Source organism: Neolewinella litorea, assembly GCF_004803465.1.
Classification (GTDB): Bacteria; Bacteroidota; Bacteroidia; order Chitinophagales; family Saprospiraceae; genus Neolewinella; species Neolewinella litorea.
The window spans coordinates 288358-401464 of record NZ_SRSF01000003.1; the positions used below are offsets into that span (position 1 = coordinate 288358).

Below are 113107 nucleotides of genomic sequence, written 5' to 3' on the forward strand. Positions count from 1 at the left end.
AGCGGTCTAACCTGGCCAACGCGGTCTCTACCGTAAGCGGGGAGGAACTTACCGGGGTGACCAGTCAGCAGACCCTGGACGGTGCCCTCTACGGGAAGCTCACCGGGGTGAATATTACCCAGACCTCGGGAGCACCGGGCGGCGGGTACGCCGTGCGCCTGCGCGGTGTCTCCTCTCTATCGGGCAACAACCAGCCGCTGTTCATCGTCGACGGGGTGTACATCTCCAACGTCGAGATCCCCAACGGATCGCGTAACGCCTCCGGTGCCAACAGCGCGAGCGAAGAATCGGCCTCCAACCGCGTCGCCGACATCAACCCAGACGACATCGAAAGCATTGAGGTACTGAAGGGCGCTTCGGCCGCCGCCATCTACGGTACCCGGGCGAATGCCGGCGTAATCATCATCACGACCAAGAAAGGCGTGTCGGGCGAAACCCGCGTATCTTTCAACCAGGACCTCGGCTTCAATACCATCATCCGGAAGGTGGGCCGCCGTTCCTACACCGCCGCCCAGATCGAAGAGCAATTCGGCGCCGACGCCCGGACGGAGTTCGAAGCCGCCCAATCCCGCGGCGAGATCTTCGACTACGAAGACATCATCTACGGAGAGAAGGGACTGATTTCCGATAGCCGCTTGCGGGTAAGCGGGGGCAACGACAAGACCAACTTCTTCGTCAGTACCAGTTGGCGCGACGAGGCCGGCATCATCAAGAATACCGGCTACGAACGCTTCACCGCCCGCCTCAACCTGACCCACAAGATCAACGACCGCCTGCGCGTCCAGTCCAGCACCAACTACATCCGGTCGGCGGCTTCGCGCTCCTTCAGCGGAAACGAGAACGAGGGCGGCCTGTCGTACGGTTACACCCTGGCCTTCACGCGGGACTACGTAAACCTGTTCCCGGATGCCAGCGGCAACTACCCGGACAACCCCAACTTCTCCGGCAACCCCCTGCAGACGCGCGACCAGACACGCAACGAGGAGAACATCGACCGCGTACTGGAAGGCATCAACGTGAACCTGAATGTCTTGCAGACCGGCAACCAGTCGCTCAACGTTATCTTCAACGGTGGACTGGACTTCATCCTCAGCAAGACTTTCGTCTACGTACCGGAAAGCTTCCAGTCGCAACGCGGCCGGCAGAACGGCTTCGTCGCCGAGGGAAAGAACGACCTGTTCAACTACAACTACAGTGCCATCGGGGTACACGACTATTACACCGAGAGCGGCATCAACTTCACCACCCAGGCCGGTATCACCTACATCAACCAGTCGGCCGACCAACTCCTGAGCCAGACCACCCAGCTGATCCCCCTGCAGACCAACCTCAGTCGGGGCGCCGCCCAGGAAATCGACCAGACGCTGGTGAATATTGAGGAATTCGGTTACGTAGTCCAGGAGGAAGTGAACCTCAACGACAAAGTGATCGCCACGGCCGGCATCCGTTTCGACAAGTCGTCGCTGAACGGTGACCCCAACCGCTACTTCGCCTTCCCCCGCGCTTCGGTGGCCGTGAACATCCACGAATTCGATTTCTGGAACACCGGAGGTGGCCTCTTCAACCAGGTCAAACTGCGCGCCGCCTACGGAGAAACCGGCAACAGCGCCAGTTTCGGCCGGCTGTTCACCTCCCTCACCAACACCAGCATCGGCGGGCGGGCCGGCTTCACGGTCAACGGCCAGCAGGGCAACAGCGACCTGGAGCCCGAAACGAGTTCGGAAATTGAATTTGGCACCGACATCGGCCTGGCTGACAACAAGGTCAACATCACGGCTACCTACTACATCCGCGACGTTACCAACCTGCTTTATGACCGGTCCCTGCCCACCTCATCGGGCTTCAGCAACGAGATCCGCAACGACCTCGACCTGCGCAACCGTGGTTTTGAATTCCAGCTGGGACTTAATCCCTTCCGTACCCCCACGATCGATTACCGGACCACCTTCAACTTCTGGCTCAACCGCAGCGAGATCACCCGCCTGGGCGTGAAGGATGGCGAGGAAGGCGAAGACATTCCCAGTTTCGTCCCGCCCGGCGTGGCCTTCGGACTCGGCCTGGGTACCTTCTACATCAACGAGGGGTCGCCGATCACCGGTCTATGGGAGAACGTAGACGGGGTACCCACTCAGACGGGGAATACGGAGCCCGACTTCCAGTTTGGCTGGAACAACAACCTGACGCTCTTCGAAAACCTGGACATCAACTTCCTCTTCCACTGGCGGCAGGGCAGCGAACTGCTGAACCTTACCCGCCTGCTGACCGACCTGGGCGGTACCACTCCCCGGGAATACGCGGACCTGGAAGGGTTCATCGAGGATGGCTCCTACTTCCGCCTCCGTGAGGCCGGGGTGGCATACCGCTTCCCCCTTGACAACAAGTTCCTCAAGGGGTTGAAGGTCGGCCTGTCGGGTCGCAACATCTTTACGCTTACGGATTACAGCAGCTACGACCCCGAGACTTCGGTGAAGGGCGGTGGAGGCCTGTCTACCAACATCGAGGTAGCCCCCTTCCCGAGCAGCAAGCAGTTCTACCTGCAGGTCGGACTGGAGTTTTAATCACCAACCCTAACTCATCGCTTCCGGGCGGGGCACGGCACCCGCGCCCGCGCCCGGAAGCCGAAAATATACCTTTATGAAAGCTTACATAATTCTTCTGCTGACCGCCCTGTCGCTGGCCCTCACGGGTTGCGAAATCGACGAACAGGTCGACCCTAACGGCCCAAGCCTCAGCGGGGTACTGAACGACGCCACGGAAGTGGAACTCGACCTGCTCGCCACCGGTGTCGAGGCCGGGATGCGCAATGGCTTTTCGAGCTACGTTACCGCCTCCGGTACCATCGCCCGCGAATTGTACATCTTCGACGCCGATCCGCGGAACACCGAGGACCTGCTGGGCAAGGGCGACCTGCAGCTCGACGCGAACACCTTCTATCTCACGGCACCCTTCGGCTCACGCTACACCGTAGTTAAGAACGCCAATATCCTTCTGGAGGCGGTCAACAACACCGATGCGGTGACGGAAGCCGAAAAGCAGGGCTATCGGGCCTTCGCCAACACGATCAAGGCGTATATGCTGAGCCAGGTCCTTGATCTGCTGGGCACCAACGGAATTCGCGTAGACGTGGCCGACCCTGCCAATCTGGGCCCTTACCTCAGTCAGGATGCCAGCTACGACGCCATTCTGGCACTGCTCGACGAAGCGAACAGCCAGCTGCAGGGAGCGGAATTCGCCTTTGTACTGTCGGATGGTTTTGCCGGTTTTAACACCCCTTCCACTTTTGCCCGCTTCAACCGGGCCATCGCGGCCCGCGTAGCGACCCACGCGGCGCGCTACCAGGCGGCCCTCGATTACGTGGAGGACAGCTTCCTGGACCTTGACGGCGATATTTCCGTGGGACCGGAGCACATCTTCAGCACTTCGCCGGGCGATCTCTTGAACCCGCTGAACAAGGCCCCCCTGCAGAGCGGTGACCAGATCATCGTTCACCCCCGCATCATCGCCAATGCCACCGCCGGCGACAACCGTCTCAACAAGTTCCGCCGCCGCACGCAGGCTACCAGCCAGGATGGTCTCAACGGTGAATTTGAAACGGCCCTGTACGAAACCGCCACCACGCCAATCGATATCATCCGCAACGAAGAGCTGATTCTCATCTACGCCGAGGCTAACATTAACCTTGGCAACCTGGAGGAAGGCGTCATGGCCCTGAATATCATCCGCGAAGCGGCCGGACTGGACGAGTACGATGGTCCCGTGACCCAGGAGGCGCTCATCGACGAAATGCTCTACCAGCGCTGCTACAGCCTGTGGGGCGAGGGACACCGGATGTTTGACCTGCGCCGCTACGGCCGGCTGAATGCCCAGTTCCTGCCCATCGACCGCCCGGGTGATGATGTCTTCACCCAGTTTCCCATTCCCCTTTCCGAAGGGGTCTGATCGGACCGAGGACCACGTAAAAAAGCCCCGTTACAAATCTGTAACGGGGCTTTTTAGTGTCAATTAGGTACGGGAGGGGAGGAGGGTTACTGGAGTACGATATCCTTCTCCTCGATCATCTTGCGCATGTTGATGAGGGCGTAGCGCATGCGGCCCAGGGCGGTGTTGATGCTTACGCGGGTGAGCTTGGCGATCTCCTTAAAGCTCATGTCGGCGTAGTGGCGCAGGATTACGACTTCGCGCTGCTCTGGCGGCAGGGCGTCGACGAGTTTGCGGACCTTGTCGTGGGTCTGGCTGCGGATCATGCCTTCTTCGGCATTGTCCTCGGGCGACTGGAGTACGTCGAAGATGTTGAACGTCTCGGTCTGCCCTACCTGGGGACGACGCTTGTTGCGACGGAAGGAATCGACGCACATGTTGTACGAGATCCGCATGGCCCACTGGAGGAACTTGCCCTCGTGGTTGTACTTGCCACGCCGCAGCGTGTCGATGATTTTGATGAATACCTCCTGGAAGATGTCTTCCGCTTTGCTGTGGTCCTTCGTGAAAAGGTAGATGGAGGTGTAAATTTTTTGTTGGTGGCGACCGAGCAGTTCTTCGAATGCGCGATCGTGGCCAGCGAGGTAAAGGTTGATCAGTTCCTGATCATTGATTGACTTGACGTCCATAACTAACACAGTTTCAATTGGGATTATTTCCCGAAGTGGGATCCGGCTCTAATGCCAGGGGCAGTTAGTGTAGACGTAAGACGATAGTAAGACTTTAGACGATTAGAGGGGGGTGCAACCCCTTTGCCTGTCAAAGATAAGCAAAACCCGTGCATATACACAATATACATTGTAGCCTTAACCGAATTTAACACGGACGCCACCCCGGGATCGTCGCGGCGCAAGGGGGTGGGGCAAATTTTAGAAAGCAGTGATTTTCAGCGCTTAAGGGTTCCGGCGACTGGGAAAGCACCCCATGATATCAATGTTCGAAAAAATGAAAAAAAATTAGAAGTGGCCGCTGAAGGTGCCAAAATCGAGCAAAACCGGGATGATTTTGAGCACCGGATGCTCACCAATCGCACGCTGAAAGCACAGCAGATGGGCAGGTCTGGCTGCAAGGATTTAATATTATATATTAAAATATGTGTTAATATTCCGATACATGCTTTTTTATATATATGTATTTCTCGTACTATCAGTTTAGTATACCCTTAATTTGTTCGTTCATATGATCCTTTCGTCCTGTTTCGACTCGAACGAAGGGGCCTGCGGCGGGTACCTTGGAGTATGAAATCGACCCAAGCCCCCGAACTCACTCGCCTGGACGCGGCCAACCGCGCGGATATTGAAGAGCTTTCCGCCCGCATCGTGGCCTACCAGCGCGGCCGGGAAGACGAAGACCGGTTCAAGCACTATCGCCTTACCCGCGGCGTGTACGGACAGCGGCAGATGGGCGTGCACATGTTCCGCACCAAGATCCCCTTTGGCCACATCACGCCCGATCAATTGATCGTCCTGGCCAACATCTCCGAAAAGTATACCAACGGCCGTCTGCACATCACCACGCGGCAAAATGTCCAGCTGCACTACGTGAAGCTGAACGACAGCCCTGCCATCTGGGAAGAACTGGTGGCGGCGGGAATGACCGCCCGGGAAGCCTGCGGCAATACGGTGCGCAACCTCACCGCCAGCCCGCTCGCCGGCGTTGACCCCGAAGAACTCTTCGACGTGAGTCCTTATGTATACGCCGCCTATGAGTACTTCCTGCGTAACCCCATCTGCCAGGAAATGGGCCGCAAGATCAAGCCCGCCTTTTCGAGCAGCGACCGCGACAGCGCCTTCACCTATTTTCACGACTTCGGCTTCATCCCGCGCCTCAAGGACGGGCGCAAGGGCTTCAAGGTGGTCATTGGGGGCGGCCTGGGGGCGGTTTCCATGGTAGCCCACACGGCCTACGAGTTCTTGCCGGCCGACCAGATCATTCCCTTCATGGAAGCCTCCATCCGGGTATTTGACCGCTACGGTGAGCGGGAAAAACGGATGAAGGCCCGGATGAAGTTCCTCATCAAGGATCTGGGTTTTGACCGCTTCATGGAGTTGGTGCACGAGGAATGGCCCGCAATCGCCAATAAGTCCTATGCCATCGACGAAACGCTGGTGCCGAAGCTTGGTACCGTGCCCGCCGACAACTTCCCGTCCACGGAACCCGTGAATCCCGCCGTGTACCGCGAATGGCTCAAGACCAATGTGCTCAATCAGAAGCAGCAAGGTTTCCACGCCGTTGCCGTGCGCGTGCCGCTGGGTAACCTGGAAGCGGAGCAGGCCCGCCTGCTGGCCGGCGTCATCCGCGAGTACGCCAGCGACGACATCCGCCTGAGCGTCCAGCAGGGTATGGTGCTGCGCTACGTGCCCACCAGTGCCCTGCCACACCTGTTCAATGGCCTGTACGCCCTGGACCTTGGGCTGCCCGGTTACGACACCACGGCCGACATAACGGCCTGCCCCGGTACAGATACTTGCGCCCTCGGCGTCACCAATTCGACCGGGCTTGCCCAGGTACTCGAACAGCTGGTGCGCGACGAATTTCCCGAGATGGTCAGCGAAGACGACATCCGCATCAAGATCAGCGGCTGCATGAACGCCTGCGGTCAGCACATGGCCGCCAACATCGGCTTCCACGGCTCCAGCATTCGCGTGGGCGATAAGATTGCTCCCGCCATGCAGGTTGTGGTTGGTGGTGGCATCGCCCCCGACGGCCGGGGCTTCATCGCCCAGAAAGTCATCAAGGTGCCCACCCGCCGCGTACCTGAGGTGGTCCGCATCCTTTTCCACGACTACAAGAACGAAGCTCACGAAGGGGAGTACTACAACGACTACGCCGAACGGCAGGGCAAGCGGTACTTCTACGGTTTGCTTAAGGCGCTGGGCGATACCGCCGACATCACCGACGAGGAGTTCTACGACTGGGGTCAGGATGAAGACTACAAGCAGGAGATCGGGGTAGGGGAGTGCGCCGGCGTCAGCCTCGACGTCATCGGGGCCATCCTGAACGACAGCAGCAACAAGCTTATCGCGGCCGGACGGAGCCTACAGGGCGATGCCCCCGCCGATGCCGGCTACCACGCCTATTCCGCCATGATTACGGCCGCCAAGGCCCTGCTGCTGGCCGAGGACCTGAAGTGCAATACCCACATCGGGATCCTGAACGATTTCCAGGAGCACTTCGGCGACCGCTTCCCCGAGATCACCGATTTCAAAGCGCACGTCCTGCGCATCAAGCAATCGGAGCCCACGCTTGAGTTCGTCTCCGACTACCTCGCCGATGCTCGCGCTTTTGTTTCCAAATCCATCGCTACCCGCGAACGTCAGCTGGACAAGCAGGTCGTAAGCGAATACTACAAAGCCTAAGCGCATGCCAGCCTTCCAGCAAAACACCGCCCGCATTACCCTGGTCGGGGCGGGGCCCGGCGACCCCGATCTGATTACCCGCAAAGGCCTGCGCGCCCTGGCCACCGCCGACGTGGTGCTTTACGACGCCCTCAGCAGCGATGAACTGCTGAACGAAACCCCCAGCCACTGCCAGCGCATCTTCGTCGGCAAGCGGGCCGGCTGCCACTACAAGAAACAGGAGGAAATCAACGCCCTGCTCGTCTCCACCGCCCGGGAATACGGTCACGTGGTACGGCTGAAGGGGGGCGACCCCTTTGTTTTCGGTCGCGGACAGGAAGAAAAGGCTTACGCCGAAGCCCACGGCATCCCGGTAGAGGTGGTGCCCGGCATCAGCAGCTGCATCAGCCTGCCGGAATTGCAGGGGGTAGCCCCGACCAGTCGTGGGTACGCCGACAGCTTCTGGGTCATCACCGCCCATACGCGCGACGGTGGATTGAGCGAAGACTTGTTCCGGGCCGCCCGGTCCGGAGCCACCGTCATCATTTTGATGGGACTGGGCCGATTGGACCAGATCTGCGCCCTCTGGGACGCCGAGGGACGTGGCAACCTGCCCGCTATGGTGATCCAGAACGGCAGCCGCCCCAACGAGCGCTGCTGGGTCGGTACCGTGAACGACATCTCCGCCCGCGTAGCCGCCGAACGCGACCGCGGCCCGGGTCTGATTGTACTGGGTGAGACGGTCCGACAGCACGCAGATTTTCCATCGCAGACCTCCCTTGCCCGGACGATTCAGGAGGTCAGCGCCACCCTTTCATAAGCCACGGTCCATCCACTATGAATAACCCCCTTTACCCCGCATTTTTTCGTCTTGATCGGCTGGAGATGCTCGTGGTCGGTGCCGGACAGGTAGGAGAAGAGAAACTGAGCTTCATCCTTAAAAGCAGTCCCAACGCCCGCGTAACCGTAGTTGCGCCCTGGATGGGCGAGGAGTTGCGGCATCTGCTTGACGGGTACGAGGCGGCCGCTGGCGCGCGGGTGCCGGGCGAATCCACTGGTCCCGGGTCGGCGGCTCCGGCTACTGAGCGCCCGGACGTGCATTGGCATACCGCGGCGGGGGGGCGCGTGAGCTGGTACCGGCGGGAGTTCCGCCCGGACGACGTAAAATCGGTAGACCTGGTCGTAGCCGCCACCAACTTTTCTGAAGTGAACCGCCGCGTATGGGAGGCCGCCAAGGCAGAGCGGCGGCTGGCTAACATCGCCGATACGCCGGAACTCTGCGACTTCTACCTCGGAAGCATCGTCACCCGGGGGCCCCTCAAGGTGGCCATCAGCACCAACGGACAGAGCCCTACCTTTGCCAAGCGTTTCCGGCAGTGGCTGGAGGCGGAATTGCCCGAGGCGGAAACCACCGCACTGATCGACAACCTGAAGGTCTTCCGGGATCGGCTAACGGGCGACTTTGGCTCGAAGGTGCGCGAACTCAATACGCTCACCAGTGGTTTACTTGCCCTGGCCGGTTCGGGTCCCCGCCGCTGTCCACCGGGTGGTTGCCTACTGGCCTCCGCCGCTGCACAACCAAATGATATTGCACCCGCGTCCCCGCCCCCTACGGACGGCAGCGGTAGTGAAAACTTGAATTGAAGATGAGTTTACCCCACTCCGAGACCGCCGTCACCTTTGATCTGGCGGCCCTGAATGAAGAATTTGCCACGCTCGATTTTCAGGAGCGTATCCGGCGTTTGTACGACTACTTTCCGGTCAACCAGGTACTGTTCACTTCCAGTTTCGGTACCAAGTCGGTGGTGATGCTGACCCTCGTCAGCCGCGCGAACGCCGCCCAGAAGGTGCACATACTGAATACCGGTTACCACTTCCCCGAGACCCTCGCCTATAAGGATACCCTGGCCAAGCTGACGGGGCTGGAAGTAGTGGAGATACTGCCCGAACCGGCCCGCAACGCGCTGACCCGCGAGACCCGCATGTGGGAAAGCCAGCCCGGCCGCTGCTGCCACTACAATAAGGTGATGCCCCTGAAGGCGGTCAAGGAACGCCACCGCGTATGGATGTCGGGCGTACACAGCTACCAAACGATGAACCGTGCGGCCATGGAAATCTTTGAAGAAGTGGACGGACTCATTCACTTCCATCCGCTTATCGACATTGAGGAGGGAGAGTTTCTCTATCTTCTCGAGAAAGACAAGCTGCCCCGCCACCCGCTGGAAGAGTTGGGCTACGGCTCCATAGGCTGTACCCACTGTACCAAACCCGGGCAGGGACGCGCCGGACGCTGGGCGGGCACCGATAAGGATGAGTGTGGCCTGCACCTCTAGCCGGGGTGGCGAACCAATCTAACTGACCTAAAAAGATCTATACATGATTTCCACTGATATACTGATCATCGGGGCCGGGCCCGTCGGACTGTTTACCGTCTTTGAAGCCGGCCTGCTGAAGTTGCGTTGCCACCTGGTCGACAGCCTCGGCCAACCCGGTGGCCAGCTCACCGAGATCTACCCCAAGAAACCGATCTACGACATTCCCGGCTATCCCAGCGTGCTGGCCGGCGAACTCGTCGACAACCTGATGGAACAGATCAAGCCCTTTAACCCCGGATTTACCCTTGGCGAACGGGCCGAGCACCTGGAAAAGGTAGGGGAAAAGCGCTACCGTCTGATCACCAGCCGCGGCACGGTCATCGAAGCGCCGGTTATCTGTATCGCGGGCGGACTGGGCTGCTTCGAACCCCGCAAGCCACCCATCCCGAATATCGAGAAGTTTGAAGATCGCGGCGTAGCCTACGTGATTCGCGATCCGGAAGTCTACCGCGACAAGCGCGTTCTGCTGGCCGGCGGCGGCGATTCGGCCCTGGACTGGACCATCTTCCTGGCCGACGTAGCCAGTGAGGTAACCCTCGTTCACCGCCGCGACAGTTTCCGCGGAGCCCTCGACAGCGTGGAGAAAGTACACGAGCTGGCGCAGTCCGGCCGGGTCAACCTGATCACCAACGCACAAGCGGTGGGCATCGTCGGCACCGACCGCGTGCAGGGCGTATCCGTGAAGCACAAGACCGGCGAAGAGGTGGTCGTGGCAGTGGACGATTTCGTGCCCCTGTTCGGTCTGTCGCCCAAGCTGGGGCCCATCGCCGACTGGAACCTGACCATCGACAAGAACGCCATCGAGGTGGACACCCGCGACTACAGTACCGGTGTGCCGGGCATCTACGCGATCGGCGACATCAATACCTACCCCGGGAAGCTGAAGCTGATCCTCTGTGGCTTCCACGAAGGCACCATGGCGGTACAGTCTGCCTTCAGTTACATCTACCCGGACAAAAAACTGAGCTTCAAGTACACCACCGTTAACGGTGTGGAAGGCCTCCCGAAGGAGGAAGAAGCCTCGGTGACCGCCTAAAACGCAAAAACCGGCCGCCCCCTCGGGGACGGCCGGTTTTTTTGTCGCTTGCCCTGTGGCTAGCTCACGTCGATTTTCCGGTCCACGCTTGCCTTTGAGCGTACGAAGGACAGGATATCGCGGTTGAGCCGCTCCCGGTGGGTATAGAACAGACCGTGGGGGGCGTCGTCGTATTTGTGGTAGATGGCGTTGGGTAGCATTTCGTGAGTCGCATCGCCGCCGACCTCTACCGGAACGATCTTGTCTTCCTCCCCGTGGATGATCAGGGTGGGAACGGTAAATTTCTTCAGGTCGTTGCGGAAATCGGTCTTTCCGAAGGCCTCGATGTAGTCGATGGCGGCCCGACTGGAGCCGGTGAGGGCCATACCCAGCGTCCAGGAGAGGAACTCATCGCTCACCGGGTGGTTGAGCAGTCCAACACCGTAGAAATTCTTGGCCCAGGAGGCGAGGAAGTTTGGCCGATCCTTCCGAATACCGTCGATCATGCCCTGAAAGACCTTCCATTCCACGCCTTCGTGGTCGTCGGTTTTGAGCATAAAGGGCGTAACGGCGCTGATCAGCACGGCGGCCGAAACGCGGTCCTGGCCATACTTGCCGATATAGCGGGCCACTTCACCACCGCCCATCGAAAATCCTACGAGGGTTACGTCGTGCAAATCGAGTTCCGTAAGCACGGCGTTAAGGTCGTCGGCCAGGGTATCGTAATTGTAGCTTTCACCCACTTTGGAGGAATGTCCGAAGCCGCGGCGATCGTAAGCGATGCACCGCAGACCTTCCCGGCTGAGGGGCTCCATCTGGTATTCGAACATGTCTCCCGTCAGTGGCCATCCGTGGATGAAAACAACGGGTTTGCCGGTACCATATTCCTGGTAGCGGAGTTTGACTTCTTTTCCCGACTTCTGGTCGGTCGTATTGATAAATAGCATAAAGGGCAATCTTTAATTTGTGAATATGAATAGCATATTCAATAATATATGTCAATACGCCCTTTGCTTGTTTAGTCTCTCCGGCGGCTAATGGACAGCCCATCGCGGATGGGGAGGATGACCACCTCCATACGGGGATCGTCGAAGGCCAACTGGTTGTATTCCTTGAGTTTACGCGCGGTGACGTCGCCGGTAGCGCGGCCGGTCTTACCGTCCCACAAGACGTTGTCGGCCAACAGCAGTCCGCCCGGCGCGAGCCGCTCTACGAGCAGTGGATAATAGTCGGGATAACCCCGCTTGTCGCCGTCGAGAAAGATAACGTCGAACGGCCCCGGCAAATCTTCCAGAATAGCTCGTGCCTGCCCTTCGTGGAGAATAATCCGGTCCGCAAAGGGGGAAAGAGCAAAATGCCGGCGGGCCATGACGGCCGCCTCCGCATCCCCTTCAATGGTGTGCAGGTACCCATCGTCGGCCAGCCCCTCGGCCAGACAAAGGCTGGCGTAGCCGGTGAAGGTGCCGATCTCCAGGATCAGGCGCGGACTTTGCAAGCGGGAAAGGAGCGCCAGCAACCGTCCCTGCAGTTGACCGCTCATCATCTGCGGCGCCAGTGTCTTCAGGTGGGTTTGCCGTTCCACGTATCTCAGGTAGTCGGGCACCGGACCGCTAAGGGCCCCGGCGTATTCCGACTGCGGATCGATACGGTCGCGCCACGCCATTACCAGGCGTTGGGATCGGTGAGCGGCTCCGTGGAAACGGATTTTTTGGTGGCCACGCGGCGGCACTGTCGTTCGTAGAGCAGGCGCGCAAGTGCCCGGTGGGGGGCTTCGGTGGTGGCAGCGGGCGACAGGGCCCGGCTTACCTCCCCCTCATCAAGATCGAGGGTATAGCAGAGGCTCATGAGGTATTCGGGGCGGGTCCGCAGGAGCCCGGCAATGCGGTCGGCCAGCCAGTCCAGCAATTCGGCTTCAGTCATCCCACCGGGTGGCAGGGGAAAGTCGCGGCGCAGGAGGTCAAGGGCGGTGGAGTTGGCGAGGTTCACGCCGTAAAGATAAGAGGGCCGCCCCCCAACGGGAGACGGCCCTCTTGCATTTTAAGACCTGAAGGGGTTACTTCAGTTCCAGTTCGGTGGTGCCTACCAGGAAGCCTTTGTTGTAAAGCTCCACGGTGTAGGTGCCTTCGAGGTATTCCTGGCCGGGTACGTTCCACTCGGCGCAGTGGTTGGCGGCATCGCCCTGGAAGTCGAAGGGTACGCTCTTGGTGTAGGGTACCTGTTCGCCCTGGTCGGTGGTCAGTACACCGCTGCCTTCGGCTTCGATGCTCATGGTCTCACCGTTGGGGTTGACGATACGCATCTGGAAGGTCTCTTCGCCGGTGGTGGCAACCGCATTGTCGAGGCTGTTGAAGCAGATGTAGAGGCGCTCGACGTTCTTGGCGTTGGTACGACCTACCCAGCGGCCGCTGTTGCGCTGCTTCTGGCCTTCGGCGGTGATGTTGTTGGTCTTGATCACGCTGGCGACGTTCACCTTGCGGCTTAGTTCGTTATTGCGGTTGGCCAATTGCTCGCGCTCGCTGACCAGTACGGCCCGCTCGCTGTTGAGCTGCTCGTTGGTCTGCTGGCTCACCTGGAGGTCGCTGCTCAGCAGGTCGCGCTCGTTGGCGATCCGATCACGGTCCTGGGTAAGCTGCTCGTTCTTCTGGCGCAGCTCTTCTAGCTCGGCAAGGTAACCGGTGGTTTTGCTACGCAGGTCCTCAAGCTCACGGCGGGCGGCGGCCAGGTTACGGCTGTCGCGGGTGAGGCTGGTGATCTTCTCGTTCTGCAGGCGGAGTTCCTCCTTCTGCTGATCGATCAGGGCATTCAGTTCCTCGTTGCTGCCGCGCATCTCCTCCAGTTCCGCCAGCGACTCGTAGTACTGCTTTTCAGCCTGGGCCTTGAATTGCTCCATTTCTACGAGCTCGGTCGAGAGCTGGGCATTCTCGGTGCCCCGGTTCATGAAGCTGATGCCGAGAACGGCAAGGGCGATAAGCAGTACCGCGATGATGCCCGCCAGGAGCGGGGTGCGGTTTTTCTGGGGCTTGGGAGCCGGGGTGAACTTGGGATCAGGATTATTCTGGTAAGTTGCCATAGGGGCGTTGGTTTGGTGACGGGCCTCCCGGAAAAAGATGGTGCAACGGCCGGGCGACCCAGATGTGTCTGTTTGTTCGTCAGACGGATTACTAAACGCCTGGTCACGGGTAAGTATTACCAAAAAATGTTAAAGTTTTCGATCCGTATATCCCTACCGGGTGCCAGACCCAGCCCGCATTCCGGCCCGCATTGCACCCGCGCGCGCGACAAAAAGGAGTAACAGAAGCCATTGTCAACCTGATCGGGACCCCGACACAGCCGTATGCCCGATCGCCGGTCCCTGCCTATCTTTCAGCCATGACCCACGCCCGCCGCGCCGCCAAATTTTTGCTGGACGAAGCCCGCACCGACTGGCACGATGCCTCCCTGTGGCACGTACGATCCAAGCGGGACGGGAGCATTTCCGGGATCCCGGAGTGGGAATCCCTGCGGCAACTGGGTTCCGACATCAAGGACAACGTTTTAAGTAACCTGGACGCCTACCTGGAAGAATTTGAGGAAAGGGCCACCGCCAACGGGGTGATCGTCCACTGGGCCACCGACGCAGAGGAGCACAACCGCATCGTCCACGGTATCCTGCAGCACCACGGCGTCGATCGCATCGTGAAGTCGAAATCGATGCTCACCGAGGAATGCGGCCTGAACGACTATCTCGAGACCCAGGGCGTGGAGGTGGTGGATACGGACCTGGGGGAGCGCATCATTCAGCTCCGGTCCGAACCGCCCAGTCACATCGTGATGCCGGCCATCCACCTCAAGAAAGAGGAGATCGGAGCGCTCTTCCACGAGAAGTTGGGCACCGAGCCGGGGGCCAGCGATCCGCAGTACCTCACCGAAGCCGCCCGCCAACACCTGCGCGAAAAATTCCTGGCGGCCCGGGCCGCCATTACCGGCGTCAACTTCGCGATCGCCGAAACCGGCGGTATCGTGGTCTGCACCAATGAGGGCAACGCCGATATGGGCGTTCACCTCGCGCCGGTCCAGATTCATTGCATGGGTATCGAGAAGATCATCCCCCGCGCCGAGCACCTGGGTGTCTTTACCCGGCTGCTGGCCCGGAGCGCCACCGGTCAACCGGTCACCATTTACACCAGCCATCACCACCGGCCCAAGCCCGGCGGGGAAATGCACGTAGTGATCGTGGACAACGGCCGCACCACCCAGCTGGGCCGGGAGGATTTCCGCAACAGCCTCAAATGCATCCGTTGCGGTGCCTGTATGAATACCTGCCCGATCTACCGGCGCAGCGGCGGGCACAGCTACGACTATACCATCCCCGGGCCCATCGGCAGCATCCTCTCCCCCGGCATCGACCTTAAAAAGCACGGCGATCTGGCCTTCGCGTCCACCCTGTGCGGCAGTTGCTCCGACGTGTGCCCGGTCAAGATCGACATCCACGAACAGCTCTACAAGTGGCGGCAGATCGTGAGCGCCGAAGGTCACCTCGGAGCCGCGAAACGCCTGCCCCTGCTCGGTGCCGGCACCGTGCTGCGGCACGATACGCTCTATAATTTCGTCGGGCAGGCCGCCCGCACGGCCCTCCGCCTGGCCCCGCGTGCCGCGGTTTACCACCGCTTCAATGCCTGGGGGGAGAGCCGGGAATTGCCGGAAATACCCCGCGAGAGTTTCAAGCAGTGGTACGCCCGTACCCAAAATCCGCCGGCGTGAGCAGCAAGACGACCATACTCCAGCAGATCCGCGACGCCAAACCCGCGCCGCGTCGCCTGCCCAACTTGCCTCCCGATCCGTCTCCGGATCCCGCGGGGTGGGAGGAGGCCTTTCGCGAGGTGCTCGCCGCCAGCAAGGCGACCTTCGTTGCGCCCCAGAATTTGCTCGATTACGTAAAGGGGAGCGGGGCCCGGACCATCGTATCCACGGTGGCCGGTATCGACGGCACCCTCGACCTGCTGGCCATCGACGACCCCCTCCAATTGGCTGGAGTGGATCTGGCCGTCCTTCCCGCCCGGCTGGGCGTGGCGGAAAACGGTGCCATGTGGGTGAGCGAGGCGGAGGCTGTGCACCGGGTGCTGCCGTTCATCACCCAGCACCTGCTGCTGGTGCTGGAACGGAAAGACCTGGTGGGCACCATGCATGAAGCATACCGGCGGATCGACATCGCGGCCACCGGATTTGGCGTCTTCATCGCCGGGCCGAGCAAGACCGCCGACATCGAACAAAGCCTGGTCATCGGTGCCCACGGGCCGCGCAGCCTGGTCGTCTGCCTGCGCTGATCATCTCATCCGGGCAGACATGACAAAAGCCCGGCCCCCGCTGTGCAGAGGGCCGGGCTTCCGAGAGCTGGTGCCTTGGGGCGTGGTTTAGACGCGACGCTCCTTGATACGGGCTTTCTTACCTACGCGATCGCGGAGGTAGAAGAGGCGGCTGCGACGCACCTTGCCGTGCTTTACGACGGTGATGTTGTCGATGCTGGGGGAGGACATGGGGAAGATACGCTCGACGCCAACGCCGTTGGACATCTTGCGGACGGTGAAGGTCTTGGTCAGCCCTTCTCCCTTGATCTGGATCACGTCGCCGCGAAACTGCTGAATCCGCGACTTTTCACCCTCAGTGATGAGGTAGTCGACCACGACGGTGTCACCGGCGCGGAAGGCGGGAAATTCTTTCTTTTTGCTGACTTGTTCGTGTACGAAGGAGATGGCGTCCATGGCTTCTTTAGATTTATACCGCTCGTTGCGGCCCGCAAAGGTAAGATTAATTCCGGCAAACGACAAACCACACCGCGCAGTAAATTATAAGCCGCCGTGCAAAACACTGGCCGATGCCGGGTTACTTTATCTGTTAACAACGTCAGATGTATAACTTGCCGAACGTTTAATGGTCATGCGTTACTTTAACGGGACCATATTAACCCTATCGACATCCGGGACGTTTAATGTTCCATCTATCCTCTAGTTATGAAATCTCTCCTCCTCATCCTGGCCATTTTTCTGACGCCCCTGCTGGTTACGGACTCGGCTGACGCCCAATCGCTCGGTGCCATCACCCAGGCCCTGGGCAAAGGCGATACCGAAGCCCTCGCTTCCCTGATGGATACGGAGGTTGAACTCAGCCTGTTGCAGGACGAGAACCTCTACTCCCGCGATCAGGCCAAGCAAAAACTGGCAGCCTTTTTTGCCGCTAACAAGCCCTCCGGCTTCAGTCAGGTCCACCAGGGCTCCTCCAAGTCCGACAACGCCGAATACTGCATCGGCAACCTTGCCACCAGCTCAGGTGCCTTCCGCGTATACATCTACGTCGCCAAGCAAGGCGACCGCATGCTACTCCAGGAACTGCGTTTCGACCGCGAGTAGGGCCGCCCGCGCGATGCCCGCCAGGTCCTGCTCCCGCATGCAGCGAAAATGCCCCTGCGGACAGGCGGCATAACCAATCTTCGAACAGGGCCGGCAAGGCAATCCGGGAACCTCAGCCAGGGTCTGGGCCTGTCCGTCCGGCAAATAAGGATACATGCCCAAGGCCGGCACCGTGTTCCCCCACACGCTCACGATGGGCTTGCGGTAAGCCGCGGCAATGTGCATCAGGCCCGTATCGTGGGTAATGACCACAGCCGCCTTCCGCACCAGGTCCGCCGAACCGTTCAGGGAGTACCGTCCGCAGGCATTGGTCAAGTGGTCGCCGGTGGCGGCGATGCGTTCCCCCGTTTCCGCCTCGTCCGGCCCACCCAGCAAGATCACCGGCACGGGCAGTCGCTTACAGATTTCCTTCATCTGCTCCTCCTCCAGCCGCTTGGTAGCGTGGGCCGCACCGATGACGAAGGCGACGTAAGGCCGCTCGGGTGCCGCTACCTCCTCCTCCGGGGCGATGAAGTAGTCAAGCCCCCCGCCGTCGTTTGTCACCGATAGTCCGGCCACGGCCTCCAGGTAGCGGTCGACGATGTGCCGGGCCGGCATCCGGTCCAGCTTGAAGCGGGTCAGGAGAAATTTGCGGAAATTCAGTTTGTCGAAGGTGCTCACCCGGGGCGGGCGCCGGCCCCGCAGCAGGAGGCCCCAGCGCAGGCGCTGCTTCAGTTCCAGGGTGCGCAGGTTGCCGTGCAGGTCGATCAGGTGGGTGAAGTTCTCGTTCATCAGCCCCTCGGCGACCTCGGATATGTCCTTTTTGATGGTCCAGAGACGGTCCACGTAGGGATTGTTCCGCAGGGTGGCGGCGAAGCCCGCCTTGGTGAGGAAGTGTACCTCCGCACCGGTTTGCCTCTTCACACAGCGGATGACCGGAGTGGTCAGCACGATATCCCCGATCGAGGAGAAGCGGACGATCAGGACCTTGATGGGGGCTTCGAAATGCGCGATGTCGGAGGAGTTAGGAGGGAGGCAAAGTTAGGGGAGTGTCCGCAACCAGTCGCTGCAGCGTCGGCGCATCGATCCGCGGCAATTCCGGCAAACGCGCCAGCACCCGGGCCCCCGACAGGTGGATGATGATGCGCTCCGACTCCGGATTGTCGCCGTTGAAGACGATCCCGGCCAGTTCCACGCCGCGGGACTGAAGCACTTCAATACTCAGCAGGGTATGGTTGATGCTGCCCAGGTAGTGCCGGGAAACCAGAATGACCGGCAGACCGAGATGAGCGGCCAGGTCGATCATGCAGTGTGTCTCGTTGAGGGGGACCAGTAAGCCACCCGCCCCCTCTACCAGAAGCGGGCGTGGTCCGGTATCGGGAAGTTGGAAATCCTGCAGTTGCAGAGATACCCCGTCGAGGCGGGCCGCGTAGTGCGGACTGGCGGGCGTACGCAGGAGATAACGTCCGGAGTGATAGCGATTGGCGGGCAGGCCCGTCCACGAGCGCACGCGATCGGCGTCGCCGAAGTCCAGGTCACCGGCCTGCACGGGCTTCCAGTAGTCGGCGTCCAGGGCCAGCTGCAAGTAGGCACTGGCTACCGTCTTGCCTACTTCGGTACCAATCCCGCTGACAAAGTATCCTTTATTCATGCTACCGTTTCCCTGGTTTCGGAGCGGATCATGGAGGCCAGGGCGTTGATCCAGCGGGGATCGTCGTTGAGGCTGGGGACAAGGTCGATGCGTTCACCGCCCCATTTGTGGAATTCCTCTTGGTACTCCACGCCGATCTCGATCGTGGTTTCCAGGCAGTCGGCCACGAAGGCCGGACTGAAGCAAAGGATCTTTTTCGCGCCCCGCTCCTTGGCCCATTCTTCCAGCACGTCAATGGTATAGGGCTTGGCCCAGTCGTCAAAGCCCAGTCGGCTCTGGAAGCTGGTAGTATAGCGGTCGGGCTCGAAGCCCAGTTCGGCGGCGATCGCCCGCGTGGTGGCGTGGCACTGGGCGCTGTAGCAGAACTGGTTCACCCGGGAGATGCTGTTGCAGCAACCCTCCACGACGTAGCAGTGGTTGCAGTCGTCGGCCTTTTTCAGCTGGCGCTGCGGCAGTCCGTGGTAACTGAACACGATGTGGTCGTACTGGTCCAGGTCGCCCAGGTCGCGGGCGTTGTCGGCAAAGACACGGATGAGTTCCGGCTGCTCGTAGTAAGAATTGACGAATTGTACTGGCGGAATCGTCTGCCGGCGAGACAGGATGCGCATTACTTCCTGGTGCACCGATCCGGTGGTAGCGCTGGCGTACTGGGGGAAGAGGGGGAAGACCAGAATGCCCGATACCTGCTCGGCCAGCAATTCCGTCAGGGCAGCTTCAATGCTGGGGTTCTGGTAGCGCATGGCCAGCCGCACGCTGTAATCGTCGCCGAGGGCTTCGGCTACCCGTTCGGCCACTACCTCTCCGTAATACTTCAGGGGGCTGCCGTTTTCCGTCCAGAGTTCCTGGTACAATTTCGTGGAGCCACCGGCCTTGAAGGGATTGACGATGCCCGAGCGAACGGGTGCGATGATGCCCCGGACCAGCACTTGCTGCGCCACGCTGGGGAGGTTATCGATCACGCGCGGGTCGGTAAGGAACTCTCCCAGGTAACGGTTGACGGCCGAAGGGGTGGGGGCGTCCGGGGTGCCGAGGTTGACGAGGAGCACGCCCTGCTTACCGTAGTGCGACTGGAGGGGCATAGAAAGAGCAATTTATGGGTATGTGGTACTAACCCCGCAGCCGCCTTTCGGTTGTATGCTAAAACTACCCATGGCCTCCTCGCTGCGTACCTGGCGCATAATTCTCCTGATCACCTTCCTGTTGGTGCCACTGGCCAATTACCTGCCGATCCTGCTCGACGTTTCGCAGGACCAGTTCACCGACGGTACGGATACGCGGGTTGACGCCGCGGGTTACGGCTTCAGCATCTGGGGGGTGATCTTCACGGGCATGATCCTTTTTTCGGCCCTGCAGTTGCGGGTTTCCGGGGGCACGCCCCACCTCCTGCGCGCCTATCGCTTCCTTTTTCTGGCCGGGCTGGCGAGTATTGCCTTCGTGCCGATCAGTTTCGGCAGCAATTACCTGTGGGGTGCCGTAGACCTGCTCTGGCATCTGGTGGCCCTCATCGGGGCTTACGTTTCCCTGCGGGCGCATGTCCGTGAGGTGGGCAGTCCGCAGTATGGGTGGACCTACTTCGGACCATCCATGTACCTGGGCTGGATCAGTGCTGCTACCGTCATTTCCACCGCACTGGCCCTGCAGCAGATGGGCGTGGATTTCGCACCGCAAACCGCAATCTACATCGCCACGGGCCTGATTGTCGTGCTCATCAACCTGGGTGCCTTCCTGGGCGGGCACAACGACGGTATATACGCCGGAACGGTAGCCTGGGCATTGGTGGCCGTCGCCGTGGAGCAACGTGATGCGCCACTGATCTTTTGGGCGGGGCTCGCGGGTGCCGCGTTGCTGGTAGTGCAGGGCATTCTTGGTTTCACGGGCCGGGGCCGGTTCTTCTACGCTGTCTGAGGGGGGCGTGCCCGGTCCGCCCTGCGAATTTTCTTGATCTTTGTGTTTTCCCGTCATCCGACCCCAACCGCGTGTGGTAAATTCTACCGTAGCCAAGCTCTTACTTGCCCCCGTCTCGCTGCTGTACGGGGTGGGCGTGGGATTCCGCAACTGGGCCTACCGGCGCGGGATCATGCGCGGAATCCGCTTCTCCGTGCCGGTGATCAGCGTGGGCAACCTTTCGGTGGGCGGGGCCGGCAAGACGCCGCACATCGAATACCTGATCCGCCTGCTCGATCCTTACCTGAACCTGGCCACCCTGAGTCGCGGGTACCGGCGCAAGACGCGGGGCTTCCTGGTGGTGCGCCCCGATATGAAGGTAGAAGAGGTGGGAGATGAGCCCCTGCAGTACGCCCGCAAGTTTCCGGACGTGACCGTCACGGTGGCCGAAGAGCGTGCCTTCGCCATCCCCGAGATCGTGGGCCGGCGTCCGGATACCCAGCTGGTGCTGCTCGACGATGCCTTCCAGCACCGGGCCGTGCAGCCCGGAATGAACATCCTGCTGACCCAGCACGAACTGCCCTTCACCCGCGACTATCTCCTGCCGAGCGGCCGCTTGCGGGAGTGGCGCAGCGGCTACGAGCGCGCCGACGTGATCATCGTCAGCAAGTGCCCACCCGATCTCGACCGCGTGGCCGCCGACGCCCTCATCGAGGAGATCCGGCCCCTGGAGCACCAGCGCGTTTTCTTCAGCTACTACGAATACGGTGCCCCATATTACCTGCTCGACCATCGGTACCGCCTGCGGATGGAGGGAGGGATCGACGTTTTGCTCATCTCGGCCATTGCGAACACCGACTACCTGTTACAGCACCTGCGCACCGCCGCCCGAACGGTCAAGAGCCTGGAGTACGCTGACCACCATTACTTCACCGGCAACGACATCGGCAATCTCCAGCGTCGCTTCGCCGAACTCGAGGGCCGGCACCGGGCCATCATTACCACCGAGAAGGACGCTACGCGCCTGGAGGTGTACCGCCCCCTGATCGAGGCGGAAAAGCTGCCCGTTTTCGTGCTGCCGCTGGAGGTTAAGTTCCTCTTCGGGGAGGGGGAGGCCTTCAACGAACTGGTGCGGGAATACCTGCTTAATTTCCGGGCCTGATCCGGAAGAGCCACCCCCGCCCCCGCGGATTTTCCTACTTTGCAGCCCCTTACTCAACTGCTATGTCCAAGCCCTTCTTCTGGCTCCTCCACTTCCTGAGCCGCTGGATGCTGCGGATTTTTTATCCGTCGATGGAAACGGAGGGCGTAGCCTACGCCAATCATCCGGGTCCGACCCTGCTCTGCGGCAACCACCCCAACACCCTGGCCGACCCCCTGATGGCGGGCATCCACCTGGACTATCAGACCTACTTCCTGGCCAATGCCGGCTTGTGGCTCAATCCCGTGATGGCCTTCATCATCGACCCATTCTGCATTCCCGTGGCGCGCGCCAAGGACAAGGAGGCCGGGGCCGACAAGGGCAGTAAGGATGAGGTGTTCAACCGCACCTTCCAGGCCCTGGAATCCGGCAAAATCATGTACATCGCCCCGGAGGCCTACTCCGAACTCGAGCGCAAGCTGCGCAAGATCAAGGCCGGCGCCGCCAGTCTGGCCCTGGAAGCCGAATCGCGCAACAACTGGCAACTCGGCGTAACCCTGCAGCCCGTGGGCATCAACTACGAAAGCCCCACCAGCCCCTTCAGCCGGGCCTTTACCCGTTACGGCGAGCCGATCGTGGCCGCGGAATGGCGGGAGGCCTACGAGAAGAGCCCCATGCGGGCCGTGCGCGGACTCACCAATCTGCTCAGCGAACGGATGCAGGACCTGCTCATCCATACCCGCGACAAGTCCGAAGAACGGTGCCTGCGCCGGATCGAGCGCAGCGTGCAGGCCGATCAGCCCCTGCGCGTCTCGGCCCACCACTTCCGCACCAAAGCCATTCTGGAGTGGCTACGCGGTATACCCGAAGAAGAGCGTGCGGAACTGTGTGCGCTGGCTACCGAATACGATGAGCTGCTCAGGCAGACGGGGCGGTCGGACCTCGCCTTCAGTGCGCACCCGCGGCGCAATTACTCGCCCGGACTGATCCTGGCGCTGCCCCTGTTCCTTTACGGCTGGCTCAATCACCTGCCGTGGATCCTTGCCATCCAGGCGGCGTGGAAGGCCCTGGGCGTAGACCGGGGTTATAAGGCCACGGTACTGACCCTCGGTTCCTGGATCCTCCTGCCCATCTTCTACCTCCTGCAAACCCTCCTGTTCAACTGGATCTACCCCGGGGGGATCGGCTGGCTGTACCTGCTCAGCTTGCCCGTATCGGGACTGTTCGCCCTCCGGTACTGGGTTACCTACCGTCCCTTCTGGGCCGCCCGCTTCGGGGGCGATCGCAGCGCGGACGGGCGTCTGCAGAATTTGCGGGATTCACTCATGGGCCGGTTGCCGGAGTGGGAGGCTTCTATGTCCTCCCCCACTTCCCGGGCCACGATGTCGTAATCCATGGAATTAGGCATTCAGATCCTCATTTTCGTCGTTGCGATCGCGGTACTGCTGTGGTCTAGCGACCGCTTCGTGGAATCGGCCGAACGCATCGGACTGTCTCTGGGCATCAGCCCCTTCATCATCGGTGTGACGATCGTGGCCTTCGGCACCTCTCTGCCGGAGCTGGCTACCAGCATCGTATCGGTGCTGGAGGGGGCCAGCCAGATCGTGGTAGGAAACGTGGTCGGCTCCAACATCACGAACATCGCCCTGGTGTTGGGGCTCACGGCGGTGGTGGTACGTAACATCGACCTCGAGTACAACCTGTGGCACATCGACATCCCCTTCCTCTGGGGCAGTGCCTTCTTGCTTTACTTCGCCGTGATGGACGGCAGCTTGTCCTACTTCGAGTGCTTCCTCTTCCTGGGCGGTATCGTCATCTTTTTGGGTTACAGTCTGAAGGATCAGGACCGACCGGACAAGGAGGACCGGCCCCCGGCGGGCGTCAAAGACTACCTGCTCATGCTGCTGGGCGGGGCCCTGGTCAGTGTCTCGGCTACCTATGTGATATCCTCGATTACGACGATCAGCGCGATGCTGGACATCGCTCCCGCGGTCATCGCCTTGTCGGCCGTGGCCGTAGGTACCAGCCTCCCTGAAGTGGCGGTAAGTCTGGCGGCGGCCCGCAAGGGCAAGGCGTCGATCGCCGTAGGCAATGCCCTGGGCTCCAACATTTTCAATACATTCATCGTCATGGCCATTCCACGGTTTTTCGGGGAGTTGGTCATTCCGGACAACATAATCGACGTCTACCTTCCGCTCATGATCGTCATGACAATTCTACTGGGCGTGATGAGCAACAATCGCAAGATCACCCGGTGGGAAGGCTACGTTTTACTTTTGTTTTACGCTTGGTACTTCTCGGCGATAATCCAGGAGGCGGGGTAGGTGGTTCATAATGTTGTTACGGTAGTATCTCAGCACGATTGTTTTCCAGTATGGTAGTGCGGCTATGGCTACGGTCCTGGCGTTATCGTGGTTCGGTGCTTGCGTGGGCAGGTAATTCTACTCCCGTGTGACAGAATCGTTTTTACCGTAATTTATCTTTGTGGCCGTTTCGACCCCATCTATGCTGCAGCATTTTCACATTCTTACGCTTACCCACCGCAATGCCAAACTCAAGGAGATCGGCGAGCTGGTTGCCGCGTTTGAAGGGCAGGACCAACTACGCGATCGTCTTGTCCGCCTGAAGGACGAAGGAATGGTAAACGAGGTCTTTTACGCCTCCACCTGCAACCGTCTGCTGTTGCTCTTTACTTCGGACCAGGTCGTTGATGATGCATTCAAGCAAAATCTGCTGGCCGAGCCCATTGCCGGCCTGAGTCATCTGCGGCACCTGTCGGGCCTGCGCGCTATCAAGCACCTTTATGAAGTGGCCGGTTCCATCGATTCACTGGTGGTCGGCGAGCGGCAGATCCTGGGGCAGCTCCGCGAATGCCAGGAGCGCTGCCGCGAATGGAGCCTCATCGGGGACGACCTGCGCATCATTACAAACCAGGCCGTACTGGCCGCCAAGGATATTTACGCCAATACCCGCATTGGAGAAAAGTCGGTTTCCGTCGTTTCGCTTTCCATGCAGGAATTGCAGCGGCACGCCCCCAGCCGCAAGTCGCGCATCCTGCTCGTGGGGGCGGGGCAGACCAACGTGCTGGTCACCAAGTTTCTGCGCAAGCAGGGTTACGATAATGTGACCGTCGCCAACCGCACCCCCGCCCGGGCCCGTCAACTGGCGGCCGGCTTTGCGAACGGAAGTGCCCTGGCCTTTGATGAACTGGACACCTACACGGGGGGCTTCGACGTACTGTTTGTCTGTACCGCTGCCTCTACGGCTACCATCACGCCCGAGCGCTTCTCCGCCTTACTGGCCGGCGAATCGCCCGCCGGAAAGATCGTGGTGGACCTGGGCGTACCCGCAGACGTAGCGGAAGAGACCGTGCAAGGCTCCGATTTCACCTACATCTCCATCGAGCACCTACGCAGCCTGGCGGAGCAGAATATGGATTTCCGCCGCCGCGAGATCGAGGTAGCTCAGTCGATCATCGCCCGCCACCTGACCGAAACCGAAACCCTTTACCAGACCCGCCTCATCGAGCGCGCCATGTCTGAGGTACCCCAGCGCATCAAGGAAGTGCGCCATACGGCGGTCAACAAGATCTTCCGCAAGGAACTCGCCGATCTCGATCCCGAGACCCGCGAACTCATGGACCGCATGATGACCTACATGGAAAAGCGCTGCATCGGTATTCCCATGCAGGTGGCCCGTGAGGCGGTGGTGCGGTGAATGCCAATAGTAACGATTAAAGGCTATAGGTACGGTGACAAAGAAGATTTTGTTGCTTCTAAATAGGCTCTGCCCCACCGCTGACAAGGTTCTAGATGATTGCCTTCGGCCCACTCGTTCCAAGCGTTGATAAATACAAAGTTTTCTTGTTCCGAAAAAGGTTCAAAGTTACTGATCACCTGTGTGAGATAGGACTCGTATTTCATTGGGGTAGATCCATAAAAAATCGTTGCACTGCTCTTTCGTCTAGCGCTGTTGTCCCACATCGGAAAAACTGAAGGATAACTTTTGAAAGGGGATTTGGGCGACGACAACATCTTTACTACGTAATCCTGGTAATCAACTACCCTGTTTTCACTAAATACGGAAGAACGGATGCTCAACTTGTGAAGTAACCTTTTAGTTAGCGATCCCTTATCCCGAACAACCTTTTTCCAATTAGGCTGAAATTCAATCATAGCATCGAAACCAAAGCTTTCGGGGTCAACAAGAGTGGTGCTTTTGTCAACAAATAGCAAATAGATTTCACCTATTCCAAGGTCCCGGCACTGTTGCCTCCATACTTCAACCGTCTTTTTGATGTTAGGAATGAGTTCGATTCGATACACTACGTATAAAGGCTTACCGTCGACTCTGATGTATCGGTTATCATCGAAGAAGCGTTGTAAGTACTGGAAATGACGTTTATCGTCCTCTAATGAATATTGCTGTTGAATCAGGATGTCATCGTCTTGTCCATCCCATCGTCTTGTCCAATTTTCGTTCGCCCAGCAAATGCAATAGTTTGCTTCGATGTCCTTCTTCTCTAAAAGGAGATTGAGGGGGGTCTCTAGAAGTGTTTTCCCCTGAAACCAGTAATGATAATAGCAAAAGCCGTGGATCCCATAATCCCGAGCTAACTGATGCTGCAAGCGAATGGTATCAACTAGTCGGAGATCATAGAAGCCTAAGTCTGCTGGTAGGTGAGGTTGGTAGTGCCCTGGAAATTTTGGCTTCGCTTTCACTACATTTATCCATTCAGTAAAGCCTTTCCCCCACCATTCATCATTCTCCGGAATTGGATGAAATTGTGGCAAGTGAATAGCTAAAGGCCTAATCTTCATGGTAGTAAATGTGATCGTTTAATGGAACAGGGCGGTGTGAACTACGTACCTGGTTAACTGGGAAGAAGACTCATATATCACTATTCTTTAATATACGTTGGGTTTCCGGTCGTTTGCGGATGTACGGTAAATCAAACCCTCACTTGTTGGAACAACGAACCCGTTGCGCAGTGTGACAATTCAGTTTACCATTCCAACTCCAGATTTTTATCCCTTACGCCATCTGCCGGTTCTCCGCAAACTGCCGACGGATGACCTCCTGCACGGAAACGCCCTCGATCTTGGATTCCAGCCAGCTGGGGATGTCGAGGTAGGTGAAGGGACGGGTCTCGAATGGCTTCTTCGCAACCTCGTCGAGCCGTGCTTTTAGCTCAATAAATTCGTCGCGCAGGTCTTCCTCCCGGATCCGGGGAATGCGCCGCAGGAAGCGGAAGATGATCTGCTGGATCTCCTGCAGATGCTCCACTTTGGAAAGGAAGCGGTAAACGCTTTTCACCTGGTACTCGACCAGCTGCACGTTGCCCATCTCGAAGTGGCAGATCAGGCTCAGGATACGGGCGTAGGCCTGGATGTCGGAGCGGTAGTTGGGGCTGCGTTGATTGATGATCAGGTTGAGGTAATCGATGGCCGTATCGTTGTCTCCGGCGCCGAAGTAAAGGCAGGCGATGCGATAATAGAAGACCATATGCCGGTGGTCGTCCCAGTTATAGCGGTTGTCCTCGATTACTTCCATGATCTGGGGCACCAGTCCGAGGCCTTCGCTGAAGGTGCCCTCCATGTAATGGCGGCGGATCTGGTGATCGAACTGGTAGAGGTGGTAAAGTCCGGCGACGTTCACATTGTTGGTCAGGTCGAACTGGTGTGGAAAAAGATCGAGTTTGTGCAGTTCGGCGATGAATTTGTCGTATCGCCACATGTTAAACAGGGTGGCCAGGTGGTTATGCAGCCCCTTCAGATAAAGTGGGGCATTGGCCTCGATCATTTTCGGGTTCTCACGGAAGAGGTCGACCCAGCGCAGGGTATAGCGGTAGCACAGGGCGTATTCCTGGCGGATCAGGTGCATCCAGGTGTAGCTCTGGCAGTAGTAGATTTTGCCCCAGAAGTCCAGGTCTTCAAAGTCGGTGCCCGGCAGGTTATCGTGGAAGAACTTGCCCACCGCGGTGTATTCTTCCTCACTGCTTACCAGTCCGTCGGTGAGGTAGAGTCCGTACAGCCGCAGCGACAGGTTACTGAAGGCGTTGGTGGCGTCGATCTTGTGGGTGAGCACCTCGCACTCGCGGCTGAGCTGTTCGGCCCGGCCCTCCAAACTGCGGGTGATGTACTGGCCCTCGATCAGTTTCTCAAACTGCGCCGTTTCCAGGGCAATGGTGTGGGATTCGAGCTCGGTGGCCCGTTTTTTCGTCTTGTCTAGAATGTCGAGCGCCTGCCGGTAGAGGCCTTTATTGTAAAGGATGCGGGCGTAATCGAGGTTCTCCCGCAGGGTGATCTCGTCGTCTTTATTGCGGTTCAGCAGGCGGAGGCTGGTCAGCAGTTGTTTGTAGAGGTGCGCCTTGAGGTTGCTCAGCTGCGACTTTTTTATACCTTCGATCCGCTTAAGCAGGTATGCCTCGTCGTATTCGCCGGTGCGCTCGAGGATGTCGAAGAGCTGAAGGAAGAGGATTTCCGAGTTTGACTGCTGGTTGCGCTTGACGAAAAGGCGGAAGTGACGCTTCTCGGCGCGGTTCAGGGAAGCTACTAGTTTCAGTAAGTCGTCGGTCTTCTGCTTAGGCATTGTATAAACTGTTTCAGTAAGTTACTGTAGGCCAGGGTATTGCAGAACAATCGCTCGGGCACCCACGTAACATTACGGTAGATTAAGTAAGGTCGCAGACCCCCGTTTCCGCCGGGGAAGCGTTATTTTTATGAGATCGACTACTTTCTGTTAGAATAGCCCTAAAGATATAATAAGCCCAATCAACTGCCCCGACTCAGGTATGAATACGAACCAAGTACATATTTTCGACACCACCCTGCGCGACGGCGAGCAGGTCCCCGGCTGCAAGCTGGACACCAAACAGAAGGTCATCATCGCCAAACAGCTCGAACTGCTCGGGGTCGACGTGATTGAGGCCGGTTTCCCCGTCTCCAGCCCCGGCGATTTCAAATCCGTAGTTGAGATCGGCAAGACCGTCAAGGACGTGGTCGTCTGCGGCCTCACCCGCGCGGTCATGAACGACATCGACGTAGCTGCCGAAGCACTCAAATCCGCCGCCCGCCCGCGCATCCATACCGGTATCGGCGTCAGCGACAGCCACATCCAGTACAAACTGCGCACCACGCCCGACAAGATCATCGAGCGGGCCGTAGCGGCCGTGAAGCACGCCAAGACTTACGTGGAAGATGTGGAATTCTACGCCGAAGATGCCGGCCGCGCCGACAATGAATTCCTGGCCCGCGTCATCCAGGCCGTGGTCGACGCCGGGGCTACCGTGCTGAATATCCCCGACACCACCGGTTATTGCCTCCCGCAGGAATACGGCGAGAAGATCGCTTACCTCCGCGACAACGTCAACGGCATCCACAACTGCATTCTGAGTACCCACTGCCACAATGACCTCGGACTGGCTACCGCCAATTCCATTGCCGGTGCCCAGAATGGAGCCCGCCAGATCGAGTGCACCATCAACGGCATCGGTGAGCGCGCCGGCAATACCTCGCTGGAGGAAGTCGTTATGATCATGCGGCAGCACCCCGCCCTCGGCCTGTACACCAACGTCAACTCGAAACTGCTCCTCGAAACCAGCCACATGGTCAGCGAGAGCATGGGCATGATGGTACAACCCAACAAGGCCATTGTCGGCGACAACGCATTCGCCCACAGCTCCGGCATCCACCAGGACGGCGTGATCAAGCGGCGCGATACCTACGAGATCATCGACCCCGCGGAAGTGGGCGTGGACCAGTCAAAAATTGTGCTGACCGCCCGCAGCGGTCGCGCGGCCCTGGCCTACCGCTTCAAGAACCTCGGCTACAACCTCACCAAAGTTCAACTCGACGAGGTATACCAGGAGTTTCTAAGTATCGCCGACGCGAAGAAGGAAGTGGAAGACTCCGACCTCGAGCAACTGATGAAAGGCGTCGCGGCCTGACCTAATCCTCCAGCCTGGTAAGCGGGGCGGAGCCCAAGCACAAAGCCTGCTGGCAGATTAGCCAGTACATGCGGGTGCCGGGTACGGCCCGTAAAGCAAAGTAAGTTGGTACGGGTAACCGTGCGGATCGGGTAGTTCCCTATATTTGGTAGGACCCCCATGAAGCACATCGTTCCTTTCAGCCTGATCCTCACCCTGGCCCTGCTCTTGCAGGGGTGTTACGGCATGCTCCCCTCGGATGGGGGCGGTCAGATCGCCTACACTGCCCGGCAGCGGTATGTGAGACCGGCGGACGTGTGGTTGCCGGAGGGGTACCGGATCGAGGTTGTGGCATCCGGCCTGACCTTCCCAACGGACCTGACCTTTGATGAGGAGGGCATTCCCCACGTTGTTGAATCCGGTTACGCCTACGGAGAGATCTTCCTGCAGCCCAAACTCCTGCGCCTCGATCCTTCGGGCGACACATCGGTCATCTACGCCGGCACCGACAACGGGCCCTGGAACGGGGTAACCTTCTCCGGTGGCCACTTTTATATCGCGGAAGGAGGTCAGCTACGTGGGGGCAAAATCCTGAAAGTCGGAAAAGACGGTACCGCGGAGACGCTGGTCTCGGGCCTACCCAGTTATGGCGACCACCACACCAATGGCCCGGTGGTGCGGGATGGCTACGTCTATTTCGGACAGGGCACCGCAACCAACTCCGCCGTAGTGGGGGTGGACAACGCCGATTACGGCTGGCTGAATCGTTACCGGGATTTCCACGACATCCCCTGTGAGGACATCACCGTTCGGGCCTACAATTACACCACTGATAATGTACTGACCGAAGCAACCGGCGATCAGGCGGTCACCGGGCCATACTCGCCCTACAACCAGGCCGTTACCCCCGGCGAACTCATCCGGGGCAGTGTGCCCTGCAACGGAGCCGTCATGCGCTTGCCGCAGGAGGGTGGGGCGCTGGAGGTAGTCGCCTGGGGGCTGCGTAACCCCTACGGGATGGCCTTCTCGCCGGCCGGCGAGCTCTTCGTTACCGACAATATGTACGACGTGCGGGGCAGTCGGCCCCTATGGGGCACCGGCGATCTCCTGTGGAAAATAGAAAGTGGAAAGTGGTACGGCTGGCCGGACTACTACAAGGGAATACCCGTTGCCGCCCTCGAATTTCCCGGAAAGAACAAACCACAACGCGTACTGGCCCAGGATCCCGGAGAGCCGCCGCGCCCCGTTGCCGGATTCGGCGTGCATTCTTCCGCCACCGGGATGGACTTTGCACACAGCGACGCTTTTGGTTTTGGCGGACAGGCCTTCGTCGCCCTGTTTGGCGACCTGGCTCCCGTGGTGGGCAAAGCGCTTTCCCCGGTGGGTTATCAGGTGGTACGCGTGGATCCGGAGACTGGCATCGTGGAGCCTTTCGCGGTGAACCGCGGAGACGAAAACGCCCCGGCGAGCCGGCTGAGGACGGGTGGCCTGGAACGACCGATCGCCGTCACTTTCGGTCCGAACGACGACGCGCTCTACGTAGTCGACTTCGGCATCGTGACCACGGATAAACGGCGCGGCGCCAAGCCGCGGTTGAAGACCGGAGTGGTATGGAAAATAAGCAAGGAGCCATGAACCGTCTGGCCATCACAACCGGCTGCCTGATCCTCATCGTAGCCTACCTGTTCACCGGCTGCACGGTGCCGCGCACCCGGCCCCTGGCCGAGGTGGTCGAAATGCCGACGGAGGACCTCCAGGCCGGGCGGATAATGTTCAACAACAAATGCGGTTCCTGCCACCCGGGAGGCCGTTCTGCTGTCGGGCCCTCAATTATTAACAAGCCCCTGCCAAAATTCCTGGTCCGCTGGCAAATCCGTCACGGTGCCGGGGTTATGCCGGCCTTCGACGAAGCCGTACTGACCGATGAGGAGGTGGCACAAATTGCTGACTACGTAGCCTACCTGCGCAAGCAAGCCAAGCGGTCGGAATCGGAAAGCTGACCCCGCACCCGGCAACGAAATCACGGCGGTACCGACCCGCACGGCCCCTTGTCAGTATATCGGACACGCGGCGCGCCGCCCTCATGCCCTGTATGCGATAGGGTCACGGATCGTAAGAGCAGCTGACGGGGTCCGCGAGTGGCCAAGCCGGTAATTATCAAGAAACCGGTCCGCGCGGCGGCGAAACCGTCGGAGTGGCCTTGCTTGTTATCTTTGCCCCACAAAGCAAAAATCGTCATGCCCACCCTCTTCGATAAAGTCTGGGACGCCCACGTAGTTACTTCGGTACCCGGCGGCGCGCAGGTCCTTTATATAGACAAACACCTCATTCACGAAGTGACCAGTCCGCAGGCCTTCAACGGATTGCGGCAGCGGGGCATCCCGATCTTTCGCCGCGACCGCATCGTGGCAACCGCCGACCACAACGTGCCGACCAAAGACCAGGACAAGCCCATCGCCGAGCCCCTGAGCCGCAAGCAGGTCAACATGCTGACCACCAACTGCGAAGAGTTCGGCGTGGAATTATACGGACTGGGCCACCCCTACCAGGGGATCGTGCACGTGATCGGACCCGAACTCGGCATCACCCGCCCGGGCATCACCATGGTCTGCGGCGACAGCCACACCAGTACCCACGGGGCCTTCGGGGCCATTGCGTTCGGCATCGGGACCAGTCAGGTAGAACAGGTCATGGCCACCCAGTGCGTACTTATGGAAAAGCCGAAAAAGATGCGCATCAGCGTCGACGGCGATTTGCAGCCCGGCGTGACTGCCAAAGACATCATCCTGTACATCATCTCCCAACTGGGTACCGGCGGGGGCACGGGCCATTTTGTCGAGTACGCCGGAACGGCCATCCAGCGCCTGAGCATGGAAGGGCGGATGACGATCTGTAACATGAGCATTGAAATGGGCGCGCGCGGCGGCCTAATCTCACCGGATGAAACCACCTTCGCCTACATGCAAGGCCGCGAATTTGCCCCCCAGGGAGCCGAATGGGACGCCGCAGTGAAATACTGGCGCACCCTGCCCACCGACGCCGATGCCGTATTCGACGCCGAGTACCATTTCCGCGCCGAAGACATCCCGCCGATGATCACCTACGGCACCAATCCCGGCATGGGTATGGGCGTCACCGAACGGATCCCCACTGAAAGTGAAATTCACGGTCAGGCTACGCTCAAGAAATCCATGGAATACATGGGCCTGGAACTCGGCAACAAGATGGAAGGTATGCCCATCGACTATGTCTTTATCGGCTCCTGTACGAATAGCCGGGTGGAAGACCTGCGCCTCGCCGCCGGACTGATCAAAGGCAAAAAAATCCACGAAAACGTTACGGGTATCGTGGTGCCCGGCTCGCAGCAGGTGGCGCGACAGGCCATCGCCGAGGGATTGGATCGTGTCTTCACCGACGCCGGATTTGAGTTCCGCGGCGCGGGCTGCTCGGCCTGTCTGGGCATGAACGAAGACAAGATCCCCGCGGGCCGCTACTGCGTATCCACCTCCAACCGCAACTTCGAGGGCCGCCAGGGCCCGGGCGCGCGAACCATACTGGCGAGCCCGCTTACTGCAGCGGCTGCGGCGGTGAGTGGCCGGATTGTGGACGTTCGGGAGTTGCATTGATGTACCATTTACCAATGGCAAAATTCAATTTACAATTCGGGTGGTGGCCGGTGAATGATTAAACACAATTTGTTTGTTTTATGGTGCCGCCTTACTTTGGAGCTCCACTTAGATATTTTTATGTCACCCGATACGCTAGAGAAAAGGCTGCTGCAATTCGCCGTTCGGTGTTCGCATCTCCGTCGGGCTTTGCCTACCGATGAATATTACGATGCACGTCACGTTGCCGATCAACTACTAAGGGCGACCACCCACCCTGCGTTTCATTATCCGGAAGCCAGGTCTGCCGAATCGAAGCGAGATTTTCTCCATAAGATCAAAGTGCTACTGAAGGAATTGCGCGAAGCCCAGGCGGAATTGCGGTACATCTACCACATGCAATACTTGGAAAACTGGAAGATCGAGCCGCTGATGGACGAAGCCTCCCAACTCGTGGCGATCTTCGTTGCCACTACCCGCAAACTAACCGAGAAAAACAGGGCGGCCTGACTATTATGGACCATGCGACTTATTGGCGCCTGTCCGGCAAGTCACTGATCAACTGCCGGCCCCCCAAATTGAAAATTGCACATTGGTAATGGCAAATTGTAAATCCTAACCTGCACCTCGACACCATTGAAGCCAGGCTCCAACAGCATAAACCAGACGCGCTAACGATTACCTACCTTGCGCCAACCGGCAAGTCACTGATCAACTGCCGGCCCCCAAATTGTAAATGGTACATGGCAAATTGTAAATTGTAACACAGCATGCAACCCTTCAAGAAACTAACCTCCACCGCCGTTCCCCTGCCCATCGAGGACGTGGATACGGATCAGATCATCCCCGCGCGTTTCCTCAAGGCGACTACCCGGGAAGGTTTCGGGGAGAACCTGTTCCGTGACTGGCGCTACGACAAGTTGAATCATCCCCGGGAGGACTTCGTCCTGAACAGCCCGACCTACGCGGGAGAGATCCTGGTGGCCGGGGCCAATTTCGGTTGCGGATCGAGCCGCGAGCACGCCGCCTGGGCGATATACGATTACGGCTTCAAGGCGGTAGTGTCCAGTTACTTTGCGGATATTTTCAAGGGCAATGCGCTCAACAACGGGCTGCTACCGGTGACCGTAAACCCGCAGGTGCTCGACGAGATCTTCCGGACCATTGAGGCCAATCCGGCGGCCCGCTTTACCATTAACCTGGAAGAACAGACCTTCACCAACGAAGAAACGGGTACCTCTACCCACTTCGACATCGACGAATACAAAAAAACCTGTTTGATCAACGGTTACGACGACATCGACTTCCTGCTCAGCCAACGGGAAAAGATCGAAGCCTTTGAAGCCCAGCGGGAAGAACATTAGACCAACAGTTACGTGAGCAACTTCAATATTGCCGTCCTGGACGGCGACGGGATCGGCCCCGAAGTCATTGCCGAAGCCATCAAGGTTCTCGACGTTATCGGCGAGAAATTCAATCACCGGTTCAACTACACCTACGCACCCGTCGGGGCCGTGGCCATTGACCAGACCGGCAACCCCCTGCCCGACGAAACCCTGCAGTTGTGCAAGCAGTCGGATGCCCTGCTCTTCGGTGCCATCGGCCATCCGCGCTTCGACAACGACCCCTCCGCCAAGGTGCGTCCGGAACAGGGACTGCTGAAACTCCGCAAGGAACTCGGTCTTTACGCCAACTTGCGTCCCGTAGCCGGTTATGATGAGCTCGTGGACCTCAGTCCGCTGCGTCCCGAGCGCATCCGTGGCGTTGATATGCTCATCGTACGGGAGCTCACCGGAGGGATCTACTTCGGGGAAAAGGGCCGCAAGGACGACGGGAACACCGCCTACGATACCTGCACCTATACCCGCCTGGAGATCGAACGCATCGTACGTATGGGCTTCAACGAGGCCCGCGCGCGGCGCGGAAAGCTCACGCTGGTCGACAAGGCCAACGTGATGGAGACCAGCCGCCTGTGGCGGGAGATCACCCGGGAACTGGCAAAAGAAAACGAGGACGTGGAGCTTAATTTCATGTTCGTGGACAACGCGGCCATGCAGCTGATCCTGAATCCGGCCCAGTTCGACGTCATTGTAACCAGCAATATGTTCGGCGACATTCTCTCCGACGCCTCCAGCGTACTCGCTGGCTCCCTGGGCCTGTTACCATCCAGCAGCGTGGGCTCTACCGTCGGTATGTTTGAACCCATTCACGGCTCCTGGCCGGAGGGAGCGGGACAGGACCGCGCCAACCCCGTGGCCGCTATCCTCTCCGCGGGCATGATGCTTGACCACCTGGAACTCCGCGAGGAGGCCAACGCCCTGCGGATGGCCGTCAACCGCACCCTGGCCCAGGGCGTCGGTACCGAAGACCTGCGGCCCACTGAGCAATTGGGTACCCGCGCCTTTGGCGACCGGATCGCTGCGGCGGTCTAGTTGGAAGCGGGCACGACGGAACCCATTGCTGTCCGCCCAAAAAATCCGAAAGTTCTAATTTTCAGGTACCCTGCAATATTAACTGCAGGTGTGCCAGGTGGTGGTCGCCGTGCCAGGCATAATGCGCGGCCAGGGTATCGAGGTGGTAGGTGATCCCGCTGCCCGGGTGGTAGGCGGTGCGCGACCACTGTTCGTCCGTACACTGGGCGAGCAGTACGGCCCAGCGCAGGTGCAGGCCCCGCAGGATGTCGACGCTGGCCTGTACGGGAACAGCCAGCACGTCAGGGAATTCCGCCCAGGCCTGCTGATCGTAGGGCACTAGGGTGGGGTGCTCTTCGAGTAGTGTTACCTTATGCCGCCGGTAGCCGTGCAGGTGGCTGTCGGCCAGGTGGTGGATCACCTGTTGAGCCGTCCACCCGCCGGGGCGGTAGGGGGTGTCGAGGAGTTTGCGGTCGTGCAGATCCCGGGCCAGGCGTTCCAGCTGTTCGGGCAGGGCACCAATGCGTTTTACGGCGTCCAGTCTGGCGGCGGCGTTGCCGGTTTCGGGGGCCTTCGGTCGGCCTATGGGGTATTGCAGGTCTTCCATTGGGGGAGGATTTGGGCGGGTTCGCCGGTGCAAGGTAACGGAAGGACCGCGGAGCCCGTCGGTTACGCTCCCTAATTCACCTCGGCGGTGCGGATAACCTGTACGATCTCTTCCATCAGGTCGCGTTTCTTGCGGCCGGGAGCGTACACGAAGCCGTCCACCAGGACGAGTTCGTTATTGGTAGTGTCGTTGAGCAGGTAGGAGACGAAGGGGCCGGCCAGGAAATCGTTCTCGATCTCCCAGATCCCGCGTCCTTCAATGGCGAAGGCCCCGTTTAGCCGAGTGGCTTCCGTGAAGAGTGGAAGGTCTTCGTCGTTGATGCGCATGTAAGTGTTCGGGGTGGTGGAGCTCACGTATTCCTTGCCGATGCGGTCGCGGATCTCCTTCAGCCCTTCCTTCGATAGCTGTGATTCGTTCTCGTAGGGGGTTTTGGTCAACATGATGTTCATGCTGGCGCCCTGGACCTCCCGGCGCAGCCAGACCACCTCGTCGGTGTCGAGGGGCACGCGGGTATAGCCGCCGGGGATGTCGATGGAGGTGCCGAGTAGGTCCCGGATCGTGTCGCCCAGCCTGCGGTTGACCCCCTGGAAGTAGGTCGTTACTTTCAGGCGCTCGTCTTCCCCTTCCTGTAGCCGCTTGACCACGCCGGGGTAGGCTTTGCTCAGTCCGGTGAGCAGCTTGTCATGGGAAGTGCCTACGACGTAGATCAACTGCTGACCAGTGGCCCACTTGTTTTTGGCTACCGCCGTGCCGTAGCCTTCCTCGCGGATCTGCTGCAGCTTTTCGTTGTTCAGGTCCTGCATAACCATTTGGGTGGTCGGGCTATCGGTGTCGCTGAGGTCGGCCAACACCACGTAATTGCGCAGTTGCCCCCAGGTGGGTTCGGCTTCCACCCGCTCGGGCTCAATGAAGCGCACGTCAAAGATGGGCTCGGGCTGCGGCAGGAGGATGTACGGCGCTTCGAAGAAATAGGCCACCGAGTCGCCCACGCCCGCTTCCCACGTACTGCTGTCGGCGATCACCACCAGGCTGTTGATCTGACCGAAGGCCGAAGGAGTCGGCTGCAGGGTGCGCTGCACGTCTTCGGTGCAGGCGGTGAGTGCGAACAGGAAAACGAGGCAAAGGGGAAAAAAACGGAAAAGGCGCTGGCTCATTGATTCGTGGTTGTATCCTTGGAACAGATGTTGCCGCGCGGGGTTTTGACGGGTGCCGGCCGGCGAAAAGTGGCCTACAACTCCAGATCGTTGATGGCCTGCCACACCAAACCGGCCTCGTAGCCCCGCTTTACCGCGTAATCGGCCAGCTTGCGCCGCCGCAGGTAGGGGTGCTGCCCGGGCTTTTCGATGCCGTTACGCCGCTCGAGCTCCCGGCACAGGGTATCGTAGTATTCCGCCTCGTCGATCTCGGTCATCGCTTTCTTGATGCAGTAGGCGCTGATCTGTCGCTGCTTGAGCTCGTTGCGGATGCGGTAGCGCCCCCAGCGTTTCATCTTGAACTTGCCCCGGGCGTAGGAGCGGGCGAATCTTTCCTCATCGAGGTACTTGTCGCGGATCAGTTCCACGATGATTTCCTCGGCTGGGTCGCCGCCGTATCCCAACTCATAGAGTTTCTCCCGGGCTTCCTTGTGGCAGCGATCCTGGTAGGCACAGTAGTGCTGCAGCGCCTCGAGGGCCTGTTCTGCCGTGTACACCACCTTCTTTTCCGGGAAAGACAATATGAAACGATTTGTGGTAAAAGTACGGAAAGTTTTTCAATCCTCACCCGGTGCTGGGGCGTCCTCCGGACAAGTTCCTATTCCTAGCCGGGCAGCCGGGGCTGTCCTATCTTTGCCCGCCAACATCAGCTATCAACATGGACATTCGTCAACTTTGGGATGACTACGAGCCCCTACTTCTGCAGATCGGCCTTACGGTTCTGGCCGCCGTATTCCTCCTGGTCGTTGGCTTCTGGCTTATCAACTGGCTGGCTGCCCAGGTCAGTCACCTCATGCAGAAGCGGAATATGGACGTCAGCGTTTCGAGCTTTCTGACCAACTTCCTGAAGATTGGACTGAAGGTCCTACTCTTGCTCTCCATCGCCGGCATGTTCGGGGTCGAGACCACCTCCTTCATTGCCATCCTTTCCGCCCTCTCCCTGGCGGTGGGCCTCGCACTGCAGGGCAACCTCGGTCACTTCGCGAGTGGCATCCTGCTGCTCACCTTCCGCCCGTTCAAGGTGGGCGACGTGATCGCCACCAACGGCTTCACCGCCACGGTCAAGGAGATCCAGGTTTTCCATACCATCCTGAACGCCGTCGATAACCGGCTGATCATCATCCCCAACGGTAAGGTGATGGGCAGCGCCATCGAAAACTATACCGCCCAGGGGGTGCGGCGTCTCGACCTGACTTTCGGGATCGGCTACGGCGACGACATCGACAAGGCCCGCGCCGTCATTACCTCAGTGGTGGAGGGTACGCCGGGTATCCTGCTCGACCGCGGCATCGATATCTTCGTTCGCACGCTCAACGACAGCAGTGTCGACCTAGCCTGCCGCGCGTGGGCGGAAAACGCCAATTACTGGGCCGCCCTGATCTACCTCAACGAGCACGTCAAGAAGGCGTTCGACCGCGAAGGCATCAGCATCCCATTCCCGCAGCGCGACGTACACATCAAACACGCCGAGGTGCTCAGCTAAGCTTCATTTAAAGTACTTCAGCCGCCGTACTTCCTCATCCGTCAGGTAGCGGTAGAAGCCCCGGGGCAGTGCCTTTTTGGTCAGTCCGGCCAGGTACGTACGGTCCAGTTTCTCCACGGTATAGCCCAGGTGCTCGAAGGCCCGACGGACGATGCGGTTGCGGCCGCTGTGGATCTGGAGGCTCACGGTAAGCGGGTCGTTCTCCCGCGCGTAGCGGGCCCAGTCGGCCTGGAAGGGGCCGTCGTCCAGTTCGAATCCGGCCGACAGCTGCGCCAGATCCAAAGTGCTGAAGGGCTTGTCGAGGGTAGCCTCATAGATCTTGGCCGTCTCGAAGCGCGGGTGCGTGAGCCGGGTGGTGACGTCGCCGTCGTTGGTGATCAGCAACAGGCCGGTGGTGTCGCGGTCCAGTCGGCCGACGGGAAACAGGCGCATGCCTTTCAGGGCCGGTTCGTCTAGGAGGTCCATCACCGTGGTGCGGTCGTGCTCGTCGTTGGTGGTGGTGATCACGTTGCGCGGCTTGTTGAGCAGCAGGTATACGAAGCGCTCAGAAGGGGCCACTACCTCGCCGTTGTATTCCACCACGTCGCCCTCCCGGATCTGGTAGGCCGGATTGTCGAGTACCTCCCCGTTGACCTTCACCTTGCCCGCCTTCACCATATCTCCGGCCGTGCGCCGACTGGCCACGCCCGCGTGAGCGATGTATTTGTTGAGGCGCATGCCAATGATGTCGGCGGCGGGCCGGTCGAGGCCCGGCGGCTGACCGGAATTACGGGCCTGGGAGCGTTGGAAGCGGCGGGGAGTTTTCATAAAGGCGGGTTGTAAATAGGACCGTAAAAGCACAAATATCCGCCTAATTGCGGTAGGCTACCCGCGGAGCCAAGGTGGCAAGGATCGATCTACCGCGCACTGAGGCGAACCGTCGGCACGGGGCCGTGGTTGGAAGTACATGTTTCACACCATGAATTCCCCCCAGGACCTCGACGCGGCCCTCCAGGCCAGCCACGAGCAACCCATCGTCATCTTCAAGCACAGCAACAATTGCCCCTTCAGCGCCCGCGCCCAGGAGCAGGTGGCCAATTCCAAGCACGATCTCGAGATCTACGGCATCGTGGTGCAGTACGCCAAGGAGCTCTCGACCGCCATTGCCGACCGCCTGGAAGTGAAGCACGCCAGCCCGCAGGCCATCGTGGTGAAGGACGGCAAGGCCGCCGCCCATTACTGGCGCTCGGAAATACAGGAAGAGACGCTTAAGGAAAAGGTCGCCAGTTTCGGCGAGGCCTCGTGATCGCGCCTTCCGAACTCATCCTGCGGCCCCGTGGGTCGGTCTATCACCTCGATTTACTCCCCGGCCAGGTGGCCGAGACCATCATTACGGTCGGTGATCCCGAGCGGGTAGGGGAGGTGAGCCGCCGCTTCGACCGCGTAGAACTGCGCGTCGAGGCCCGGGAATTCGTCACCCATACAGGCGATCTCAACGGCAAGCGACTTTCCGTGGTGTCCACCGGTATCGGCACCGATAACGTGGACATCGTGATCAACGAGCTCGATGCCCTCTTCAACATTGACCTGCACCGCCGGGAGGTGGTCGCCGAACCCGTTGCCCTCACCTTCCTGCGCCTGGGCACCAGCGGTTCCTTTCAGCCCGATATACCCCTGGATACCGTGGTGCTTTCGAGCGCCGGACTTTCCCTCGACGGACTGCTGCCCTTTTATCCCTCTATCCCGGTCGATGAATCCCTGGCTACGGCCCTGACGACGCACCTCTCACAAGACGGCCAAGCCCTGCCGGTTCCACCAGTTATGGTCCGACCCCAACTGCCCGATTTTCTGGCCTCGCTCGACCCGGCGCGCCTTACTGCCGGGATCACGCTTACCGCCGCCGGCTTTTATGCCCCGCAGGGCCGCGTGCTCCGTTTGCCGACCGCCTTGACACCCACCTTGCTGGAAGCCCTGCGCAAATTCCGTCAGGAAGACCTGCGCATCACCAACATCGAGATGGAGACCGCCGGCATCTACGCCCTGGCCTCGGCCCTTGGGCATCGTTCGGCCTCCCTTTCGGCCCTGCTCGCCAACCGTGCACTGGGTACTTTCAGCCGGCAACCCGCTACTACGGTAGACCGGCTCATCGATTACGGACTATTCCTCCTTACGGATCGGTAGGGTCTCGCTAATGCGGTCCAGGTAAAGCTCGGTGGTGGCTTCCCGCTCCTGGTACATGGGTGCGAATCGCACGTCCCACTCCATTTCCTGGTGGGTGTAACTCGTGTGGATGCTTACCTGCTGGGCAAAGGTGCGGTCGTACCCCTCGATCGCGACCATCAGTTCGGAATGCCGGTCCCGGTAATCCTCCGGCGTCCAGCCGGCCAGCGGACTGTCTTCCGTGATGGGGTGCACGATGGTCCAGTTCAGGGGAAACAGCGGCACGAAATCGCGTTCCAGTTCCAGGGGGTGGAATCTGCGTCTCAGTTCCCCATTGCCTACCTCCAGCCACGTGAGCACCACGCGGGCGCGCAGGTTGATGAGGTTGGTATCGCGCTTGTTGGCCAACCGGAACTGCAGGCTGCGCATTCCTTCCCCGTAGGGTGCCACGATGGCGCGGTCGGAGAAGATCACCAGCCGTGAGGGCCGCGAAAAACGGGCGAAGAAAAGACCGGTTACGAGCGCCAGAGCTACCCAGCCGAAGAGCGCAAGTACTGCCGCCAGGGCATTGGACTCCAGGGTGGTGGGGGCCAGCACGCCGTACCCAACGGTGGTGAAGGTCTGAATGCTGAAGTAGAAACACTGCAGGAAATTCTCCAGCTCCGACTGCCCTACTGACGCCCCGTTAAGCTGTTCGGTACCGATCAGGTAAAAGCCTAGCGCGAAGATCAAATTACAGAGCACGTACATCGACAGCGTGACCCCGATAAAGCGTGGCCAGCTCATCTCCACCAGGTTCTGGTAGGGAGCGAAAATGGAGTTGCCCCGCCGGACGACGTTGAAGCTGCCGTCGTTCTGGATCAGGCGCGTACCGGGCTTGCGGGCCACCTTGTCGCCCAGCCCCAGGTCGCTCTCCGAGTTCTTGTCCTGCCCGTCGGAACGAAAAAAATGCTCCCCCAACTCTGAAATTTTCATCACCTGCAAGATAATCCCGACCGTTGAATCTTCGGGCGGCGGCGCGCGGGTACCGCATAGATTCGGAAAAGGCCAGGTGCGGTCATTTTATACCAGTGGATAAAACCCTTAAAACTTGGGAAACTTAAAAACTATTCAAAGTTTCCCCCGTTCTTTGCGGTGTGAATACGACCTCCAAAGAACACCTTAAGCTCGTGGGTGCCGCCCGCGACCTCTTCATGCGCATCGGTATCCGCAGCGTAAGCATGGACGATATCGCACGGGAATTGGGCATCTCAAAGAAGACGCTGTACCAGACCGTTCCGAACAAGGAGGAGTTGGTGCAACTCGTCCTGCGCGTCGAAATTGAGGAGGACGTACGCATGCTGGAGCGCAACCGCGTGGAGTCAACCGACGCCATCGAGGAGTTGCTGCGCAACAGCCGCTACTTCGTCCGCCAGATGCGTAAGGTATCGCCCACTACGATGCACGACCTGCGCAAGTACTATCCCGAGATATTCCACAACCAGGTGGAAGCCCACCAGCACCATTTCCTCCACCAGGTGGAGGAGAACCTGCGCCGGGGCAAGGCCGAAGGGCTTTACCGGGAAGACATCGACCCCGAGGTGATCGCCAACCTGTACGTGGGCATGACCATGATGGTAGTCGACCGCGGCATCTTCCCTGCCCAGGATCGCCCCCTTTCCGATATCCTCTGGCAACACTCCACCTACCACTTCTTCGGCATCGTTAACCAGGCCGGCCGCGACCGCCTCAATGACTACCTCCAGGAAGAGGAGCTCTGCTAATCATACCCCGCCATGAAATATTTGATATTCGTACTTACCCTGTTGCTGACCGGGAGCATCAGCGCCCAGGAAGCGGAAGCGCCGCCGGTGTATTCCCTGAATGATGCCGTGAATTTCGCCCTGCTGAACGCCAACAGCATACGCAATGCCCGCGTCGACATTCTCGACGCGGAGCAGAATATCCGGGAGCGCCTGAGTACCGGTCTGCCACAGATTAACGGAACGGTGGATTTCACCCGCTACCTCAAGGTGCCCGTCCTGCCCCTCCCCGAGGCTTTCGCGGCCCTCAATCCGGATCCGAACGCCCCGGCGCCGGAGGGCATCGCTTTTCAGCGGAAGAACAACTTCGTCAGCGGCCTGAACGTCAACAGCATGATCTTCGACGGATCGTTCTTCGTCGGTCTGCGGGCCGCGCGGGCGAGCCGCGACTACTTCAACCTGCAACTGGAGGAAGCCGAACGGCAGGTCCGCAACCAGGTCACCCAAAGCTACTTCCCGGTACTGCTGGTATCCACCAATCTCGAGATCATCGAGAAGAACATCAGCAACCTTGAAAAACTACTCCAGGAGACCAGCGCCCAGTACGAGGCCGGCTTCGTGGAGCAACTTGACGTAGATCGGCTCGTGCTGAGCCTCAATAACCTGCGCAGCACCCGCAACGACCTGGAGCAGCAACGGGAGAATGCCCTGCGCGCGCTCAAATTCACCCTTAACTTCCCCGACGACCAGCCCCTGGAAGTGTCGGATGACCTGGAGGCGCTGGAGCTGGAGGTCGAAGCCGCCGCCCTTACGAGCGATATCCCCTACCAAAGCCGCAGTGAAGTGCGCCTCCTCGATCAGACCCTTGCCCTGCAGGACCTCAACGTAGAGCTGCAGCAGGCAGCCTACCTGCCCCGCCTGAACGCCACCGCCGCCGCCCAGTACCAGTACCAGGGCGACAACTTCTCGGACGGATTCTGGGCCCCCACGGTACTCGTGGGGGTATCGGCCACCATCCCCATCTACGACTTCGGGGGCCGCAGCGCCCGGCTCCAACGGGCCCGGCTGGACAAGGAAAAGGTGGTGAACCAGCGCGACGACGTCGTCCGCGGCATCGCCCTGGAAGTGCGCAACGCCCGCGGGACCTTCAATACCGCCCGGGAGCGCCTGCAGAACACCCGCGATAACCTGACCCTGGCCCAGCGGATCTACGACACCACCCAGATCAAATACCGCGAAGGGGTAGGCAGCAGCATCGAGGTCGTACAGGCCGAACAGCAACTCTACGAAGCCCAGGCCAACTACCTCAACGCCCTTTACGATACCCTGGTCGCCAAAGAAGACCTCTACATAGCCCTCGGCCGATGAAAACTACTAAAGTACCCGTAACCATGATGCGCGCAGCCACCCTTCTCTGCCTTGCCGTAATCCTTTGCACCTGCGGCCGCGCCCAGGAAGAAAGCGTACCCCAAACCTCTGAGGAACTGCAGGAAGCGCTGCGCACCCGCCGCGCCGAATTGCGCGAACTCACCATGGAGGTGGAGTCGCTGGAAAGCCGCCTGGCCGAGATAGACCCCAATTTTGCCCCGAACGCCACCCTGGTTTCCTACGAAACCGTGGGTACGGCCAGCTTCGACAACTACGCTGAAGTGCAGGCCACGGTACGCGCCGCCGAATCCGCGATGGCCACCTCCGAGATCCCTGGACGAATCCTGCGCATGAACTTCGAGGCGGGCGACAACATCCGCAAGGGACAGCTTGTAGCCGTGCTCGACGTGGAGGGCACCGAAACCCAACGCGCGGAACTCGAAACCGCCGCCAGCCTGGCCAAGACCGTCTACGAGCGGCAGGAAAAACTGTGGGAACAGAATATCGGCTCGGAGCTGCAGTACCTACAAGCGAAGAACAACTACGAGCGCATCCAGCAGCAGCTCAAAGCTATTGACATCCAGGCCAACAAGCGAAACGTTTACGCCCCCCTCTCCGGTACGGTGGACCAGGTCTTCCTGCGGACGGGCGAGGCGGCCGCCCCCGGCACCCCGATACTGTCGATCATCAGCACCAGCGACCTGCAGGTGGTGGCCGACGCTCCCGAATCGTTGCTCACCAAAGTGAAGGTGGGCGAAAAGGTGGGCGTACGGGTACCCGCCCTCGGCGTTGAGTTCAAGGCACCGGTCACCCGGATCGGGCGCACGGTCGATCCCGCCAACCGCACCTTCGAGGTGGAGGTAGACGTGCCGCGGCAGTACATCAACGAACTCAAGGCCAACCTCCTGGCCGAGGTGGAAGTCCTCAACTTCCAGGCCGACGACCTGATTGTGGTGAGCCAGGACTACATCCAGCAGGAAGTCAACGGACAGCGCTACGTATTCGTGGCCGAGGAAGTCGACGGCGACCTGGTCGCCCGCAAAACGTACGTCGAGACGGGACAAAGTTTTAACAACCGCGCCGTCATCGAAAGCGGCCTGGACGTGGGGGCCCGCCTCATCACCAACGGTGCCCGCGGCCTGACCGACGGACAGCCCATAGCCCTGAGCCAGTCGCCCCTCCAACCCACCGAAGCTAAACTCAGCAGCAACAATGGCTAACCAGCAAAAAAGAACCTTCGGGCTCACCAACCTATCGGTCGACAACGGGACGAGCGTCTTTCTGCTGGCCATTATGATTCTGATTTTCGGGCTCTACGCCTACGAGCAGGTGCCCAAGGAGCAGTTTCCGGAAGTGGAGCTGCCGCAGGTCTACATCAACACCCCCTACTTCGGCAACTCGGCCGCCGACATCGAGAGCCTGGTGACCCGGCCCATCGAAAAGGAACTCCAGAGCGTCGACGGGGTCAAGAGCATCCAGTCTACCAGCATCCAGGACTTCTCGGTCATCACCGTGGAGTTCAACTCAGACGAGGACGTGGACGATGCCACCCGCCGGGTGAAGGACGCCCTAGACCTCGCCAAGCCGGAGCTGCCCTCCGATCTGGATACCGACCCTACGGTGCTGGAAATCAACCTGTCGAAACTGCCCATAGTGACCATCAACGTCAGCGGCGACTTCCCCCCGGAAGAGTTGCGTCGCTACGCCGAACTGATGGAGGATGAGCTCGAGGAGGTCGACGGCGTGAGCGCCGTGAACCTGAAGGGGGTACAAGAACGCGAGATCGAGATCGCCGTCGATGCCCGCCGCATGGAAAGCTTACAAATCAGTTTCGCCGACATCGAGAATGCCATCACCGGTGAGAACCTCACCCTGTCCGGCGGCGAGATCGTCAACAACGGCGTGCGCCGGGCCATCCGGGTAGTGGGGGAATTCGAGGACGCGGAGGAACTTTCCAACACCGTGATCAAGCGCGAAAACCAGCGCCTCGTGTACCTGCGGGACATTGCCGAGGTGACCTTCGGTTACGAGGATCCTACCAGCATCGCTCGCGCCGACGGCCTGCCGGTCATCAGCCTCGACATCATTAAGAAATCGGGGGAGAACCTGCTGAGCACGGCCGATGCCGTCCAGCAAACGGTAGAGGAACTGCGGACGCGACTGCCGGAAGACATCAGCATCACCTACTTTAACGACCAGTCGACCAACACCCGCAGCGAGGTGGAAAACCTGGAAAACAGCATCATCTCCGGGGTAATTCTGGTGGTAGTAGTACTGCTCTTCTTCCTCGGACTTCGCAACGCCCTCTTCGTAGGTATCGCCATCCCGCTCTCCATGCTCATGGGCATCCTGTGGATCTGGCTGAGTGGCGTGACCCTGAATATCGTGGTACTGTTTGCCCTCATTCTGGCCCTGGGCCTGTTGGTGGACAACGGCATTGTAATCGTGGAGAACATCTACCGCTACATGCAGCTGGGAGAGGTGTCGGACCGAGCGGCCAAGTACGGTGCCGGCGAGGTGGCCTGGCCAATCATTGCCTCTACCGCGACCACGCTGGCGGCCTTTCTGCCGCTGGCCGTCTGGCCCGGTATCGTGGGCGAGTTCATGAAATATTTCCCCATCACGCTGATCTTGGTGCTCACCAGTTCGCTCATCGTAGCCCTGGTCATCAACCCGGTGCTCGCCAGCCGCTTCATGCGGATCGACAAGCGGGCGGTAACCCCCGCAGGTCGCCGGCGCAAGGTGCGGACTACGCTGTACACCTCCGCCGGCATGATGGTAATCGGGGTGTTGGGACTGATCTTCGGATTCACCTCCCTCTTCAACCTGATGGTGATCTCCACCATCGTCACGCTGGTTTACTTCTTCCTGCTGCGCCCGGCCTCTTTCGTTTTTCAGGACCGCTTCCTGCCGTGGCTGGAAAATGCGTACAACCGCTTTATCGGGTTTGCCCTGCGGTACAGCAAGACGATGTTCGGCGGTACCATTGCCTTGTTACTTCTGGCGCTGGTGCTTACGGCCATCAAGCCACCGCAGTTGGAGTTCTTCCCCAGTCCCGACCCCCGCTACGTCAACGCCTTTGTCGAGTTGCCCCTTGGCTCCGACATTGCCGCTACCGACGAGGTAGTCAAGATCCTGGAAGACCGCATTCTGACCATGCTGGAGCCCTACGACGAGGTCGTGGAGGCAGTGCTGACGCAGATCGGCGAGAACACCTCCGACCCGAATGCCCCGCCGGAACCCGGCGTAACCCCCAATAAGGCCCGCATCACGGTCAGTTTCGTTCCTTTCCGCGATCGGGGCGACATCAGTACCGCCGACATCATGGAGGAAATCCGTCGGACCGTGCGCGGCCTGCCCGGCGTGAAGGTCAGCGTTGACCAGAACGCCAGCGGACCGGCCACCGGCAAGCCGATTAACATCGAGATTTCCGGCAACGACGTCGATAAACTGGTGACCCTCGGCGACGACGTCATTAACTACCTCAACCGCCAGGGAATCCCCGGAATCGAGGCCCTCAGCGCCGATGTCAAGCTCGGAAAGCCCGAACTGCTCATCGAGATCAATCGTGAGGCCGCGCGGCGCTACGGATTGTCAACCTACCAGATCGCCTCGGCCCTGCGCACCTCGGTCTACGGCAAGGAGATCAGTAAATACAAACTCGGCGAAGACGAATATCCCATCTACCTGCGCCTCGACGAGTCCGATCGCAATCAGGTGGAGAACCTGCTCGACCAGCGCATCACCTTCCGCGACCCCTCTAACGGCCGCATCACCCAGGTACCCATCAGCACGGTGGCCGACGTAGAGTACAGCACCACCTACAGCGCCATCAAGCGCAAGGACCTCGACCGCGTCATCACCATCAGCTCCAACGTCCTGGACGGCTACGTCGCCAACGATATCATCCCGGAGATCGACGCCGCGCTGCAGGACTACGACCTGCCGCAGGGGTTCAACTACGAGTTCACCGGAGAGCAGCAACAGCAGCAGGAAGATATTGGCTTTCTGCTGGGGGCCTTCGTCTTCGCGCTGTTCCTGATCTTCATCATCATCGTGGCCCAGTTTAACAGCATCAGTTCGCCCTTCATCATCCTGACCTCGGTGATCCTGTCGACCATTGGGGTACTATTGGGTTATTTCTTCTTCGGCGGCACCTTCTCGGTCGTCTTCACGGGCGTGGGCATCATATCCCTGGCCGGGGTGGTGGTCAACAACGCCATCGTACTCATCGACTATACCACCCTGCTGATGAAGCAAAAGGTAGAGGAACAGGGACTGGAAAAGATCGCCGAACTCGAAATGTCGGATATCCGCGAAGCGATCATCGAGGGCGGGGCCACCCGTCTTCGGCCCGTGCTCCTGACGGCCATCACGACCGTACTTGGGCTTATCCCCCTGGCGGTGGGCTTCAACTTCGATTTTTTCAGCTTCATTGCTACCTGGGACGGCCGCCTCTTTATCGGGGGTGACAACACCGCGCTGTGGGGACCGATGGCCTGGACGGTCATCTACGGCCTGGTCTTCGCCACCTTCCTTACTTTGGTAGTGGTGCCGGTCATGCTCTGGTTGCTGTACAAATCGCGCCGCGGCGTGCGCCGGGTGGTCAACCGGTTCAGCTACGAGGAGCCTTCCGTAGAGGCGCTGGAAGTAGAAACTACCTGAAACACCGTGACCCAGCCAAACTCCTGAAGCGTGCGTATCCTGGCCATCGACTACGGCAGTAAGAAATGCGGCATTGCCGTCACCGACCCCCTGCAACTCATTGCTCAAGGGCTGGAGACGGTGCCCACGCACCGGCTCTTCGACTGGCTGACTGCTTACCTGGAAAAAGAGGAGGTAAGCGACCTGGTAGTGGGGGAGTCTACCCAACTGGACGGCAGCGACAATCCGATACAGGCGGAGATCGTGGGCTTCGAGCGGAAATTTCGCAAGCAGTTCCCGGGCATCGTCTTGCACCGGCAGGACGAAATCCACACGAGCCGCCGGGCCCGCGAGAGCATGCTGGCGATGGGCCTGAAGAAGAAGGACCGCCGCGACAAGCAGCGGGTGGACCGAATCGCCGCCGCGCTCATCCTCCAGGATTTCATGGACACCCGCCGGTGACTGGTTATCTTTGCCCCGTATACCCGAAGGAGCCAAATTAAGCCATGATATTACCAATTTACGCCTACGGGCAGCCGGTACTCAAACAGGTAGCCAAACCGATCAAGCCGGATTACCCCGATCTGCAACAGCTGATTGCCGATATGTGGGAAACCATGGAGGAGGCCAACGGCGTGGGCCTGGCGGCACCCCAGATCGGAAAAAGCATCCGGCTCTTCGTTATCGACAGCGGTCCCATGCAAGCCGAAGGCGAGGAAGACCAGGGCATCCGGCAGGTCTTCATCAACGCCGAGATCACCGAGGAAGCCGGCGACGATTGCAGCTACGCCGAAGGTTGCCTGAGCATCCCGGACGTGACGGGCGACGTGGATCGCCCCGAGGAGATCACGATGACCTACCAGGACGAGAACTTCGAGACCCACACCCGCACCTTCACGGGAATGAACGCCCGCGTCATCCAGCACGAATACGACCACATCGAGGGCATTCTCTTTACCGAAATGCTGAGTCCGCTCAAAAAGCGCCTCGTCAAGCGCAAGCTCGACAAGATTCGCAAGGGCGACATCGATCTCAAGTACCGGATGAAGTTCGTCCGCGGATAATGCTGACCATTACCCCTATTTGCGTCCAAAGTCGGCCGGGATCTCCCCCCACACCTCCGTCTTCCATTTGTAGACCGGGTTGGTGATCTTGTTTCCCTTCAGCCAGGCTTCGGCCCGGTCGATCATTTCGTGTAGTTCCGCGGTCTTCTTGTTCCTGGGCAGGGTGGTCTTGCATTTTCCTTTCCGGATCCAGCCCATGGCGATCTTGGAGTCGGTATAGATCGGCAGGTCGGGTTGTTGCTGCTTTTGCAGGAAGGCCAGGGCGTGGACCAGCGCCAGGAACTCCCCGATGTTGTTGGTGCCCAGGGGGAAGGCGCGGTGGAAGAGCCTTTCCTTGCCCGAGGTGGTGACTCCCTGGTATTCCATGCGGCCGGGATTGCCCGAGCAGGCAGCATCTACGCTGATGCTGCGACTGATGATGGTATCCGTGGTGGGAAAGGCGGAAGAAGCGGGGCGCGACCGCGGGTGCCGTGTGCCGCCCGGAGCGGCCGGCAGGGCCTGGTTGAGGTAGGTGGCGTAGCCGTTGCGGAAGGCTGCTTCGGCCTGGGCACGATCGGGGAATGACTTAAACTTTGCACCTTTGTAGCCGTCGATCTGCTGCTTGGCCTTGTCCCATTCGGTATATACCCCGGGTACGTGCCCCATCCAGATCACGTAAAATTTCTTTTTCGCCATGGCGCGAAGGTATACACCAAAACCAAGCCCCCCGGACATCTTACCCCAAATGTTGATCGATACCCACACCCACCTTTACAGCGACAAATTTGCTTCCGACCGCGAGGAAATGCTGAAGCGGGCCTGGGACAACGGGGTGGGGGTGGCCCTGCTTCCGGCCATCGACCGGAGCAGTCACGCAGCCATGCTGGCCCTGGAAGCGGCTCATCCAGACCGCTGTCTGGCGATGATCGGGCTGCACCCGGTGAGCGTGGGGGCCGACTACGAAGAAGAGCTGGCGGAGGTAGAACGCTACCTGGCACAGCGCAAATGGGTGGCCATCGGGGAGATCGGTATGGATTTGTACTGGGACAAAAGCTTTCAGGCCCAGCAGGAGGAGGCCTTCGTCCGGCAGTGCCGGTGGGCCATCGACTACGACCTGCCCATCAGTATTCACGCCCGGGAAGCCATTGACAACCTGCTGGAACTGATCGAGGGCATCGGCGATCCCCGACTCCGCGGCGTGTTTCACTGCTTTACGGGCGATGAGCGGCAGGCGGCCCGGGCCCTGGACCTGGGCTTCTTCCTCGGGATCGGGGGGGTGGTGACCTTTAAAAACGGTGGCCTGGGACCGGTGATTAAGGATTTCCCGAAAAACCGTGTCCTTTTAGAAACGGATTCGCCCTATCTTGCCCCCACTCCCCACCGGGGGAAACGCAATGAAACGGCCTATCTGCCGCGAATTGCGGAAAAACTGGGCGAAATTTGGAACCTTCCGACAACGGAAGTAGGGCGGATCACCACGGAGAATGCACGGCAACTGTTTGACCTCGACCAATTTGCGGTTTCACTACCAAACTGAGGAAAGGTTGAATACGTCGCAAAGCGGGTGCTTATTTTCCGGGAGCCCGATAAAAATTTTGTTTTGTTGAACGTTTTTACAATTTTTGCGTCTGCGCCGCCGGTTCCCGAAAACGCGACGCCCGGGCAGCTCTCAACGGAGAAATGCTATATTGACAATAAATTTAGGAGAAGTGCTCGAGTGGTTGAAGAGGTACGCCTGGAAAGCGTATATACGGTAACCCCGTATCGAGGGTTCGAATCCCTTCTTCTCCGCAGCACATGGCGCCCGTGCGGCGCGGTGTCATCATCTTCATTTACGCAATCCATTCGTTAAACCTCAAATACGGCTATGCGACATCTATTCAAATCACTGGCGGTACTTTCGCTGGTAGCCTTTTCGGCAGCGGACCTGGCAGCTCAGGATTCTGCTGGATTCCAGGTTCTCAAGAAGCAATTTATCGACGGTGACTGGCGCTTCATGGCGGTAGTACTGATCTGTCTGATCCTCGGACTGGCGTTCTGTATCGAACGCATCATCACCCTCAACCTTGCCTCTACCAACACCGACAAACTCCTCTCCCGTATTGGTGAGCGGCTCGAAGCCGGAGACGTGGAAGGCGCCAAGGAAGTTGCTAAGTCGACCCCCGGCCCCACCGCCAGCGTTCTTTACGAAGGACTGCGCCACAGCGCGGAAGGCCCCGACGCCGTTGAGAAAGCCATCGTGAGCTACGGCTCGGTACAGATGGGCCTGCTCGAGCGTGGTCTCGTGTGGATCTCCCTCTTCATTGCCATCGCCCCGATGCTCGGCTTCATGGGTACGGTAATCGGTATGATCCAGGCCTTTAACCGGATCGAAACGGTGGGTGACCTTAGCCCCGCGGTTGTTGCCGGTGGTATTAAGGTAGCCCTCTTGACCACGGTATTCGGTCTGGTTGTGGCCATCATCCTCCAGATCCTCTACAACTACATCGTCAACAAGATTGACGGTATTGTTAACCGCATGGAGGACGCGTCGATCGCGCTGGTAGATATCATGGCTACCAACAACACCTTTACTACTACTCGTCCCCGCGTCTAATCAGTCGCTCGCAAAATCCAATCAATTATGTATTCATTTTTGAACAAATATGGCCAAGCCTTGGCCTTCGGGATTGGAGTGCTGATTACCATTATCTTCCTTGCTTCGATCTTTTCTGCCGACGATACGACGCTGGAAATGCTCCAGGCCAACGATAAGACGGCAGAGACCTACGAGACCGACATCTTCAATTTCGGAATCTCCATCTCGGTAATCCTTACGGCCCTGGCCTTTATTGTTGCGTTGATCTTTGGTGTCATCCAGATGGCCAGCAACCCCAAGGGTTCCCTCAAGGGAATTGCCGGACTGGTCGGTCTGCTTCTCATCCTCTTCATCGGTTACTCGATGGCCAGTGGTGAGGTAACCGACCCCGAGATCGCCAACGCAATCGAGAAGTTCGAAACCTCCCAGGAGGCCGACCTTACTCCGGGTAACCTGAAGTTCATCAGCGGCTCTATCCTGACCGCACTGGTGATGATCGGACTGGCTATTCTGACACTGATTGTGTTCGGTATTCGCGGTATCTTCAAATAACTAACCTTAAACAGACCACGACCATGGCTAAGACCAAGACGAGAGACCGGATGAACAATGAGATCAATGCGGGCTCGATGGCGGACATCGCCTTCTTGCTGCTGATCTTCTTCCTGGTCACGACCACCATCGCCGAAGACAAGGGTATCCTCGTAAAGTTGCCGCCCTGGTCGGATGAAGAGCCCGATATTACCAAGCTCAAGGAACGTAACGTATTCTCCGTACTGGTGAACGCCCAGAACCAGCTCCTCGTCCGCGACGAGCCGGCTCGTATCGGCGAACTCCGGGAGCGCGCCAAGGAGTTCATCGTGAACCCCAACCGTCGCCCCGACCTGGCCGAAGGACCGAAAAACGCCATCATCTCGCTGAAAAACGACCGGGGTACCAACTACGATACCTACCTGGCCGTCTACAACGAACTGAAGGGCGCCTACGATGAGCTCTGGGACGAACTGTCCATGCAGCGGTACGGAGAACCCTACAGTGAAGAAATGCCGTTTGCCCAGCGTAAGGCCATTCGTGACGAAATCCCCATGGTATTGTCCGAAGCCGAGCCCACCAACTTTGGTGAAGAAAATTAGGTTTAACCAGCGGGTCGGTCAGTCACTGGCCGACCCGTTTTTTCTTGCAAAACACCATTTCGGCCGCCGGCTGCATCTTCCATCCAGTACCGTTACCTACTAATAATCTACTATGTCTAAGTTCAGCAAAAAACGCGGTAAGGCATCGCCCGCGATCTCAACGGCCTCCCTGCCCGATATCATCTTCATGCTTCTCTTCTTCTTCATGATGGTGACCGTACTCCGGGACTCCGACCTCAAACTGCAGGTCAATACCCCCGAAGCTACCCAGCTCACCAAACTCGATGAGAAGTCGTTGGTGAATTACATCTACGTCGGTCGGCCCACCCAACAGTACCAGGCCGTGTACGGCACTTCTCCTCGCATCCAGCTGGGCGATAAGATCTCCACCGTCGATGACATCCCCCTCTTCCTCGAGCAGCACAAGGTGAAGCTCCCCGAAGCCAAGCGTTCCCGCATCACCTCTTCCCTCCGCGTGGATGGGGAGGTAACCATGGGTATCGTACAGGACGTCAAGACCAAGCTTCGCAAGAGCAACCAGCTGAAGATCAACTACAGTGCCGGCCAGCGCGCTAAAGCACTCGAATAAACCAGTCAGTTTTCCGGGCCCAATCCCGTTTTACTGCCTGAAAAGCCGTTTCCCCAGCCGGGGAAACGGCTTTTTGTTTTTAGCCCCCCTTTGCTGCTTCGATCTGGACGTTCGAAGGTTTTCTTCCACGTCGGGCACACTACGAGGCCCTGATATCTGCCACCCCATGCCGGCGCCTCTCACTGTCCCCAGGACCTAAGGGCGTGCGGTTCTCTCTGACCCTGACCCCCGCCCCCCCACGGCCCTGAATGGGACGTCCCCGACTAGCGAAGTCAATTCCGAGGGCACCAAGAAATGGGCTTCGCGTATTGCGTTGGGGCACACTGCAAGGTTTTGTTCTCGCAGCCCCTACGGCCCTGAAAGGGACGTCCCCCACTAGCGAAGTCAATTCCGAGGGCACCGAGGAATGGGCTTCGCGTATTGCATTGGGGCACACTGCAAGGTTCTGTTCTCGCAGCCCCTACGGCCTGAAAGGGACGTCCCTCACTAGCGAAGTCAATTCCGAGGGCACCGAGGAATGGGCTTCGCGTATTGCATTGGGGCACACTGCAAGGTTCTGTTCACGCAGCCCCTACGGCCCTGAAAGGGACGTCCCTCACTAGCGAAATCAATTCCGAGGGAAACCGAGAAATGGGCTTCGCGTATTGCGTTGGAGCACATTGCAAGGTTCTGTTCTCGCAGCCCCACGGCCCTGAAAGGGAGATCCCCCACTAGCGAAATCAATTCCGAGGGAAACCGAGGAATGGGCTTCGCATATCGTGTTGGGATACACTGCAGGATTCTGTTCTCGCAGCCCCCCGGCCATAAAAGGGAGATACCCCACTAGCGAAGTCAAATCCGAGGGCAACGAGGAATGGGCTTCGCTTCGCGAATTGTCCCCCAAAAATTCAAAAGGCCCCTCCCACCCGAAAGTGAAAGGGGCCTTATGGAAAAGGAAGTCGTAAGTCCCTTACCGGGCGGAGCCGGGCGTGGACATGGCATCCGGGTTCAGCACGGTCTCGTCGGCCGGAACCTGTTGGCGGTTCCGCATATAGAAGTACAGGCCGGTAAAGAGCACGACGAGGATGATTGGGAACCACATCATGGTCGATAGGGTAGCCTGACCGGCGATGATGTCGGCTTCGGCGCCCGTGGCACCTGCGACTTCCGCGGTGGCCTTGGCGTCGTCAAGCCAGCCGCCGATAATGGGGTTCCAGATGACGAGGGCAAACATGCCTGCGCCGCCCACCAGGGACATACCGAGCGCACCGGTCTGGGGGATATATTCCCCGACAAACCCGATCATGGTAGGCCAGAAGTAGCAAATACCCAGCGCAAAGACGATGGCTGCGAAATAGACCGATCCACCCGTAAGCGTGCTCAGCAGGTAAATGCCGATGGTCGACAGCACCGCACTGATCAGCAGTACGCCGGTAGGGTTGAGGTTGTGGACGATAGGGCCGGCAAAGAAGCGACCGACCGCCATCAGGCCCGTAACAAGGGCCAGGACGATCATTGGACTGGCCCCGCTGGCACCGAGGATCTTTTCAACCCACTGCGTGGTGCTGAATTCCGTGGTAGCCGTAAGCGTCATGCAAAGGACGATGAACAGGAACAGGGGGTTCGCCAGACTGCGGATGTTCTCGCCCGTATCCTTACTGATGGCGTTGGACCGGGGAAACTCCTGCCCGAAGATCAAAATCGCGTAGATGATGGTCGGGACGAACATCGTCGCGATCAGGCCCTGCCAGCCCAGTGCATCGCCGAAGAAACGGGCGATGAGGGAGCCAATCACGATACCACCGGGGAACCACACGTGGAAACGGTTGAGCATCTGGGTCTTCTTCTCGGGGTACATGTCGGCCACCATGGGGTTACAGGCGGCTTCTACGGATCCATTGGCGAAACCAATGAAGAAAGTGGAAATAATAAGCCCCCAGAAGCCACTCAGCGGGCCAATGTCGCCGGCGAATATGGTGAGGAGGAGTCCAAGGAGGTGGCAGACGAAGGCCGTCCACATCATATTCCGGGGACCGATCTTATTGTAAAGCAACCCGCCGATGACCATCGCGATCGGGAATCCGAGAAATGCCATGCTGTTCACCCAGCCCAACTGCGGACCGGTGAGAGCAAAGGTGGTTCCGAGCTCAGTAAGGATGCCGGCCCGAATAGCGAAGGTCATCGAAGTGACGACCAGCGATACACAGGCTGCCAGGAAGAGCCGGTCGCGATTGGCGGGGATGCCCGCCGCGGCCGTCGCCTGCGTTGAATCAACGTACATAATGGTTTGCTTTTGTTGGTGGTTAATTATTTAGTGTCCAGCTCGCGGATGCGGATGTTGCGGAACCAGACTGGGTCGCCGTGATCCTGCAGACCGATCTTGCCGGAAGTGGATTTGCCGAAGCGTTCAAAGTCCTTGAACTTGGAATCGGCGATCATGGCCTCCCATTCGGGGCCGGTGTTGTTGTAGGTGAGCAGGCGCTCTCCGTTTTGCCACTGTTCCACCCGTCCGTCGGTGACGACGAGCCGTACCCGGTTCCACTCTCCGGCGGGCCGTACGTTTTCGGGCTCACCGGTGATCATGTCGTAGAGGTCGCCGGCCCGGTGGGTCACGATCTCCGCGTCGGGGTGGCAGCTGTTGTCGAGGATCTGCATTTCCGGGCCGGTCAGCCAGGGGTAGTCCAGGTCGTCGCTTTCGACAATATTGTAGATGATGCCGCTGTTGCCGCACTCACCGATCTTCCACTCGAGTTCCAGTTCATAGTTCTCGAAGCTCTCGTCGGTGACGAGGTCGCCTCCGCCTTCCACGCCGTGTTCGCCTTTGTTGCTGGTATCGAGATAGAGGACTCCCTCTTCGTCGATCTTCCAGGCCGATCCGGGTTCATCCTGGTTGTAGGAGTGCCAGGCATCCAGATTGTTGTCGGCGAGGAGGTTGGTCCAATCGCCGCTTCCCTGTAGCATGGGCTCGCCACTGGTGGTTACGGCGGCATCCGCGGCTGAATTGGCGTCCTCAGTCGTAGCGGAATGGTTGGCACCGCAGGCGGACAGGAGGAGGAGAAGGGGAAAGGCTAAGAAAGTACTACTGTGCATGATCTGAATTTGGTGTTGTAAGGTAAGGTGCCGACAGGAAATTCAGAAACCGGTTTCCGTAGGCTCACCGGCCGAGAAGCCGGCGGTAGGCCGCATCCAGATCGCGGGCCGACTGTTGGCAATGATAGCGTTCCGTAACGTATTCTTTACCGGCGGGTCCCAGCCGATCGCGTAAGGAGGCATCTTCGACCAAATCCACAACGGCGTTGACCAGGGCATATTCATCCCGGGGGGGCACCACCAGTGCCGTCTGCCCGTGTATGCCCAGTCCGCGGTTGCCGTCGATGTCAGTCATGATAGTGGGGCGGGCCAGGAAGAAGCTTTCTAGCAAGACTTTACTTAGCCCCTCCCCTTTGATGCTCGGCAACAGGCTGATGTCAGCCGCCGCGAGCAATTCCAAGGCGTCCGGCCGCCATCCGGTGAAGGTGTAATCCTCTTCGTCGTGGTAGGGGCTGTCGGCCAGGTCGGCAAGTAAATCGTTCGTTTCCAGGCCCCGGCCCACAAACATCAGGTGCAGCGGCAGTTCGGCGGGCAGGCGGCGAATCGCCGTTCCGAGATAATCCATGCCCTTCATACGCCGCGCGTTGGCCACAACCATCAGGACCAGCCTATCGGCCGGGATGTTAAATGCTGAATGCAGATCCACTGGCTGCACCGCTGTATACCAGGCGGGGTCGTGACCTTTGGCCACCACCACCGTTTTGCGGCCGTCGAAAAAGAGCTGCCGGTCAAGGTCGTCCTTCACTGCCTGGCTCACGCAGGTGATCATGTCTACCCGGGGGTGCAGGTGCTGGAGGTAAACTGTGGGGTCCCACCAGTGGACATTGCCGGTGTACCCCCGGTAAGTGACCACTTTGCCCGGCCAACCCTTCGCGGCGCGTACCCCGGTGGCCACTGCCTTGTTGTTGAAGAGGTGCAGCAGGTCATATTGTCCTTCCTCAAGTTCGCGCCGAACGCGGTCTCGCTCCGCAGAACTGAATTTTTCCTGCGGGTGCCAGTCGATGATCCGTACCCCAGCGGCTTCCAGTTCGTCCAGGTAATTGGCCTCCTTTGTGGGGGTCATCAGGGTAATGCGGTAGCCGAATTGCCGAGACAGCTCCACGAACCACCGCCCCTCGGGGCGTACGCCACTCAGGGAGTCCCGATAATCGGAGATGACAAGCAGGGAGGGTGGGACGGACAAGGCAGAGGAAGTTTGGCGCCGGCCAAATGTAGGTGATTCCCAGCGGTCATTCCCCGGCTAGGGCGCGGCGGTAGCTGGCGACCAGGGCGCGCGTGGTGGCCGCGGCGCCGAACTGCTCGCGGGCGTAGGTACCACCCTCTTCAATCAGGCGGTTACGGAGGGTGTCATTGTGGAGCAGGTCGCGGATCGCCTGGGCCATCTGAGCGGGTCGGTTGGGATCGACCAGAATCGCACCGGGACCGGCGGCTTCCGGCAGGGAGGAGGCCGTACTGGTGATCACGGCGGTCCCGGACAGCAGGGCTTCCGCGACCGGTAGGCCAAAACCTTCGTAGTGGCTGGGGTACACCACCGCCCGCGAACGACGGTACAGCGCCTTCAGCAGCCGGTTGTCGTCCAGGTCGCCGATCCAGTGAATGAGTGAATGCAGGGGCCGGTAGCGCTCTTGACGCATCAGTTGCGCCCGGTATTTGGATCCCCGCCCTACGACGACCAGTGGCAATTGCTCCGCGGTCCGAAGCTGCAGCAGGGCATCCAAGACGAGGGGCAGGTTCTTACGGGGGGTAAGGCTCCCCACGAAAAGGAGAAATTGCTCCGGCAAGTCGTACCGCTCCAGACCCGAAGGGGAGGTGCCCCCATCTTCGTAAAATAGCGGGTCACAGCTTTGGTAGACTACGTCGATTTTGGCCGGATTCACGCCGTAGTAGTCCGTAATATCCCGTTTGGTGTGCTCACTGATGGCGATGATGCGGTCTGCCCGGCGACAGGCGTGGCGCACCTTCCAGTCGTAGATCCAGCGGTCCACGGCCGGGTACCACTCCGGGTGCCGCTTGAATATCAGGTCGTGGATGGTCACCACCGACCGCGCCCCCCGCTTGGCAAGTCTGAAGGGCAATTCGTGGCTCAACCCGTGGTACAATTCCACGCGGTCGCGGGTCAGTTGGCGAACCATACCGTAACTCCGCCAGATGGGTTTGACCAGTCCCCGGGCACAGCGGAGGGTGTAAGCGGGATTGTCCCGAAAGGGCCGGGCGTAGGGGTGGTGGCTAGGCTGCGGACTGTACAGGAAGTACTCGAATTCGGGATGAGTGGCCTGTAGGTTCGTAAGCAGCGTACGGCTGTAATTCCCCAGTCCGGTGGAGTTGTGAAACAGTCGTTTGGCGTCGTAGCCTAAGCGCATAGCGGTCGCGTTGGCGCTTACAGGAGGCTCTCCCCGTTTGCGTCGGTGGTGAGAATTTCGCTGAAGTAGTCAAAGAAAGGTCGAAGACCGAGCAGGGCTTCTTCCGCCCGGTCGATGAAGTCCGGAGCGAGTACTTCGGCTTCGGTAAAGGTACGGGCAGCGTAGAACTGCTTGTAGCGTAGCAGGTCGATGTCGGGATGATCGCGCGCAAAGCCCTGCGGTGCGGTTTTGAGCTGTTCGCCCCGGAGCATACCGTAAAGCCTGCCAAATTCCCCGGCATTTAGGATTTCCCGCATGGCACCCGCGTCCGCGCCCAGCTCCTCCCGGATACGCTTGAGATCGTCTCGCTCGATGCCGTAGAAGCCGCCGCCCACCAGATTGTGCTCGGGCGCGAGGGTGAAGTAGTAGCCCCCGCGGCGCTGTCGGCCGTCGCGGGTGAAGCTGCCGGCGATATTGGTCTTGTAGGGCTGCTTGTTCTTGCTGAACCGCACGTCGCGGTAGATGCGGAAGAGGGACTTGCGCCCGCTTTCCGTGCTGATGACGTCGTGCCGCCGCAGCCGTTCCAGCAGTGTCTGCGCGAAGTCGGCCACGTTGTCGCGGGCCGCCGTGTAGGCCGCCTTGTGGTCGTTGAACCACTCACGCTCATTGTTGGCGGCCAGCTCGCGCAGGTAATCGAAAGTGGCCTGGTGGATCACGGACATAGGACGAAAGTAAGGCTTGGCGCCCGGACGACCAGCGGACCCAACCCGGCACCCGCCGTACCTTTGGGCCATGCAATCATTCCGCCGGCTCCTCGGCTACATGGGCAATTACCGCGGCCTGGTGGCGCTGGCCATCGCCTGCAATATCCTGACGGCCGTCTTCACGGTTGTATCCATCCCGATCTTTCAGCCTTTCTTCAACCTGCTGTTCGAGCAGACCGAACCCGTGACGGTGGCCCCGGCCGCCATCGATTCCCTGGCCGACCTGGAGCAGTATGGCGGCTACCTGGTCACCCAATGGATCGCCCGGGAGAGTAGGGAGCAGGCACTGCTTTACGTCTGCGCGCTCATATTGCTGTCTTTTCTCCTCAAAAACCTCTTCCGTTACCTCGCCCTCTTTTTCATGTCGCCGGTACGCAACGGCATCATCCGCGACCTGCGCAACGAATTGTACACCCACCTGCTGCACCTTCCGCTCGGTTACTTCACCGAGGAGCGCAAGGGGAACCTGCTCAGCCGCATTACCGGCGACGTACAGGAGGTCGAGAGCAGCATCCTGAACGTGCTGGAGGCCATTTTCCGCGAGCCCTTCATCATCATCGGGTCACTGACCTTCATGATCATCGTGAGCCCTTCCCTGACGCTGTTCGTTTTCGGACTGATGATCTTCACCGGAGTAGTGATCGGCGGCATCGGCAAGCGGCTCAAGCGCAGCAGCGGCGAGGTGCAGGAGACCCTGGGCGAGATCGTCAGCCGCACGGAGGAGAGCCTGGGCGGCCTGCGCATCATCAAGAGCTTCGGAGCCGAGGACTACCAGTCGCGGCGCTTCGCCGAACTCAACGACCGGTACCGCCACCGCCTGGTGCGGTTGCTATGGCGGCGCGACCTTTCCAGTCCCCTCACGGAATTCCTCGGTATCGCTACGGTAGCCCTGTTGCTGCTCTACGGTTCGCGGGAGGTGTTCGCGGGCACCATGGAGGCCGGCACCTTCATCGCCTTCATTTTTGCCTTTTACATGGTCATCGATCCGGCCAAGAACTTCTCCAAGGCCTGGTACAACGTTCAGAAGGGACTCGGCGCTCTGGAACGCGTGGAATCCGTGCTGGACGTGAAGAACCCCATGGCATCGTCCAGTGAGAACGAGTCGCGGCCCGTTGGGGCGGGCGGCGCGCGGGTGCTGGGCGGGGAAGCCACCGTGCCATCCGGGTCGGGCGGCATCCGTTTTCACCGGGTGGGTTTCCGGTACCGGGTTGACGGTCCCGAAGTGCTCCACGACATCGACCTCGAAATTCCGACCGGCAAGATCGTGGCCCTGGCGGGAGCGAGCGGCGGCGGCAAGAGTACGATCGCCGACCTGTTGCCCCGCTTCTACGACCCTACCTCCGGGCACATCACGCTCGACGGGCGGGACCTGCGCGATTATGAGCTGGCTGACCTGCGTTCCCGCTTCGGCATCGTTAGTCAGGAGGCGATCCTCTTCAACGATACCATCTACAACAACATCGTGTTCGGCATGAAAGACGTGACCCCCGAGCAGGTCGAAGAGGCCGCCCGCGTGGCCAATGCCCATGACTTCATTATCCGCATCCCGGGCGGCTATCAATCCAACATCGGCGACCGCGGCACGAAATTGAGCGGCGGGCAGCGACAGCGCCTTACCATTGCCCGTGCCGTGCTGCGTAATCCCGACATTCTGATTCTGGACGAGGCCACCTCGGCGCTCGACAGTGAGTCGGAACGACTCGTCCAGGAAGCTCTGCAGCGACTGATGGCTAATCGTACGGCTTTGGTCATCGCTCACCGCCTGTCGACCATCCAGAACGCCGACCAGATCATCGTCCTGGATCGGGGGCGCATCATCGAGCGCGGCACCCACGGAGAGCTGCTCGAGCGGGGTGGGGCCTACCGCAAACTGGTGGAGCTGCAGGAGGTGTAGGGCCAAGCACCCGTTGGACGGTGGGGGGACCGTCCAACGGGTGGTCGGTTGGACGGTGTCTACCGCTGCCCGAAAACATCTTGCCAGTCATAGCCTGCCTGCCGCAGCAGGGCACCCAGCGCGCGACTGGCCTCGGAAATGGTTGGGTCGCCGTTGCCGCTAGTAAGTATCTCTTTATGCCATTGCGTACGGAGGGCCAGAAGGCTTCGCTCCTGATCTTGGCGGAGGCGGTCCGGAATGTGCGCCACCTTCAGAAAGTAGTTAAGGCACCGGTCCAGCCGTTGCAGGTGCGCCTGCACCTTTGGTGAATCGGCATAGTGGATGCTCAGGGCCAGCATGCATTCATGTAAAGTGGCGAGCTGAAGCACGGCCGACCACGAGCGCTGATCGGAATGGAAGTAGTGTACGATGGGATAGCTAAGGTGGTCGTTCAGGTGCAGATTAAGCTGGGTCACCAGGTCATCGACCCGCTCCGAGAACAGGCTGCCGTCCGGCTCGGCGGTAAAGTACGCGTACATCTCCGAGGGCGATTCACCCAGGCTGGAGAGGAAGGTGGCCAGGTTCTTTTTCTTGGTGACCGCGTTGGTCACCGACAGAATGTAGGTAATGGCGGTGGTCAGCACGGCGAATCCAAGGAGGGAATACACGGCGGTCAGATGCCGACCCAGCGGCGAGCCCGGTGCATAATCTCCGAGACCAAGCGTAGAAAAAACGAAGCCGGTAAAGTAGGCCCGTTCGGAAAGGTTCGCCGGTACCTTGGTCGTTGCCCGCACCACAAAATCTGTATCCGCGATGAAGACCAGGAAGCCGCCCACCAACAGTAGTGCGATCCACATGAACAGCGACGCCACCAGGTGCAGCACCCCGCTCCAGTTCCGCATGCCGTCCGACCGCGGTGCCAGCAGCCGACCTAGTATTCGGTTAAGGGCAGTTGATAGGTACCCCGACCCGTTGCAGGAGAGTGTCGTATAGATAAAGTCCGTGAGGGTAATGGCAATAACTCCGATGCCACCAAGGAATAGTAGGCCGTTCATGTGTGCGGGTTCCGGTGAATTGGACGGCTTACCGGTGGCGGATGTTCACCTGGTCCGGTTGCTGAGTGGTCGGACCACTCGTTATCGGGCCACTAAAGCAGCGCCTCGCTGGCTCGTTGGCCCCGGCCGAAATCAAATAACCCCATCACCTCCGCCAATTTCTCCGAAATCCGGTCATTCCCCAAATTGCCCAGACTGCCTAGGTGGGTGTGCAGCAGGTCGGTAGGCGCGACAAAAGTGCCGGCCTCGATATCCTTGCCCACCCGCTGGTAGGCGTCGCGGAAGGGCACACCTTCCAGGACGAGCTGGTTGACCGCCTCCACGCTGTACAGATAGGTGTAACGCGGATCGGTTGGCAGCTCCTGGGCGCGGACTTGGGTGCGGGGCAGGGCGTACAGCGCGATGGCCAGTCCGTCCTCCAACTGGTCCAGGGCGGGGAAGATGGCCTCCTTCAACAGTTGGAAATCGCGGTGGTAGCCGCCCGGGAGGTTGGTGGTGAGCTGGCTGATCTGCGCCGGCAGCGACTGCAGCAGGTTGCAGCGACCGCGGAGCAATTCGAAGACATCGGGATTTTTCTTGTGCGGCATAATGCTCGAGCCGGTGGTGAGGTCGTCAGGCAATTGCAGGAAACCGAAGTTCTGACTGCTGTACAGGCAAACGTCCATCGCCAGCTTGCCGATGGTCTGGGCCATGCCGGCGATGGCAAAGGCCACCGTCAGTTCGGTTTTGCCGCGGCCCATCTGGGCGGCGACCACGTTCACTACGGGTGCGCGGAAGCCGAGCAGTTCGGTGGTGCGGTCGCGGTCGAGTGGGAAGCTGGATCCGTATCCGGCGGCCGAGCCGAGCGGGTTTTGGTCGACCGTATCGTAGGCTGCCTTCCAAAGGCGCAGGTCGTCGATCAGGGCTTCTCCGTAGGCACCGAACCACAAGCCGAAGCTGCTGACCATGGCCACTTGCAGGTGGGTGTAACCGGGAATCAGCTTATCGCGGTGTTCTTCACTGAGCGCGGTGAGGGTGCGGCTCAGCTCGGCGGTCTGCTCTACGATCCCGCGAATGCGGTGCCGGAAGTACAAGCGCAGGTCCACCAGCACCTGGTCGTTACGGCTGCGGCCGGAGTGGATCTTCTTGCCGTCGTCGCCGAGGGCGCGGGTGAGCAGCAGCTCTACCTGACTGTGCACGTCCTCCACGCCATCCTCGATGACGAAGCTCCCGTCGACTGCCACGCGGTACAGCTCCCGGAGCTTGGCCAGGCACCTGCGCGCCGCCGGCGCATCGATCAGTCCTACCTCCTCCAACATGGTCACGTGGGCAATAGAGCCGAGAATATCGAAGGGGGCCAGTTCGAGGTCGAGTTCGCGGTCGCGGCCGACGGTAAAGCCGGCGATGCGCTGGTCCAGGGAGTAGTCTTTTTGCCAGAGTTTGTCAGCCATACCGCGAAGATGGGGCAAAGGCGCGGAAACGACCTACCGGTTGCCGTAGTCGTAGCCCTTGCGCAGCAGGGCCACGGCTTCGGCGGAAAGCTCGCCCGGACCGCTCAGGCGGATGGAGTGGCGGAACTTCTTTTGGCCCATATGGTCGAGGGCGGATTTGTGCAGGATGGGGCTGTGGATGATTTCACCGGTGAAAAAGCTGCATTCGAGCACCTTGGTCATGGGGCGGACGACCATCCAGGCCCGCTTGTTGGTGAACATGATCGCCTTGCGGGCGGGGGTGATGAGGTTGGGCTCCCAGTCGGCCGTGGCCACGAGTACGTCGTCGAAGGCCATTACGACGTGATCGGGTTTGCCGGCGAAGATCTCATCGATGGTCTTTTCGCTGCACACGTGCCACTGTCCGGCACGGCGGAAGGGGCGTTCACATTTAGGGCAGGTCCACATGGACATCCCAACGGAGGCCTAGGACAGCAGGTTCAGGTCGAAGGTGAAGCCGGGCAGGACATCCTCACCGTCGATGGTGCGGTCGAGCGGACTGACCAGCTCTACGGAATGGTCGGCGCGGTAGATCCACAAGCGGTCGTTCTCAACGTCGGCGAGCCAGGCCAGCCGGACACCGTTGGCGATCCAGGTATCTCGCATTTTGCTTTCCAGGTCTTGAAGGTCATCGTTGGGCGATTTTACCTCCACCACAAAATCCGGCACAACCGCCAGAAAATGCTGTCGGTCACGGGCCGTAAAGGCACTCAATTTAGCGGCAGATACATAACACGCATCGGGTGATCGAACGGAGCCATCCGGTAACCGCAGGCCTACCGCGCTGCTGAGGGCCGCGCCACCCTGGGCCCTGGCGTACAATTTAAGATCGGCGATAAATTCAGCTTCGTACCCGCTGCTATCAAATGATACAGGGCACATGATCTTGATCCTTCCGTCCGGCTCCCGTTCGGCCAGTAAATTGGGGTTGACGCGACAGAAAGCCTCGAACTGCTCTAGAGACAGTTGATGCGCGGTGTAAAGGGGAGCCACCGACTCCAGGCTTTCCAGTGAAGAGAACATACGCTAACGATGATCACCCTAATATAGCAAGTCTTTCAGTACCAACGCATCACCTCTTTCAGCGGTTTTCGCTCGATCACCGGCACACGGGCATCGGGAGCGGGCAGACCCACGGGCAGCAGCAGGTAGGGGCGCTCGTTCTCCGGCCGGTCGAGTACGCGTTGCAGGAAGTTCATGGGACTGGGCGTGTGAGTTACCGTCACCAGTCCGGCGCGGTGAATGGCCGCAATAAGCAATCCGCAGGCGATGCCGACGGACTCGTTCACGTAGTAATTCTTGTGCCGGTTGCCGGCGGCGTCGAGATCGTAGGCCTTCTTGAACACAACAATCAGGTAGGGGGCGGTGGTGAGAAAGGGCTTGCGCCAGTCGGTGCCGAACTTCGCCAGGTCAGCCAACCACTCGTCTGACATACGGCCGTGGTAGTTATCGTACTCCTCGCGTTCGGCGGCTTCCCGGATCTGGTGCTTGATGCTGGGGTCTTCCACCACGCAAAAGGTCCACGGCTGCTTGTGGGCACCGGAGGGCGCGGCGGCGGCCGTCCGGACAACGTCCTCGATCACGCTGCGGGGAACAGGGGTATCCGAGAACTCACGTACCGTACGCCGCTGGTTCAGCTCGGCGTAAAAGGCCGCGGCGGCGACCCGCATTTCCTCGGGGGACCTTGGCGTGTGTAGTAGGGGCTGGTATTCGGACATCAGCGGTGGGTTTGGGCGGTTCCGCGGGTGCAAGGTAGCCGCCCAGGCGCAAAGCCCCGGGGCATCAGCCCGCTACCCGGTTCTCGTAGAAACTCACTCCCAGGGTGAGCAGGCCGATGAGGCACAGCGCCCGCAGGAGCGACCAGTCGATGTAGTGCGCGCCGGTGAAGATTTCGCGTGCGTAGAGGATTAGGTAGACGCAGGCGGCGGAAAACACAATGCCGGCCGCTGCATCCAGCGCCGCGCGGGTAGGGGAGGTATTACCGTTCATGAGATAGAGGAAACTACTTGAGGTTCGGCCCGGGGGGCACGACATAAATTACAATGTTATAACCTCGGTTGCGGATTTTGCAGTGTGCCGCCGCGGGAAAAAAGTGCTTGTCGGCTATCCGTCCTTAAACAACCGAGTGCACGGGTTGGGCGGTGGGCCATGGTAGGCCGGATTTGTCGGACTGAACCCTGCACCCGCGTTCCCGCCCCCCGGTGGTAGAGTATAGTGCAGCATTCGTCGAACACCTGGAGAATACGGAAACACACGGGTGGTCCCATCCGTAATTTCACCACTTACCCCCGACCACCTGGCCATGAAACCACTCCTACTTCTCCTTTCACTTTTCACGACCGCGCTGTACGCCCAACCGCCAGGTGCTGGAGGGGGCGCGCCTAGCATCAAGGGTACCATCCGCGGTCAGGTGCTGGACGCACAATCCGGCGATCCGGTAGAATTTGCCACCATTGTTTTGCTTTCCGCCGACGGCGAACAGCAGATCAACGGCACCCTTTCCGAAACGGATGGCAGTTTCAAGTTGGTCAACGTAGCCCCCGGCGATTACCGCCTGAAGGCCAGTTTCCTGGGTTACCTGGAGCAAACGCTGGATGAGGTCAAGACCACCAAACGGAGCCCCGACCTAACCCTGGAGCCCATCGTGCTTGCGGCCGACGCCGTGACCCTGGAAGGGGTGGAGGTGACGGCCCAGGCCTCCCTGGTAGAGAACCGGATCGACAAGATGGTCTACAACGCCGACCAGGACGCCACCAACAGCGGCGGCGACGCCAGCGACGTATTGCGCAAGGTGCCGCTGCTCAGCGTCGACCTGGAAGGCAACGTGAGTCTGCGGGGCTCCTCCAACCTGCGCATCCTGGTTAACGGTCGGCCCTCGACCATCTTTGCCAGTAGTGTGGCCGATGCCCTGAAGAGCATCCCGAGCGACCAGATCAAAAGCGTGGAGGTCATCACTACGCCCAGCGCCCGCTACGACGGCGAGGGCAGCGGTGGCATCATCAACATCATTACCAAGAAAAAGGAAGCCCAGGGATTTACCGGTACGGTTAACTCGAGCGTGGGCACCCGGCAGAACAACTTCGGACTGAACGCCAACGCCCTGATCGGGCGCTTCGGCATGAACGCGGGCGTGAACAGTTTCTGGAGCTGGAAGCGGGCGGCGGAGAACCAGTTCCTGCGGACCGACTTCGACAACGGGACGGCCGTCCGGCAACTCGAACAGGGCGGACTCAATGAGTCGGGGTTCTTCGGCGCAAACGGAAACCTGGGCGCTTTTTACGACTTCAACGCTTACAACAGCCTGAACCTGAGCGGGCGGTACAACCGCTTTGCGCGCAGCCAGGAGGGTACGACCAATGGATTCATCGACTACTTCGGTTCGGAGAACAGCGTCGACTTCTCGCGCTTCAACGATAGTGAGAACGCCAACTCCGGCTTCGACGCTACGCTTGATTACCGCCGGACGTTCGCCGATCAGCCGGACCGGGAGCTGATCCTGGCTTTCCAGCTTAGCGGACAGAACAGCAACACCGACAACATCATCGACCAGACCGGCGACCTGGCCATCTACCAGCGCGACCTGATCAACACCAACGACGGACTGAACCTGGAGTACACCGGTCAACTCGACTACGTGCACCCGGCCGGCGAGCGGCTGAAACTGGAAACCGGACTGAAGGCCGTGCTGCGCCGCATCGACAGCGACTACCGCACGCAGGTAAAGCCCAACGACGGAGGCTCCTTTACCGACGACCCCAAACTCACCGACCTGTTTCTGTACGATCAGGACGTCTACGCCGCCTACCTCAGCGGCAACTGGACCATCAGCGACAAATGGGGATTGGTAGCCGGTGCCCGCTACGAAACCACCGAGATCGGTGGGGAATTCCGCAGCGAGAATCCGAGTTTCACGAACAGCTACCACAACTTCCTGCCCAGCATCATCCTGAACCGCAAGCTTTCACAATTCAGCAACCTGAAGGCTAGCTATACCCAGCGCATCCAGCGCCCGAGCCTGTTCTACATCAACCCGTTCACGGCCATCGCGGACCCCAACTCACTGCAGATCGGCAACCCCGACCTCGAGCCGGAGATCGTGGAGCAGTACGAACTGGCCTACAACACTTACATCAAGGGCCTGGTCATCAACGCCTCCACCTACTACCGTAAGACCGACGACCTGATTGAGAGCTTCCTGAACGTAGACGACGGCGGCATCGCCAGTACGACTACCTTCCTCAATATTGGAAGCAGCGATACCTACGGTGCCAACCTCTTCACGTCCATCACCCTGTGGGAGAAACTCCAGCTCCGCGCCAGTCTGAACTACGGACGCTACATTGGCACGGGATTCGTCAACGGACAACAACTGGAGCGTTCGGCCGATATCATCAGCGGCAACGGGGGCGGCAGCTTTCAGTTTAACGAGAAGTTGCGGGCCGACTTCTTCGCCTTCGGGCGCGGGCCGCAGCAAACCCTGCAGGGTTCCAACCCCAGTTTCAGCATCTACGGCGTGGGCATGAACTACGATGTGAGCGAACGCACATCCTTCGGCGTGCGGATCATCACCCCGTTCAGCGAGGATAAGGTGTTTGCCTCCAGCCTGCGCGGGGAGGACTTCGTGCAGGAAAGCAGTTTCACCATACCCTTCCGCAGTTTCGGGATCAGCTTTAACCACAAATTCGGGCAGATCGACTTCCGCGCCCAGAACCGCCGCACGCGCGTGCGCAACGACGACCAGAAGGAAGGGGAGGGGAATCAGCAATTCTAACCTGAACCACCGGGCCAGGCCCTTAAAACTTCGCCCTTCCCCGCTTTTCAAAGGGCGGCTGCTTCATGCGGGTCACCGGGCGCTCCTCAAGTAATTTGAGCACCTCCTCAATGGCGCGTTCCAACTGCGGGTCGCGGCCGGCCATCACTTCGGCCGGGAATTGCTCCACGGTAATGTCGGGGGCCACCCCCTCGTTCTCTACCCGGTAACCGTTCTCGTCCCAGAAAGCTACGTTGGGGGCCGTCACGGAGCCGCCATCGATGAATTGCGGGTAGCCGAGCACGCCGACCAGCCCGCCCCAGGTACGCTTGCCGATGATCGGGCCCAGATCGTTTTGCCGCCACAGGTATGGAAACAGGTCCCCGCCGGAACCGGCCGTTTCGTCGATGAGCAGCACTTTTGGGCCCTGGATAGAGGCCACCGGCGCGTGCTGAATCTCCCCGTAGCGGTAGGTCCAACTGTTCTGGTAGGGCCGCATGAGCAGTTCGATGTAGTAGTCGGCGATCTGTCCGCCGCCGTTGAATCGCTCGTCCACGATGATGGCCTGCTTGTCGACCTGCGGGAAAAAGTAGCGCTTGAAGTATTCGAAGCCCCCGCTGCCGGTATTGGGTACGTATACGTAAGCTACTTTTCCGTCGGTGGCTTCGTTGACCTTGCGGAGGTTGCCTTCCACCCAGGCGCGGTTGCGCAGACTGTACTCGCGCTCCACCGGAGTGACGGTCACGGTGCGTGAGTCGCTGCCGTCCGCGTTCGGGCCCACGGTGATTTCCACATTCCGCCCGGCGGTACGCTCGAAGAAGCGGTACAGGTTATCATCCGCCGTCACTTCCTGGCCGTTGACCGCCAGCAGGTAATCGCCTTCGTTCACGTTGACGCCCGGCTCCATCAGGGGGGCTTCCAGATCCTGGTTCCAGTTTAGTCCGCCGTAGATGCGGGCGAATCGGTAGCGGCCGTTGGCTACCTTATAGTCGGCACCCAGCAACCCCCCGGGCACGGTCTCTTTTTCCGCCAACGGAGTTCCCGTACTGCCGAAACGGTGGTGACCCACGCCCAGCTCACTGCCCATCCAACGCATCACCCGGTAGAGGTCGGCGCGGGTACGCACTTCCGCCAGGAAAGGTTCGTACTTGACTTTCATCGCTTCCCAGTCCACACCGTGCATACCGGGATCGTAGAAGTAATCGCGGTTCACCCGCCACATCTCCTCGAAGATGTTGCGCCATTCGGCCGGCGGGTCGATGCGTACGCTGAAGTTGTAGCTTTCGGCGGGTTTCAGGTCCTCGGCCTTGGGTTCCTCGACGCTGGTGACGCCGTAGTTGTCTCCCTGCCGGACCAGCAGTTTCTCGCCGTTAGCGGTCAGCGAAAAGCCATCGGCGTCCAGCAATTTTTTCTCCTCCCGTTCTTCCAGGGTGAAGCGGTGGATGCTCGAGCCCACGTCGGTAGTTTCAAGGTAAAGCAGGTGGCCCTCTTTCGGGCTCACGAGGTTGCTGTAGTTGCCGTTGCCCACGGGCAGGTGGACCACCCGGTTGGCCAGTCCGTCGAAATCGATTCGGATCGGCGTGGGGGTGGGTTCCGATTCTTCCTCTTCCTCCGGTCCGGGCTCGATCTCTTCCTGATCGTTGCGGTGGGCCAGGGGGTTTTTGACCTCCTTTTGCAGGGTTATCAGGTAGAGGTCGTTGGTGGCCCGCATGTCGTTGCTCGACTGCTGGAACCAGTTCACGACAGGTCCGGCATCGGTGGAGACAGCCAGGTAAAGGTACTTTCCGGAGGGGTCGAAGGTGGGTTCGGTGACATTCGCCAGCCCGTCGGTGGCGGGTTGTGACTCACCCGTTTGGGTATCGTAGATGTAGGCCCGCTCGAAGTTGGTGCCGGTGATCCGGGTGTAGGCCAGGTAGCGGCCGGCGGGCGACCAGGAGCCGAAGAGGTCGCGGTAGGCACCCGGCCCGTAATTGACGTCCTGGCTCACCTTGCGTACCTGTCCGGAGGCGACGTTCAGCACGTACAGGTTGCGGCCGTTGTCCACGAAGGCGAGTTGTTTGCTGTCGGGCGACCAATGGGGGTAGGCGTAAAACCCCGTTCCGTCTAGCGCGATAGCCCGCGTTTCTCCGTTGCCGACGGCGCGCAGGTGCAGGGCATACTCCCCGGAAGCATCACTAAAGTAGGCGATGATTCGGCCGTCCGGTGACCAGGCGGGATCGCTTTCGTGGGTGCCGGGCGTCTGGGTGAGGTTCTGTACGTCGCCCTGCCCGGTGGGGGCGGTGAGGATCTCGCCGCGGTAGTCGGCTACGATCCGCGTGCCCGACGGGGAACTGCTCATCGAGCGGATATGCTCGGGTCCGGACACGTAGCGGGGGCGTACGTCCAGGATGTCGGCATTCACCGTGATGTCCAGTTGGGTGCTTTCCCCGCTAGCGGGGTCGTAGCGGTGGAGGTAGCCCGCCTGTTCAAAGATGATGCCATCGGGGCCGGCACTTAGGCTCAGTACCGGGAAGTCGGTAAAATCGGTCAGCTGTTCCACCCTTCCGCCATTCGGGTCGTAAGCGTAAAGATTGTACTCCCCGGCGCGGTCACTGCGGAAGTATACCTTACCGTCGTACCACTGGGGGGCGGAATCGTTGCTTCCCTTCTCCGGCTGGGTGACTTCTACGACGGAGCGGTCGGTGGTATCAAATATCCAGATGCGCGAGATGGTGCCGCCGCGGTAGCCCTTCCACATGCTGGAAGCGTCGTACAGCGGCGTGTACGCCAGGTAGCGCCCGTCGGCGGAGTAGTCGGCCGAAAAGGCGGTGGGAATGTCGAGTGGCTCCACCTGTCCGCCGTCAAGGCCGATCGTGAAGAGCTGATTGAAGCGGTTGGTGAACACCTTGCGCCCGGAGGTGAAAAGGACGCGATTGCCGTCCGGCGTGAAGGCCTGTACTTCATCGTCGTAGGGGTGCCAGGTCAGCCGTATGGGTATTCCGCCACGCGTGGGTACGGTGTAAACGTCCACGTTGCCGTCGTAGGAACCGGTGAAGGCGATCGTTTGTCCGTCGGGACTGAATACGGGATTGTATTCCTCTCCCTCGCCGATGGTGAGCCGCCGGGCATTTTTTCCATCACGGTCGGCCACCCAGAGGTCGCCGGCGTAGGCAAAGGCAAGGTGGTCTTCACTCATCGCCGGGTCGGAGAGGAGGCGGGTCTGGGCGGATAGGGAAATGGAAAGGAGGAGGAACAGCCCGGTGAGCATATGGTAGGTCATGGCAGGGATTGCGGTTGGTTAGAAAAGTATACATATCTCCCGACATCGGGGGCTATCTTGCCCGGATGAAGGTTTCTCCCGTACTATTTCTCTGTCTGCTTGCCTGTCCGCTCCTGAGTCAGCGGCCCGCCCCCGCCCGCATCGATGAAGTCGGACGACAATACGCCGATGCCACCTTTCCGGAGCTGATCGAACTCCTCAGCCTCCCCAACGACGCGCACTTTCCGGTAGATATCGAGCGCAACATCGCGTGGTGCGAGGCGGCCTTCGCCCGTCGTGATTTCAGCCTCCAACGCATCGAAACGGCCACCGTGCCGCTGCTGTTGGCCCAGCGGAATGTGGTGGAAGCAGACAAGACCGTGCTGGTTTATCTACAGGTGGACGGCCAGCCCACCGATACCAGCCGTTGGGAACAGGCAAATCCCTTCCTCCCGGTGATCAAACGAAGAAGTGATGCCAATGAAGCCTGGCAAGTAGTAGACTCCTACACCCCCGAAGAGTTACTCGACGACGACCGCGTTTTCGCACGTTCGGCCTCCGACGCCAAGGGACCCATCGGGATGTTCCTCGCCGCGCTGGATGCCGTAGCCGACCTTGGGCTTGCCCCCAGCTATAACCTCAAGGTCATTATGGATTTCGAGGAAGAGATCGGCTCTCCCCGGCTACCGGCCGCGGTAGAACGGCACCAGGAACTTCTCGCGGCTGACATGCTCATCATCTTCGACGGACCGCTTCACCCCAGCAATCAGCCAACCCTGAAGTTTGGCGCAAGAGGGATCGCCGACGTAACCCTAACCACTTACGGGCCGATAGACCCCCAGCACAGCGGCCATTACGGCAACTACGCCCCCAACCCCGCCCTGGCCCTGGCCCAGCTCCTTGCTTCCATGAAGGATGCCGACGGACGCGTACTTATCCCGGGCTACTACGATGGCGTACACCTGGACGACAGCACCCGCAAGCTGCTGAATACCGTACCCGACGACGAAGCCGAGATCCGCGACCGACTTCAAATCGGTCGGGTAGATAGCGTCGGGCGGAGCTACCAGGAGTCTATCCAGTACCCCTCGCTCAACATAAGGGGAATGCGCAGCGGCTGGATCGACGACGAGGTACGCACCATCATCCCCGCCTGGGCCCGGGCCGAACTCGATCTGCGATTGGTACTCGAATCCAATCCGGATCGCCTTATCCAACTGGTCCGCGATCATATAGCGGGCCAGGGCTATCACGTACTCGACCGGGAACCCACCAAAGCGGAACGACTGGCCCACCCCCGTATCGCCACCCTTACCTCCCGGGTCTTCTACCAGTCTTTCCGTACGGATTTCGACACCGAGGTGGGACAATGGCTGCAGCGGGCACTCACCTACGTGCACGGACAGAAACCGGTGATGATTCGCATGACGGGGGGCTCCATCCCAATCGCCCCCTTCGTAGTTACCCTGGACATTCCCGCGGTTACCGTACCTACCGTGAATATGGACAACAACCAGCACAGCCCCAACGAAAACCTCCGCATCGGAAATTACCGGGATGGGGTTAAAACCATGATTGGCATTCTTACGGAACCCCTGTAGTTCTGGGTTTTCCCTGCACCCGCGCGCCGCCGCCAACAATTTGCCCCGCCGGTGTTTTATAGGCTCATTACCCGTACCCAACCGCACCGCCATGACCGTAGACGACCACAGTATAGTAACGATGACCTACGAAGTGCGCGACGGAGGCCCCTCCGGTACGCTGCTGGAACGCATGGACGTCAATTATCCCTTCAAGTTCATGTTCGGTACGGGCCGGATGCTCCCCGCCTGGGAGCGGCGCATTTTCGGATTGAAGAGCGGCATGGGCTTCAGTTTTCAGCTCAGCCCCGACGACGCCTACGGGCAACGGAGCGACGACCACATCCTGACCGCGCCGATCCACATCTTCCAGAACGAACGGGAACAGATCGAACCGGGGCTCCTGGAACGCGGGCAGTACGTCACCCTGACCGATTCCTCCGGCAAGGACGTCAACGCCAAGATCATCGACTGGAACGACAAGCAGGTAACCCTCGACGCCAATCACGCCCTGGCCGGTAAAACCCTCTTCTTCTCCGGTGCCATCCTCGACGTGCGCGCCCCCTCGGTGGACGAACTGATCCGCAAGCAGTACATTGAGGAAGGTGGGGTTAGGCGGTGAGGGAAGTACGAAGTCTGAAGTACAAAGGATAAAGTAAGGAGGCACAGTCGAGGTTAGTGAACTACAAACAATTTGTTTTAATAAAGGGTAGGGTTTATCTTTAGAATAAATCCCCTTGTTATGCATAATCACGAACTGGAGGAACGGCTGATGGACTTCAGTGTCCGGTGTTCCAAATTATGTCGGGCGTTGCCCACCCGTAAATATTACGATGCTGATCACGTCGCAAAGCAGTTATTGCGTGCTGCAACCCATGCCGGCTTCCACTATCCGGAGGCGCGATCAGCGGAATCGACAAAGGACTTCCTTCACAAACTGAAGGTCATGCTAAAAGAATTGCGGGAGTCAAGGGCGGAACTAAAGTACATTCAGCGCATGGAGTACCTAGCCCCCGGCAGGGTGCAACCGCTGGTCCAGGAGGCGAATGAACTCATAGCCATGTTCACCGCTGGAACCAAAAAGCTTTCGGACAAGATGGTACAAAGGTCCGTGGCACAAAAAGTAGGTTAGGTACAATCACCATACCCAGCCGTTCCCGGCCTGATCCCACAAGTCAATTGGGACCTTCGTACTTTCTACTTCATCCTTCCGACTTCGTCCTTCCCCCTTCATCCTTCATACGCGAATACGCCTGGAAGAACTCGGGCACCGTCTCGATCCCCTTGTAGAAATTCCACAGGCCGAAGTGCTCGTTGGGTGAGTGTAGGCCGTCGGTATCGAAGCCGAAGCCCATCAGGATGCTTTCCACGCCCAGGACTTCCTTGAACTTGGCTACGATCGGAATGGAGCCGCCCTCGTACATCGGTACCGGTTCCTTGCCAAAGGTCTTCTTCACCGCATCGGCCGCCGCGCGGTATTCGGGGGTGTCGGTCGGGGTCACGTAGGGGTTGCCGCCGTGGTGGGGCTTTACTTCCACTTTCACCGATTCGGGGGCAATACTTTTGAAGTGGTCGCTGAACAGTCGCGTGATCTTCTCGTGGTCCTGGTTGGATACCAGGCGCATGCTGATCTTGGCGTTGGCCACGGCGGGGATGACCGTTTTGGAGCCCTCTCCGGTGAAGCCACCCCAAATGCCGTTGACGTCGAGCGTGGGCAGGATGCCGGTGCGCTCATAGGTGGTATAGCCTTTCTCGCCTTCCAGTCCGAAGACGCCGGGGCTATCCATGTATTCCTGGGCGTCGAAGGGCGCATCGCGCATCAGCTGCCGGTCGCGGTCGCTGGGAAATTGCACGTCGTCGTAGAAACCGGGGATGGTGATGTGCTTATTCTCGTCCTTCAGGCTGGCGATCATGTCACAGAGCACGTTGATGGGATTGGCCACGGCCCCGCCGAAGAGTCCGGAGTGCATATCGGCGCGGGCGCTGCGCACCTTCACGTCGAGGTAGGTCAGGCCGCGCAATCCTACCGTAATGCTCGGGTTCTGCTTGCTGAGCAGACTGGTATCGGAAATCAGGATCACGTCGGAGGCGAGCATATCCTTGTGCTCCGTGATGAAGGGGATGAGGTTGGGACTCCCGATCTCTTCCTCCCCTTCGATCATGAATTTGACGTTGCAGGGCAGGTTGCCGGTCTGAATCATGGCTTCCACGGCCTTGACGTGGATGAACATCTGTCCTTTGTCGTCGGTGGCCCCGCGGGCGAAAATGGCCCCGTCGGGGTGCTGTTCCGTCTGCTTGATGGTGGGTTCGAAGGGCGGCGTATCCCACTCGTCGAGCGGGTCGGCGGGCTGTACGTCGTAGTGACCGTAGATGAGTACCGTGGGCAGATCGTCGCTCAGGTGCTTTTCACCATATACTATAGGGTGGCCATCGGTGGGGAAGAGCTTGGCGCGGTCCATGCCGGCACGTACCAGGTATTCCTGCACCTGGACGGCGCAGTGGTGGGTGTCTTTATTGTGCTCGGCGGCGGTGCTGATGCTGGGGATGCGGATGAGCGTCTTGAGTTCTTCCAGGAAGCGATCGCGGTGGTTGTCCAGGTATTCTTGGGTGGTCATTGGTTTCATTTTATAGCCCTAACGCGTAAGTAGCGGGCAGGTTATGGCGCGTACGCGGGTGCAATGATACTAAGCGGAAGGCGGGGCGGGCCTGGTTTTGCCGTCCGAACATCACGGCCATGGCGGTAGGTTATAGTAGGAAATACACCGCACCATGAATATCCGCAAATTGAATCCCTACCTTTTTCTTCCCGCGCTGGCCCTGTTGCTCACCGCCTGTGGTGAGGAAGTCAGTGCCGGAGAAGCCGTAGCCGGCGGTATCGGTATCTGGGCCATCGGTTCGATACTGCTGCTGATCCTGGTCGTCCTGGCCGTGATCGATCTGATCAAGAAACCCTACCCCATGGAAAAGAAGCTGATCTGGGGCGCTATCATTCTGTTTCTGCCCTACCTGGGCGCGATACTGTACTTCCTGATCGGCCGGAACCGCTCGTCGGTATTTTAACCGCTCCTTCTGAAGTCAGCGACACGCTGAGGTAAGCCGAGTACCTCGTATTGGGGCCAAGCGCAGGCCTCCTATGAGCGTGCGCCCCTGCTACAAATACATATCCAACAACTCGGTAAGCCGCTCTTCGGAGATGCCGCGTTCAAGAGAGCCTCCGTAGGCAAAAGATATCTTGCCCGTCTCTTCGGAGATGATAAAGCAGGCCACATCGATCTTTTCCGTAACGCCTACCGCCGCCCGGTGCCGTAGTCCTACCGCCGCGGGCAACTCACTGTTCTCGGAGACGGGCAGGATAGCGCAAGCCTTGATGATTCGGCGGTTGGAGACAAGTACCGCTCCGTCGTGCAGGGGGCTTTCCTTATGGAATATGCTTACCAAGAGGCCGTAACTGATGTCCGCGTTCAGTTCCGTGCCGCCGGTGATGACGGTGCTCGGATCGGCTTCCTGGGTGCAGACGATGAGGGCTCCCGTCCGCTGTCGGGCCATCCGCAGAAACGCCCGCCGCACGGCCGCGGTCTGGGGGGCGTGCTCCCGGTCGAACTCTTCACGGCCCAGCAGGCGGTTCCAGAAGCTATCGCGCTGCTTAATGGTGCCGCTGCCGAGCAGCAGCAAAAAGCGGCGCACCTCCGGTTGGAAGATGATGATCAGACTGATGAAGCCAACCTGGATGAACTGGTTCAGGATGTTGGACAGCAAATCCATCCCCAGTGCCGTGAAGGCCTGGTAGCTGAAGAAAAGGGCTACTATGCCCACGAAGATGTTCAGGGCGATGCTGCCCCGCAGCAAGCGGTATAACCAGTAGATCAGGTAGCCAACGATCACCACATCGAAGACATCCCAGATGTCGACCTGCAGGAAACCGATGTTGAAGGCCAGGGGCAGAAGCATGCCGGTAAGTTACTGCAAGCTGTCCTGCACGGCGTTGAGCCGTTCCAGCACCATCGGCGTAATGTCGTAGGCGTCGTTGGTAATGAGGACGGCGGAGTTCTGTCCCTGGTTCAGGATATAGTCGTAGTTATTCTCGGCCTGCAATTCTTCGAGGACGGCTTTCACGCGCTCCGAGAATTGTTGCTGGATCCGCATCTGGTCCTCCTGGATGCTGCTCAGCGCCATCTCACGTTGCTGAAGGATCTCCTGTTCCTTGCGCGCGATGCGCTGCTGTTCGGCCTGCACCCGATTGGGGGCGAGCAGACCCTGCTGCATCTGGTTCTGCAGTTTGCTCACCTCCTGCTCCAGTGACTGGACGCGGGCCTGATGATTTTCCTGGGCTTTCATGAAGTTCTCTTCAAGGCGGCCGAGTTCGTCGGCTACCTGGGTGTAGCCCGCCTGGAGGCTGTCTACCTTTACGAATACGATATTAAGACCCGATCCGGGTGCCGGAGCCGAGGCGCGGGTTTCGGACCCCGCCGGCGTATCCGCCCCCTGGTCGCAACCAAAAAAGGTGAAGAGGGGCAGAACTAAAACTGCACACAAAAGTATTCTAGCGACGTCGGTCATCAAGCAATGGTTTAGGGAGGTTGCGTAGACCTATTCGTGTTGGATAGTACGACCTCCTGAATTTTATCCCGCAAAAGTACGATTTCGGTATGGACCGTGACCGCCTCTTTATAATTCTCGCTTTTGCCGTGACTTACTTCGTGTGGGGGGCTACGTACCTCGCCAACTACTGGGCAATCGATACGATTCCGGTTTTCGGCATGGGAGCCACCCGTTTTCTGATGGCCGGCGCGCTGATGTATGCCTTCACTTTGTTGCGCGGCGACTTCACCCTGCCGAAGCTGCAGTACGTTATCAATTCTTCCATCATCGGAGTGCTGCTGCTCAGCGTGGGTACCGGCGCGGTAGTTTGGGCACAGCAGTATATTCCTACCAGTACGACCTCCCTGATCATTGCCTTCGAGCCGCTCGTAGTCATGCTGATGATGTGGGGACTGCTCTCCAACCGGCCGCCGCTCAAGGCTTTTTTCGGGGCATTCATAAGTATCTGCGGTATGAGCCTGCTCATCTCGCAGCCCCTGGCCATCGGTGGTGGGGAAGCGTATAAGGGCATGATCGGGATTATCTCCGGTATGCTGTGCTGGGGGGCGGGCATGCTCTTACGACAGCGGCTTGACCTGGGTCACAACCGCATCCGCGCCACGGCCATGCAGATGCTCGCGGCGGGTTTCTTTCTGCTGCTGTTCAGTCTGGCGCTCGACGAGTGGTCGGGGTGGACGTGGTCGGAGTTGAGCGCGCGTTCGGCCTACTCCTGGCTTTTTCTGGTCGTTTTCGGGTCCATTATTGCCTTTTCCTCCTTCAACTACCTGCTGGGTAAGGTGAGCGCCGACAAGGTATCGACCAATACCTACGTCAATCCGGTCGTGGCGGTGCTCCTGGGCGGACTGTTGAACGGCGAAGTGGTCACGGGGCAATCCATTCTGGCGGGAGCGATATTGCTGACGGGAGTATACTTCATAAACTCATCGTCGTCGCCTAAGGGCACCAGCTCCTAGATAAGGCAGAATAGGGGCCATTTAGCCCATCCGACGTTCGTAGTCAGCGTAGTCGAAGGAGCGCCGGGCAATTACTTCACCGTCGGCGTCAACCATTACGATATCCGGATGGGGAACCCCGTTGAACATCGTGGACTTGACGGTGGTGTAGTGCGCCATGTCCTCAAAGATCAGGGTATCGCCGACCCGGGCGGGCTGGGTGAAGTAGTACTCCTCAAGGTAGTCGCCAGCCAGACAGCTCATTCCCCCCAATCGGTAAGCGTAGGGGTAGCCGTCCTTTTTTTCCGCGCTGGCACCCCGGACCACCGGACGGTAGGGCATCTCCAGGGTATCCGGCATGTGGCAGGTGAAACTGACGTCGAGCATCAGGGTCGCCGATCCGTAGTTGTTGACGATGTCAAGTACCGTACAAGTCAGATATCCCGTTTGCCAGACGTGGGCACTGCCCGGTTCCAAGATAATTTCCAGGTGGGGATAGCGCTCGCCCAACTGGCGGAGCGTTCGGATTAGGAGGTCCGTGTCGTACCCCGCGCGGGTCATCAGGTGGCCACCGCCGAGGTTCAGCCATTTGACCTGCTCCAGGTAGTGGCCGAACTGCGCCCGCGTACGCTCAATCAGGGTAGCCGTAGCCGCCGCGTCGCTTTCGCAGAGGGTGTGAACGTGGAGTCCCTGCAACCCTTTCGGGGGTTTGCTGGGGAGATTGGGCAGCGTTTCACCCAGGCGGCCGAATTTATTGGAGGGGTTGTACAGGTCGGTCTCGACCGGACTGTACTGGGGATTCACGCGTAAACCTACGCTGGTGCCAAGTGGCTCCCAGCGGGGTCGGAAGCGCTCCAGTTCGGTAAGGGTATTAAAGGTGAGGTGTTCGGCCATTTCCGCCAGTTCATCAAATTCACCGGGCCGATACACCGGTGCGTACACGTAAGGCCGCCGGCCGAAGTGCCGCTGGATAAGCAAGGCCTCATTCAGGCTGCTGGCCGTGGCTCCCCGGAGGTATTCAGCTACCAGGGGGAAGGCGGGCCAGAAAGCGAAGGCCTTGAGGGCAAGGATGATATTTACCCCGGAAGCGGATGCCACATCGGAGATGGTCTCGAGGTTCCGGCGCAGCTTGTCTTCTTCCAGTACGAATGCGGGGGAGGGTAGGGCCATGGGATGAGGTTGGGGTTGGACTAAAAGGCTTCCCGGCGCGGAGCTATATTCCACCGAACCCCGGCATTGATCAGGGTCGTTTCCAGGTCGCGAGCGGTATTGTCGGAGTCTTTGCTGCGGGTAAAGTATTCCGCTTCTAGCCAGAAATTGGGGCGCAGTTCGTAGCCGGCACGGAGCCGCAGGATGGTATTGGTGTAATGAATGCCCTGGCCGATCTCGTTGCCGTAGGTCGCGCTGCGAAGGCTGCTGGACTGGTTCAGATCCTCACCCACAACGGTATTTTCATCGCCCTCACCCTGCTCGATCAGGTACAGGCGCCCGTCGACCTGGAGCCGGGGCAGGGGGCGATAATCGAAACCTACCAGGTTTTCCCGGAAATTCGCCCCTAGAGGGTGCGCCAGGGGCATACCGAACTGGGTATAGCTGCTCAGTCCTTTGTGCGAGTAGATATAGGGGCGGGCCACGTTGCGCTCTGCTACCAGATCGAGCTGGTCTAACCCAAAAGCATCTACGTGGCGAATCCCGATCTGGTAGGCCCACTTATTGGCCCACCAGCCACGCTTTTCAATGAACAGTTCGCTGAATACGAATTCGTCTAGTACGAACTGACCGTACACCTCCGTCCGGAAGGGTAACTGGTAAGCAGCAGTCAGGCCGATCAGGACGTTGTCCGGGCTGCCGACACTACCCTCCACCGTGCGGTAGAGGATCACCGGGTTGAGGTACGCCAGTTCGAAGCCATTGGTCCGGTTCAATACCACTGCTTCAAAGAGTCCTACGTTCAGGCGTTTACCGATGTTGATGGAAAGGTGGTGGGCTGCGAGGTACTTTTTGGGGAGGGGGAGACCGTTGTTCAGGTCCCGGGCCGGCCCACTGGTGAGCTCGGCGAACAGGTTACGGTAGTGGAACTTCCAGATCCGCCAGTTGATCTCCAGGAAAGGGTAATTGTTGCTGAAGTCGCTTAGGAACAGCGATCGCTCACCCTGGCCGATGAAATGCTGCCCGTACCCCAGCCGAAATCCTACATGACGGGTGATGTCGGCCGACAAATACCCGGCTCCATTAAGATAGTCATAGCCCCGGCGGATGCCGGCAAAGTCCAGGCGAAATTCGTCCTTGATCAATCCGGCCCCCGGCAGCGCTCTGTTTCGCTGATAAAACTGACGCAGGAAGTTTGGCGCACCCAATTGCGTCTCCAGGATCTCCAGGTGCAGGAAGAAACGATCGTCAACGCCGGCCCGCAACCGGACACCACGCTTGTTGAGCAGGTAGTCCTGCTCGTCGTCCTGCAACTTACCGTACTTGAGGTCGAGGATGGGATTCACCCGCAGGTAAAAGTCTTCCCGGTTGTGCTGGTAGAGGAAGGCCGGCGTTTCGTAGAAAGTGCCCAGAATGGGGTTACGCGAACGGCGGTAAAGATCGGATTCCTCCGCGGCCACGCTGAATCCCTCCCCGATCCAGAAGGGAGCCCGATCGGCGTCGTCCGTTTCGGCGAAGGTGGGCAGACTCAACCATTCGTTGTTGTTGTCGTAGAAGCGTTGGATGCGGTAGCGGTCGACGGTTGACATCTCGGCACCGTGGAGGGCATCCCAAGTCTTGATCAGGCGGGTCAGGTCGCCGCGGCTGGCCGGGCGCAGGTCAATGTCGGCGGCCGGCGCCGTGAAACCCTGGAAGCCGTACCGGGTGTACAGACGTCGGACGAGGTCGTACCCTTCTTCATTAACGGGCAGGGGAGCTCCCTGGGCAAAGAGTAAGCCACCGCAGTGGAGAAGGAGGAAGAAACTTAGGGTACGGAGCACAGGCGAGGCTTGACGAAAGAGCGTGTTCTGCCGGTGGTCACAGGCCCCCGGCGGCAACCAATGTAGCGAACGCGGCCTACGCGTGCAACGTCTGTTGCCGGGCGGACAGTACGGCTTCACTCTCTTCGCGCTCCGGGTCGGGTACGCAGCAGTCTACCGGACAAACGGCGGCGCACTGCGGTTCCTCGTGAAAACCGACGCATTCGGTACACTTGTCGGGCACGATGTAGTAAAACTCATCACTGATGGGTTCCTGCTCTTCGTCCGGGTCCACAGTTTCACCGGTCTCGATGGTGTACGGACTACTGATGGTGGTGCCGTCGGAGATCGTCCACTCCACGCCACCCTCGTAGATCGCGTTGTTCGGGCATTCCGGCTCGCAAGCTCCGCAGTTGATGCAATCGTCAGTTATCATAATGGCCATGGGGGGGCATTTAGGGGGCAAAAATAAGCATTAGGGCCATACGGCACTTGCATATGTAACCCATAAGTCCGGTACGGGTTGGCCCAGTCGCCCAACGAGGTAAGCCGGGTGGGCCGGCGGTAGAAAATTTGGCCCCATGCATGGCAAATTTGCATTAGTGCACAAAAATTATAACATTGATCACGTGGCAGACGTATTATGCCGACGGCCCACCGATATAAACCGGGAATAGCGGCCGACCTACCCTTAGATTCATCTTTCAGAATGGAACGATACAGCGACGAAGAACTCGAAGAGTTCAAAGTAATCATAAAGGAAAACTACCAGCAGGCCAAGAAGGAACTGCAAATGCTGCGGGAGCAGATCAGCGAGTTTTCCGAGAATATATCCGAAGGCTTCGGCGCGGACTACACCCAGGACAGCAGCTCGGTAAGTCAGTTGGAGCTGCTCAACGAGCAGGTGCTGCGCAAACGCGATCAGGTCCAGGACCTGCAGAATGCCATGCTGCGCATCAAGAATAAAGTATATGGCGTCTGCTCGGTAACGGGCAAATTGATCGACCGCAAACGACTGGAAGCGGTACCCACCACCACGAAGAGCCTGGAAGGAATGCGCCTGCAGGCCAGCGGCGTCATGGATGTCACCGCCCAGGACCTCGCCCGCCGCGCCAATGAGCGCAAGGATGGACCCAACAAGATTATTTCCAAGATCAAGAAGCCGCCACCGCCCAAGGCCAAGCCCGTGGTAAAGAAGAAAAGCCGCCGCCGTAAAGCCCAGGAGGAGGACGAGGACGACCTGATCTGATTTCATGGCACTTATCCTATCCGTCAGGGGGCATACGCCCGTTATCGGGCCCGATTGTTTTCTCGCCGAGAACGCAACCGTCGTGGGTGAGGTCACCATGGGGCGGCATTGCAGCGTCTGGTTCACCGCCGTCATTCGTGGAGATGTGAACCGAATTACCCTCGGCGACCGCGTCAATGTCCAGGACGGGGCCTGTATTCACTGCACTTACGAACGCGCCGCTACGACCATCGGAAACGACGTGAGTATTGGCCACCGGGCCATCGTGCACGGCTGCACTTTGCACGACAGCGTCCTGGTGGGAATGGGAGCGATTGTCATGGACGGCGCGGTGGTGGAAAGCAACGTCATCATCGGGGCGGGTGCCGTAGTGCCCGCAGGAATGCGTTGCGAGGCCAATTCCATCTACGCCGGGGTGCCGGCCCGCAAGATCAAGGACCTCGATCCCGCCCAGCGCGAGGACACCATCACCCGCATTGCGGGGGCGTACCTGAAGTACGCCGGATGGTTCAAGGAATAGCCCGCTCTACCGCGCCGACGAGAACGAAGTTGTCGTAGATCCGGTACCGCAGGTCGAAATCCTTGCTGAGGTCATCGGTCGTCAGCCGTCCCCGGGCGATGCCCTGGTCGGGATCGTATTCGCCGAGGTCCACGTAGAGATTTTCCCGGAAATCCAGTTGTCGAAGGCCATACGCTTTGTACAGGGCTTCCTTGGCTGACCAAATGAGATGCAACTGGTGCAACTCGTGGGGTTGCCGAAGCATCGCCGCTTCATCCGGCCGGACGAACCGGCGGGCCAGGCGGTGGATGCGGGGGACCAGGCGCTGTACATCAATTCCGCACAGCCGAGGATGGGCGATGGCCGCCGAAAAGCCGACGGTATGGCTGATGGAAACGAAAAATTGTGAATCTTGCAGATGTGGTTTCCCGGAATCGTCTTTTACAAGTTCGCCGCGCTGGTCCCTTCCGCTCATCTCGTGCAAGAGGAGGCGGGCCGCCAGATATTCGCGCCGGCGTTCCTGGCCCTTGATCGAATCAAGTTGCTCGGTTTCGCGCTCGAAAAGGGTGAGGCGTGCGCGCAGTTGGGGCTCTTCTTCGGCAATGTGCCAGAGGCCCCATTCACCGGGCGGATCGATGGGTTCGTGAAAAAGGAGGGGCAAAGGTCAGGCTCTAGAGACGCACGGCGTTGATCCGGGTATCGATGAAGTACATGACGCAAATTACTACGAGACCGACGAATACCAACCCGGCCACCACCTGCAGGGAGGTAGCAAGCTGTGGCAGGATAAAGCCGATACTCCAGCAAAGCATAACTAGAAAGAGGTACTTCATATGTTTTTAAAACTCTGACTTCTAATCAATTGTTCGTCGACCCCATGTTGTACCGCCAAAGCCAGCGTTCCGGTCATCGCGCCGCCATCTACGACCTCGAGCCCGCCGCCGACGGATTCTATTCCGCCGCCGCCGACGGATTCCTGGTGCATTGGCACCGCGACGATGTCGACTTCGGCCGGGTGGTAGCTACCGTGGAGAACGGCAAGTTCCTTTCCCTTACCTCCACCGCGGAAGGATTGGTCGCCGGCGCCCTCGACGGCGGTGTACACTGGCTATACCCCAACGATCCAGAACGCAATCGGCACGTGGCCCATCACGGTAGGGGCACTTTCAGCCTGCTCACGGTCGGCGACAAGGTGTATAGCGGCGGCGGAGACGGCGTGCTTACCCGCTGGAACGTTCCCCAGGCTCGTACGGAAGAAAGCCTTCCCCTGGCTCCCCACTCCCTGCGTCGCCTGGCCTACGATCCCGTCAACGACCGGCTGGCGGTGGGGGCCAGTGACGGTAAGGTGTACCTCCTGACCCGCTCCGCGCTCTCGTTGCTTGATACGGCACCCGCGCACGCGCCCTCCGTATTCGCGTTGGCCTTCTCGCCCGATGGGAAAACCCTGTACTCAGGTGGCCGCGATGCCGGACTGTGCCGCTGGGACGTAAGCGAAGGAACTCTCGAAATGAAAGAAAAGGTTACCGCCCACCTGATGACCGTCAACGACCTGGCCGTGCACCCCTCAGGGGCTTACCTCGCCACCGCAAGCCGGGATAGAACGGTCAAGTTGTGGCGCGCCGATAACCTTAAACTGCTGAAGGTCATTGAAGTGGTCCGCGACCGGGGTCACGTCAATTCAGTCAATACCCTCCTCTGGCTGGACGACAAAACCCTGCTCACCGCCGGAGACGATCGACGGGTGCTGGAGTGGAAAGTGGAAGTGTAGGCGTTTGGTTCCCTAGCCTTTTAGGCCCTACTATTAGACTACAAGACTAAAGAACTCACACATACTCCTCAATTGGCGGACAGGTACAAACGAAGTTCCGGTCACCGTAGCCATCGTCAACCCGGGCAACGCTGGGCCAGAACTTGAAGCCCTGTTGCAGGTAAGGCAGGGGGTAGGCGGCCTGGGCGCGGCTGTAGGCGTGCACCCATTCGTCGGCGGTAAGTTCGGCCACGGTGTGGGGGGCGTTGGCGAGCACGTTGTCCTGGGGATCGGCCTCCCCGCGGGCGACGGCGTCGGCCTCCTCCCGGATCGAGAGCAGGGCGTCGCAGAAACGGTCTAGTTCGTCCTTGCTCTCACTTTCGGTGGGCTCGATCATCACGGTGCCGGCCACGGGCCAGCTCAGGGTAGGGGCGTGAAAGCCGTAGTCGATGAGGCGCTTGGCCAGGTCGCCGGCGCTCATGACGCTCTTGAAGGGGCGCAGGTCAAGAATGAGTTCGTGCGCGGCCCGTCCGTTTTCTCCGGTGAAGAGAACGTCGTAGTGCTTCTCCACCCGTGCCTTGATGTAGTTGGCGTTGAGGATGGCATAAACGCTGGCCTGCCGCAATCCTTCCGCACCGAGCATTTTGATGTAGGCGTAGCTGATGAGCAGGATGCTCGCACTGCCCCAGGGAGCCGCCGAGACGGCCGAGGTAGCCCGCTGCCCGCCGGTGTCCTGCAGGGGATGACCGGGCAGGAAGGGCGCCAGCTTTTCGTTGCAGCAGATCGGACCCATGCCCGGGCCACCGCCGCCGTGCGGGATGGCGAAGGTCTTGTGGAGGTTCAGGTGGCAGACGTCGGCACCGATGCGGCCCGGACTGGTGAGACCCACCTGGGCGTTCATGTTAGCGCCGTCCATGTAGACGAGCCCGCCGTGCTGGTGGATCAGCTCACACATCTCGACCACGCCGGTTTCGAAGACGCCGTAGGTGCTGGGGTAGGTGATCATCAGGGCGGCCAGGCGGTCGCTGTGTTTTTCCGCCTTGGCGCGGAGGTCCTCGATGTCGACGTTTCCGGCCTCGTCGCTCTTCACGACGACCACCTGCATACCGGCCATTACGGCGCTGGCGGGGTTGGTGCCGTGGGCACTTTCGGGGATCAGGGCAACGTTCCGACCGCTATCGCCCCGGTGCTGGTGGTAGGCGCGGATGACCATCAATCCGGCGTATTCGCCACTGGCTCCGCTGTTGGGCTGCAGGCTGCAGGCCGTGAAACCGGTGATCTCGGCCAGGTCGTGCTCCAGTTCTCGGAACAATTCCTTGTACCCTTGAGCCTGTTCGATGGGGGCAAAGGGGTGGATGTCGGCGAATTCGGGCCAGCTTACCGGTATCAACTCCGTAGCGGCGTTCAGTTTCATGGTGCAGGATCCGAGGGGGATCATGCTGTGCATCAGGCTGAGATCCTTGTTCTCCAGGCGCTTCAGGTAGCGCATCATCTCGGTCTCCGTGCGGTAGCTGCGGAAGTTCGGGTGCGTCAGAAACTCGCTCGTGCGGCGGAGCGCGGGTGCAATGCGGGCTTCCACGCCTTCCACGCCCCCATCCTCGGTCAGGGCGGAACCTTTGTAGTTCAGGGGGGCGTCGAAGATGCGGCAGATGACCTGCAGGTCCGTAGTGGCTACCGTTTCGTCGAAACTGATCCGGATGCCGCCTTCGGTGGGGTAGTAGAAGTTGTAGCCATTGGTCTCGGCGCGCTGGCGGATCTGGGCTGCTTTCTCGGGGGCTACGTCGAGGTGGATGGTGTCGAAGTAGGAGTCATTGGCCAGGGCGTAGCCGGCACCCTCGAGGGCGTTTGCCAGCAAGACCGTAAAGTGGTGGGTACGCTTGGCGATGGCGGTCAGTCCTTCAGCACCGTGGTAGCAGGCGTACATGGCGGCCATGTTGGCCAGCAGGGCCTGGGCGGTGCAGATGTTGGAAGTGGCTTTCTCCCGGCGGATGTGCTGTTCACGCGTCTGCAGGGCCATACGCAGGGCCACATTGCCGTGGCGGTCCTGACTCACGCCGATGATGCGGCCCGGAATCTGGCGCTTGAAGGTATCGAGCGTGGCGAAATAGGCGGCGTGCGGTCCGCCAAAGCCCATGGGAACGCCGAAACGCTGCGTGTTGCCGACTACGGCGTCGGCCCCCCATTCACCCGGAGGGGTCAGCAGGGTGAGCGACAGCAAGTCGGCCGCTACGGTTACCGTAATGCTTTTGTTACGCGCCTGTTCCACGACTTCGCGGTAATCCTCAATGCGGCCATCGGCGCCGGGGTACTGCAGCAGCATGCCGAAGACCGTTTCCTCGTTCAGTTCGAATTCGGCGACGGGGCTGACCCGGATTTCGATATCGAGGGGCTCGGCCCGGGTGCGGAGTACGGCTAGGGTCTGGGGGAGTACCTGGTCGGAAACCAGGAAGACGTTGGCGGGATTGTCCTTGGCGCGCTTGTTGCGGTGCCCGTAGAACATGGTCATGGCCTCGGCGGCGGCGGTGCCCTCGTCGAGCAGACTGGCATTGGCCACCGGCATGCCGGTGAGGTCACTCACCATCGTTTGGAAGTTCAGCAGGGATTCCAGACGGCCCTGGGCGATTTCTGCCTGGTAGGGCGTGTACTGGGTATACCAACCGGGATTACAGAACAGGTTGCGCAGGATTACGCTGGGGGTGATCGTACCGTAATATCCCATACCGACAAAGCTGCGGAACACGCGGTTGCGCCCGGCAATCCCCTTGAGGTGCTGCAGGTAGTAGTATTCGCTGATGGCGGAGGATACCTTGAGCGGCTCCCGGTCGCGGATGTTCTCGGGTACCGTCTGGTCGATGAGCTCCTCCAGCGAGCCTACCCCGATCGTCTCGAGCATGGCTTGGGTCTCCTCGGCGGAGGGCCCGATGTGGCGGTTGCGGAACTGGTCGTAGCGGGGGGTAAGGGCTTGCATCTGGTGGCTTCGATTTGGGGTTGCAAAGGTAATCGATGAGGCCGGGAGTTGGTTGCGGATCTTGGTGCGGCGCCGTAACCCTTTTTGTACACTGGCGGGCGTAAGCGCATCGCCCGGAGGCGGTCTTTGCCACCGCGTCGAAGTTGGGAGTAGATGCAGCAGGGTATGTGGCCTGTTTGATAGTTCCCCTGAATTACTGGTCGCTTCTTCTGGCGGTAGGTGTCACCCGGCACTTGACTATTACGAACACGAGACAGTACGCCGCCGCACGGCTGATCGCACGCGGAGCCGTTTTTCCAAGTCACCTACGGTAATAGTGGACACACGATAGCCGGTCCATTGCGTGTGGCAATTGGGACTAAAAATTATTTAAGTGCCAGGGATAAAGTTGAGAAGGGCGCTAGGAAGCTAGTCGCGCTTCGGCCGACGACGGCCAAACTTCTTTGGGCGGTCGCCACCGCCGCCACCGGTGTTGCTGCTGCCCGAGGCGTCGGGGCTGCCTCCCGCACGGTCACCGGAGCTTTTCCGGGGGCCACTGCGCCCGCGTCCGCGGCCACGGCCGCCACCTCCTCCTTTTTTGGATCCGCGACCGCCCTTTTCGCGGTCGTCCCGACCCTGGGTAGGTTCGGCGTCGGCCAGTTCGTCGGGCAGGGGTACGCGGCGCACTTCCTTTTCAACCAGTTCCTCGATGCGCTTGAAGCGCTGCCGGTCCTCTTTGCTGATCAGGGTAATGGCTTCCCCTTCGGCCGAGGCGCGGGCCGTACGTCCGATGCGGTGTACGTAGTCCTCGGCGTCGCCGGGCACGTCGAAATTGATGACCAGGTCGATCCCGTCGATGTGGATGCCGCGGCTCAGTACGTCGGTGGCGATAACGATGGGGATTTTGCCGGAGCGGAAGTCGCCGAGGCGGTCTTCGCGTTCCTGCTGCTCGAGGTCGGAGGAGACGCTCTCGGCTTTGTGGCCCTTGCGCTGCAGGCGCCGGGTGAGGTCGCGGACGGTCTTCTTACGGCCGCAGAAGATGAGGATGCGCTCCAGGTCCTTCTTGTCCTTGAGGATGTGCTCGATCAGGCTGATCTTGGCCCAGTCGGCCACGTCGAAGGCCTTCTGGTCGATCTTTTCGGCTGGCTTGGATATGGCGATGCTGATCTCAACGGGATTCTTGAGGATTTCGCGGGAGAACTTGCGGATCTTGCCCGGCATGGTAGCCGAGTAGAAGAGGATCTGCAGCTTCTCCTTGGGCAGCATGTCGATGATCTTGATCATGTCGTTGACGAAGCCCATATCGAGCATCCGGTCGGCTTCGTCGAGCACAAGGTGGCGAACCCCGCTCAGGTCGGCGTAGCCGAGGTCCAAGTGGGCGATGAGGCGGCCGGGCGTAGCCACCACCAGGGGGGCACCGGTCTTCAGGGCGTTCTTTTCCCGCTCCATGCTGTGGCCGTCGCGGCCACCATAGATGGCGATGGAAGAGGCCGGCGTATAAAAGCTGAAGCCTTCCAACTGCCGGTCGACCTGCATGGCCAACTCGCGGGTGGGTTCCAGGATGATGGTATTCACCTTGGAGACGGGCTCACGGGTCAGCTTGTCGAGAATCGGGAGCAGGAATGCCGCGGTTTTACCGGTTCCGGTCTGGGCTACGGCCAGCACGTCACGGCCTTCCAGCGAGGGGGGAATGGCCTTGGCCTGGATGGGGGTACACTTCTCGAATCCCATGTCGTCCAGGGCATCGAGTAATTCGTCGACGAGGTTAAGTTCGTCAAAGTAGACCACCTCCTCTTCTGGGGTCTGGTCGGGGATGTTATTCATTGGGGCTTGTCTGAGCGCAAGCCAATGGTCTCCGGCCTACGCGATGGGTAAGGGCGCAAAGGTAATGATTAAATATCGTAGCGCCCCCGGCAGAGAATTCCGGGGGCGGGGTGCCGGGGTCACGGCTACCGCTAGTCGATGCGGGGTTCGCGGTAATAGATCCGGCTGTCCGCGGGTACGCTCTTCACGATCCAGGTATTGCCGCCGATGATGCTGTTGGCGCCGATCACCGTATCGCCGCCCAGGATGGTGGCGCCGGCGTAGATGACCACCCCATTCTCGATCGTAGGGTGTCGCTTGGTCCGCGCCATTTCCTTCTGTACGCTGAGCGCCCCGAGCGTAACGCCCTGGTACATCTTGACGTCGTTGCCGATGATGACGGTCTCGCCGATGACGATCCCGGTCCCGTGGTCGATGCAGAAGCGGCGCCCGATCTGGGCACCGGGGTGGATTTCGATGCCCGTCTTGCCGTGAGCGATTTCCGAAAGCATCCGCCCGAGCAGGCCCACACCCAGTTGATGAACGGCGTGGGCGATCCGGTAGACCGCCAGGGTATAGAAGCCGGGATATGTCGTGATAACCTCCACGCGACTTACCGCCGCCGGGTCCCCGGCCAAGATGGCTTCGGCGTCCTCGATAAGCGCCGCCCGAATACCGGGAAGCTGCTGTTCAAAGGCGCTTCGCACGGCGTCGGGACCATCGGGCAGTTCCCCACTCATGGCGTCTAGGATGCTGAAGAACTTCAGGTCATTGGTCAGGTAGTGGAGCCGGAAAGATTGTTCCGTGGCGAAGCGCAGCGTGCTGAGTTCGGGAAAAAGGAACTGCAGCAAGCCGTCGAGCCAGTCTTCGATGAGCCGGGGGGAGGGTAGCTTGGTTACGTGCTGATGTTCCCGGTACAGCTGTTGCAGAAAGGCTTCATCCATGCGCTAAAGATAAGCCTGCCCCGTGGCTGCAAAAGAAAAAGGGCCGGCTATCGGCCGGCCCTCTGAAGGTCAATGGTGATAATAATGCTTCACCAGGTTGGATAATGTAAAACTACTTGGAATGTAACTACCGGTTAATTGGAAAGAGGAATTTGTCAAGTGGTACTCTACTCCGGAAGTACAAGTTATAAATAGTGTCTAGGTGTAAAAAAAGAGTCGTTCAATGTGTTTGCGGAAAGAGGAATAAAGAGGTCTGTTCAATGTGTCGGAAAAACTAAAAAGATGTTGTTCAAAAGTGTCTGTTAAACTGTCGTTCAAAGTGTCTCAAAAAACAAGTCTGTTCAAAGTGTCTAATTCTGGTTGGGGCTGAGGCCTAGCTGCGGTTGCCGATCATGCCCTTCATCTTTTGGCGGGCGAGGAAGATTCGGCTCTTTACGGTTCCGATGGGGATATTGAGATGGGCGGCGATTTCCTTGTACTCGTAGCCGCGGTAGAACATCAGGAAGGGGACGCTGTAGATTTCACCGATGGTGCTCATCATACGATTCAGTTCCTTGAGGCGCATGTCGTGCTCACCCTGATTGGGGATGGCGCTGGTGCTTTCGAGGGCGAAAGTGAAGGTTTCAATGGGCTGGTTCACGTGCTTGCGGCTTTTTTCCTTGCGGTAGCGATTGATGTAGGTGTTGCGCATGATGGTCGATACCCAGCTCTTGAAATTGGTTCCCATGGTGAATTTATCGCGGTGGCGGTAGGCACGCATGCTGGTTTCCTGCATGAGGTCCTGTGCGTCTTGGTGGTTGCGGGTCAGGCGCAGGGCAAAAGAGAAAAGTAGATTTTCCAGTTTGTTGATCTCCTGCGTGAATTCTTGGTTAGTCATGTTGTTGATAGCTACTGTTATTAATGGGTGGCGGCGGGTGCCGCACTTACTCGCCTCAGTAGTATCAAACGCCGTGCCAAAAATGTAATAAACTGATTTACAGTTGATTACGAAAACAAGCAACGGGAGGTGATGGACTAAATGTAACCTGGTGACTAAATACAATCATTCTATCCGGTCTGGCGGATACAATCCTATCGCAGGCGCACACCATCGGCCAAAAACTGCAGTTCCCGACGGGGCTCGGTGATGGCCATTACCTCTTCATCAGACCGTCCGGCGTCTTCGGCCAGGTGCCGCAATTCATCAACGGGGACGGTTTCATAGTAGGCGATGCCCTGCATGATCACCTCCTCGCCGCTAATGTCCTTGGGTACGAAGAAACCGTAATCGCGGAACCGGACCATCATGTCGGTATCCGGGCCGGCTTTGACCGTCATCCAGCACCCTTTAGCCTGACAGACTTCGTGAACGGTGCCGCGGAGGGTCATCCGGACCGTGTCTTCCAATTGTGCGGTCGTGTACGTGCCTAAAACAGATTCGGCCGACAGGGGACTGTCGGCCGAAAAGGTGGCACCGTAATATTCCCCGGCCGAATCGGTAGTACGGGGGTTGCAGCCCAGCACGAGGGCGGCGAGGAAGGGAAGCAGGAGGTACCGCATTGTATAAGGTTGGTTACTGGTAAGCTACCAGATCGGTGATGTAGCTGCCACCGTAGCCGGCCTTTTCGAGTTCGGTCTGGAGGGCCACGGCATCTTCGCGGTTGACGAAGCTCTGGCGGCTCTCCACTACCCATACCTGCTCACAGGGGCGGTAGCGGGCTACCAGGGTGGGGTGAAAGGGGTACTCGGCCGGATCGGTGTAGCGCAGGATGGCTACCTGCACTTTGTATTCCTTGGTGGGGGTGGTGGCAAATTTTGGCAGGGAGGGTGCCGCTTCTCCGCCGGGTACGCCGGACTTACCGTAGGTATCGGGAGCTTCTTCACAGTAGGACGGCTTGGGCTGAGCGGCATCCTGGGCAAAGGTGGTATGGGCGGCAAACAGCAGGAGAAGGAGAGTCAGGTAACGCATAGGGTAGTCGTATAAATCGGTGGAAAGTGGATCGGTAATGTGAAAGAGAATAATGATAAGGTAAGGGCAAAAGTTCGGTTCGTGAAAATCATCCTCACCGCAATTCGATCCGGATATCCACCTTCCGGTTCATTTTTCGATCTCGCTGGCCGGGGAGTTCGCCCTTTCCTTCTACCTGGATCTTAGCCTCCGGTATGCCCCGGTTGCGCAACAGAGCCGCTACCGTCTCGGCGCGCCGCCGGCTGAGCGTAAGGTTGTACTCGCTGGTGCCCGTTTCGTCCGTGTAGCCGCTGATGGTGACCATCTGCACCCGGTCCGGATCAAGGTGATCGAGGAAGCGGTGGAGGACTTCACGCTGATCATCCTCCAAAGCGTAGGATTCAAAGGCGAACAGCAATTGCACTTCTTGGGCGGCAGGCGCGGGTTCGGGGGCTGCGGGTTTCGGTGGTTCAGCTGCCGGGACCGCGGCACGAATTTCCGGTTTGGCCAGCCGGAGATCAATGCGATAGGGCTGGCGGTTGTCCCAGCTGGGAATGGGAAAGCTATGCTGGTAGGGCAGGTAGTTGCTGTGGTCCACTTCCAGCGGCAAGCCCCGGTCGGGGGGCGCACAGATGAAGAACCGTCCGGCGTAGTTGGTGCGGAATACATCGCCACCGGTGACGAGGACTTCCTGTTCGGTAATGGGAACGCCGGTCAGACTGTCGGTCACATAGCCCGAAACGTAGGTCACTTCCCGGCCCGTAAGTTCTTCGTTCAGGGTAAAACGGTAGATGTCCAGCCCTCCCTTCCCGCCCGGGCGGTCGCTGGCAAAGTAGCCGGTACGGCCCTCGGCCGAGAGGTGGAAGCCCAGCTCACGGGCCGGACTGTTGATGGGTGGTCCGAGGTTGATGGCTGGCGCCCAGCGCTCCGAGCGGGGATCCCATCGACTGAAGTATATATCCTGGTCGCCCAGCCCCGAGTGACCCATGCTGGAGAAGTAGAGAGTCTCTCCGTCGTTGCTCAGGAAAGGGGCCTCTTCGTCCTCCGGGGTATTCACGCCAGCCCCGAGGTTGACGGGCTCCGACCAGCTTCCGTCGTCCAGGCGGGTGCTGCTGTACAGGTCGCTGCCGCCGATGCCACCGGGGCGGGTACTGGCGAACAACAACTGCCGGCCGTCGCAGCTGATGGCGGCCTGGCTGTCCCAGGTAGAGGAGTTCAGGTAATCGGGGAGTTTAACAATCTGCTCGATGCGGCCGTCGATAAGCACGCCACTGTGAATGTCGCAACTCCCACCGGACTCAACCTCATGACACAAGGTGAAGAAGATGGTCTCCCCGTCGCGGACCAAAGAGCACATGCCTTCGGGCTGCTGGGTATTGAAGTTGCCAAAGCGCTCCGTGGAATAATCGCCGTCCTGCCGCCGGCGTTTCCCGCGGATCAGGTCTTCGTCGCCGTCACTGCCCTGGCGGGTGAAAAGCACCCCGGTCAGGTCGTTGGTGAAGAAGGGAAAGTAGTCGTTGAAGCGGGTGTTGATTTCGTCACCAAGTCGGGAAAGGTCGGTAGCGTTGACGTAATTGAGGCTGTCCGAAAGGATCTGCGCGGCCAGGATGCGCTGCCCGAGGGTTGCTTCCAGGATGTTGGCTTCGGTCCCCGCCTCCTGTTCCCCGTTGAGTCCGAAGGTGCCCGGCGGGCTGTTCTGCAATTGCTGGAAGCGGGCAAAATAGTCCAGTGCCCGGCGGGGTTCCCCGGCCCGCAGGTAAAGGTCGCCGACGTGGTAATACAGCAAGCGTGAGAAACTGGAATCCAACCTGATTACCTCGAGGTAAGCCTCCAGTGCTTCGGCGTAGTTGTCGTTGAGGTCGCAGGCCACTCCGAGAAGGCGCCGGGCGGGAAGAAAAGCCGGGTCGCGGCTAACGGCCTGGCGCAGTGACTTTTCGGCGCGTTTCGGGTGGCCGTCGAGCAATTGCTGGACCCCCTGGTCAAAAGCCGCAACGGCGCGTTCCCGTGCCGCGGCTTCCTGGGCGAAAACTCCTCCGTTCACGAACAAGAGGAGCAGGATCGGCATTAGATGAGCGGTCCGCATCGTGTAAAGCGCTATACGATACGTTTACAAAAAGCTTGGGCTCCGTCGTAAGACGGAGCCGCAAGTACAATGAGTGCATTAGTAAACTATCGACGCTAATGTAGATACTTTTTGCCACATTCACCCCGCCCGTCCGCCCCGCGGACGAGTGGGGTGTTTCGTTTTCCGGCACCGCCACCTTAGATTCCGACCCATGAGAATTGCACTTTTCCTGCTCCTAGGCCTGGGCTGCCTGACCTGCAACAGCCCGCGCGGTACCGACGACCCGGCACCCGCGTCCGCACCCTCGGTTTTTTCGGGTGAATTGAACGACTATTGGTACCAGGGCGAAGCCGAGCTCAACGTCTACGATCTCCAGCAGGCCCGCTACGGCGAAATCCGGCAGGGACAGGCCGTCCTGATCCAGGTTACGGAACCCTTCCTCGCCGGTGCGCAGGTGAAAGACGAGGGCAACGGAACGGACGGTGGCGCCTCGACCACGGTACTGAAGACCAACCTGATCCGCCGCTTTGTAACCGGCATTTACGATTACTCCCTGATGACTTCAGTGTTTACGCCAACCGAAGGTCAGGCCTACCCCCGTACCCTGAAGGTGACCACGAGTTCGCAGGACTGGTGCGGGCAGAGCTATACCCAGCTCAACCACAGCGGCGGGGAAGCCTGGCGCATGGAACTGCGCAGCTACTTCGAGCGGGAGGGCGATCAGACCGAGCAATTGGAAGCCGACTTTCTGGAGGACGAGATCTTCAACCGCATCCGGATCGGCGGTACGTTGCCCGAGGGCACCTTCTCCGTTATCCCGGCCACCGGCTATCTGCTCATGACCCACCAGCCTTACGTGGCGAGCCCAGCGCGGGCCTCGACCGTGAACCTGGGTGACAGCCTGCGAACGTACAGCCTAGCCTACGCCGATCTGAACCGTACCCTGGAAGTGACCTACGACGCGGCACCGCCCCATACCATCCGCAGCTGGCAGGAAACCTACCCGAGTCGCGATACGATGCTGACCACTACGGCGACCCTACGCAGCCAGAAAACCGAACCCTACTGGTCGCAAAATGCCAACGCCAACCTGCCCTTGCGGGGCGAGTTGGGCCTGCAGTAGCACAAAGTGCGGCTTCCTCCGTTTTCCTCCTCACAAGGTCACCATGTATGTATAGGGTAATTACACAACTGTTCCTGGCGCTGGCCCTCCTCGTCGGTCAGGTGTTGCCGGGACAGGGTCTGCAACCGTATAATCCAGGCAACGCCACCAATGCCGCCCTACTGGGGCTGGGGGGTACATTAACCACGACGTCGATCATGCTCGACCGGCGGGTGGTGGGGCTGACGGAAGAGGACATCTCCGTACTTGAGATCAACAAGATTCCCGGCATCGATATGTACTCGACGCGCAACCTGTCGCTGGTGGCCGACGAGGCTACCGACAAGTTGCTGCTGGCCAGCTTTGCCAGCCCGTTCTTCCTGCTGCTTGACCGGCCGGGGCGGGAAAACTTCGACGAGATGGCGCTCATCGTTTTCGAGGGGGCCATGATCAACTCCGGGCTCATCAACCTGACAAAAGTGCTGGTGCGCCGCCCGCGCCCCTACAACTATAACCTCGACGCACCGCTGGACACCAAGCTCACGAAATCGAGCCGGTATTCCTTTTTCAGCGGCCACAGCGCCACTACGGCCTACTTCAGCATCACTACCGCGAAACTGTACAACGACCTTTACCCCGAAAGCAAGGCCAAACCCTACGTCTGGCTGGGGGCGGCGCTGTTGCCGGCGGCCGTGAGTTACGGCCGGATGCGCGCGGGGCGCCATTTTTTCACCGACGTGCTGGTGGGCTCGGCGGTTGGCACCATAATTGCACTCGTCGTACCGACCCTGCACAAGTCAGGGGCCGAAAATTAGTTCCGATCATGGCACAATTTATCGACTACTACCAGACGCTCGGCGTGGACAAATCGGCCGACGAAAAGCAGCTCAAGAAGGCCTACCGGAAGCTGGCCCGAAAATACCACCCCGACGTAGCCCCCAATGATCCGGCCGCGGAACAACAGTTCAAGGCCGTGAACGAGGCCTACGCCGTACTTTCCGACCCCGAAAAGCGCGCGAAATACGACAAGTACGGTAAGGACTGGGAGCACGCCGAGGCATTCGAGCAGGCCCGGCAGCAGCAACGCGGGGCCGGCGGCGGTTTCGGCGGCGGCGGCGGTAACCCCTTCGGAGGGCAGTATACCTACACCGCGGGGGGTGAGGGGGCCGACTTCTCCGACTTTTTCCGTGATATGTTCGGCGGGGCGGAAGGCTTCCAAACGGCCGGCGGCGGCTTCGGTCGTCAGAGCCGGGCTTTCCGGGGCCGCGACATTGAAGCCGAGTTGCGGGTGCAGCTCAACGATATTTTGCAGGACAACAAGCAGGTGCTGACCGTCAACGGCAAGCAACTGCGCGTCACCATTCCGGCGGGGGTCGAAGAGGGACAAACCCTGCGCCTGCGCGGGCAGGGCAGCCCGGGTGCCGGCGGCGGACCGGCGGGCGACCTGTACATCACCTTCCGCGTGGAGGTGCCGGCGGAATACCGGCGCGAGGGCGCCGACCTTTACAAAACAGTAGACGTCGACCTTTACACGATGCTGCTGGGCGGCAAGATCACCGTGGATACCCCCACCGGAGCGGTGTCCGTCCCGGTAGGGGAGACCACCGCCAACGGAGCTCGGGTCCGACTGAAGGGAAAGGGGCTACCCCGGTACAAGGGAAGCGGTCACGGCGACCTCTACCTCGACCTGAACGTGCGCCTCCCCGCCTCCCTTTCGGCCCAGGAAAAGGAAGCCTTCACCCGCCTGGCCGGCTGGTCGGCGAATTGAAAATGAACGACTATGAAACCCGGAGTAGCCTACATCACCGTTCAGCAATTCTGCACCTTTCACCGTTGTGAAACGGTCATTATCGAGGAGTTCATCGACCACGGCATCTTCGAACCGCAACGCCAGAAGGAGATCGTACTCATCCCCGAGCACCAGGTCCCCCGCATCGAGCGGGCCCTGCGGCTGCGCAACGAACTCGGTGTCAACTCACCCGGTATCGACATCATCCTGCGGCTGCTGGACCGCCTCGAGCAAAGCCGACGGCAGCAGGTGGAAGACTGGGGCGATTTTGAGGCGTTCTGAAGAGGAGGTTAACGGAATCAGAAAAAACCAATCCGCCAGGGCTTAAACCGCGTGCGGATCAGACTGAGGTGCGGACCCCGCAATTCGGGCCGCAGAAAAAGAAGCCCGAAGTGGTACACATCCACCGAGGCCGTCACCCGCGGGTGCTGCCTGAGCTCCGCCCACGCCCTTTCCATCCCCGGCGACCAGTGTATGTCGGCCACCACGATAATGCTTTCGTCGGTGGCCGTGTCCAGCAGGCGTTGGACGTAGTCCAGGGTGGGCCCGTAGCGGTGATCGCCGTCGAGAAAGGCCAACACCCTCGCCGGTTCCGTGGGGAGGTCCCGCGACAGCCAATCCGTAAAAGTAGCGGTGAAGGACCGTACTTCGGCCGTAGCCGCCGCCCGTGTAAAGGTCGTTCGGGCCAGGGCCGCCACCTCACCGTTCCCCTCAACGGTCAGCAGGGGAGTGCGGGTGTCCGCCAGGTGCAGGTACAGCGTGGATATTCCGGCGTTGGTACCCAGTTCAACTATCCGTTCGGGCCGCAGCCATAGCGTCAGTCGGAACAGAAAGCGGCCGCAGCGGTCGTCGATGGCGTTCGTGCTGACCAGGCTGGCGGCGGTACGCTGCCGGGCGGTGGTGGTCCGGCTCGGAGCCCCCAGTTGCATAAGGCCTACGGTCTGCCGTTGCTGCCGCCAGTATGCGCGGATCTCGGCGATTCGTGAGAAAGCGTAGTAGACGCGGTCGTCGCGGTAAACCTCCCGGACGAAGCCGGTCAGAAATGGAGAGTGCACGTCGTAGCGGGTGCTGGCGCCCAGGTACCAGCGCAGGGCGGAGGTGAGCCGAAAGAACCAGTACCGGAGACGATCGCCCATGGGGTGCAATGATAGGATAAATTGCCGCGCTCGCCGGAGGGGAACCTGGAGCAGCGGGAAATCGTTAGAACGGAAAGTATACACTATGTCCCGCGGCTTCGTCAAGGAATCAGACCAGGAAGAATTACCCATCATCCCGCCCCGTTCGCCCCTCCCGGCGGGTGAGACCAATTACGTCACGCCCGAAGGCCTACGCGCCCTGGAAGCCGAGCGCGACCAACTCGAAGCCGAAAAACAGGACCTGCCCGGCGACAATGAAGACGAGCGCCGCCGCGCCGCGACCGTCATCGACGGCAAGCTCAATCTACTCAACCAGCGCATCGCCTCCGCCCGGGTGCTCCGCCCCGCCGACCAGCCGCAGGATGAAGTCCGCTTCGGAGCCCACGTCAAGCTGCGGCAGCAACCCGGCAACCGGGTCCAGGAGTTCCAGATCGTCGGAGTCGACGAGGCCAACGTCAAAGAGAAAAAGATCAGCTTTACCGCCCCCATCGCGCGGGCCATCACCGGCTTGCGGGCGGGTGAGACCGCCGACTTTCACCTCGGCAACGAGACCCGCAAATTGCAGGTATTGGAAATCCGGTACTGAACCAGAACAGTCATCTGGGCGGGTACGCGGGTGCCCGACTTACCAACCCGTAGCCAGATTCCGTGGTTGCTACCCTCGGTGCAGCGTGTCAATCTGGTGCCACGCCCCGGCTGTATAGAGAACCCGGCCCGGCACCTGCGGCCACGCCCCTATATTGCGCGCCCTAACGGATCGCCATGAAACAGTTTTTGCCCCTTTTGTTTTTGCTACTCTTGCTTGCCTGCACGGAAGATGCGCCGGTCCCCGCGGCCGACGAGACCACGCAGGCCCAGTTTAATGACCTGCTGGAAAGTTACCAGGAAGCGCGCCTGCAACTCAACCCCCTGGAGGCCACCTACCTCGGCGACGATCGCTACAACGATCGCCTGCCCAATACGCTTTCGCAGCAGTACCGGTCGGAAGCCCGCGGCTTCTACCAGGATTATTTGGCCCGACTCCGGACCATCAACCGCAAAAACCTGGACCCCACCGCCCAGGTAAGCTACGACGTGCTGGAGTGGGAGCTCAATATGGCATTGCAGGGCGCCGATTTCGCCACCGAGTTGTTGCCGCTGGACCAGTTCAGCGGTCCGCACCTGACCATCGGGCAACTTGCGAGCGGCCAAAGTGCCCAGCCCTTCACCAGCGTGGAAGACTACGACAACTGGCTGGCGCGGGTGGAAGACTTTGCGGTAATGATGGATACCGCCCGGATCAACCTGGAGCGCGGTGCCGCACGGGGTTATCTGCTACCGCGGGCCCTGGCCCTGAAACTGCTGCCGCAACTCGAAACACTGTCCGCCGAACCGCTGGAAGATCACTTGTTCTACAGCCCCGCCAAAATGATACCCGACAGTTTTTCCACCGAAGCGCGCGAACGACTGCAGGGGGCCTTTAGAGGCATGGTGGGCCAGCGCATCATTCCGCTTTTCGCTGACCTGACGCAGTACGTCCGGGAAGAATATCTGCCCCTGACCCGGGAAACGAGCGGTATTGACGAAATCCCGAACGGCAAGGCCTACTACAACTACCTCATCAAGCTGTACACCACCACGGATATGTCGGCCGACGAGATCCACGAGATCGGGCTGCGCGAGGTAGCCCGACTGCGCCAGGAAATGGAAAAGGTGAAGCAGCAGGTTGGTTTCGAGGGTGACCTGCAGGCGTTCTTCGACCACGTACGCACCAAGCCGGAGCTTATGCCCTTTGATGATCCCCAGCAGGTAATTGACAATTTCAACGCGATCTACGATCGAATGAAGCCCCAGCTCAGCCGGCTCTTCAATAAGGTGCCAAAGACGGAATTCGAGGTGCGCCGCACCGAGGCTTTCCGGGAAGCGAGTGCCTCGGCGGAGTACAATCCGGGCAGCAAGGACGGCAGTCGGCCCGGTATCTTTTACGTGCCGATCCCCGACGTGGAGCAGTACAACGTCTTCAGCGACGAAGACCTGTTCCTCCACGAGGCCATCCCGGGGCACCATTACCAGGTCAGCCTGACCCTGGAGAACGAGGACCTGCCGGATTTCCGGCGCAACCTCTGGTACAGTGCCTACGGAGAGGGCTGGGCCCTGTACTCCGAAAGCCTGGGTAAAGAACTGGGACTGTACGAAGATCCCTACCAGTACTTCGGCATGCTGAGCGCCGAAATGCACCGCGCCATCCGCCTGGTCGTCGATACCGGCATCCACAGCAAGGGGTGGAGCCGGGAACGCGCCATCCAGTACAGCCTGGAGAACGAGGCCGAAAGCGAGGCGAGCATCGTGGCGGAGATCGAACGCTACATGGCGATCCCCGGCCAGGCCCTTAGTTACAAGGTGGGGCAGCTGAAGATACTGGAACTCCGTGCTCGCGCCGAGGAAGCCCTGGGCAACGATTTCGAGATCAAAGCCTTCCACGACCTGATGCTCGAAGGCGGCTGCCTGCCCTTGAACGTGCTGGAACGGAAAGTCGACGAGTGGATCGCCGCGGCTTAATTGCGGTTATCGCTTCGTGGTTTCCCCGGCGTCCGGTACGATGAGTGCGGGCAGATTGAGTTCCCGATAGGTAGCGTTGAAGTCGGCTACGTCTTCGGCTATGATACGGTCGAGTACCTGCCGGTAGCGCTGCCAGTCGGCCGTGAGTTGCTCCAGGCGTCGCTCGGCCCCTTCGGTTACTATGGGTACTGCTCCGTCCACCCGGCTTTTCAGGTTCATGAGCTCGGCGTTGAGCCGGTTGGGGAAGTTGATGACGTCCTGGAAGGTCTTCTGATCCGGTTGGATGAGGTTGTTTTCCCAATCGGTGATGCGGCGTACGATGTCCTCGCCCTTGGTCACCAGGTCCTCGGCACCCGAAACCTCCCGCAAGCGTTCGTTGAGTCCCTTGACCTGCTCGCGTACCCGCCGCATCCGGTTGACCGACCGGTGGATGTCGCGTACGGCATCCTCGGTGGCCGTCAGCAGTTTTTGCTGGGCCGCGTACTGAGCGGGGGTAGCCTCGATATTGGGGTCGGGCAGAAGTTGGGCGGTGGTGCTGACGGTGTCACTACCCGAAGCGAGGCGCAGGGTATAGGTACCCGGGCCCGCAAGGCTGCCGCGGTAGTCGCCGAGCACGAAGATGCCATCCACGGCGGGCAGGGTGGCGCGGCGCAGGTCCCAGTTGAAGCGGTTCAGGCCGGCTTTAGCGGGCAGGGCGGTGGCGGGGGGCGGCCCGCCGGGCCAGTTTTTGGCTTTTTCCGGTTGGTTACCGTAACTGCGGATCACCTCGCCGGCGTCGTTGAGCACGTCAAGGGTCAGTCGGGTACTGTCGGTAACTTCCGGCAGGTAGTAATCGAAAATGATGCCATTGGCCGGGTTTTGCCCGGCATCGTCCGGTGCCTCCGAAGGCGTGGAGAAATTGTAGCGATAGGTGGGTTTGGGCTGTACGATGGCCAGATCGGCGGGTAGGGTGCCGCTGGTTTCCTGCAGGGCACTGAGGTCGTCCAAAATCCAGAACGCGCGGCCGGAGGTAGCCACGATGAGGTCGTTGTCCTGGGTGGTCAGGTCAAGGATGGGCGCGTCCGGCAGGTTGAAACGGGGTTTCTCCCAGCTGGCGCCGCCGTCGAAGGACAAGTATAGTCCGCGCTCCGTACCGGCGTACAGCAAGTTAGGCCGTTTGGGGTCTTCGCGGATCACCCGCACGAACTCCTCCGCCCCGAACCCGCGGTCGATTCGCCGCCAGTTGGCACCGTAGTCGGTGGTCTTGTAGGCTTCAGGGGTGAAGTCGTCAAATTTGTAGTTGGTAACCGCCAGGTAGGCCGTGGCGGGGTCGTGCGGCGATACTTCGATGGCATTGACGAGTTTTTCCCCGAGGTTCGGCGGGGTGATTTCCTGCCAGTTGGCGCCCTCGTTGCGCGTAAGCCACACCCGACCGTCGTCGGTGCCAACCCACAGTTCCCCGGCGCGGTGGGGGCTGGCCACCAGGTAGCTGATGGTGCCGTAGATCTCGCCGCCCGCGCCTTCGTTCGTGAAGGGGCCGCCGCCGTCCACCAGCTTGCTGGTGTCGTTACGGGTGAGGTCCGGACTGATCTCGGTCCAGCTACGGCCAAGGTCGGTTGACTTCAGCACGTGGTTGCCGGCGTGGTAAAAGACGCTCGGATCCTGCGGTTGGGCCACAATGGGAGCGTTCCAGTTGAAGCGGTACTGCATTTCACCGGGGGGCGTGGCCAGGCCGGCCACGGGGTAGGCCATGACGTCCACCTCGGTGCCGGTCTTGTTGTCGTAGACGGAGATGTTGCCCTGGTAACTGCCGCCCATGACGTAGCGGGGGTTCTCGGGGTCGAAAGCCAGGAAGGCGCTCTCGCCGCCGGCCGTGGGGTGCCAGTCGGCTTCGTCGATGCTTCCGCCCCGACTGCGACTGGCGATGTCGACGGCGGAGTTGTCCTGCTGTCCGCCGTAAATGCGGTAGGGTACTTGCCGGTCGGTGATGACGCGGTAGAACTGGGCGGTGGCCTGGTTATTCTGGGTGCTCCAGCTTTTGCCGCCGTTGAAGGTTACGGTGGCACCCCCGTCGTTGCCGAGGATCATGTTGTCGGGGTTTTCCGGGTTGATCCACAGGTCATGCTGGTCGCCGTGCCCCACGGGGATGGTCGAGAAGGAGGCACCGCCGTCGATCGACCGGAGTACCGGGGCGTTGAGGACGTATACCTCATTGGCGTCGGCGGGGGCGGCGAAAATCTCGATGTAGTACCAGGCCCGGGCTACGGTGACGCGGTCGCTGCTGGTCTGCTTCCAGTTCTTGCCGCCGTCGTCGCTGCGGTACACGCCTCCCTTATCGCCCTCGGCTTCCAGATTGGCGTAGACGCGGTCGGGATTGGCGGGACTCACCGAGACGGCCACCTTGCCGAGGGTGTCCGGCAGGCCTTCGGTGAGGCGCTGCCAGGTGGTGCCGCCGTCGGTGGACTTGAAGAGTCCACTGCCCGGCCCGCCGCTGCGGACGGTCCAGGGGTAACGGCGGTGGTCCCACATACCGGCGTAGAGGATGCGCGGGTTGCTGGGGTCCATGCTCAGGTCGGCGGCACCGGTCGTGGCGTCAACGTAGAATACCCGTTCCCACCGCTGCCCGCCGTCGGTACTGCGGTAGATGCCGCGGTCTTCGCTGTCGCCGTGTACCGCGCCCTGAACCGCTACGTAGACGTGGTCGGGATTGCGAGGGTGGACCAAGATTTCGGAGATGTGGCGACTGTTCTCCAGGCCGATGTGCTGCCAGGTGGCTCCGGCGTCGGTGGAGCGGTAGACGCCGTCGCCGGCCGAGGTCATGACGCCCCGCACGGCGTGCTCGCCGGTGCCTGCATATATGACGTTCGGGTCGTTGGGCGCCACGGTGAGGGCACCGATGGATCCGGTGTTGAGTTGCCCGTCGGAGATGTTTCGCCAGCTCATCCCGCCGTCGTCGGTGCGGTAGATGCCGCCGCCCACCCCGCCGAAGTAGTAGCGCAGGGGGTGGCCGGGTACGCCGGTGACGGCATTGCTCCTTCCGCCCCGAAAGGGACCGATGTTGCGGAAGGTCAGGCTTTCATAGCGATCGCTGCGGGTAGTATCGGCGGCGCCCTGCGACGCCAGTTGGCTGGTGAACAGGGGTAGGATCAGGCAGGTGATCAGCGAGACGAGCTTATTCATACTTGTAATTTGGAACCAATATACCCCACCCGGGGCGGCGGCGCGCGGGTGCCGAAGATTTCCCGTAATGCCGGGAAATGAGGTTACCGGTTTTCCGCCTTGAACCAGGCATTGAGTTCCCGGTAATCGAGGTGGCCTCCGGTGGCTTTCAGGTACTCGTGGATCTGCACGGCTTTCTTGGCGCGGGATTCGGGGCGCTTCAGCTTGTCGATCAACAGGAGAAGGCCACGCTGCTTGCCGGGCGTAAGGGTGTGAAATACTTCGCGCGCCTCGGGGTCGATTTCCCAAAGTTCAGCGGCTTCCGGCGGCAGGGGCGTGCCGTAGTCGCTGTTGTCCGGCGACAGCTCGATCGTCACGAGCTCTCCCTCTTCGAGTTGAAACTGCTTGCGTACCTCCTTGCTGATCAGCAGGATGTAACCGCCGTGCCCGTCGGACATCAGTCCGCGGTAGATCACCCCGCCCCCGTTGATCCGGCACACCACGCGGTTGGCATTGTGGGGGCGGTTGCGGATATCGGTTACGGCCTCGGCGGGGATCTTCAGGATATTAAAGTACACGGCTCCGTAGTCCGTCCCGTCGTCGGCGGTGGTGAGGGGGAGGGTGAGGGTTGGCATGGTGGGAAGATAGTTGCCGGTCCGCGATTTAGTGGTCGGACGACTAAGTGGTCCGATCACTGAACGGCGGACCAGATGTTACCTTCGCCGGGGAAAGCCAGCGTTTTGGTATGAAAAGAGACTTCAACAAATACCTGGATCACCTCAACGAGGAGGAACTGCGCGAGGAGCTTGAGCGCCTTTACGGGCGGTTCCCGGTACTGCGGGAGTACTACCAGATGGAGCTTACCGACCCGAAAAAAGTCGTCGACAAGTACAAGAAGGAGTTACGTAAATCCTTCTTTCCCTCCCGCGGGCGGGGCAAGCGCGGCCGGTCCGTGTCGCGCAAGATCATCAAGAAATTTTCGGAGGTGTCCATCCATCCCAAAGACCTGGTGGAGTTGTACTTCTACCGCGCCGAACTGATGGCGGAGTACATCGGCGCCCAGCGGATCGACAGCGAAGCCTACCACGACAGTACCGTCAAGGCCTTCGAGGAAGCCTGTGAACTGGCCGACCGCGAGGTGCTCCTGGACTACTTCGCCGGGGGAGCCCGCCTGCTCACGGAAATGTTTGAGCAGCAACGGCGCGATCGTCGCTACAGTTTTTACCCTACCTACCACCGGTACTGGCAAGCCTGAGTTCTGCTTGGTAGGCGCCTGGACTGCGGCCGAATTGCTCGCCGAAAAGCCGGGTGAAGTACGGGACGCTGTTGAAGCCGCACCGCAGCGCCACGTCCCGGATGCTGCGGGTGGGGTCCTGCAGCAAGCTTGCGGCGAGTTGCAGGCGCTCGTTGTTGATGAATTCCACGGGTGAGCAGTCCAGCTCATTACGGAAGGCCCGGTAGAATGCCGATTCGCTCATGCACGCCAGGCGACTCAGGTGCGCTACCGTCAGTTTGTCGTCGAGGTGGTTGCGGACGTAGGTTATGACCTCGCCGAGCGGACCGGTAGTGGAGGCGTGGGGGGGCCGAAATCCCTCCGGACGCAGGTGACGGTGTTTGGATTCGGACTGCAGGATGCGGATGAGGAGTTCCCGGAGGTGCATCTGCACGAAAAGGTCCTTGGAGGGGTGGTCCTCTGCACAGAGAAACACCAGTCGCTGGAGCAATTGGGTAATGGCCGGCTGCTGGCTGAAGTGAAAATTGTAATCGGTGGCCGACCACTCCGAGCCGTCGGCGCGGGGGCGTCGCTCGTTCATGAGTTGCAGCACGTGTGCTACTTCCGTTTCATCGATGGCCAGGGCCAGGCACTTGGTGGGTTGCCGGTCGGTGGCGTCGGGAAAGTCGATCACCATCCGCTCTTCAGCGGGCAGCAGTACCGACTCCCCGGGCAGGAAGGCAAAGCCCGGCTGGTCGCGCAGGTGCATGATCTTGCGTCCGCGGATCATACTGGCCAGCACCGGCTGGTCGAAACGCAACTCGACAGCCGAAGCTACTTCGTGGGTTTCGAAGAGGTTCAGCTCCAGGGCATCCATGGTGTAGGTGGTACGGTTCTCCACCAGGGTCTGCAGGGAAGAGGAGCGAAGGTGGTCGGTATACAACATGGCAGATAAACATACGGAATATCAATATTGGATAAATGGTTGTGGCCTTATTATATTAGGCATTCGTGGCCGGTGGTGAAAGAATAGTAGCATTCTGTAAGGGTATTGCAGGATTGTGCAAGTTTCGGCAACCGGTCAACACTACTTTGGAACAACCAAGGCAGCCCTGCCGCCCCCGCCCTTGCCCGGCACCCGCGCGCCGCCGCCATTTTACCAATCTTTAACCTACCCTCGATCATGAGCACTACCGCAACACACGCCTCCGACACCCTTACCCGCCCGAAATTCAAGGACCAGTACGAAAACTACATCGGCGGTGAATGGGTAGCCCCTACGAACGGGGAATACTTCGACAACGTATCGCCGGTGGACGGTCAGACCTTCACCCGCATTCCGCGTTCCACCAAGGAGGACATCGACAAGGCCGTAGCCGCCGCCTGGAAAGCCGCCGACCACTGGAATAATACCTCGGCGACCGAGCGCAGCAACCTGCTGTTGAAAATCGCCAACATCATGGAGGAGAACCTCGAGGACCTGGCCCGCGCGGAAACCTGGGACAACGGCAAAGCGATCCGCGAAACCCGCGCCGCCGACCTGCCGCTGGCCATTGATCATTTCCGCTACTTCGCCGGCGTGATCCGCGCCGAAGAGGGTGGGGTGGCCGAACTGAACAGCGACACCGTGTCCATGAACGTCTGGGAGCCCCTGGGCGTGGTGGGCCAGATTATCCCCTGGAACTTCCCCATCCTGATGGCTACCTGGAAGATTGCCCCCGCGCTGGCCGCCGGCAACTGCATCGTGCTGAAGCCCGCCGAGCAGACCCCCGTAGGCATCCTGGTGCTGATGGAAATGATCGAGGGCGTGCTGCCCCCCGGCGTACTCAACGTGGTGAACGGATTCGGCGTGGAAGCCGGCAAGCCGCTGGCCAGTCACCCCGATATCTGCAAGGTGGCCTTTACCGGGGAAACCACTACCGGACAGCTCATCATGCAGTATGCGAGCAAGAACATCATCCCTGTAACCCTGGAACTGGGCGGCAAGAGCCCTAACGTTTTCATGAAAAGCGTCATGGACGCCGACGATGAATTCTTCGACAAATGCCTTGAGGGCGCGGCCATGTTTGCCCTCAACCAGGGTGAAGTCTGTACCTGCCCCAGCCGGTTGCTCGTTCACGAGGAGATTTACGATAAATTCATGGAACGCTTCATCGAGCGCGTGGAAGCCATCAAGATGGGCCACCCCCTCGACCCCAACACCATGATGGGCGCTCAAGCCAGCAACGACCAGTACGAGAAGATCCTGAAGTACATCAAGATCGGCAAGGAAGAGGGTTGTGAGGTGCTGACCGGCGGCAAACCCGCCCACGTCGACAGCCTGTCCGGCGGTTTCTACATACAGCCCACCGTGCTGAAGGGCAACAACAAGATGCGGGTATTCCAGGAAGAAATCTTCGGCCCCGTACTGTGCGTCACCACCTTTAAGGACGAAGCCGAGGCCATCGAGATCGCCAACGACACCCTATACGGACTCGGAGCCGGGCTCTGGACCCGAGACATGCACGAGGCCTACACGGTCGCCCGCAAGATCAAGGCCGGCCGCGTTTGGGTTAACTGCTACCACGACTATCCGGCCCACGCGCCCTTCGGCGGCTACAAGAAATCGGGAATCGGCCGTGAGAACCACAAGATGATGCTCGACCACTACCGGCAGACCAAGAACATGCTGATCAACTACAGTAAGTCGGCGGTCGGATTCTTCTAGGCCCCGATTTGCCGCAACCATCCGATTCTGGCCGGCCGGTATCCGTACCGCGCCGGCCAATTTTTTAAAAGCAAGACCACCATGCCCCAAGTAGATATCACCGACAAGGCGCGGGAAGTCATCGACACCCTCCGCGAAAAGCACGGCCCCCTCATGTTCCACCAGAGTGGAGGTTGCTGCGACGGCTCATCCCCGATGTGCTTTCCGGAAGGCGAGCTGTTTATCGACGACAACGACATACTGCTGGGGGAGGTCCACGGCTGTCCCTTCTACATGTCCAGGTTCCAGTACGAGTATTGGAAGCACACGCACCTGACCCTCGACGTGACCGAAGGCCGGGGTGCCAGCTTCTCGGCGGAGATACCCCTGGGATTACGGTTCGTGATCGACTCACGTTTAATGTCGGAGGCCGACAACCACGGAGAAGACCCGAAGTCTACCACTTCCGCTGGGTCAGAATAATCCTCTGGCAAAACATGAGGCGATCAGCCAGTATGCCGCCAGCAATTACCGGACCTCCAGCATTTCTACGCGCGAGCCGCGCACCCAGGCGTGGCGCTGCGGAGCGTAGGGCATACCGAGGTAATCGGCCGTCAGCCGAAAGGGTTCGTAGAAGCCGCCGTTGACCTGGGCTTCACCGGAGCAGGAAAGCACCCCCAGTTCCTTGCCCCGCAGCCGGGTGCCGAGGTCGCGGTGGTAGGTAAGCAGGTCGGTGAAGCGGTCCAGGAATTGCTTCATGGGGCCACTCATGCTGTACCAGTAGACGGGGCTAGCCAGAATGAGCCGGTCGTAGATCACCACCCTTTTGATCAGGGAGATGAATTCGTCGTTAACGGGGTAGTCGTTGCCGTAATCGAAGGGGGCCACGCGGTGGTCGAGCAGGTCGATGATCTTTCCGCCGATTTCTTCTTTCAGGGCGCGGGCAGCTACGGCGGTGTTGCCGTCGCCCCGGGCGCTCCCGAGAATGATGAGGGTTTTTGACATATCAGCGGTGAGCAGAGGCTACGGCGTTAATTGCCACCCGGGCGGTATGGTCGCCGGGCAGGTCCATGTCGCCGGCATCGACCGTGTCCACCAAGTGGAGGGTGTCGGCCAGGGTTTCTTCGGTAATGTAATCGCGGTGGGCTTCGACGGCCTCCCGGACGGCCTCCGGTCCGCTCAGGCGGATGTCGATGCGGTCGGTAACCTCCAGTCCGGAATCCTTGCGGAGGTTCTGGATGCGGCTCACCAGCTCACGGGCCAGTCCTTCGCGGGCCAGCTCCGGGGTAACGTTGACGTCGAGGGCCACGGTCAGTTCGCCATCGGTGGCCACTTTCCAGCCTGGAATGTCTTCCGTGATGATGTCTACCTCGTCGGTAGAAATGCTCACCGTTTCGCCATTGAGATTAAGCGGGTAGCTACCGTGGTTTTCCAACTCACTGATCTGGTCGGCCGAAAGGGCACCGATGGCGGCGGCGGCGGCCTTCATCTGCTTACCGAGTCGTTTGCCAAGTACCTTGAAGTTGGGTTTGATGGTCTTCTTCAGGAAGCCATCGTCGGTGAGGAATTCCATCTCCTTGATGTTGGTTTCGGCCTGGATGATGTGGGCCACCTCCTGCACCCGCCGTCGGAACTCTTCGTCGAGGGCAGGAATAAGAATCTTCTGCAGGGGCTGCCGGACGCGCAGTTTCTCCCGCTTGCGCAGGCTAAGTACCAGTGAGGAGATTCGTTGCGCGTAGGCCATGCGGCGCTCCAGGTCCTCATCGATGACCGAGGTGTCGGCCGGTTCGAGGGTGGTGAGGTGCACTGACCCCTCCGGGCGGGAACCATTGGTGGCGGCATCGGAGCCGGCCTGGAGGTTGCGGTAGAGCCAGTCGGAGAAAAAGGGCGCTACGGGCGACATCAGCTGGGCGATCTGCTTGAGGCAGGTGTAGAGCGTCTGGTAGGCGGCGCGCTTGTCGGCGGTCATTTCGCCGCGCCAGAACCGCCGGCGGCTTTGGCGGACGTACCAGTTGCTCAGTTCGTCGTTGACGAATCCCTCGATGGCCCGACAGGCGGGCGTGGCGTCGTAGGCGGCCAGGTGGCCGTTGACCTCCCGCGTCAGGCTGTTCAGGCGGCTGAGTACCCAGCGGTCGATCTCGGCCAGTTCCGCACGATCAACGGGTGCATCCGCGGCGGGGTCGTAGCCGTCGATGTTGGCGTAGAGGGCAAAGAAGCCGTAGGTGTTGAAGAGGGTGCCGAAGAACCGACGCTGGACTTCCCGGATGCCTTCCAGGTCAAATTTCAGGTTGTCCCAGGGGGCACTGTTGCTGATCATATACCAACGGGTGGCGTCGGCCCCGTAAGTATCGATGGTGAGGAAGGGGTCGACGGCGTTGCCGAGGCGTTTGGACATCTTCTTGCCCTCCTTGTCCAGCACCAGACCATTCGAGACCACGTTCTTGAACGCCACCGAATCGAAGACCATGGTGGCGATGGCGTGCAGCGTATAGAACCACCCGCGGGTCTGGTCCACCCCCTCGGCGATGAAGTCGGCGGGGAAGGACCGCTTGAACACCTCCTCGTTCTCAAAGGGGTAGTGAAACTGTGCGTAGGGCATGCTGCCAGAATCGAACCACACGTCGATCAGGTCGAGTTCGCGCCGCAGTTCCTTGCCGTTTTTCCACAGCACTACTTCGTCGATGTAGGGGCGGTGGAGGTCCTGCGGTACTTCCTGGTCGAGACCGAGTTCGCGGTTGGCCAGGGCCACCTGCTCCTCCAGTTCGGAAATGGAGCCGATAAATACCTCTTCCGCGCCGTCCTCGCTGCGCCAGATGGGCAGGGGGATGCCCCAATAGCGGCTGCGGCTCAGGTTCCAGTCCTGCAGGTTTTCTAGCCACTTGCCAAACCGGCCTTCCCCGGTACTGGCGGGTTGCCAGTTGATGGTCCGGTTCAGTTCCTGCATCCGTTCCTTCACGGCGCTGGCCTTGATGAACCAGCTGTCGAGGGGGTAATAAAGGACGGGCTTGTCAGTGCGCCAGCAATGTGGGTAGCTGTGGTTGTACTTGGCTACGTTGAAGGCCAGACCGCGCTTCTTGAGGTGAACGGCAATGTCGACGTTCACGTCCACGTAATCCTCCTCGTCCTTGTAGTTTTTCACGTAACGACCGGCGAAGGGGCCCGCATCCTCCGTGAACTTGCCCGTCTTATCTACCAGCGTAAGCGAGCCGATGCCGTTGGCCTTGCCCACCTGCATATCGTCGGCGCCGAAGCTGGGGGCCGTATGCACGATGCCCGTACCCGCTTCGGTGGTTACGAAATCACCGGGGATGACGCGGAAGGCGTCGCCGTCGGTGGGCACGGCCCCGGGCAGCAGCTGCTCGTACCGCAGACCAACCAGTTCGTGCCCCTTGAAGGGCGCGCTCTTTTCTTCTACGGTCGGTTGGTTGTTTCCGCCGAACCACTCGTCGACCAGGGCTTCGGCCAGTACGACCTCGATGGGCTCCCGGGTGTACGGGTTTAC

The 113107-nt window shown here is 59.8% G+C and carries 105 protein-coding genes and 1 tRNA gene (2 of these 106 running past the window's edge); 56 read left to right on the forward strand and 50 right to left on the reverse strand.

Annotated elements, in window-relative coordinates:
• Window positions 1-2558 carry the 3' portion of a SusC/RagA family TonB-linked outer membrane protein gene (locus E4021_RS09605; RefSeq protein ID WP_136458801.1) on the forward strand. The gene continues 352 nt to the left of window position 1, outside the view, so 2558 of the gene's 2910 nt are visible here — the last part of the coding sequence; its start codon lies beyond the left edge, outside the window; its stop codon occupies window positions 2556-2558.
• Between the two features lie 76 nt (window positions 2559-2634).
• Window positions 2635-3939, forward strand: a complete 1305-nt coding sequence (locus E4021_RS09610) for a RagB/SusD family nutrient uptake outer membrane protein (protein ID WP_136458803.1) — start codon at window positions 2635-2637, stop codon at window positions 3937-3939.
• Between the two features lie 86 nt (window positions 3940-4025).
• Here E4021_RS09610 and E4021_RS09615 read toward each other — a convergent pair whose 3' ends face one another.
• Entirely contained in the window at window positions 4026-4607 is a 582-nt protein-coding gene (locus E4021_RS09615) for an RNA polymerase sigma factor (RefSeq protein WP_136458805.1), read from the reverse strand.
• Window positions 4608-5216: 609 nt separating this feature from the next.
• On the opposite strand from E4021_RS09615, the gene E4021_RS09620 reads away from it, so the two are divergent.
• The 5 genes from E4021_RS09620 to E4021_RS09640 are packed head-to-tail and all read left to right on the forward strand — an operon-like array spanning window position 5217 to window position 10727.
• Entirely contained in the window at window positions 5217-7337 is a 2121-nt protein-coding gene (locus E4021_RS09620; RefSeq protein WP_136458807.1) for a nitrite reductase, read from the forward strand.
• 4 nt (window positions 7338-7341) lie between these two features.
• Complete coding sequence (gene cobA / locus E4021_RS09625; RefSeq protein WP_136458809.1) at window positions 7342-8136, forward strand: uroporphyrinogen-III C-methyltransferase; 795 nt, start codon at window positions 7342-7344, stop codon at window positions 8134-8136.
• A 17-nt stretch (window positions 8137-8153) separates the two neighbouring features.
• Window positions 8154-8960: a precorrin-2 dehydrogenase/sirohydrochlorin ferrochelatase family protein gene (locus tag E4021_RS09630; protein ID WP_136458811.1), complete on the forward strand. Its 807-nt coding sequence runs from the start codon at window positions 8154-8156 to the stop codon at window positions 8958-8960.
• Window positions 8961-8962: 2 nt separating this feature from the next.
• Entirely contained in the window at window positions 8963-9649 is a 687-nt protein-coding gene (locus E4021_RS09635) for a phosphoadenylyl-sulfate reductase (protein ID WP_136458813.1), read from the forward strand.
• 43 nt (window positions 9650-9692) lie between these two features.
• Window positions 9693-10727 carry an NAD(P)/FAD-dependent oxidoreductase gene (locus tag E4021_RS09640; RefSeq protein WP_136458815.1) on the forward strand — a complete coding sequence of 345 codons (1035 nt, stop codon included), beginning with the start codon at window positions 9693-9695 and terminating at the stop codon, window positions 10725-10727.
• Between the two features lie 59 nt (window positions 10728-10786).
• On the opposite strand, the gene E4021_RS09645 is transcribed toward E4021_RS09640, so the two are convergent.
• The 4 genes from E4021_RS09645 to E4021_RS09660 form a co-directional block, all read right to left on the reverse strand.
• On the reverse strand, window positions 10787-11653 hold the full coding sequence (locus tag E4021_RS09645) for an alpha/beta fold hydrolase (protein ID WP_136458817.1): 867 nt from the start codon (window positions 11651-11653) through the stop codon (window positions 10787-10789).
• 71 nt (window positions 11654-11724) lie between these two features.
• Complete coding sequence (locus E4021_RS09650; protein WP_136458819.1) at window positions 11725-12369, reverse strand: O-methyltransferase; 645 nt, start codon at window positions 12367-12369, stop codon at window positions 11725-11727.
• On the reverse strand, window positions 12369-12692 hold the full coding sequence (locus tag E4021_RS09655; protein ID WP_136458821.1) for a hypothetical protein: 324 nt from the start codon (window positions 12690-12692) through the stop codon (window positions 12369-12371). Before E4021_RS09655 ends, E4021_RS09650 begins: the two co-directional genes overlap by 1 nt.
• 67 nt (window positions 12693-12759) lie before the next feature.
• Complete coding sequence (locus E4021_RS09660; protein WP_136458823.1) at window positions 12760-13776, reverse strand: hypothetical protein; 1017 nt, start codon at window positions 13774-13776, stop codon at window positions 12760-12762.
• A gap of 299 nt (window positions 13777-14075) precedes the next feature.
• Here E4021_RS09660 and E4021_RS09665 point away from each other — a divergent pair, with 299 nt between their 5' ends.
• Both E4021_RS09665 and E4021_RS09670 read left to right on the forward strand, forming a co-directional pair.
• Entirely contained in the window at window positions 14076-15446 is a 1371-nt protein-coding gene (locus E4021_RS09665) for a lactate utilization protein B (protein ID WP_136458825.1), read from the forward strand.
• Window positions 15443-16009, forward strand: a complete 567-nt coding sequence (locus E4021_RS09670) for a LutC/YkgG family protein (protein ID WP_211096997.1) — start codon at window positions 15443-15445, stop codon at window positions 16007-16009. The genes E4021_RS09665 and E4021_RS09670 overlap by 4 nt, the downstream gene beginning before the upstream one ends.
• A gap of 87 nt (window positions 16010-16096) precedes the next feature.
• Here the strand turns inward: E4021_RS09670 and rplS are convergent, their stop codons facing one another.
• Complete coding sequence (gene rplS, locus E4021_RS09675; protein WP_136458829.1) at window positions 16097-16444, reverse strand: 50S ribosomal protein L19; 348 nt, start codon at window positions 16442-16444, stop codon at window positions 16097-16099.
• 249 nt (window positions 16445-16693) lie between these two features.
• Here rplS and E4021_RS09680 point away from each other — a divergent pair, with 249 nt between their 5' ends.
• Complete coding sequence (locus tag E4021_RS09680) at window positions 16694-17089, forward strand: DUF4783 domain-containing protein (protein WP_136458831.1); 396 nt, start codon at window positions 16694-16696, stop codon at window positions 17087-17089.
• Here E4021_RS09680 and E4021_RS09685 read toward each other — a convergent pair.
• The 3 genes from E4021_RS09685 to hemH form a co-directional block, all read right to left on the reverse strand.
• Entirely contained in the window at window positions 17057-17992 is a 936-nt protein-coding gene (locus E4021_RS09685; RefSeq protein ID WP_246050265.1) for a glycosyltransferase family 9 protein, read from the reverse strand. The two genes, E4021_RS09680 and E4021_RS09685, sit on opposite strands and share 33 nt — an antisense overlap.
• Before the next feature lie 100 nt (window positions 17993-18092).
• Window positions 18093-18719 (reverse strand): dethiobiotin synthase, encoded by a 627-nt coding sequence (gene bioD / locus E4021_RS09690; RefSeq protein ID WP_136458835.1) that lies wholly within the window; start codon window positions 18717-18719, stop codon window positions 18093-18095.
• The gene (hemH, locus tag E4021_RS09695) at window positions 18716-19798 is read right to left on the reverse strand and encodes a ferrochelatase (RefSeq protein WP_136458837.1); all 1083 of its coding nucleotides are present in this window, start codon (window positions 19796-19798) and stop codon (window positions 18716-18718) included. Before hemH ends, bioD begins: the two co-directional genes overlap by 4 nt.
• Window positions 19799-19853: 55 nt before the next feature.
• On the opposite strand from hemH, the gene E4021_RS09700 reads away from it, so the two are divergent.
• The 5 genes from E4021_RS09700 to hemA all read left to right on the forward strand — a co-directional run bounded on the left by E4021_RS09700 (window position 19854) and on the right by hemA (window position 25461).
• Window positions 19854-20624: a hypothetical protein gene (locus E4021_RS09700; RefSeq protein WP_168797545.1), complete on the forward strand. Its 771-nt coding sequence runs from the start codon at window positions 19854-19856 to the stop codon at window positions 20622-20624.
• A 73-nt stretch (window positions 20625-20697) separates the two neighbouring features.
• On the forward strand, window positions 20698-21765 hold the full coding sequence (gene lpxK / locus E4021_RS09705) for a tetraacyldisaccharide 4'-kinase (protein ID WP_136458841.1): 1068 nt from the start codon (window positions 20698-20700) through the stop codon (window positions 21763-21765).
• Between the two features lie 62 nt (window positions 21766-21827).
• Window positions 21828-23135 (forward strand): 1-acyl-sn-glycerol-3-phosphate acyltransferase, encoded by a 1308-nt coding sequence (locus E4021_RS09710; protein WP_136458843.1) that lies wholly within the window; start codon window positions 21828-21830, stop codon window positions 23133-23135.
• Between the two features lie 3 nt (window positions 23136-23138).
• Entirely contained in the window at window positions 23139-24068 is a 930-nt protein-coding gene (locus tag E4021_RS09715) for a calcium/sodium antiporter (RefSeq protein WP_136458845.1), read from the forward strand.
• 160 nt (window positions 24069-24228) lie between these two features.
• The gene (gene hemA / locus E4021_RS09720) at window positions 24229-25461 is read left to right on the forward strand and encodes a glutamyl-tRNA reductase (RefSeq protein ID WP_136458847.1); all 1233 of its coding nucleotides are present in this window, start codon (window positions 24229-24231) and stop codon (window positions 25459-25461) included.
• 23 nt (window positions 25462-25484) lie between these two features.
• Here hemA and E4021_RS09725 read toward each other — a convergent pair whose 3' ends face one another.
• Both E4021_RS09725 and E4021_RS09730 read right to left on the reverse strand, forming a co-directional pair.
• Window positions 25485-26564, reverse strand: a complete 1080-nt coding sequence (locus E4021_RS09725) for a glycosyltransferase WbsX family protein (protein ID WP_136458849.1) — start codon at window positions 26562-26564, stop codon at window positions 25485-25487.
• A gap of 214 nt (window positions 26565-26778) precedes the next feature.
• Window positions 26779-28335 carry a hypothetical protein gene (locus E4021_RS09730; protein WP_136458851.1) on the reverse strand — a complete coding sequence of 519 codons (1557 nt, stop codon included), beginning with the start codon at window positions 28333-28335 and terminating at the stop codon, window positions 26779-26781.
• Window positions 28336-28537: 202 nt separating this feature from the next.
• On the opposite strand from E4021_RS09730, the gene E4021_RS09735 reads away from it, so the two are divergent.
• From E4021_RS09735 to leuB, 7 genes are all read left to right on the forward strand, one after another.
• Window positions 28538-29692, forward strand: coding sequence for a 2-isopropylmalate synthase (locus E4021_RS09735; protein ID WP_136458853.1), 1155 nt, complete (start codon window positions 28538-28540; stop codon window positions 29690-29692).
• Between the two features lie 159 nt (window positions 29693-29851).
• Window positions 29852-31306 carry a PQQ-dependent sugar dehydrogenase gene (locus tag E4021_RS09740; RefSeq protein WP_136458855.1) on the forward strand — a complete coding sequence of 485 codons (1455 nt, stop codon included), beginning with the start codon at window positions 29852-29854 and terminating at the stop codon, window positions 31304-31306.
• Window positions 31282-31671, forward strand: a complete 390-nt coding sequence (locus tag E4021_RS09745) for a c-type cytochrome (RefSeq protein ID WP_136458857.1) — start codon at window positions 31282-31284, stop codon at window positions 31669-31671. Before E4021_RS09740 ends, E4021_RS09745 begins: the two co-directional genes overlap by 25 nt.
• Window positions 31672-31908: 237 nt before the next feature.
• On the forward strand, window positions 31909-33297 hold the full coding sequence (gene leuC, locus E4021_RS09750) for a 3-isopropylmalate dehydratase large subunit (protein ID WP_136458859.1): 1389 nt from the start codon (window positions 31909-31911) through the stop codon (window positions 33295-33297).
• A 120-nt stretch (window positions 33298-33417) separates the two neighbouring features.
• Window positions 33418-33786 (forward strand): four helix bundle protein, encoded by a 369-nt coding sequence (locus E4021_RS09755; RefSeq protein ID WP_168797546.1) that lies wholly within the window; start codon window positions 33418-33420, stop codon window positions 33784-33786.
• A 260-nt stretch (window positions 33787-34046) separates the two neighbouring features.
• Window positions 34047-34640 carry a 3-isopropylmalate dehydratase small subunit gene (leuD, locus tag E4021_RS09760; RefSeq protein ID WP_136458863.1) on the forward strand — a complete coding sequence of 198 codons (594 nt, stop codon included), beginning with the start codon at window positions 34047-34049 and terminating at the stop codon, window positions 34638-34640.
• A 12-nt stretch (window positions 34641-34652) separates the two neighbouring features.
• Window positions 34653-35708, forward strand: a complete 1056-nt coding sequence (leuB, locus tag E4021_RS09765) for a 3-isopropylmalate dehydrogenase (RefSeq protein ID WP_136458865.1) — start codon at window positions 34653-34655, stop codon at window positions 35706-35708.
• A 61-nt stretch (window positions 35709-35769) separates the two neighbouring features.
• Here leuB and E4021_RS09770 read toward each other — a convergent pair whose 3' ends face one another.
• The 3 genes from E4021_RS09770 to E4021_RS09780 all read right to left on the reverse strand — a co-directional run bounded on the left by E4021_RS09770 (window position 35770) and on the right by E4021_RS09780 (window position 38008).
• On the reverse strand, window positions 35770-36294 hold the full coding sequence (locus tag E4021_RS09770; RefSeq protein WP_136458867.1) for a YfiT family bacillithiol transferase: 525 nt from the start codon (window positions 36292-36294) through the stop codon (window positions 35770-35772).
• Window positions 36295-36365: 71 nt separating this feature from the next.
• Window positions 36366-37448 carry a DUF4837 family protein gene (locus E4021_RS09775; protein ID WP_136458869.1) on the reverse strand — a complete coding sequence of 361 codons (1083 nt, stop codon included), beginning with the start codon at window positions 37446-37448 and terminating at the stop codon, window positions 36366-36368.
• Window positions 37449-37522: 74 nt separating this feature from the next.
• The gene (locus E4021_RS09780; RefSeq protein ID WP_136458871.1) at window positions 37523-38008 is read right to left on the reverse strand and encodes a regulatory protein RecX; all 486 of its coding nucleotides are present in this window, start codon (window positions 38006-38008) and stop codon (window positions 37523-37525) included.
• A gap of 137 nt (window positions 38009-38145) precedes the next feature.
• Here E4021_RS09780 and E4021_RS09785 point away from each other — a divergent pair, with 137 nt between their 5' ends.
• Window positions 38146-38970 (forward strand): mechanosensitive ion channel family protein, encoded by an 825-nt coding sequence (locus E4021_RS09785; protein WP_246050266.1) that lies wholly within the window; start codon window positions 38146-38148, stop codon window positions 38968-38970.
• Between the two features lie 3 nt (window positions 38971-38973).
• On the opposite strand, the gene E4021_RS09790 is transcribed toward E4021_RS09785, so the two are convergent.
• Entirely contained in the window at window positions 38974-39777 is an 804-nt protein-coding gene (locus tag E4021_RS09790) for a pseudouridine synthase (RefSeq protein ID WP_136458873.1), read from the reverse strand.
• A gap of 151 nt (window positions 39778-39928) precedes the next feature.
• Here E4021_RS09790 and ytxJ point away from each other — a divergent pair, with 151 nt between their 5' ends.
• A complete protein-coding gene (ytxJ, locus tag E4021_RS09795) occupies window positions 39929-40255 on the forward strand; it encodes a bacillithiol system redox-active protein YtxJ (RefSeq protein WP_168797547.1) in 327 nt (108 codons plus the stop codon).
• The gene (locus E4021_RS09800) at window positions 40252-41130 is read left to right on the forward strand and encodes a nucleoside phosphorylase (protein WP_136458877.1); all 879 of its coding nucleotides are present in this window, start codon (window positions 40252-40254) and stop codon (window positions 41128-41130) included. Before ytxJ ends, E4021_RS09800 begins: the two co-directional genes overlap by 4 nt.
• Here the strand turns inward: E4021_RS09800 and E4021_RS09805 are convergent.
• Entirely contained in the window at window positions 41107-42084 is a 978-nt protein-coding gene (locus E4021_RS09805) for an ion channel (protein WP_136458879.1), read from the reverse strand. The two genes, E4021_RS09800 and E4021_RS09805, sit on opposite strands and share 24 nt — an antisense overlap.
• A gap of 161 nt (window positions 42085-42245) precedes the next feature.
• Between E4021_RS09805 and E4021_RS09810 the strand changes: the two genes are divergently transcribed.
• The 6 genes from E4021_RS09810 to def are packed head-to-tail and all read left to right on the forward strand — an operon-like array spanning window position 42246 to window position 49927.
• On the forward strand, window positions 42246-42872 hold the full coding sequence (locus E4021_RS09810; RefSeq protein WP_136458881.1) for a TetR/AcrR family transcriptional regulator: 627 nt from the start codon (window positions 42246-42248) through the stop codon (window positions 42870-42872).
• Window positions 42873-42884: 12 nt separating this feature from the next.
• A complete protein-coding gene (locus E4021_RS09815; RefSeq protein WP_136458883.1) occupies window positions 42885-44219 on the forward strand; it encodes a TolC family protein in 1335 nt (444 codons plus the stop codon).
• A complete protein-coding gene (locus E4021_RS09820) occupies window positions 44216-45439 on the forward strand; it encodes an efflux RND transporter periplasmic adaptor subunit (RefSeq protein ID WP_136458885.1) in 1224 nt (407 codons plus the stop codon). Before E4021_RS09815 ends, E4021_RS09820 begins: the two co-directional genes overlap by 4 nt.
• A complete protein-coding gene (locus tag E4021_RS09825; protein WP_136458887.1) occupies window positions 45432-48884 on the forward strand; it encodes an efflux RND transporter permease subunit in 3453 nt (1150 codons plus the stop codon). Before E4021_RS09820 ends, E4021_RS09825 begins: the two co-directional genes overlap by 8 nt.
• A 30-nt stretch (window positions 48885-48914) precedes the next feature.
• Window positions 48915-49325 carry a Holliday junction resolvase RuvX gene (gene ruvX, locus E4021_RS09830; RefSeq protein ID WP_136458889.1) on the forward strand — a complete coding sequence of 137 codons (411 nt, stop codon included), beginning with the start codon at window positions 48915-48917 and terminating at the stop codon, window positions 49323-49325.
• 44 nt (window positions 49326-49369) lie between these two features.
• Entirely contained in the window at window positions 49370-49927 is a 558-nt protein-coding gene (gene def / locus E4021_RS09835; RefSeq protein WP_136458891.1) for a peptide deformylase, read from the forward strand.
• A gap of 15 nt (window positions 49928-49942) precedes the next feature.
• Here the strand turns inward: def and E4021_RS09840 are convergent, their stop codons facing one another.
• The gene (locus tag E4021_RS09840) at window positions 49943-50602 is read right to left on the reverse strand and encodes a ribonuclease H1 domain-containing protein (protein ID WP_136458893.1); all 660 of its coding nucleotides are present in this window, start codon (window positions 50600-50602) and stop codon (window positions 49943-49945) included.
• Between the two features lie 49 nt (window positions 50603-50651).
• On the opposite strand from E4021_RS09840, the gene E4021_RS09845 reads away from it, so the two are divergent.
• The 6 genes from E4021_RS09845 to E4021_RS09870 all read left to right on the forward strand — a co-directional run bounded on the left by E4021_RS09845 (window position 50652) and on the right by E4021_RS09870 (window position 54206).
• Complete coding sequence (locus tag E4021_RS09845) at window positions 50652-51443, forward strand: TatD family hydrolase (protein WP_136458895.1); 792 nt, start codon at window positions 50652-50654, stop codon at window positions 51441-51443.
• A 166-nt stretch (window positions 51444-51609) separates the two neighbouring features.
• A tRNA-Ser gene (locus tag E4021_RS09850) sits at window positions 51610-51697 on the forward strand.
• Window positions 51698-51773: 76 nt separating this feature from the next.
• Complete coding sequence (locus E4021_RS09855; RefSeq protein WP_136458897.1) at window positions 51774-52502, forward strand: MotA/TolQ/ExbB proton channel family protein; 729 nt, start codon at window positions 51774-51776, stop codon at window positions 52500-52502.
• Between the two features lie 27 nt (window positions 52503-52529).
• Window positions 52530-53036, forward strand: a complete 507-nt coding sequence (locus E4021_RS09860; RefSeq protein ID WP_136458899.1) for a hypothetical protein — start codon at window positions 52530-52532, stop codon at window positions 53034-53036.
• Window positions 53037-53059: 23 nt separating this feature from the next.
• The gene (locus tag E4021_RS09865) at window positions 53060-53617 is read left to right on the forward strand and encodes an ExbD/TolR family protein (RefSeq protein WP_136458901.1); all 558 of its coding nucleotides are present in this window, start codon (window positions 53060-53062) and stop codon (window positions 53615-53617) included.
• A 112-nt stretch (window positions 53618-53729) separates the two neighbouring features.
• Complete coding sequence (locus tag E4021_RS09870; protein ID WP_136458903.1) at window positions 53730-54206, forward strand: ExbD/TolR family protein; 477 nt, start codon at window positions 53730-53732, stop codon at window positions 54204-54206.
• Window positions 54207-55155: 949 nt separating this feature from the next.
• On the opposite strand, the gene E4021_RS09875 is transcribed toward E4021_RS09870, so the two are convergent.
• From E4021_RS09875 to E4021_RS09895, 5 genes are all read right to left on the reverse strand, one after another.
• Entirely contained in the window at window positions 55156-56466 is a 1311-nt protein-coding gene (locus E4021_RS09875) for an MFS transporter (RefSeq protein ID WP_136458905.1), read from the reverse strand.
• 26 nt (window positions 56467-56492) lie between these two features.
• Window positions 56493-57275 (reverse strand): 3-keto-disaccharide hydrolase, encoded by a 783-nt coding sequence (locus E4021_RS09880; RefSeq protein ID WP_136458907.1) that lies wholly within the window; start codon window positions 57273-57275, stop codon window positions 56493-56495.
• A gap of 64 nt (window positions 57276-57339) precedes the next feature.
• Window positions 57340-58458: a glycosyltransferase family 4 protein gene (locus tag E4021_RS09885; RefSeq protein ID WP_136458909.1), complete on the reverse strand. Its 1119-nt coding sequence runs from the start codon at window positions 58456-58458 to the stop codon at window positions 57340-57342.
• 46 nt (window positions 58459-58504) lie between these two features.
• Window positions 58505-59635 carry a glycosyltransferase family 4 protein gene (locus E4021_RS09890; protein WP_136458911.1) on the reverse strand — a complete coding sequence of 377 codons (1131 nt, stop codon included), beginning with the start codon at window positions 59633-59635 and terminating at the stop codon, window positions 58505-58507.
• Between the two features lie 17 nt (window positions 59636-59652).
• Window positions 59653-60336: a DUF2461 domain-containing protein gene (locus tag E4021_RS09895; protein ID WP_136458913.1), complete on the reverse strand. Its 684-nt coding sequence runs from the start codon at window positions 60334-60336 to the stop codon at window positions 59653-59655.
• A 70-nt stretch (window positions 60337-60406) separates the two neighbouring features.
• Between E4021_RS09895 and E4021_RS09900 the strand changes: the two genes are divergently transcribed.
• Window positions 60407-62272 carry an ABC transporter ATP-binding protein gene (locus tag E4021_RS09900; protein WP_136458915.1) on the forward strand — a complete coding sequence of 622 codons (1866 nt, stop codon included), beginning with the start codon at window positions 60407-60409 and terminating at the stop codon, window positions 62270-62272.
• Between the two features lie 59 nt (window positions 62273-62331).
• Here the strand turns inward: E4021_RS09900 and E4021_RS09905 are convergent, their stop codons facing one another.
• From E4021_RS09905 to E4021_RS09930, 6 genes are all read right to left on the reverse strand, one after another.
• On the reverse strand, window positions 62332-63306 hold the full coding sequence (locus tag E4021_RS09905; RefSeq protein WP_136458917.1) for a potassium channel family protein: 975 nt from the start codon (window positions 63304-63306) through the stop codon (window positions 62332-62334).
• A 92-nt stretch (window positions 63307-63398) separates the two neighbouring features.
• Entirely contained in the window at window positions 63399-64736 is a 1338-nt protein-coding gene (gene argH / locus E4021_RS09910; protein WP_136458919.1) for an argininosuccinate lyase, read from the reverse strand.
• A gap of 33 nt (window positions 64737-64769) precedes the next feature.
• A complete protein-coding gene (locus E4021_RS09915) occupies window positions 64770-65189 on the reverse strand; it encodes a DUF5655 domain-containing protein (protein ID WP_136458921.1) in 420 nt (139 codons plus the stop codon).
• A 12-nt stretch (window positions 65190-65201) separates the two neighbouring features.
• The gene (locus E4021_RS09920) at window positions 65202-65798 is read right to left on the reverse strand and encodes a Uma2 family endonuclease (RefSeq protein WP_136458923.1); all 597 of its coding nucleotides are present in this window, start codon (window positions 65796-65798) and stop codon (window positions 65202-65204) included.
• Between the two features lie 35 nt (window positions 65799-65833).
• Window positions 65834-66493: a nitroreductase family protein gene (locus E4021_RS09925; protein ID WP_136458925.1), complete on the reverse strand. Its 660-nt coding sequence runs from the start codon at window positions 66491-66493 to the stop codon at window positions 65834-65836.
• A gap of 64 nt (window positions 66494-66557) precedes the next feature.
• Window positions 66558-66764 carry a hypothetical protein gene (locus tag E4021_RS09930; RefSeq protein ID WP_136458927.1) on the reverse strand — a complete coding sequence of 69 codons (207 nt, stop codon included), beginning with the start codon at window positions 66762-66764 and terminating at the stop codon, window positions 66558-66560.
• A gap of 313 nt (window positions 66765-67077) precedes the next feature.
• Here E4021_RS09930 and E4021_RS09935 point away from each other — a divergent pair, with 313 nt between their 5' ends.
• Window positions 67078-69546 carry a TonB-dependent receptor domain-containing protein gene (locus tag E4021_RS09935; RefSeq protein WP_246050267.1) on the forward strand — a complete coding sequence of 823 codons (2469 nt, stop codon included), beginning with the start codon at window positions 67078-67080 and terminating at the stop codon, window positions 69544-69546.
• A gap of 22 nt (window positions 69547-69568) precedes the next feature.
• On the opposite strand, the gene E4021_RS09940 is transcribed toward E4021_RS09935, so the two are convergent.
• On the reverse strand, window positions 69569-72784 hold the full coding sequence (locus E4021_RS09940) for a S41 family peptidase (RefSeq protein ID WP_246050268.1): 3216 nt from the start codon (window positions 72782-72784) through the stop codon (window positions 69569-69571).
• A 65-nt stretch (window positions 72785-72849) separates the two neighbouring features.
• On the opposite strand from E4021_RS09940, the gene E4021_RS09945 reads away from it, so the two are divergent.
• The 3 genes from E4021_RS09945 (at window position 72850) to E4021_RS09955 (ending at window position 75475) form a co-directional block, all read left to right on the forward strand.
• A complete protein-coding gene (locus E4021_RS09945; protein WP_136458929.1) occupies window positions 72850-74364 on the forward strand; it encodes a M20/M25/M40 family metallo-hydrolase in 1515 nt (504 codons plus the stop codon).
• 91 nt (window positions 74365-74455) lie between these two features.
• A complete protein-coding gene (locus E4021_RS09950) occupies window positions 74456-74965 on the forward strand; it encodes an FKBP-type peptidyl-prolyl cis-trans isomerase (protein ID WP_136458931.1) in 510 nt (169 codons plus the stop codon).
• A 120-nt stretch (window positions 74966-75085) separates the two neighbouring features.
• Window positions 75086-75475 carry a four helix bundle protein gene (locus E4021_RS09955; protein WP_136458933.1) on the forward strand — a complete coding sequence of 130 codons (390 nt, stop codon included), beginning with the start codon at window positions 75086-75088 and terminating at the stop codon, window positions 75473-75475.
• A 70-nt stretch (window positions 75476-75545) separates the two neighbouring features.
• On the opposite strand, the gene E4021_RS09960 is transcribed toward E4021_RS09955, so the two are convergent.
• Window positions 75546-76958, reverse strand: coding sequence for a dipeptidase (locus E4021_RS09960; RefSeq protein WP_136458935.1), 1413 nt, complete (start codon window positions 76956-76958; stop codon window positions 75546-75548).
• A 154-nt stretch (window positions 76959-77112) separates the two neighbouring features.
• On the opposite strand from E4021_RS09960, the gene E4021_RS09965 reads away from it, so the two are divergent.
• Entirely contained in the window at window positions 77113-77403 is a 291-nt protein-coding gene (locus E4021_RS09965; RefSeq protein ID WP_136458937.1) for a PLD nuclease N-terminal domain-containing protein, read from the forward strand.
• Between the two features lie 90 nt (window positions 77404-77493).
• Here E4021_RS09965 and cdaA read toward each other — a convergent pair whose 3' ends face one another.
• Complete coding sequence (cdaA, locus tag E4021_RS09970) at window positions 77494-78291, reverse strand: diadenylate cyclase CdaA (RefSeq protein ID WP_246050269.1); 798 nt, start codon at window positions 78289-78291, stop codon at window positions 77494-77496.
• A gap of 9 nt (window positions 78292-78300) precedes the next feature.
• Window positions 78301-78876 (reverse strand): OmpH family outer membrane protein, encoded by a 576-nt coding sequence (locus E4021_RS09975; RefSeq protein ID WP_168797548.1) that lies wholly within the window; start codon window positions 78874-78876, stop codon window positions 78301-78303.
• 113 nt (window positions 78877-78989) lie between these two features.
• Here E4021_RS09975 and E4021_RS09980 point away from each other — a divergent pair, with 113 nt between their 5' ends.
• Window positions 78990-79895, forward strand: coding sequence for an EamA family transporter (locus tag E4021_RS09980; protein ID WP_136458941.1), 906 nt, complete (start codon window positions 78990-78992; stop codon window positions 79893-79895).
• Window positions 79896-79916: 21 nt separating this feature from the next.
• Here the strand turns inward: E4021_RS09980 and nspC are convergent, their stop codons facing one another.
• The 3 genes from nspC to E4021_RS09995 all read right to left on the reverse strand — a co-directional run bounded on the left by nspC (window position 79917) and on the right by E4021_RS09995 (window position 83267).
• Window positions 79917-81044 (reverse strand): carboxynorspermidine decarboxylase, encoded by a 1128-nt coding sequence (nspC, locus tag E4021_RS09985; protein WP_136458943.1) that lies wholly within the window; start codon window positions 81042-81044, stop codon window positions 79917-79919.
• Window positions 81045-81064: 20 nt separating this feature from the next.
• Entirely contained in the window at window positions 81065-82843 is a 1779-nt protein-coding gene (locus E4021_RS09990) for a capsule assembly Wzi family protein (RefSeq protein WP_136458945.1), read from the reverse strand.
• Between the two features lie 76 nt (window positions 82844-82919).
• Window positions 82920-83267, reverse strand: coding sequence for a 4Fe-4S dicluster domain-containing protein (locus E4021_RS09995; protein ID WP_136458947.1), 348 nt, complete (start codon window positions 83265-83267; stop codon window positions 82920-82922).
• 264 nt (window positions 83268-83531) lie between these two features.
• Between E4021_RS09995 and E4021_RS10000 the strand changes: the two genes are divergently transcribed.
• Together E4021_RS10000 and E4021_RS10005 are read left to right on the forward strand one after the other, a co-directional pair.
• Window positions 83532-84071, forward strand: coding sequence for a TraR/DksA family transcriptional regulator (locus E4021_RS10000; RefSeq protein ID WP_136458949.1), 540 nt, complete (start codon window positions 83532-83534; stop codon window positions 84069-84071).
• Window positions 84072-84075: 4 nt separating this feature from the next.
• Window positions 84076-84591 carry a gamma carbonic anhydrase family protein gene (locus tag E4021_RS10005; RefSeq protein ID WP_136458951.1) on the forward strand — a complete coding sequence of 172 codons (516 nt, stop codon included), beginning with the start codon at window positions 84076-84078 and terminating at the stop codon, window positions 84589-84591.
• On the opposite strand, the gene E4021_RS10010 is transcribed toward E4021_RS10005, so the two are convergent.
• Both E4021_RS10010 and E4021_RS18065 read right to left on the reverse strand, forming a co-directional pair.
• The gene (locus E4021_RS10010) at window positions 84581-85231 is read right to left on the reverse strand and encodes a 4'-phosphopantetheinyl transferase family protein (RefSeq protein ID WP_136458953.1); all 651 of its coding nucleotides are present in this window, start codon (window positions 85229-85231) and stop codon (window positions 84581-84583) included. The genes E4021_RS10005 and E4021_RS10010 overlap by 11 nt on opposite strands.
• 10 nt (window positions 85232-85241) lie before the next feature.
• A complete protein-coding gene (locus E4021_RS18065; protein WP_168797549.1) occupies window positions 85242-85403 on the reverse strand; it encodes a hypothetical protein in 162 nt (53 codons plus the stop codon).
• A gap of 44 nt (window positions 85404-85447) precedes the next feature.
• Here E4021_RS18065 and E4021_RS10015 point away from each other — a divergent pair, with 44 nt between their 5' ends.
• Window positions 85448-86338, forward strand: a complete 891-nt coding sequence (locus E4021_RS10015; protein ID WP_136458955.1) for a WD40 repeat domain-containing protein — start codon at window positions 85448-85450, stop codon at window positions 86336-86338.
• Window positions 86339-86393: 55 nt separating this feature from the next.
• Here E4021_RS10015 and gcvP read toward each other — a convergent pair whose 3' ends face one another.
• From gcvP to E4021_RS10050, 7 genes are all read right to left on the reverse strand, one after another.
• Window positions 86394-89285, reverse strand: a complete 2892-nt coding sequence (gene gcvP, locus E4021_RS10020) for an aminomethyl-transferring glycine dehydrogenase (RefSeq protein ID WP_136458957.1) — start codon at window positions 89283-89285, stop codon at window positions 86394-86396.
• Window positions 89286-89693: 408 nt separating this feature from the next.
• Window positions 89694-91088 carry a DEAD/DEAH box helicase gene (locus E4021_RS10025; RefSeq protein WP_136458959.1) on the reverse strand — a complete coding sequence of 465 codons (1395 nt, stop codon included), beginning with the start codon at window positions 91086-91088 and terminating at the stop codon, window positions 89694-89696.
• A gap of 131 nt (window positions 91089-91219) precedes the next feature.
• Window positions 91220-92011, reverse strand: coding sequence for a serine O-acetyltransferase EpsC (gene epsC, locus E4021_RS10030; protein ID WP_136458961.1), 792 nt, complete (start codon window positions 92009-92011; stop codon window positions 91220-91222).
• A gap of 373 nt (window positions 92012-92384) precedes the next feature.
• A complete protein-coding gene (locus E4021_RS10035; RefSeq protein ID WP_136458963.1) occupies window positions 92385-92888 on the reverse strand; it encodes an RNA polymerase sigma factor in 504 nt (167 codons plus the stop codon).
• A 194-nt stretch (window positions 92889-93082) separates the two neighbouring features.
• Entirely contained in the window at window positions 93083-93550 is a 468-nt protein-coding gene (locus E4021_RS10040) for a DUF4920 domain-containing protein (protein ID WP_136458965.1), read from the reverse strand.
• Window positions 93551-93563: 13 nt separating this feature from the next.
• On the reverse strand, window positions 93564-93959 hold the full coding sequence (locus E4021_RS10045; protein WP_136458967.1) for a hypothetical protein: 396 nt from the start codon (window positions 93957-93959) through the stop codon (window positions 93564-93566).
• A gap of 94 nt (window positions 93960-94053) precedes the next feature.
• Window positions 94054-96003, reverse strand: a complete 1950-nt coding sequence (locus E4021_RS10050; protein ID WP_168797550.1) for an OmpA family protein — start codon at window positions 96001-96003, stop codon at window positions 94054-94056.
• A gap of 211 nt (window positions 96004-96214) precedes the next feature.
• Between E4021_RS10050 and E4021_RS10055 the strand changes: the two genes are divergently transcribed.
• Genes E4021_RS10055 through E4021_RS10070 form a run of 4 tightly spaced genes read left to right on the forward strand, consistent with a single transcriptional unit; the run spans window position 96215 to window position 99176 of the window.
• Window positions 96215-97126 carry a hypothetical protein gene (locus E4021_RS10055; RefSeq protein ID WP_136458971.1) on the forward strand — a complete coding sequence of 304 codons (912 nt, stop codon included), beginning with the start codon at window positions 96215-96217 and terminating at the stop codon, window positions 97124-97126.
• Window positions 97127-97173: 47 nt separating this feature from the next.
• Window positions 97174-97920, forward strand: coding sequence for a phosphatase PAP2 family protein (locus tag E4021_RS10060; protein WP_136458973.1), 747 nt, complete (start codon window positions 97174-97176; stop codon window positions 97918-97920).
• An 8-nt stretch (window positions 97921-97928) separates the two neighbouring features.
• Window positions 97929-98873, forward strand: a complete 945-nt coding sequence (locus E4021_RS10065; RefSeq protein ID WP_136458975.1) for a J domain-containing protein — start codon at window positions 97929-97931, stop codon at window positions 98871-98873.
• 12 nt (window positions 98874-98885) lie between these two features.
• Window positions 98886-99176, forward strand: coding sequence for a chaperone modulator CbpM (locus E4021_RS10070; RefSeq protein ID WP_136458977.1), 291 nt, complete (start codon window positions 98886-98888; stop codon window positions 99174-99176).
• 17 nt (window positions 99177-99193) lie between these two features.
• On the opposite strand, the gene E4021_RS10075 is transcribed toward E4021_RS10070, so the two are convergent.
• Window positions 99194-100030, reverse strand: a complete 837-nt coding sequence (locus E4021_RS10075) for an O-methyltransferase (protein ID WP_168797551.1) — start codon at window positions 100028-100030, stop codon at window positions 99194-99196.
• 85 nt (window positions 100031-100115) lie between these two features.
• Between E4021_RS10075 and E4021_RS10080 the strand changes: the two genes are divergently transcribed.
• Together E4021_RS10080 and E4021_RS10085 are read left to right on the forward strand one after the other, a co-directional pair.
• Window positions 100116-100616 carry a GreA/GreB family elongation factor gene (locus E4021_RS10080; RefSeq protein ID WP_136458981.1) on the forward strand — a complete coding sequence of 167 codons (501 nt, stop codon included), beginning with the start codon at window positions 100116-100118 and terminating at the stop codon, window positions 100614-100616.
• Between the two features lie 176 nt (window positions 100617-100792).
• Complete coding sequence (locus tag E4021_RS10085; RefSeq protein ID WP_136458983.1) at window positions 100793-102568, forward strand: DUF885 domain-containing protein; 1776 nt, start codon at window positions 100793-100795, stop codon at window positions 102566-102568.
• 6 nt (window positions 102569-102574) lie between these two features.
• On the opposite strand, the gene E4021_RS10090 is transcribed toward E4021_RS10085, so the two are convergent.
• On the reverse strand, window positions 102575-105727 hold the full coding sequence (locus tag E4021_RS10090) for a VPS10 domain-containing protein (RefSeq protein ID WP_136458985.1): 3153 nt from the start codon (window positions 105725-105727) through the stop codon (window positions 102575-102577).
• Window positions 105728-105810: 83 nt separating this feature from the next.
• A complete protein-coding gene (locus E4021_RS10095) occupies window positions 105811-106341 on the reverse strand; it encodes a YdeI/OmpD-associated family protein (protein WP_136458987.1) in 531 nt (176 codons plus the stop codon).
• Window positions 106342-106451: 110 nt separating this feature from the next.
• On the opposite strand from E4021_RS10095, the gene E4021_RS10100 reads away from it, so the two are divergent.
• The gene (locus E4021_RS10100; RefSeq protein ID WP_136458989.1) at window positions 106452-106961 is read left to right on the forward strand and encodes a DUF6155 family protein; all 510 of its coding nucleotides are present in this window, start codon (window positions 106452-106454) and stop codon (window positions 106959-106961) included.
• Here the strand turns inward: E4021_RS10100 and E4021_RS10105 are convergent.
• The gene (locus tag E4021_RS10105; RefSeq protein ID WP_136458991.1) at window positions 106933-107865 is read right to left on the reverse strand and encodes an AraC family transcriptional regulator; all 933 of its coding nucleotides are present in this window, start codon (window positions 107863-107865) and stop codon (window positions 106933-106935) included. The two genes, E4021_RS10100 and E4021_RS10105, sit on opposite strands and share 29 nt — an antisense overlap.
• A gap of 237 nt (window positions 107866-108102) precedes the next feature.
• Between E4021_RS10105 and E4021_RS10110 the strand changes: the two genes are divergently transcribed.
• Together E4021_RS10110 and E4021_RS10115 are read left to right on the forward strand one after the other, a co-directional pair.
• Entirely contained in the window at window positions 108103-109626 is a 1524-nt protein-coding gene (locus tag E4021_RS10110) for an aldehyde dehydrogenase family protein (protein WP_136458993.1), read from the forward strand.
• Between the two features lie 81 nt (window positions 109627-109707).
• The gene (locus E4021_RS10115) at window positions 109708-110088 is read left to right on the forward strand and encodes a DUF779 domain-containing protein (RefSeq protein ID WP_136458995.1); all 381 of its coding nucleotides are present in this window, start codon (window positions 109708-109710) and stop codon (window positions 110086-110088) included.
• Between the two features lie 45 nt (window positions 110089-110133).
• Here the strand turns inward: E4021_RS10115 and E4021_RS10120 are convergent, their stop codons facing one another.
• Together E4021_RS10120 and ileS are read right to left on the reverse strand one after the other, a co-directional pair.
• Window positions 110134-110610, reverse strand: coding sequence for a flavodoxin family protein (locus tag E4021_RS10120; protein WP_136458997.1), 477 nt, complete (start codon window positions 110608-110610; stop codon window positions 110134-110136).
• A gap of 1 nt (window position 110611) precedes the next feature.
• A protein-coding gene (gene ileS, locus E4021_RS10125; protein WP_136458999.1) for an isoleucine--tRNA ligase crosses the window boundary here: on the reverse strand, window positions 110612-113107 show its 3' portion. Its footprint extends 777 nt past the window's final position; only the last 2496 of its 3273 coding nucleotides appear in the window; its start codon lies beyond the right edge, outside the window; it ends in the stop codon at window positions 110612-110614.

What these genes read in the sequence shown, in the direction of transcription:
- E4021_RS09610 (WP_136458803.1), top strand. Translation starts at nt 2,635, where the DNA reads ATGAAAGCTTACATAATTCTTCTGCTGACCGCCCTGTCGCTGGCCCTC.
- E4021_RS09615 (WP_136458805.1), bottom strand. Translation starts at nt 4,607, where the DNA reads ATGGACGTCAAGTCAATCAATGATCAGGAACTGATCAACCTTTACCTC.
- E4021_RS09620 (WP_136458807.1), top strand. Translation starts at nt 5,217, where the DNA reads ATGAAATCGACCCAAGCCCCCGAACTCACTCGCCTGGACGCGGCCAAC.
- cobA (WP_136458809.1), top strand. Translation starts at nt 7,342, where the DNA reads ATGCCAGCCTTCCAGCAAAACACCGCCCGCATTACCCTGGTCGGGGCG.
- E4021_RS09630 (WP_136458811.1), top strand. Translation starts at nt 8,154, where the DNA reads ATGAATAACCCCCTTTACCCCGCATTTTTTCGTCTTGATCGGCTGGAG.
- E4021_RS09635 (WP_136458813.1), top strand. Translation starts at nt 8,963, where the DNA reads ATGAGTTTACCCCACTCCGAGACCGCCGTCACCTTTGATCTGGCGGCC.
- E4021_RS09640 (WP_136458815.1), top strand. Translation starts at nt 9,693, where the DNA reads ATGATTTCCACTGATATACTGATCATCGGGGCCGGGCCCGTCGGACTG.
- E4021_RS09645 (WP_136458817.1), bottom strand. Translation starts at nt 11,653, where the DNA reads ATGCTATTTATCAATACGACCGACCAGAAGTCGGGAAAAGAAGTCAAA.
- E4021_RS09650 (WP_136458819.1), bottom strand. Translation starts at nt 12,369, where the DNA reads ATGGCGTGGCGCGACCGTATCGATCCGCAGTCGGAATACGCCGGGGCC.
- E4021_RS09660 (WP_136458823.1), bottom strand. Translation starts at nt 13,776, where the DNA reads ATGGCAACTTACCAGAATAATCCTGATCCCAAGTTCACCCCGGCTCCC.
- E4021_RS09665 (WP_136458825.1), top strand. Translation starts at nt 14,076, where the DNA reads ATGACCCACGCCCGCCGCGCCGCCAAATTTTTGCTGGACGAAGCCCGC.
- rplS (WP_136458829.1), bottom strand. Translation starts at nt 16,444, where the DNA reads ATGGACGCCATCTCCTTCGTACACGAACAAGTCAGCAAAAAGAAAGAA.
- E4021_RS09680 (WP_136458831.1), top strand. Translation starts at nt 16,694, where the DNA reads ATGAAATCTCTCCTCCTCATCCTGGCCATTTTTCTGACGCCCCTGCTG.
- bioD (WP_136458835.1), bottom strand. Translation starts at nt 18,719, where the DNA reads ATGAATAAAGGATACTTTGTCAGCGGGATTGGTACCGAAGTAGGCAAG.
- hemH (WP_136458837.1), bottom strand. Translation starts at nt 19,798, where the DNA reads ATGCCCCTCCAGTCGCACTACGGTAAGCAGGGCGTGCTCCTCGTCAAC.
- E4021_RS09700 (WP_168797545.1), top strand. Translation starts at nt 19,854, where the DNA reads ATGCTAAAACTACCCATGGCCTCCTCGCTGCGTACCTGGCGCATAATT.
- E4021_RS09710 (WP_136458843.1), top strand. Translation starts at nt 21,828, where the DNA reads ATGTCCAAGCCCTTCTTCTGGCTCCTCCACTTCCTGAGCCGCTGGATG.
- E4021_RS09715 (WP_136458845.1), top strand. Translation starts at nt 23,139, where the DNA reads ATGGAATTAGGCATTCAGATCCTCATTTTCGTCGTTGCGATCGCGGTA.
- E4021_RS09725 (WP_136458849.1), bottom strand. Translation starts at nt 26,564, where the DNA reads ATGAAGATTAGGCCTTTAGCTATTCACTTGCCACAATTTCATCCAATT.
- E4021_RS09730 (WP_136458851.1), bottom strand. Translation starts at nt 28,335, where the DNA reads ATGCCTAAGCAGAAGACCGACGACTTACTGAAACTAGTAGCTTCCCTG.
- E4021_RS09735 (WP_136458853.1), top strand. Translation starts at nt 28,538, where the DNA reads ATGAATACGAACCAAGTACATATTTTCGACACCACCCTGCGCGACGGC.
- E4021_RS09740 (WP_136458855.1), top strand. Translation starts at nt 29,852, where the DNA reads ATGAAGCACATCGTTCCTTTCAGCCTGATCCTCACCCTGGCCCTGCTC.
- E4021_RS09745 (WP_136458857.1), top strand. Translation starts at nt 31,282, where the DNA reads ATGGAAAATAAGCAAGGAGCCATGAACCGTCTGGCCATCACAACCGGC.
- leuC (WP_136458859.1), top strand. Translation starts at nt 31,909, where the DNA reads ATGCCCACCCTCTTCGATAAAGTCTGGGACGCCCACGTAGTTACTTCG.
- E4021_RS09755 (WP_168797546.1), top strand. Translation starts at nt 33,418, where the DNA reads ATGTCACCCGATACGCTAGAGAAAAGGCTGCTGCAATTCGCCGTTCGG.
- leuD (WP_136458863.1), top strand. Translation starts at nt 34,047, where the DNA reads ATGCAACCCTTCAAGAAACTAACCTCCACCGCCGTTCCCCTGCCCATC.
- E4021_RS09770 (WP_136458867.1), bottom strand. Translation starts at nt 36,294, where the DNA reads ATGGAAGACCTGCAATACCCCATAGGCCGACCGAAGGCCCCCGAAACC.
- E4021_RS09775 (WP_136458869.1), bottom strand. Translation starts at nt 37,448, where the DNA reads ATGAGCCAGCGCCTTTTCCGTTTTTTTCCCCTTTGCCTCGTTTTCCTG.
- E4021_RS09785 (WP_246050266.1), top strand. Translation starts at nt 38,146, where the DNA reads ATGGACATTCGTCAACTTTGGGATGACTACGAGCCCCTACTTCTGCAG.
- E4021_RS09790 (WP_136458873.1), bottom strand. Translation starts at nt 39,777, where the DNA reads ATGAAAACTCCCCGCCGCTTCCAACGCTCCCAGGCCCGTAATTCCGGT.
- ytxJ (WP_168797547.1), top strand. Translation starts at nt 39,929, where the DNA reads ATGAATTCCCCCCAGGACCTCGACGCGGCCCTCCAGGCCAGCCACGAG.
- E4021_RS09805 (WP_136458879.1), bottom strand. Translation starts at nt 42,084, where the DNA reads ATGAAAATTTCAGAGTTGGGGGAGCATTTTTTTCGTTCCGACGGGCAG.
- E4021_RS09815 (WP_136458883.1), top strand. Translation starts at nt 42,885, where the DNA reads ATGAAATATTTGATATTCGTACTTACCCTGTTGCTGACCGGGAGCATC.
- E4021_RS09820 (WP_136458885.1), top strand. Translation starts at nt 44,216, where the DNA reads ATGAAAACTACTAAAGTACCCGTAACCATGATGCGCGCAGCCACCCTT.
- E4021_RS09825 (WP_136458887.1), top strand. Translation starts at nt 45,432, where the DNA reads ATGGCTAACCAGCAAAAAAGAACCTTCGGGCTCACCAACCTATCGGTC.
- def (WP_136458891.1), top strand. Translation starts at nt 49,370, where the DNA reads ATGATATTACCAATTTACGCCTACGGGCAGCCGGTACTCAAACAGGTA.
- E4021_RS09840 (WP_136458893.1), bottom strand. Translation starts at nt 50,602, where the DNA reads ATGGCGAAAAAGAAATTTTACGTGATCTGGATGGGGCACGTACCCGGG.
- E4021_RS09845 (WP_136458895.1), top strand. Translation starts at nt 50,652, where the DNA reads ATGTTGATCGATACCCACACCCACCTTTACAGCGACAAATTTGCTTCC.
- E4021_RS09855 (WP_136458897.1), top strand. Translation starts at nt 51,774, where the DNA reads ATGCGACATCTATTCAAATCACTGGCGGTACTTTCGCTGGTAGCCTTT.
- E4021_RS09860 (WP_136458899.1), top strand. Translation starts at nt 52,530, where the DNA reads ATGTATTCATTTTTGAACAAATATGGCCAAGCCTTGGCCTTCGGGATT.
- E4021_RS09865 (WP_136458901.1), top strand. Translation starts at nt 53,060, where the DNA reads ATGGCTAAGACCAAGACGAGAGACCGGATGAACAATGAGATCAATGCG.
- E4021_RS09870 (WP_136458903.1), top strand. Translation starts at nt 53,730, where the DNA reads ATGTCTAAGTTCAGCAAAAAACGCGGTAAGGCATCGCCCGCGATCTCA.
- E4021_RS09875 (WP_136458905.1), bottom strand. Translation starts at nt 56,466, where the DNA reads ATGTACGTTGATTCAACGCAGGCGACGGCCGCGGCGGGCATCCCCGCC.
- E4021_RS09880 (WP_136458907.1), bottom strand. Translation starts at nt 57,275, where the DNA reads ATGCACAGTAGTACTTTCTTAGCCTTTCCCCTTCTCCTCCTCCTGTCC.
- E4021_RS09890 (WP_136458911.1), bottom strand. Translation starts at nt 59,635, where the DNA reads ATGCGCTTAGGCTACGACGCCAAACGACTGTTTCACAACTCCACCGGA.
- E4021_RS09895 (WP_136458913.1), bottom strand. Translation starts at nt 60,336, where the DNA reads ATGTCCGTGATCCACCAGGCCACTTTCGATTACCTGCGCGAGCTGGCC.
- E4021_RS09900 (WP_136458915.1), top strand. Translation starts at nt 60,407, where the DNA reads ATGCAATCATTCCGCCGGCTCCTCGGCTACATGGGCAATTACCGCGGC.
- E4021_RS09905 (WP_136458917.1), bottom strand. Translation starts at nt 63,306, where the DNA reads ATGAACGGCCTACTATTCCTTGGTGGCATCGGAGTTATTGCCATTACC.
- argH (WP_136458919.1), bottom strand. Translation starts at nt 64,736, where the DNA reads ATGGCTGACAAACTCTGGCAAAAAGACTACTCCCTGGACCAGCGCATC.
- E4021_RS09915 (WP_136458921.1), bottom strand. Translation starts at nt 65,189, where the DNA reads ATGTCCATGTGGACCTGCCCTAAATGTGAACGCCCCTTCCGCCGTGCC.
- E4021_RS09920 (WP_136458923.1), bottom strand. Translation starts at nt 65,798, where the DNA reads ATGTTCTCTTCACTGGAAAGCCTGGAGTCGGTGGCTCCCCTTTACACC.
- E4021_RS09925 (WP_136458925.1), bottom strand. Translation starts at nt 66,493, where the DNA reads ATGTCCGAATACCAGCCCCTACTACACACGCCAAGGTCCCCCGAGGAA.
- E4021_RS09930 (WP_136458927.1), bottom strand. Translation starts at nt 66,764, where the DNA reads ATGAACGGTAATACCTCCCCTACCCGCGCGGCGCTGGATGCAGCGGCC.
- E4021_RS09935 (WP_246050267.1), top strand. Translation starts at nt 67,078, where the DNA reads ATGAAACCACTCCTACTTCTCCTTTCACTTTTCACGACCGCGCTGTAC.
- E4021_RS09940 (WP_246050268.1), bottom strand. Translation starts at nt 72,784, where the DNA reads ATGACCTACCATATGCTCACCGGGCTGTTCCTCCTCCTTTCCATTTCC.
- E4021_RS09945 (WP_136458929.1), top strand. Translation starts at nt 72,850, where the DNA reads ATGAAGGTTTCTCCCGTACTATTTCTCTGTCTGCTTGCCTGTCCGCTC.
- E4021_RS09950 (WP_136458931.1), top strand. Translation starts at nt 74,456, where the DNA reads ATGACCGTAGACGACCACAGTATAGTAACGATGACCTACGAAGTGCGC.
- E4021_RS09955 (WP_136458933.1), top strand. Translation starts at nt 75,086, where the DNA reads ATGCATAATCACGAACTGGAGGAACGGCTGATGGACTTCAGTGTCCGG.
- E4021_RS09960 (WP_136458935.1), bottom strand. Translation starts at nt 76,958, where the DNA reads ATGACCACCCAAGAATACCTGGACAACCACCGCGATCGCTTCCTGGAA.
- E4021_RS09965 (WP_136458937.1), top strand. Translation starts at nt 77,113, where the DNA reads ATGAATATCCGCAAATTGAATCCCTACCTTTTTCTTCCCGCGCTGGCC.
- cdaA (WP_246050269.1), bottom strand. Translation starts at nt 78,291, where the DNA reads ATGCTTCTGCCCCTGGCCTTCAACATCGGTTTCCTGCAGGTCGACATC.
- E4021_RS09980 (WP_136458941.1), top strand. Translation starts at nt 78,990, where the DNA reads ATGGACCGTGACCGCCTCTTTATAATTCTCGCTTTTGCCGTGACTTAC.
- nspC (WP_136458943.1), bottom strand. Translation starts at nt 81,044, where the DNA reads ATGGCCCTACCCTCCCCCGCATTCGTACTGGAAGAAGACAAGCTGCGC.
- E4021_RS09995 (WP_136458947.1), bottom strand. Translation starts at nt 83,267, where the DNA reads ATGGCCATTATGATAACTGACGATTGCATCAACTGCGGAGCTTGCGAG.
- E4021_RS10000 (WP_136458949.1), top strand. Translation starts at nt 83,532, where the DNA reads ATGGAACGATACAGCGACGAAGAACTCGAAGAGTTCAAAGTAATCATA.
- E4021_RS10005 (WP_136458951.1), top strand. Translation starts at nt 84,076, where the DNA reads ATGGCACTTATCCTATCCGTCAGGGGGCATACGCCCGTTATCGGGCCC.
- E4021_RS18065 (WP_168797549.1), bottom strand. Translation starts at nt 85,403, where the DNA reads ATGAAGTACCTCTTTCTAGTTATGCTTTGCTGGAGTATCGGCTTTATC.
- E4021_RS10015 (WP_136458955.1), top strand. Translation starts at nt 85,448, where the DNA reads ATGTTGTACCGCCAAAGCCAGCGTTCCGGTCATCGCGCCGCCATCTAC.
- gcvP (WP_136458957.1), bottom strand. Translation starts at nt 89,285, where the DNA reads ATGCAAGCCCTTACCCCCCGCTACGACCAGTTCCGCAACCGCCACATC.
- E4021_RS10025 (WP_136458959.1), bottom strand. Translation starts at nt 91,088, where the DNA reads ATGAATAACATCCCCGACCAGACCCCAGAAGAGGAGGTGGTCTACTTT.
- epsC (WP_136458961.1), bottom strand. Translation starts at nt 92,011, where the DNA reads ATGGATGAAGCCTTTCTGCAACAGCTGTACCGGGAACATCAGCACGTA.
- E4021_RS10035 (WP_136458963.1), bottom strand. Translation starts at nt 92,888, where the DNA reads ATGACTAACCAAGAATTCACGCAGGAGATCAACAAACTGGAAAATCTA.
- E4021_RS10040 (WP_136458965.1), bottom strand. Translation starts at nt 93,550, where the DNA reads ATGCGGTACCTCCTGCTTCCCTTCCTCGCCGCCCTCGTGCTGGGCTGC.
- E4021_RS10045 (WP_136458967.1), bottom strand. Translation starts at nt 93,959, where the DNA reads ATGCGTTACCTGACTCTCCTTCTCCTGCTGTTTGCCGCCCATACCACC.
- E4021_RS10050 (WP_168797550.1), bottom strand. Translation starts at nt 96,003, where the DNA reads ATGCCGATCCTGCTCCTCTTGTTCGTGAACGGAGGAGTTTTCGCCCAG.
- E4021_RS10055 (WP_136458971.1), top strand. Translation starts at nt 96,215, where the DNA reads ATGAGAATTGCACTTTTCCTGCTCCTAGGCCTGGGCTGCCTGACCTGC.
- E4021_RS10060 (WP_136458973.1), top strand. Translation starts at nt 97,174, where the DNA reads ATGTATAGGGTAATTACACAACTGTTCCTGGCGCTGGCCCTCCTCGTC.
- E4021_RS10065 (WP_136458975.1), top strand. Translation starts at nt 97,929, where the DNA reads ATGGCACAATTTATCGACTACTACCAGACGCTCGGCGTGGACAAATCG.
- E4021_RS10070 (WP_136458977.1), top strand. Translation starts at nt 98,886, where the DNA reads ATGAAACCCGGAGTAGCCTACATCACCGTTCAGCAATTCTGCACCTTT.
- E4021_RS10075 (WP_168797551.1), bottom strand. Translation starts at nt 100,030, where the DNA reads ATGGGCGATCGTCTCCGGTACTGGTTCTTTCGGCTCACCTCCGCCCTG.
- E4021_RS10080 (WP_136458981.1), top strand. Translation starts at nt 100,116, where the DNA reads ATGTCCCGCGGCTTCGTCAAGGAATCAGACCAGGAAGAATTACCCATC.
- E4021_RS10085 (WP_136458983.1), top strand. Translation starts at nt 100,793, where the DNA reads ATGAAACAGTTTTTGCCCCTTTTGTTTTTGCTACTCTTGCTTGCCTGC.
- E4021_RS10090 (WP_136458985.1), bottom strand. Translation starts at nt 105,727, where the DNA reads ATGAATAAGCTCGTCTCGCTGATCACCTGCCTGATCCTACCCCTGTTC.
- E4021_RS10095 (WP_136458987.1), bottom strand. Translation starts at nt 106,341, where the DNA reads ATGCCAACCCTCACCCTCCCCCTCACCACCGCCGACGACGGGACGGAC.
- E4021_RS10100 (WP_136458989.1), top strand. Translation starts at nt 106,452, where the DNA reads ATGAAAAGAGACTTCAACAAATACCTGGATCACCTCAACGAGGAGGAA.
- E4021_RS10105 (WP_136458991.1), bottom strand. Translation starts at nt 107,865, where the DNA reads ATGTTGTATACCGACCACCTTCGCTCCTCTTCCCTGCAGACCCTGGTG.
- E4021_RS10110 (WP_136458993.1), top strand. Translation starts at nt 108,103, where the DNA reads ATGAGCACTACCGCAACACACGCCTCCGACACCCTTACCCGCCCGAAA.
- E4021_RS10115 (WP_136458995.1), top strand. Translation starts at nt 109,708, where the DNA reads ATGCCCCAAGTAGATATCACCGACAAGGCGCGGGAAGTCATCGACACC.
- E4021_RS10120 (WP_136458997.1), bottom strand. Translation starts at nt 110,610, where the DNA reads ATGTCAAAAACCCTCATCATTCTCGGGAGCGCCCGGGGCGACGGCAAC.